The organism is Streptomyces sp. NPDC004126, assembly GCF_050275515.1.
Lineage (GTDB): Bacteria > Actinomycetota > Actinomycetes > Streptomycetales > Streptomycetaceae > Streptomyces.
In genome coordinates this window covers 55,295-156,937 of record NZ_JBNNPF010000018.1, presented here as the reverse complement: position 1 = coordinate 156,937, position 101,643 = coordinate 55,295, and the positions used below count along the sequence as shown (strand labels likewise).

Here is a 101,643-nt window from a genome sequence, read left to right as displayed (position 1 = left end):
GTCCCCTACCCGCCCTTCCACCGTTCCCAGGGGCTCCGCCCCTGACCCCGATACCGGACGCTCCGCGCCCGGTGCGCTCAAACGCCGCGCGGGCTATAGATAGCCCCGCCGGCGTTTGAGGCGCGGGGGTCCGGGGGCGGAGCCCCCGGGGAACGGTGGAAGGGCGGGTAGGGGACCAGCCCCGCGCAGCGGCCGTCCCGGGCCCCGGGCGGAACCGGGGGGACGTTGACCCCCGTCCCCCCGGGTGTTAGACCACAGGCACACCGCACAGCGCAACCGCACCACCCCCAGGAGGACCCCATGGCCAGCGACGCAGTCCGACGGCTCGCCGACGAACCGGTCGACCACCGGTTCAAGGGCCTGCCCCCGGACGCCCAGGCGGCCGGCCTCACCGTCGGGGAGCTCGCCGCGCAGGGGCGGGACCTGTACACCGGCGGGTTCACCACCCCCGTCCTCACCCTCGACGCCGACGCGCTGGAACACAACCTCGCGGCCCTCGGCGAGTACTCCGCCCGCCACGGCCTCGCCTTCGCCCCCCACGGCAAGACCTGCATGGCCCCCCAGCTGTTCGAGCGCCAGCTCGCGCACGGCGCCTGGGGCATCACCGCCGCCGTCCCCCACCAGGCCCGCGTCTACCGCGCCTTCGGGATCCCGCGGATCTTCCTCGCCAACGAGCTCGTCGACCCCGCCGCCCTGCGCTGGGTCGCCGCCGAACTCCTCGCCGACCCCGGCTTCCGGTTCGTCTGCTACGTCGACTCCGTGCGCGGCGCCGAGCTCATGGACCGGGCCCTCCAGGGCCAGGGCGCCCGCGTCGACGTCGTCGTCGAGCTCGGCGCCGGCGAGGGGGCCCGCACGGGGGCCCGTACCGACGAGGACTGCCGGGCCGTCGCCGACGCCGTCGCCGCCACCGAGACCCTCCGCCTCGTCGGCATCGCCGGCTACGAGGCCGAGGTGCCCGACGCCGACCCGGAGAAGGTGCACGCCTGGCTGCGCCGGCTCACCGGGCTCGCCGCCGAGTTCGACAAGGCCGGGCGGTTCGGCCCCGACGTCGAGGAGATCGTCCTCAGCGCCGGCGGCTCCGCCTGGTTCGACGCCGTCGCCGACGTGTTCGCGGAACTGCCCGAGCTGTCCCGGCCCGTGCTGAAGCTGCTGCGCTCCGGAGCGTACGTCTCCCACGACCACGGCTGGTACGGCCGCCTGACCCCCTTCAACCGGGTTCCCGAGGAGGGCGGACTGCGCCCCGCCTTCCGGCTCTGGACCCAGGTCGTCTCCCGCCCCTCCCCCACCCAGGCCTTCGTCAACGCCGGCAAGCGCGACATCGCCTACGACCTCGGCCTGCCCGAGGCCGAGCTGGTCCGCGACGCCCTCGACGGCACCGAACGCCCCGCCACCGGCATCCGCGTCGTCAAGCTCTCCGACCAGCACGCCTGGCTGGAGACCGGCTCCGCCGAGGACGTGCAGGTCGGCGACTGGGTGGCGCTCGGCATGTCGCACCCCTGCACCATCTTCGAGAAGTGGCCGCTGATCCCGGTCGTCGAGGCCGACGGCACGGTCGGCGACTACGTCCGGACCTTCTTCTAACCGTGGACCTCGTCATCCGGGGCGCCCGTGTCGTCGACGGCACGGGCGGGCCCCCGTACACCGCGGACGTCGCCGTGCACGAGGGCCGGATCGCCGCCGTCGGCCGGCTCCCGTCCGGCGGACGGCGGACCGTCGACGCCCACGGGCTGGCCCTGGCCCCCGGGTTCACGGACATGCACGCCCACAGCGACCTCGCGCTGCTCCGCGACCCGGACCACTCCGCCAAGGCCGCCCAGGGCGTCACCCTCGAAGTCCTCGGCCAGGACGGCCTGTCCTACGCGCCCGCCGACGAACGGACCCTGGCCGGCGTGCGGACCGCCATCGCCGGCTGGAACGGCCCCGGCGACGACGTCGACTTCGACTGGCGGACCGTCGGCGAGTACCTCGACCGGCTCGACCGCGCCCACGGCGGACACGGCACCGCCGTCAACGCCGCCTACCTCGTCCCCCAGGGCACCGTCCGCGCCCACGCCCTCGGCTGGGACGACCGCCCCGCCACCCCCGCCGAACTCGACCGGATGCGCGGGCTCGTCGCCGAGGGGCTGGAACAGGGCGCGGTCGGCCTGTCCTCCGGGCTCACCTACACCCCGGGCATGTACGCCGACGGCTCCGAACTCACCGAGCTGTGCAAGGTCGTGGCCCGGTACGGCGGCTACTACTGCCCGCACCACCGCTCGTACGGGCGCGGCGCGCTCGCCGCCTACGCCGAGATGCTGACCCTGACCCGCGAGGCCGGCTGCGCCCTGCACCTGGCCCACGCCACCATGAACTTCGGGGAGAACCGGGGCCGGGCCCCCGAACTGCTGGCCCTGCTCGACGCGGCCCTCGCCGACGGCGCCGACGTCACCCTCGACAGCTACCCGTACACCCCCGGCTGCACCACCCTCGCCGCGCTGCTCCCCGGCTGGGCCCACGCGGGCGGCCCGGAGGCCCTGCTGGCCCGGCTGCGCGACGAGGACACCGCCCGGCGGATCCGGTACGCGCTGGAGGTGGAGGGCTCCGACGGCTGCCACGGGGTACCGGTGGACTGGTCGACCGTGGAGGTCTCCGGGACGAACGACCCCGCGTACGGCGGCCACGTCGGCACCCGCCTCGACGGCTGGGACACCGCGCGGCGGCTGCTGCTCGGCGACCGGCTCGGCCCGACCGTCCTCCAGCACGTCGGCCACGAGGAGAACGTCCGGGCGATCATGCGCCACCCCGTCCACACCGGCGGCTCCGACGGCATCCTGCACGGCGCGAAGCCGCACCCCCGCGCCCACGGCACCTTCCCGCACTACCTCGGCCACTACGTGCGGGAGCTGGGCGTGCTGACCCTGGAGGAGTGCGTGGCCCACCTGTCGGGCCGCCCGGCGGCGCGGCTGCGGCTGCCCGACCGGGGACTCGTCCGCGAGGGCTTCCGCGCCGACCTGGTCCTCTTCGACCCGGACACGGTCGCGGCCGGGTCCACGTACGAGCGGCCGCGCGCGCTGCCGACGGGCATCCCGCACGTCCTGATCGACGGACGGTTCGTCATGCGGGACGGGAGGCGGACGGACGTCCTGGCCGGGCGGGCGGTGCGCAGAACCCCGTTCGCGGGCTAGGACTTCGGTCCCGGCGGGCGTTCACGGTCGGCACATACGATGAACGCCATGGCCGTCTTCATCCTCCCCGCCCTCCTCTTCCTCGCCTTCTGCGTGAGCGCCTTCAAGGACCGCCGCCGCTTCAGCAACGCGGTACTGCTCGGCCTGACCTGCATCACGCTGCTGGCGGCACTGCTGTTCAAGGTGGCGGCCCTGCCCGCGTGGGCGGCCCTGCCGATCTTCGCGCTGGCCTTCGCCGGACCCGTGCTCGGCACGCTGGCGATCGGCGGTTTCCTGATCGCCAACGGCGTCACGATGATCCGCAAGGAGGGCCGGCGCCCGGCCAACCTGCTGTCGATGCTCGCGGGGCTGGGCATCTTCGGGATGATCGCGCTGCTCGTCGCCGTCCCGATGTTCCACTCCACCGTGCTGACCGGCATGGCCACGACGCTGACCCTGGTCGTCGGCTACGTCGCCTTCATCTTCCTGTGCTTCCTCGGCTACGCGTTCCTCTACGGCCGGATCAAGGTGCGCGGGGACGTCGACCACGTGGTCATGCTGGGGTCCGGCCTGATCGGCGGGGACCGGGTGCCGCCGCTGCTGGCCTCCCGGCTGCGCAAGGGGCAGCAGATCTACGAGGCCCAGCTGGCCCGAGGCTCGCGCCCGCCGGTGCTGCTCACCTCGGGCGGCAAGGGGTCCGACGAGCGGGTCTCCGAGGCACGGGCGATGGCCGACTGGCTGATCGCGGAGGGCGTCCCGGCTGAGCACGTGAAGCTGGAGGAGAACTCCGCCACGACCGAGGAGAACATGCTCTTCTCGAAGGGGATCATGCTGGCGGAGAAGCCGGGCTACCGGTGCGTGGTCGTCACCAACAACTTCCACGCCTTCCGGGCCGCGATGCTGGCCCGCAAGACGGGGGTCAACGGGCAGGTCCTCGGCTCGCCGACGGCCCGCTACTTCCTGCCGAGCGCCCTGCTGCGCGAGTTCGTCGCGGTGTTCTGGGAGCACCGGGTGGTCAACCTGTGGATCTGCGGGGCGCTGGTCGCGATCGGCGCCCTGGCCACCCTGTCGGCCGTGGTGTAGGGACGGCGTGCGGGGGTGCCGCGACGCCCCCCTTGGTCGTCACGGCACCCCCTGCTCGCGGGTCCCCCGCGGTCAGGGCTGCGGTTACAGCTTCTGCCAGAGCGCCGGGACCACCGACGGCTCCCAGCCCGTCTGGGCCTGGTGGCCCTGGAGGCAGCGGTAGGTCGCGCCGCCGTAGGTGACGGTGTCCCCGGCCGCGTAGACGGTGCCGGCCTTCCAGGTGCCGCCGGGCTGCGGGTCCTCCGGGCCGGGGCCGGGGCCCGGGTCGGAGCCGGTGACCTTGAGGGTCAGGCCGTACGCGGACAGGATCGGGTTCAGCGGCTGGAAGAAGGTGGTGCCGCCGCTGGTGCAGTCGCCGGAGCCGCCCGAGGTCACGCCCTGGGCCTGGCTGCCGGAGATGTAGGAGCCGCCGGAGTCGCCGGGCTCGGCGCAGACCGTGGTGCGGGTGACGCCCGAGATGGTGCCCTCGGGGTAGGTGACGCTGGTGTTGTGCTGCTGGACGGTTCCGCAGTGCCAGCCGGTGGTCGATCCGGAGCGGCAGACGGAGGCGCCGACGGGCTGCAGGACGGAGCCGGTGACCTGCACGTTCGCACCGCCGCTGCCCTTGACGTACGGGGTGGCGGTCCAGTTGGCGTTGGCGGCGACCCAGGCCATGTCGTTGCCCGGGAACACCGACGCCTGGAACGAGCCCTGGGCGACCTGGTTGAAGCCGCTGGTGGTGGTCCCGGCGCGGCCGCAGTGGCCGGCGGTGGCGAAGCCCTGGGTGGTGCCCTTGGTGATCGGGAAGCCGACGGAGCAGCGGCCCTGGCCGTTCATGTAGTACGCGTCCCCGCCGCGCAGGTCGTACAGCGGGCGCGGGGCCTTCTCCGCGGCGGTGCGCACGACCGTGGCGAGGGCGGGGTCGGTGCCGGTGGCGGCCAGCAGGGCGGCGGCCGCGCCGGGCCGGGTCTCCTCGACGACGAGGGTGTTGGTGCGCGGGTCGACGTACCGGACGGGCGTCTCGGCGGTGGCGGCCCGGTCCAGGCCGGCCTTGGCGGCGTCCAGGCCGGCCAGGGAGCGGGCGACCAGCTTCGGCCGCGCCCCGGCCGCGCGTATCGCGGCGGCGTCGGCGGCGCGGGTGGTGGCCACCGTCAGGGTGGCGGAGTCGGCCCCGTCGACCCAGGCACCGGCGAAGGCGGCGCCGAGCCGGTCGCGGAGCCGGGCGGCGGTGGCGCCCGCCTCGGCCTCGTGGGCGAGCCGGTCCTTGGCCTGCGTGGGGGTCAGGCCGAGGTCGCGCTGGAGGGCGGTGAGCAGCTCGGCGGGTGCGTCGCCGGGGCGCAGGGCGGCCGTCGCGGACTTCTGCGGGGCGGCCGGGTCCGCGGTGGGGGTGGCGGCCCCCGCGGCGGCGGCGCCGGCCAGCAGCAGCCCGGCGGCGGCCAGGGCGGTACACGCCGCGCGGGCGTGTCGCTTGAGCATGGTGGATCTCCTCGGTTCAGTGGGGGTCACCGAAACCGTAGGAATCCGAACCGGTGTACGGGAGCTGCCGGTTGGCCCCTCCCCCGGTGTTATGGCCGGGCCCGGCCCGCCACCGGGCGACGCATAGCATGTACACGACGTACGTACGTTTCAAGCCACTTGGGAAGGCAGCGGCTCAATCCGTCTCCCTCCCCCGGCACTTCGGTCAGGGAAGAAGAACCACATGCACCGCCGCTCCACGGCTCTCCACGGGGTCTCGGCCGCCGTACTGGCACTCGCCCTCACCGCCTGCGGAGGTGACGGGGGCGGAGGGAAGAACACCACCGGGAACGCGGGCACGGTCCGGGCCGGGGGTGCGGGCGACGGCGCCGGCGCCCCGGCGAGCCCCAGCCCCAGCGCCAGCCCCAAGGCGCAGTGGGGACCCGCGCTGACGATCGGGCAGCCGGCCCCGCAGCTCTACGAACCCAACGTCACCGATGGCGGGAAGTTCGAGGTGACCGTCCAGAAGATCGTCAAGGGCACCCCGGCGATGCTCAAGAACCGGCACTTCGACGAGAAGCTGGGCGACACCCCGTACTTCGTGTACGTGACGTACACCCTCAAGGAGGGGAAGCCCTCCTACGTCAACTCCGACATGAACGCCCACGCGAGGATCACCGACGAGACCGGGGAACCGGTCATCAAGCGGCCGGACGTCCACTCGGGCTTCCTGGAGGGCGGCTGCCCCGTGCCGCCGGTCTACCTGGGCTGGGACGTCGGCGAATCGCACACGGTGTGCTCGATCTGGATCGGGCCGGCGGCGGTCCAGCCCACCCGGCTCGCCTGGAGCCCCCAGGGCGATTCCGCCGAGGACTTCAAGAAGGGCGCCTCCTGGAAGTGGGCCACCGTGCCCGCCACCCCCTGACCGGCACCCGGCCCCGGGCACCCGAGGTGCGTTCTTGGGGCCGGGGCCGGAGGATGGGGGCCTGGGCACCGTAGGAGGTATCCGATGGACAGTGAAACGAACGAGCAGCCCACCCGGTCGGACCGGCTCTTCACGGGTGGAGAGCGCGCGTACGACCCCGAGGACCTGGTGATGGCGACCGGCCACGACCCGACTCCGGAGCGGGTCGAAGCGGCGCGGAAGCTGATCGAGAAGGAGGGCCCGCAGGTCATCGAGCGCTACCTCCCGTAACGCCCGCCCGACCGAAGGCTGCTGAACCCACGACCCCGGGCCCACCCCCGGGGTCGCGGCCGTGTCCGGCCGGATCCGGCACCGCACGGCGCCCCGCCCCCGCCCCACCGGCGCCCCGCCCCCGCCCCGTGTCCCCTCCATCACCCTCTGCGAAGCTGAGACGCACGTTTCGCACCCGAAGGGACCGGACCCCCTCATGCCCCAGGTGAAGCTGACCACCAGCCTCGGCACCATCGTCATCGACCTCCACGAGGAGGCGGCACCGGCCACCGTCGCCAACTTCCTCGCCTACGTGGAGAGCGGCCACTACGACGGCACGGTCTTCCACCGCGTGATCCCCGGCTTCATGAACCAGGGCGGCGGCTTCACCGCCGACATGCGGCAGAAGCCCGTGCGCGAGCCGGTGCGCAACGAGGCGGACAACGGCCTGAAGAACACCCGGTACTCGGTGGCGATGGCCCGTACGAGCGTCCCGCACTCGGCTACCTCCCAGTTCTTCGTCAACACCGCCGACAACCCGGCGCTGGACCACACCGCCCCCACCCCGGCCGGGTGGGGCTACGCCGTCTTCGGCACGGTCAGCGCGGGTCAGGACGTGGTGGACTCCATCGCCGCCGTCCGCACCGGCCGCGCCGGCGGGCACGGGGACGTCCCGCTGGTCCCGGTGGTGATCGAGAAGGCGACGGCGGCCTGATCCGCGGGCGGCCGGGCGGCGGTGCGCCCGCCGGCCGCGGCGCCCGAGGAGCGGGCCAGCGCCTCCGCGTGCGCGGACCGGGCGTGCGCCAGTACGCCCGGCGCCCGGGCCGCGGCCGGCGCCGCCGGGTGCCAGCCCAGCAGGTGCCGCCAGACCAGCGGGCTCCCGGCGAGCGGCCGGGCCACCACCCCGGGGGTCGCGGGGAACGTGGCCCGGCACAGCCCGACGGCCCGGCCGACCTGGACCAGGTGCACGCAGGACGCGGTGTCGGTCTCGTAGACGCAGGCGGGCGTGAACCCGGCACGGACGCAGGCCGCGGCGAAGCAGTCCCCGAAGCAGCCGTCGCCGGGTACGTCCGTCCAGGCCTCGGCGGCCAGCTCGGCCAGCTCGATCTCCGCGCGGCGGGCCAGCGGGTGGTCGTCGGCCAGCATCACGTGGACCGGGTCCCGGGCCACCTCCAGCCAGGCGAGCCGGCCCGGCTCCGGCGGGGCGCTCTCGCCGCAGGCCCCGACCAGCGCGAAGTCCAGCCGCCCGGCGGCCACGCCCTGGGCGATCTCCCGTTCCGACCAGGACGTGTACGTGGTCACCGGCACCCCGGGTTCCTGGTGGGCGATCCGGTCGACGAGCCCGCCGAGCAGCGGCCCGTGGGTCCCGCCGAGCCGGTAGCCGGCGGCGCCGCCGCGGGCGAAGCGCACCGCCTCCTCCTGGAGCTCGGACAGCGCGGGCAGCAGGACCCGGGCGCGCTCCAGCACGAGTTCGCCGAGCGCGGTGGCGCGCACGCCGTCCCGCCCGCGCTCGAAGAGTTCGCCGCCCAGGGCCCGCTCGATGCGTTTGAGCTGGCCGCTCAGGGCGGGTTGCGCGAGCCCGAGGGCGGTGGCGGCGCGGGTCAGGCTGCCGGCGTCCGCGACGGCTCTGACGATCTTGAGGTGCCTCAGCTCCAGATCCATGGTCCGAGCTTGGTCCAGACCTGTGCACGTGCGCTACGGGTCCGGCGCATCCAGAATCGGTAAAGGCTCGTTAGCGCTCCGGGGGACGCCCTACGGAGGTCAGATGAACATTGTTGCCACCCCGCCCGCCCCGGCCTCCCCGGCCACGCCGGTCTCCCCGGCCACTCCGGCCACTCCGGTGTCGCCGGCCTCCCCGGTCGACTGGGACCGCCCGACGGACCCGCGCCCCGGGCCGCGCCTCGACCACGTGCGGACCTACGTGGCGAGCGGCGGCACCGACGGCCACCTGTGGCACGGGGTCCCGACCCTGCTCCTGACCACCCTCGACCGCGCCACGGGCCGGCCGGTGCGGACGCCGCTGGTGTACGCCGAGGACGAGGGCCGGTACCTGGTCGTCGCCGCCGACCCGGGCGGGCCCCGCCTCCCCGCCTGGTACGGGAACCTGACCGCGCACCCGGAGGTCCGCCTCCAGGTGGGCACCCGGACCTTCGCGGCCTGGGCGCGCACGGCGGACGCGGTCGAGCGGGAGACGTACTGGGAGGCCCTGACGGCGCTGTGGCCGCCCTACGAGGACCACCAGGCGCTCGCGCGGCCCCGGGAGCTGCCGCTGGTGATCGTGGAGGGCTGACGGGCGCGCCCCGGGTCCCCCGCCGGAGGCGAATCGATCCGCCTCCGGGGCGCCTGGGCTGCCGGACGGCTTCGAGCGGCTCCGCGAACGCGGCTGGACCTCGGCCCGGTGAGCCGCGGCTACGCGGCCGGCTGCTCGGCCGGGGTGGCGACGGCGGTGTACGTGTGGCCGGCGACCGCGTACTCGCCCAGCGGGGTCATGCCGAAGGCGTCGACGTGCACCCGCCAGGAGGGGGCGTTGCCCGCCTCGATGAAGGCGACCAGCACCTCGGCGCGCCCGGCCGAGGCCTCGACCGCCATCCCGAACAGGCCCCGGGCCACGCCGTGCCCGCGGAAGGCGGCGTCGACCACGACCGGCCCGTACAGCAGCCACGGCACCTCGCTCAGCGGGCGCCCCTGCCAGACGAGCTCCGGCTGGGCGCGCAGCAGCCCGAGGACCGCCGCCGGCGGATCGCCCAGGTCCGTGGCGACCGACAGCGCGAGCAGCCCGGCGATCCGCCCGTGCCCGGCGTCGGCCACGAGCAGCTCCCCGTCCCGGGCCATGGCGCACAGGGCGTCGATCCCGAAGGCCCCCTGCACGAAGCCCTGCGCGGCCCGCTGCTCTTCGGTGAGGGCGTCGTGGTGGTTGGCGGCGAACAGCCGGGCCATGGCGGGCGCGTCGGCCTCGGCGGCGTATCGGAAGCGCATGCGGCGATGCTGCCACGCGGCCCCCGCCCCAGCCTCCGCCGACAGGCCCTGCATGTCACCTCGCGATGTCGCGTCGCAACGTTGCCTCGGGACGTTGCCTCGGGACGTCGCTCGTGACCTCGTGATCTCGCCTCACGCCCGGTCGTACACCGTCACCGCCACATCCCGCGCGCAGAGCGCCTCGGTTATCAGCGGTTCGATACGGGACCACTTGCCGCCGGCCAGCCCGCACCCGATGCGGGGCATGTGGACGCTCGCCCCCAGCTCCAGGGCGTGGTCCGCCAGCTTGCCGAGGCAGCTCTCGACGGCGTCGTAGCGGATGGGCGGGCCGCCGCTGCCGGTGCGTATCCCCCGCTGGCCGACCATGTTGGCCACCCACACGTCGGGCTTCACCCGCACCACCTGCACTGCGCCGAGCCCGAAGTCGTTCCCGCTGCGCCCGCGGTGCCAGGCCCTGAACTCGGCTTCCGGTTCGGGCCAGCGCCGGGAGAGGGCGAGCACGAAGCCCTTTCCCCAGCCGCCTATGTCGTTGCAGACGTGCGCGATCAGCTTGGGGCCCTTGGCCTGCGGACTCGTCGCGTCCCCGGAAATGATCGTGAGCGGCTTCATGCACCCACGGTAGGCGGGGGCACTGACAACGGGCCGGGGCCCGGAAGGGCCGCCCGGGCCGGCCGGTCAGCGGTTGGTGTTGAGGAAGCCGATGACGACCGCGCCCCACCAGCAGGCCTGGGAGACCAGCGCGGTGGCGCCGCCCCAGAACAGGAGGCCGCGGCCGACCTCGCCGGTGGCGGCTTCGAGGCGGCGGCCCAGGAGGCCCGCCTGGAGGCCGTTGACGGTCAGCAGGGCGACCAGGCCGATCTTGGTGAGGGTCAGCGGGGAGGTCAGGTCGGGGTGGAGCATCAGGCCGCTCACCACGAGGCCCCCGAGGCCGGCCCAGATCGGGACGTGCAGCCGGGAGGTCGCGGCGACGACCTCCGCCAGTCCGCAGCGGCCGGTGGCCCACAGCAGTCCGTAGTAGTCGGCGGAGAGCACCGCGCCGAAGCCCAGCACCAGCGAGGCGAGGTGCGCGAACAGCGCGGCAGAGTGCATCGCCGCGTCGGCCTGCATGTGCAGCGAGCACCACAGGCCGGCCGCCAGGACGACCAGCGCACAGAGGGCCCCCGCCGCGACGGTCCACCACGAGTCGTAGAGGCGGACGGGGCGGGGGGCGAGTCTGGCTGCTGGGGAGGACATGCGGCGGGCTCCGGGATGAGGGGCGCGACTCCGTCAGCCGCGCCAAAGCAAGGTAAGGCTCACCTAAATGAATCTCTCCGTCAATCCAGGTCCACTGGCCGGAATCGTGAGCCCGGGCACAGGCCCGAGCGGGCCCCGGAACCTACTCGGGGGTAGGCCGGCGACCTGTCGATGCGTCACCGACGCGCCCCTCAGGGCCGGGCGCGGAGCCGGTCCGGAGAGTCGGCCCGGAGGGCCGGCCCCGAGCCTCCGCCGTCGCGGGGCGACGGGCACAACGGTCGCGGGGTGACGAGCGCAACACCGGCGCCCCGCCGCTTCCGCCCCCCTCACCCATTCCGCAGGCCGGACGGCGGCCGGGCCGCCGTTTCAAAGGGTGGACGGGGGCACCACCCCTACATCGCTCGAAATAGGGCATATCGCTCGGTGGAATTCCCCCGGAACAGCCGCGCGGGCGGGCGGCCGGGCCCGTAAGCTCCCGTCATGCAGGTGATCCAGTCAACGAAACTCGCCAATGTCTGCTACGAGATCCGCGGACCCGTCCTCGAAGAGGCGATGCGGCTCGAAGCGGCAGGTCATCGCATCCTCAAGCTGAACACCGGCAACCCCGCGGCCTTCGGCTTCGAGTGCCCGCCGGAGATCCTTGAGGACATGCTCCGCAACCTGGGCAACGCCCACGGCTACGGGGACGCGAAGGGCCTGCTGTCGGCGCGGCGCGCGGTCATGCAGCACTACCAGACCAAGGGCATCCACCTGGACGTCGAGGACATCTACCTCGGCAACGGCGTCTCCGAGCTGATCCAGATGTCGATGCAGGCGCTGCTGGACGACGGCGACGAGGTGCTGGTCCCCGCCCCGGACTACCCGCTGTGGACGGCGTCGGTCTCGCTGGCCGGCGGCACCGCCGTGCACTACCGCTGCGACGAGCAGTCCGACTGGATGCCCGACCTCGCGGACATCGAGCGCAAGGTCACCGACCGCACGCGCGCGATCGTGATCATCAACCCGAACAACCCGACCGGCGCCGTCTACGACGACGAGATGCTGCGCGGGCTGACGGACATCGCCCGCCGGCACAACCTGGTGGTCTGCTCCGACGAGATCTACGACCGGATCCTCTACGACGGCGCCACGCACACGAACACCGCGGCGATCGCTCCCGACCTGCTGACCCTGACCTTCAACGGCCTGTCCAAGAACTACCGGGTCGCCGGGTACCGGGCGGGCTGGATGGCGGTCTGCGGACCGAAGAAGCACGCCTCGTCGTACATCGAGGGCCTGACGATCCTGGCCAACATGCGCCTGTGCGCGAACATGCCCTCGCAGCACGCCGTGGCCACCGCGCTGGGCGGACGGCAGTCGATCGTCGACCTGGTGCTGCCGGGCGGGCGGCTGCTGGAGCAGCGCGACACGGCGTACGACCTGCTGACCCAGATCCCGGGCATCACGTGCGTGAAGCCGAAGGGCGCGCTGTACCTGTTCCCGAAGCTGGACCCGGCGGTCTACAAGGTCAAGGACGACCGGCAGATGGTCCTCGACCTGCTGCGGGCCGAGAAGATCATGGTCGTCCACGGCACCGGATTCAACTGGCCCGAGCCCGACCACTTCCGCATCGTGACCCTCCCCAACGCGAAGGACCTCGCGGACGCCGTCACCCGGATCGGACGCTTCCTGGACGGGTACGGGCAGCCGTAGGGACCGGTGGGGCGGGGCTGCCCGCTCCACTCCCGCTCAACCAAGATTCGACTCAACCTTAGACCGGTTCCAATGTAGGATGGCCTCCTGACCAAGCAGGAGGCCTCCTCATGTACGAACCGAGCCGTGCCAAGTCGGTCGTCCACCGAGTGGACGCCGGCCGCACCGAATCCGCCGGGTACCCGCAGAGCAGCCGGGGCGAAGCCCTCGACATCCAGCTCGCCGGGCACCTGGCCGCCCTGCTCGCCGTCACCGACGAGCTCGGCCTCGACGACGACGGCGCCGTACGCATCGCAGCCCAGGTGACCCGCCTGCGCGGGACGGACCCCGTCCGCGTCGCCCACCCCGCCCTGGCCGACGGCGCCGACAGCCGCACCCTCCACCGCCGCGCCCACGACCTCGCCGCCCGCGCCCTGCTCGTCGCCGCGTCCCGCGCCGACACCGCCGCGGCGATCCTCGCGGCCCAGCGCATGGACGCCCACACCGCCGCCCTCGAAGCCCCCGACCGGGCCGGCGCCCACTGACCGGCCCCGGTCCGGGACCGCGCAGGCTCCGGACCGGGTGCCATGGCTTTTTCCGGGGTTCCGCCTCGGGGCCGTTGTCTCCCCCGCGAGGGAGCGGGGCGGGTCGGTGTTTGCCCACCCGCCCCCTCGTCTGCGGGCCGGTGGGCTGGGGGCGGGATCTCCTTGGTCGGTAGTCGTGGAGGGTTTGGGGGTTTCCCGTCAGTCCAATCGTCCTTCCGGTCCGGGCCGCCCTGTCAAGGGCGCTCCTTCGTCGCGTCGCTTCGCGATCGCCTTCGGCGACCCTTGACAGACCGGCCCTCCCCGGAAAGCCGAAAGACTGCCGGGAAACCCCCAAAGGAACGGTCACAGGGGGAGACGAGCCAGGAGCGGCCCCGTCCAGGCCTGCCCCGGGGCCGGGGGCCGGCTGCCCGCACGAGAGGTTGATCAGAGCGGCCTGCGGAGCCTCCAGGCGCATCGGATCGCTACGCGCTTCTCTTTGCTCGGCGGCTGATGGCCGTCTGGGGCTGATACCCGCACCAGAGGACGAACAGGGCAGCCCAGGCAGCGGATGGGCGCGACAGATCGCTACGCGCTTCTCTGGTCTCGGCGGCCGGCGGCCGTCTGGGGCTGGTCGTAGGTGGGTTCGACGTTGGCGGCGGCCGTGGTGAACTCGCGGCCGGAGGCGCCTCGGATGTAGGCCAGTTCCATCCAGCGTTCGATGCCGGTGTCGGAGACGTTCTCGTTGATCACCGCCATCAGGACGCCTTCGACGCCCGATGCGATGTCGCGGACGCGTTGGCGGAGGAGACGGTGGGGGACGTACTCGTAGCACTCACTCATCGGACGCCGCCTGGAGTGTGACGAGGAAGCGCTCCCAGCCGACGAGTGCGCGGTCGAGGAGCTCGGCGCTCGGGCTGGTGGGGGATTGTGCCCGCGACCACGGGGTGTCGCGGTCGCGCGGACGGGTGTTCTGTTCGTGCGCGGCTGTGGTCATGTATCCCTCGCATCGTCTGCCGGACGGTTCGATGTTCTCGTCGGCCGACGAGGGACCACAGGGACGCAACATCCCACTTTCGCGCGCTTAATCGGGGATGCAGAGGAAGTCCTTCAGCTGCCGCAGGCCCGGCGGATGGTGCCGTCCTGCCCACAGGTCCGTGACGATCGCCACGGCCAGGGTGTGGTGCCGCATCCACCCCGGGGCGACCTTCCGCAGCCTTTCGAGGGCCTTCAGGGCCCCGGCGGCATCCCCCAAGTCCGCATGAGCGCGCGCCAGGTCCAGGAGCAGCCACGTCCGCCACGAAGGCGGCGTGTCCTTGCTGAGCCTTATCCCCTTGGCCAGCATCAGGGCCTCCTCCGGGCGCTCGTGCTGGACCGCGAGGCGGACCCGCTCGATGCGCACCGACGACCGGCTGAACACCGAGACGAGTTTGCCGTCAGCCGGCGGAGGCAGCGTGGCCAGTCGGCCCGCCGCCTTCTCGGCGGTCACCATCATCTCGTTGGCCGTCGCGTAGTCGTCGCTCCGTGCGTACGACGTGGCTGCGGACATCAGCAGTCCACCCCAGACGCGAACACCCTCTGAGGTACCGGTGTGTTCACGTTCCACGGCGTCCGCCGCGTGCACGGCCAGATTCCGCGCGTCGTCCAGCCGGGCCTGCCGCTGGTAGGCCCACGCCACGGAGTTCGACAGCATCGGAGCCAGCAGGGGGTCCGCCGAGTCTCCCGCTGCGGCGTAGGCCCGCTCCAGTGCCGAGAGGGCGAGGTCCGTCTTGCCCAGACGAATGGCCAGGTGTCCGCCGAGCTGCAGTGCCTTGCCGAGGGCCGCTTGGCCGGCCGCGCGCTGATCCGCGTTCCCCACGGCGGCGAGGAGTCTGGCATCGGCGATGACGCCCGGCAGCACTTCCATGAGGCGACCGAAGTCCGCTGCGTGGTACAGGGTCCATCCAGCCGCCAACTCGGCGCGCAGGAGCGGAAGCGACAACCGCTCCACACCGGCCGGTTCCACAGGTGGGGCGAACAACGGCGGCATTATCGCCCGCCGCACGGCCACCAGCGCCGGGGAATCAGCCTCACCGTTCGAGGGCACCCCGGGCGGATCGCCCAGCAGGCTCGTCAGCTCGACGCCCAGCCCCTTGGACAGTGCGTGCAGCGTGGGCAGTCTGGCGCTGTGCTTGCGCCTCTGCTCCAACTTGCGCACCACGTCGACGGATACACCGGACCGCTCCGCCAGTCCTTCCTGAGTCAGGTCGGCGAAGCGGCGAAGACGGCTCAGACGGTCACCCAAGTGCTCAGAAGCCATACGCCCAAAGTACGCCCGGCCTGTACGCTCTGGCGGGCCTATGAGAGGGATTCGCATGTCGCAGAGCGAAGGTGCACGACTGTTCCGCGAGGCGTGGATCGCGGGGGTGCGGCGGCACTTTCCGGGTGAGCCGAAGGCCGGTTACGTGACCCCCTGGGACGAGACGCCGCAGTGGGAGCGCGAGGCCGCCGGGGCCGTGTACGCGCAGGTGCGCCACTTCGTCGAGATCAGCGGCGCCACCACCTCGCGGCTCTCGCGGGAGCAGAAGGGCCGGTTCGTCGCCGTCTGTTGGACCGCGCAGATGTACCGGCATTTTGAGGACCCCAAGCCGGGTTACGTGGCCGACTCGGCGGACCTTCCGGTCTGGCAGCAGGGGACGGACGCGGACATCTTCGAGGGGATTGAGAAGGCACTCCTCCGGTGAAACGGTCTCCGGTGATCACGCGCGTCGCCTGGGGTGAGATGGAGGTCGAAGGGCTCGCGGCGGGCAAGGACTTCGTGCTGTATCCGGGTGGCGGGAACGTCTGGGACTGGAACGTGCACGGGACCCGGCACGAGCCCGGGATCCGGGCCGGGGAGGTGCGGGAGCTGCTCGGGCGGGGTTGTGCGGTCGTCGTGCTCAGCCAGGGGATGGAGCGGCGGCTGAAGACGACGCCGGAGGTGCTGCGGGTGCTGCGGGAGGCGGGGGTCGCCGTGCACTCCGACGAGACCAGGGCCGCCGTCGGCCTGTACAACCGGCTGGCCGGGGCCGGGGAGGCGGTCGGCGGGCTGTTCCACTCCACCTGCTGAGGGGATCAGGAGAAGCTCGCGGGAGGACCTCCGGGAGGAGGCTGGGCGAGGCCCGGGAAAGCCAGAGCGTTAGTGGACGGTAATGGAGCGTTAGCAGCTCGGTTTACGGTACGCCTCGGAGATCATCCGTTGCCTTGCGCAGCGTGATTCCTCCAGGAATTCCATTCCCCGCTGGTTGGTCAGCTCTGGGAGCCGTGAGCCGCAGAATCCGTACGACCGAATCGGCGGCCAGAGCGCGCCCTTCCCCACGTTTCGCACTGAATCGGAGAACAGGCATGAGCCCTACCCGTCGTGACGTCCTGAAGTGGGCGGCCGGAGCCGGCGGCATGGCCGGTGCCGGCGTGCTCGGCCTCCCGAGTGCGGCATCTGCCGCGAGCTGGTCCTCCCGGTCCTGGATGGGACAGCTCTCCAACAGCCTTCCCGTCACGAAGCTGACGATCCCCGGAACCCACAACACCTGCGCCAACAGTGGCATGACGGCCGCGAAGTGCCAGATCTGGGACCTGCCGACGCAGCTCGACAAGGGCATCCGTTTCCTCGACATCCGTTTGAACGGATTGCAGGGCTCCGCGAACGAGATGGGCCTCTACCACTCCGACATATACATGAACAAGCGGTACCAGGACGTCCTCAACGACTGCGACTTCTTCCTGCGGAACAATCCGAAGGAAGTGATCATCATGCGGCTCAAGAACGAGAGTGCGGGAGGCCAGGCGCTCGGCGCAGAGGAATTCAGGCGTCGCTTCAACTGGTACATGGACGATCCGTCGATGCATTTCCGTCCGCTCTTCTGGACCAACCCCTCGTGGCCCACCCTGGGTCAGGCTCGCGGCAAGGTCGTGCTCCTCACCGACTTCAGCCACGAATGGACCACCCTCAAGTGGGGCGACGACCACTGCAAGATCCAGGACAAGTACAACGTCCCGGACGATGCGAAGAAGCAGGCGATCGTCGACCAGTTCGACGCGGCGTGGTTCGACCAGAGCGCCGCCAAGATGTTCATCAACTTCACCAGCACCGCCAAGGGACCCATCCCCGATCCCTCCATGGGGGCCCGGAAGATCCTCCCGAGCGTCTACGACTACCTGGAGCCCAGGAAGGCCCAGCGAGCCCGCTTCGGCATCGTGCCCATGGACTTCCCCAACTTCCGCCAAGACGTCCTGAGCCTCTTGATCGACAAGAACTTCGTCTAAAGGGGTCCGAAGGCCCGGGCTACGGCCAGGCTGTCCTCGTAGACGTGGTGCCGGGTGACCAGGCCGTCCTCGACGGTGAGGTGCAGGGCGAACCGCGCACGGTACGGGCGTCCCGTGGGCCGGGCGGTCTGGCGGATCTCGCCGAGCACGACCGCCTCGTTCCCGTCGACGAGGATCCGCTCGACCTCGGTCGCCGCACACTCCGGCACGTGGTGCTCGGCGAGCTCGCGGTAGTGGGCGGCCGCGTCGCCCCGGGTGGACCGGTGGCGGATCCACGGCGTGGCGGGGCGGCCGTGCTCGGCCTCCGGCCAGTCGAGCTTCCAGTCGCCCCGCTCGGCGTACAGCTCGGCGATGCGCTCGGGATCGCCCTCGCCGATCCTGCGCAGCAACTCCTCGACCACCGTGCGCGTGTCCATGCCGGCCCTCCGTCCTGGTCCGCGTCGTCCGACGCGGGGAGATCACCGATGCTGCCTGCGCGGGCACACGAAGACGATTACCTCTGGAGTAAGGCGGCCGGTCCGCAGGGGTGCCGCTTGACGCGGCGCTAGCAGGCGGGCGCGGGCCGGCCGCGTCCGCCGGTGGGGTCCGCGACGGGCTCCTCGTCGCCCTCGTCCCCGTCGTCGTCGCAGTACGGGCACCAGGGCGCCAGGCGGTTGTGCGTCCGGGTCGTCCAGGTGGTGGCCACGGTGAGGGCGATCCCGGCGATCAGGAAGAGGTACGCCCTGCGCTGCGCCCCCTCCATTCCCAGCAGGTCGTAGAGCGGGGCACAGCCCAGGACCGCGAGGGAGACGGTCGCGAACAGGACCAGGCCGAAGCGCGGGAGGGTGCCGAAGAAGGCGTGGGACGCCCACAGTGCCCGGCGTGAGCTGCCGGGCTCCCGAGCGGACTCCGCCGGGTTGAGCGGCAACACCTTGACGCACTCCGTGCAGGGCGGCGCGAAGTGGTGCCGGATCTGCATCGCGCCGGGGATGAACATCAGGGGCTGGCCCACCACATAGACGAGCAGGCCCATCGGCCCCGTCCCACGGGTGGCCACGAGGGCGGCGATGACGACGACGGCCGCGACCGCCTCCAGTGCGTACCCGGAATGCCGGTGCGGCAGTCTCATCGGGTGACCACCTCCGCGGCCTTCGCGGCTTCGCGCGGCACGAGGCACACCGTGAGGTCGGTCCCCATCGCCTCGGCGACGCGGTGCAGGACGTCGAGGCTCGGCAGGCTCCTGGCCGCCTCCAGCCGCGAGACGTGCGGCTGCCGCATCCCGGCCGCCTCCGCCAACTGGCGCTGCGACCAGCCGAGTTCCGTCCGCCGGTCGTGCACGGCCTGGGCGATCCGGTAGGCGAGGTCCCGCTCTTCGAGCTCGTCGGACTCATTCTTCCTTGGCATACCCTCAATGGTATGTATACCTTGAGCGGGATGCCAGAGGGGATGCCGCACCAACCCTTCTCGCAAGCCGAGTTGGCGGGCATCCCGCCCGACGGAAGGAAGAAAGATGCTCGAATTCCTCGCCCGCAACACCTTCCTGCGCCCGCTGTGCACCGCCCTGGGCCTCGTATGCGCGCTCTCGATGGCGGCGTCGCAGTCCGACCACCGCACGCTGTGGACCGTGTCGGCGGTCCTCGCGAGCCTCGACCTGGCCCTCCAGGGCGTCACCGCCCTGATCGGACGACAGGAGGCCGCCGCGTGATCGGCCTGCTCGTCATCTACACGAACCGTCTCGAGGAGTGCCGCGAGTTCTACGCCGGCCTCGGTCTCGACCTCGTACCGGAGCGCCACGGCAACGGCCCGGACCACTACTCCGCGACACTGGCAGACGGCAGCGTCCTGGAGCTCTACCCCGTCGGCCGCCGCCCCGAGACGGGCTACCTCCGCCTCGGCCTGAACGGCGACTCCCCCCGCACCCTCACCGACCCCGACGGCCGCACGGTCGTCCTGACCACCCCGGACCGGACCGGACCGCCATGACCCGCCGTCAGCCCCCGCCCGGCCCCTCCCCCACCACCCCCGCCACCCCGCACCACACACCCGCCCCCAGCGCCCACACCGGGCCGACGGCCTCCGTGCGGGACGGGGGGTCGGTCGGGGTGAGCCCCGGGAGGCGGACCAGGGTGCGGGTTTCGCGGGCGTCCGGCTGCGCGGGCGGGCGGTCGCGGAACTCGACCGTGGCGACGTACGAGCCCTCGCCCCGGGCTTCCAGGACCGCCACGGCACGCCGGCTCGGCGGGTCGATCCGGCACCCGGTGACCCGTACCTCCGGGGGGACGGAGGCCTGGCGGGAAGGGTCCGCGGGGCCGCCGCTGGCCCAGACGTACAGCCCCAACGGGGCGAACACCAGCAGGCCGGACAGGCAGACCATGCCCACCGCCCAGCCCTGCCACCTCACACCAGACGTACTCACACCCATGCCCAGATCCTCCCGCCGCCCGCCCCCTCCCACCAGCACCCGCCCACCCACACAGCATTTCGAAGCGGGACCGTCTGGACACCCGGCGTTCACCCAACGCCCCGCGGAATGTGGGTTTCCGTGAGCAGGCTGCCCCCGTGAGACGCATCCTTGGAATCGCTCTGGCGGTCCTCCTTGTGGGCGGCGTTGTCGCCGTCATCTTCCTCGGAGGAACCGGAACATCAGAGGGCACGGCAACGAAGACCGTGCGTGGCGTCATCGGATCGGAGAAGTCCGAGTTCTTCCGCGATCCCGACGTCGTCAAGGCCCTTGCAGCCAAGGGCTACACCGTGAAGACCGAGACCTCGGGCTCCTGGGCCATGGACCAGCTGGCCCTCAAGGAGTACGACTTCGCCTTCCCCAGCAGCAGCGAGCCCGCCGACGAGATCGCCGCGAAGGCCGGGGTGAAGGGCGCGCAGAGCGCGAAGCCCTTCTTCTCCCCGCTCGTGGTCATCGCCCGCGCCAACGCGGCCCGCGTCCTCGCCGACAACGGCCTCGTCAGGATGACAGGCAAGAACACCGGCACCCTCCTGATGGAGCCCTTCCTCAAGGCGGCCGGCGAGGACCGCACCTGGCAGCAGCTCCCCGGTTCCACGGCCCACGCGGAACTGAGCGGAACGGTCTTCGTCAAGACCTCCGACCCCACCACCTCCAACTCCGGCGCCCTGTTCATCGGCGCCACCTCCAACGTGGCCAACAGCAAGACGGTCGTCTCCGACGACGCCGGCATCGAGCGCACCGCCCCCCTCCTGCGGAAGCTGATCTCCGTCCAGGGCTCCCTGGAGCCCAGCACCGACGGCCCCTTCCGGTCCTTCATCAGCGGCAGCGGAGAGCCGCTGGTCCTCGCCTACGAGGCCCAGGTCGCCGCGCTGCTGATGCAGAAGCAGGCCACCGGGGAGGCCGCGAGCATGGTCGTGCTGTACCCGGACACCACCGTGAACTCCCCGCACACCTTCGTACCGCTCGGCGACAAGGCCAAGGACCTCGGCACGCTCCTCGCCACCGACAAGAAGCTGCGCGAGCTGGCCGTGCGGCACGGCTTCCGCCCCCAGGAGGGCACCGCCGAGTTCACCGCCGCCACCACCCCGTACGCCGGGTACCTCAACCCGGAGCTGACCGGGATCCGCCAGGTCAGCGCTCCGACCGTGAAGGTCCTGACGGCGCTGGCAGCCCGCGCCAAGGGGCAGGGGGGCACGCCGTGACACTGACACCGCCGCCGCTGACACCGCCCGAGGACGGCCCGCTCGTGCTGACCGCGCCCGAGCCGGTGCCCGCCGTACGCCGCGAGCAGGCCTCCGGCCTCGTCCCGCTCCAGGACGGCGTCCGGGAGGAGATGGCCCGCCGGGCCGACGAGTACGTGGGCCGGCTCGCCGGTGTCGACGCCCGCTCGCCGGAGTTCGCGACCCGGATCGGCGACATCACCGCGCTCGGCTCCGCCGACATGCGGACCGCCGCCAACCAGTCCAACCGGATGCTGGAGCGGGCCGTACGGTCCCTCGGCGCGGACGGCGGCGGGGACGCGCAGGCCCGGGTGGCGGGGTCGCTGGTCGAGCTGCGCCGCACCGTCGAGGACCTCGACCCGCGGGACGCGCCCGCCAAGGGGGCCCGCAGGCTGCTGGCGAAGCTGCCGGGCGGCAACAGGTTCCGCGACCACGTGGCCAAGTACGCCTCCTCCCAGGCCACCCTGAACCGGATCGTCGGCGCGCTGCGCGGCGGCCAGGACGAGCTGCGCCGCGACAACGCCGCCCTGCACACGGAGCGGGCCCGGCTCTGGGAGACGATGGGCAAGCTCCAGGAGTACGCGGTGCTCACCGAGGCCCTGGACGCGGCCGTGGAGCAGCGGATCACGGAGGCCGAGCGCTCCGACCCCGCCCAGGCGGACGCGCTCCGCGCCGACGTCCTGTTCCCGGTGCGGCAGAAGCACCAGGACCTGCTGACGCAGCTGGCGGTGTGTGCGCAGGGCTACCTGGCGATGGACGTGGTCCGGCGCAACAACGAGGAGCTCGTCAAGGGCGTCGACCGGGCGGCGACGACGACCGTCTCGGCGCTGCGGATCGCGGTGATGCTGGCTTCGGCCCTGGACAACCAGCGCAGGGTGGCCGAGCAGGTCGACGCGCTGCGCGGCACCACCGAGGAGCTGATCCGGGGGAACGCGGAGATGCTGGCGACCCAGAGCGGCGAGATCCAGCGGATCGCCGCCGACCCGGCCGTGGGCGCGGAGACGCTGCGTACGGCCTTCGCGCAGATCTACAAGACCCTGGACGCGATCGACACGTTCAAGGTCCAGGCCACCGAGAGCATGGCGGCGACGGTGGAGTCCCTGACGGGCGAGCTGCAGGCGGCCTCGGCGCACCTGGCCCGCACCCGCACCGCGAACGCCCTGGAAGGCGGGGAGCGATGAACGCGCGCACCACGAGGACGAAGCTGCACACGGCACGCGTGCGCAGACGTCTCGCCGCGGCGGTGGTGCTGGCCGCGACCCTGCTGGGCGCGACGGCCTGCACCTCGGACGAACCGGCGGGGACCACCGCGTCCGGCGGCGCCAAGCCGCAGGAGTACAAGGAGGGCCGGCTCCGCGTGCTGGCCTCCAGCGAGCTGTCCGACATGGCGCAGATCCTGAAGGACGCCAAGACGGCCACCGGGGTCTCCGTCGACTTCACCTGGTCGGGGACGCTGGACGCGGCCGAACAGGTCGCCTCGGGGAAGGCGGACGGCCGGTACGACGCGATCTGGCTGTCCTCCAACGACTACCTGCGGCTGCGTCCCGAGGCGGCGGCGAAGCTCGCCAACGAGACGCCGGTGATGTCCTCCCCCGTCGCCGTCGGAGTCAAGCCGGAGGCGCTGGCCCGGCTGGGCTGGAAGCCGGAAGAGGTGACCTGGTCGGCGGTCGAGGAGGCCGTGGCGGCCGGGAAGCTGACGTACGGGATGACGGATCCGGTGCGTTCGAACTCCGGTTTCTCCACCCTCGTCTCGGTGGCCTCGGGGCTGTCGGGCGCGCAGTCGGCGCTGACGGACGCGGACGTGCAGAAGGCCCGGCCGCGGCTGAAGGAGTTCTTCAAGGGGCAGAAGCTGACCTCCGGTTCCTCGGGCTGGCTGGCGACGGCGTACGCGAAGCGGGACGACGTGGACGCGCTGGTCAACTACGAGTCGGTGCTGCTGTCGATGAACGACCGGGCGAAGTCCCCGCTGAAGGTGGTCCGCCCGAAGGACGGGGTGGTCACGGCGCACTACCCGCTGACGCTGCTGACGTCGGCCCCGGCGGGGGCGCGGGAGTCGGGCCGGCTGCTGACGGAGTACCTGCGGGGCGACGCGGCGCAGAAGGCGATCACGGAGAAGACGTTCCGGCGTCCGGTGGCGGCGGGGGTGGCGCCGGCGGCCGGGCTGGACCCGGCCGTGCGCCGCGAGCTGCCCTTCCCGGGGGCCCGGTCGGTGGCGGACGGGCTGCTGGCCTCGTACGAGAACGAGCTGCGGCGGCCCTCGCGGACGGTGTACGTGCTGGACACCTCGGGTTCGATGGAGGAGGCGGACCGGATCGGGCGGCTGCGTTCGGCGCTCACCGACCTTACGGGGACGGGGAGTTCGGGGACGGGACAGCGCTTCCGGGACCGCGAGGAGGTGACGCTGCTGCCGTTCGGCGACAAGGTGAAGAAGGTGCTGACGCACGTCGTCGAGCCGGGCAATCCGGGGCCCGCCCTGGACGCGATCCGGGGTGACGTCAAGTCGCTGCGCCCGGAGGGCGGTACGGCCGTCTACGCGAGCCTGAAGGCCGCGTACCAGCACCTGGGGCAGGGCGGCGCGGACGCGTTCACCTCGATCGTGCTGATGACGGACGGGCAGAGCGGGGACAAGGTGAAGGACTTCGACTCCTTCTACGCGGGACTGCCGGAGGCGCAGAAGCGCACGCCGGTGTTCGCGGTGCTGTTCGGGGACTCGGACCGCAAGGAGCTGACGCACATCACGGAGCTGACCGGTGGCCGCCTCTTCGACGCGACCGACGGGAACGGCTCCCTGGACGGGGCCTTCGAGGAGATACGTGGCTACCAGTAGGGCGCTGACGCTGAAGTACCTGGAGTCGGGGAAGAACCTGTGGGGCTGTGCCTGCGGGCTCCTCGGGCTGGGCCTGACGGTGGCCGGGGTGGCGGGCGCGTACTGGCCGGCGGTGGTCGCGGGGCTGTACGGGGCGGGTGCGCTCATCGCGCCGCCCGACCGGACCCCGCCGCCGCCGTTCCCCGGTCCCGCGGAGCAGCTGGACCTCGTACGGGAGGACCTGGGCCGGCTGCGCGGGTACGTGGCGGAGGTGGAGTTGCCGCCGGCCGCCGAGGGGAAGCTGAGCGAGCTGCTGGACCTGTACGCGGCCCTGCTGGCCCCGGGGTGGCCGGCGCAGGTCCTGGCGGCCGAACCGGAAGCGGTGCACTCGCTGGCGCGGGCGGTCCGGCTGGACGTGCCGGAGTGCGTGGACACGTACAACCGGACCCGCTGGTGGACCCGGCTGACGCCGGGCGGGGAGTCCCCCGAGCGGCACTTGGAGCGGCAGCTGTCGCTGCTGTCGGAGGAAGCGGAACGGCTGACGGCGGAGCTCCAGGACCGGGAGGCGCTCCGGCAGCAGACGCACACGGCCTATCTGGAAGGCCGCAGGGACTCCTAGGCCGGGTGGCGGCGGGGCGGTCACCGGGGGGTGGCCGCCGGCCTGCCCGCGCGCGGGAGGACGGACCACGGGGGCTCCGCGGCGGAGCCGTCGGGGTTCGGTTCGAGGACCAGGTCCATGAGCCGCCGGGTGCTGGGCAGCGGGCTCAGGCCGAGCTCTTCGCGCAGGATCCGTTCCAGTGCCCGGTAGGCCTGGAGCGCCTCGGTCCGGCGGCCGCACCGGTGGAGCGCGGCGATGAGGTGGCCGTGGAACCACTCGTGGAGCGGGTGGTCGTGGACGAGGAGGCGCAGTTCGGGGATCACCTCGCGGTAGCGGCCGAGCCGGACGGTGATCTCGATGTGCAGTTCCAGTGCCTGGACGTACAGCTCCTCCAGGCGTGCCCGGCGGCCGGCCAGGACGTGTCCGACCGGGATGTTGGAGACCAGGGGCCCGCGCCGGATGGCGAGGGCCCTCTTCATGTGGGCGGCGGCGGTCTCCGTGTCGCCCCGGCCCAGTTCGGCGTCCGCGAGCAGGACGAGGTCTTCGAGTTCCCGGACGTCGGTGGCCTGGTGGTCGTCGAGGTGCAGCATGTAGCCGGAGGGGCACGTGATCAGGACGGGCCGGGACGTCTCCCCGGCCGACAGTTCGTCGAGCCGCTTGCGGGCGTGGTGGATGTGGGTCTGGGCCGTCGCGAGGGCGGTGCGCGGGGGGCTTTCCCGCCAGAGCTCGCGGACCAGGGTGTCCGAGCTGACGACCAGGCCCGGCTGGGTGGCGAGCAGGGCCAGGGCCTGGGCGACCTTGGGCGGTCCCGGGGTGTGGGACGTGCCGTCGGCCGTGACGATGAGGAAGGGTCCGAGGAGTCTCAGACGCATCGTGCACTCTCCTTTCCGGGGGCCCGGACGCCCGCGTCATCGAGGACCGTCGGAGGTTTCCATTGGTTCTCGGCAGCATAGCTTTGGTCTTCTTCCGGCCAACGTCGGCGCGTTCCGTGCGATCGGATTGCCTCCAAGGAGGCATGGGGGGTGCACCATAGGACGTCTGTCTTGATCCCGGCGGTTCTCCTAGATTCGTTGCCATGCCGCTGTTGATGCCGCAACCGATCACCTCCGACAACGGGTCCCGGCCCGATCTCCTCGACGATTGGCTGGCCGCCCACTCCACCCGCTCTGAGCGAAATCCTGAATTCCGTATTCTGGGTCCGCTCGAAATGCGCCACGGCGCTTCCGTTTACCGCCCCCGCGGTCCCAAGGTGCGAAAGCTGCTGGCCCTCCTCATCGTCCGGGCCAACGAAACCGTGCCGGTGGACCACCTGATCGACGAGCTGTGGGAAGGCGACCCGCCGGCCACGGCGGTCAACACGGTCCGCACGCACGTCTACCACCTGCGCCAGGAGCTCGGTCAGTGGCTCGGGCACGACGCGGTGCAGGACCTGCTGACCACGGAGGCGACCGGTTACTCGCTCAACGTGGAAGAACGGCAGACCGATCTGGCCGCCTTCCGCCGGACCTGCGCCCTGGGGCGTCAGGAGCTGCGGGCCGGGCACCTGGAAGCGGCATACGAAAGCTTCGGCGACGCGCTCGGCATGTGGCGGGGGCCCGCCCTGGCCGACGTGCGCCAGGGACACGTCCTCGCGGCACACGCCCGGGAGATCGAGGAGCTCCAGCTCCACGCCCAGGAGAAATGGATCGAAGTGGCCATGCGGCTGGGCTACTACCGCGAGGTCCTGCCCCAGCTGCGGAACCTCGTGGCCAGCCACCCCTACAACGAATGGCTGCACGCACGGCTGATCGACGCCCTGCACCAGTCGGGCCGGCGGGGCGACGCCCTGCGCGCGTTCCAGGACGTACGCACCGTCCTGGCGCACGAGCTCGGCCTGGAGCCCTCGGAGGACCTGAGGCGGGTGCAGCGGTGCGTGCTGGTCGGCAGCCGGGCTTCCTGACCGGCCGCCGGCCCGCCCCCGGCACTCCTGCCCCCACCCCCACCCCCACTCCCCTTGCCCCGTACGTACGAGAGAAGGAAGAACAGTGTTTCGTTCACTGCCCTTAGCGGCAGCAGCAGCCGGCGTGGCCGTGCTCGCGTCCATCGCGCCGCTCGCGCTGCCGACGGTCGCCATGGCGGAGCCGGTCCCCGCGGCCGCCCAGTCCGTGAGCCTCCACCAGGGCGCCGAGGTCATCACCGGCCGGGCGACCGAGCTCTACCCGGAGGGCATCGCCTGGGACCCGACCCGCCGCGCCTTCCTGGTCGGCTCCGCCTCCCAGGGCAACCTCTCGGTGATCGGCCAGGACGGCAGCATCAAGCAGCTGGCGCCGAGCATCGGCATGGTGTCGACCCTCGGCATCCGCGTCGACGTCGCCCGCAACCGCATCCTGGTCGCCTACAGCGACTTCTGGGTCCGCCAGCGCCTGGACGTCGGCGATCAGCCGCCGACCTCGGGCGTGGCCATCTTCGCCCTGGACACCGGCAAGCTGCAGCGCAAGGTGGACGTGGCGGGCGGGCGCGGGCGCACCTTCGCCAACGACCTCACCTTCGACCGCCGCGGGAACATCTACGTCACGGACTCCGTGTCGGACACGATCCAGCGGATCGGCCTCGACGGCAAGGTCACCCCGCTGGTCACCGACCCCCGCTTCGCCGCCGACATCGTCGGCCTGAACGGGATCGTCTGGCACCCGGACGGCTACCTGCTCGCCGTGCGCTACGACACCGGCCTCATGTTCAAGATCAACCCGAACGCGCCGGCGCACCGCCGGGTGACCGAGGTCAAGCTCCCCCGGCCGCTGGTCGGCACGGACGGCCTCGGGCTGCGCCCCGACGGCTCCCTGGTCGTCGTCACCAACTCGATCGGCGCCGCCGTGGGCGTGCCCGGCGGGGTGGACGCGGTGACCGTCCTGGAGTCGAAGGACGGCTGGCGCACCGCCGGCTTCAGCCAGCGGGTGGACCCGTGGGCCACCCAGGGCCCCACGACCGTGGCCGTGACGCCGCACGGCGACTACGTCCTCAGCGGCGACGTCGGTGAGCTCATGGCCGGCCGGACCTCGGACCTGGTCACCCTCCGCCGCATTCCGGGCTCGGAGTCCGGGGGGTACGGCCGATGATGGCGACGAACAAGGGGCCGGCCGCCGTCTGGGCGCTGGTGGCCACTTCCCTGCCGATGTTCATGGTGTCGCTGGACAACCTGGTCGTCACCAACGCACTGCCCAAGATCGCCGAGCAGTTCAGCGTCAAGCAGTCCGAGCTGCAGTGGGTGATGAACGGCTACGTGCTGGCCTTCGCCGGTCTGCTGCTGGCGGGCGCGGCGCTGGGTGACCGCTTCGGCCGCCGCCGGGTCTTCCTGTGGGGCGTCGGGCTCTTCACGGCCTCGTCCATCGCCTGTGCGGTGGCCGACTCGGTCGTCACGCTGGTGGTCGCCCGCGTGCTCCAGGGCGCCGGTGCCGCGGCGATCCTGCCGGTCTCGCTCACCCTGGCCGTCGCCGCCGTCTCCCGGGAGAAGCGGAACATGGCCGTCGGTGTGTGGGGCGGCGTCAACGGCCTCGGCATCGCGGTCGGTCCGCTGGCCGGCGGCCTGGTGACCGAGCAGATCGACTGGAGCTGGATCTTCTGGATCAACGTGCCGGTCGGCGTCATCGCCCTGCCCCTCGCCTTCTGGGCGGTCAAGGAGAGCAGGGGTGAGGAACGGAACCTGAACGTCCCCAGCATGGTGCTGATCACCGGCTCGGTCGTGGCGGCGGTCTGGGGCATCGTCCAGGCGGCGGACCACGGCTGGACGCAGAGCACCACGCTGATCGGACTCGGTGTCGCGGTGGTACTCGCGGTCGCGTTCATCATGAACGAGCGCAGGAGCGCGAGCCCGCTGATCCCGCTGCACATGTACCGCGTCCCGGCCTTCGTGCTCAGCAACGTGGTGTCGATCACGATGTACTTCGGTGTCTTCGGGTCGATCTTCTTCCTGAGCCAGTTCCTGCAGGGCCCGATGGGCTTCTCGCCCTTCGAGGCGGGACTGCGCACCCTTCCGTGGACCGTCGCCCCGATGATCGTGGTGCCCGCCGCGATGGGCTTCGTGGACCGCATCGGCGGCGGTGTCCTGCAGGCGGTGGGCTGTGCCCTCCAGGGCCTCGGCCTCGGCTGGATCGCCCTGATCGTCACCCCCGACGTCGGCTACGGCGCCATGGTGCCCGCCCTCGCCCTCGCCGGCATCGGCATGGGCCTCGTCTTCGCCGGCAACCCCGCCACGGTCATCTCCGCGGTACGGGAGAGCGAACACAACAAGGCCTCCGGCGCGAACAACACCAGCCGCGAGTTCGGCGGTGCGCTGGGTGTCGCCGCCCTGACGGCGGTCTTCAGCCGGCAGTTCGCCGGTGCCGGCACGGGCGACGCGCAGGCGGCCTTCACGGACAGCCTCCAGTCGGCGCTGTGGATCGGTACGGCGGTGGTCCTGCTGGGCGCGGTGAGCGCCCTGTTCATCAGGCGCCGTGCGACGCAGGACGGCTCCGGGGCCGTCGAGCAGGAGCGGGTGTCGGTCCCGGTCGGCTGACCGGAGCCCTGCCCACCCGCAAGCCAACCGTTCACTTCGGAGAAGTGGTCTGGAGGGAAGACGTATGACCACGCAGGTGATTGAGGACGCCACCTCTTCTGTGATCCAGGACATCGACTACGGCCGCACCATCGAACGGGCACTCGTGCACCGTTCCGCGATTACCGAAGTCTTCGTCACGGATGTTCAAACGCTGCGGCCCATGGCGGTGACGGCTGGAATTCACCTTCCGCTGACCCATCTCTATTACAGTGACCACCGGTCGCGGCCCAAGCTGCACGATTCCCTGATTTTCCTGGAGGCGGGGCGACAGGTATCGATCGCGGGTTCCCACATTCACGTGGGAATTCCGATCGACACCATCGCCATCGTGAACACCTTCCAGTTTTCGATGAAGAACCTGTACGCTCTGGAAGTAGGCCGGGAAACCGGAACCCCGCGGATCGACACCGACTTCTTCGGTACTCCGGCCCGCAACGGCCGGTTCCGCAAGGGCCGGCTCGTCCAGCGGATCTACATGGGTGACGTGCACGTCGGCGACCACTCCATGGACGTGCTCTTCCTGAAGAAGCACGAGAACGAGATCCTCCGCCAGGCGCAGCGCGGCACGCCGGCACCGATGAGCTCGGAGTTCACCGAGGACGTCGTGTCCCGCACGACCAAGCGCGTCGCCCCGGAACTGGTGGGCCGCGACAACCCGATCAACGTCGTCCTCACCGAACCGGAGGTCATCGGCGACTCGGTCGTGGCCCAGGTCGTACCGCGCTTCGACAACCCGGCGCTGTTCGACCACGCCTACGACCACCTGCCGGCGATGACCCTGGTCGAGGCGGCCCGCCAGGTGGCGGTCTACTCGGCCGGCACCGCCGGCCGGGCCCCCGGGCAAGACCCCCTCCCGGTGTACGCCTCCGGCTTCGACGCGGAGTTCTACCGCTTCGCCGAGCTGGACGTACCCCTGACGGTGTCGGCGGACCGGGTGCCGGCCGGCCCCGAGCGCCACGTGATCCGCGTCCGGTTCCTCCAGGACTCGGAGGAGATCGCGGCCCTCACCGTCACCGTCGACGACGCATCCCGCATCCCGCAACTCCAGCCGAGGAACCCCCATGCCTGACAGCACCGCGCCCCGACTGGCGATCTGGTCGGACTTCGGAGGAGTCCTCACCCCTCCGCTCGGCCACACCATGGAGAAGTTCTGCGCCTCCATGGGCGTCGACCAGGCCGTCCTCGGACGGGCCCTGGCCACCGTCACCGCCCGGTACGGCACCAGCGACATCATGGAGCCGATCGACACGCCGCTGGTGACCGAGGAGCAGTGGCTCCGCGAGATCGGTGACGTGCTGGAGTCCGAGCACGGCGTCACCCTCCGCCTCACCACGATGGCGGACGCCTGGTTCGACGGTCGGGAGACCAACCACGACTGGGTGTCCCAGCTGCGCAAGGCGCGGGACCGGGGAGCGTTCGTCGGGATGCTCTCGAACATGGTGCCCGCCTGGGACCAGCACTGGCGGCGGATGATCGAGCCCTCCGAGCTCTTCGACGACGTCCTGCTCTCCTTCGAGACGGGTCACCGCAAGCCGTCCCCCGGCATGTTCGAACTCGCCGCGCAGCGGGCGGGAGTCGCCCCGGAGCGCTGCGTGCTCGTGGACGACCTGCCGCACAACTGCGCCGGCGCCGAGGCGGCCGGATGGCGGGCGGTGCTCTTCACCGACGCCGAGAGCGCCGCAGCCCAGCTCGAATCCCTGTGGGACGAAGTCGCATGAGCCGGCAGTCCCCGACCCCGCCACCACCACAAGGCCCGTGGCGACACGACAAGAGGAGGTGCACATGAGTCGCTCCGTACTCGTCACCGGCGGAAACCGGGGCATCGGACTCGCCACCGCAGAGGCCTTGGCGGCCGAGGGGAACAAGGTCGCGATCACCTACCGCAACGGGGAGCCGCCTCCCGGCTTCTACGCCGTGCGGTGCGACGTGACCAACCCCGACGACGTCAGGGCCGCGGTCGAGGACGTGACCATCCAGCAGGGCCCCGTCGAGGTACTGGTCTCCAACGCCGGCATCACCCGCGACCAGCTGCTGATCGGCATGCCGGACGAGGACTTCCGGGCCGTGATGGAGACCAACTTCCAGGCCGCCGTCACCGTCACCCGGGAGGTCATCCCCGCGATGATCAAGGCCCGCTGGGGCCGGCTGATCTACATGTCCTCGATGAGCGGCATGGCCGGCGCCCCCGGCCAGACCAACTACGCCTCCTCCAAGGCGGCGCTGATCGGCTTCGCCCGGTCGCTCGCCATCGAGGTGGGCCGCCGCAACATCACGGTCAACGTGGTGTCCCCCGGCCTGATCGAGACCGACATGGTCCAGGACATCACCGACACCCGCCGGGAGCAGGCCCTGGCCAGGACCGCCCTGGCCCGCCCCGGCACCGCCGCCGAGGTCGCCGCGGCCGTGCGCTTCCTCGCCGGCGACGACGCCTCCTACGTGACCGCGGGCGTCATCCCGGTCACCGGCGGCCTGGGCGCCGGCCACTGAGCCGGCCCCGCACCCACAGACCACCGACCCACCCGAAACATCCCCACCATTTCAGGAGCAATGCGATGAGCAACAACGAAGCACTCGAACTCGCCATGGAGATGGGCAAGGTCTTCAACGACCTCAACGAGGAGGCCGCCCACAAGTACATCGGCGCCGAGTTCGTCGACCACGAGGCCCCTCCCGGCACCCCGGGCGGCCCGCTCGGCTACCTCGGCACCGCCCGCTGGGTCCACAGCGCCTTCGCCGACGCCAAGTGGGAGCACCTGGACAGCTTCTCCGAGGGCGACCGCGCCATCCTGCGGCTGCGCTTCACCGGCAAGCACGTCGGCAACTTCCTCGGCTTCGAGGCCAGCCAGCGCGACGTCGACGTCGAGCAGACCCACATCTACCGGATCGAGAACGGCCTGGTCGTCGAGCACTGGGGCTACCGCCAGGACCTGCTGATGCTGGCGCAGATGGGCGCCATCACCCTCCAGCCGCCGACTGCCCCGGCCGCGTAGTTCCCGCCCCGCCCCGTCCCACCACCACACACCATCGCCATCCAGGAAGAGGAAACGTCATGAGCGCCCAGACTGTCGACCTGAGAACTGACCTCGAGGCCCAGGTCCGCGAGATCGTCAACGAGGAGCTGGAGCTGGAGGACGGTGAGCTGACCTACGACGGCCACTTCATCGACGACTACGAGAGCGACTCCCTCACCCTCATCACCGTCGTCTCCCGCATCGAGAAGGAGCTCGGCTACGTGATCCCGAAGGAGGAGCTGGAGTCCCTCGAGACGCTGCGCGCCCTCCTGGTGGCCGTCGAAGGATGCGCGGGCAACTGATGCCTGACACGCCCTTGCGACGAGTCGTCATCACGGGGCTCGGAGCGGTCAGCCCGGTCGGCATCGGTGCGGAAGTCTTCGCCGGTGCCGTCCGGGCGGGCCGGGTCGGCATCGAGCCGATCCGCAGCTTCGACGCCAGCCCGTTCCCCAGCCGGAACGCCGCCGAGGTCAACGACTTCGAGCCGACGGAGATCCTGCGCAACCTCGACCCCGACAGGTGGGGACGCAGCGGGCTCCTCGCGGCCGCGGCCGCCCGCCTGGCCGTGGAGGACTCCGGCATCGAGCCCGAGCTCCTCTCCCGGAGCCGCTCCGGCTCCATCATGGGCACCACCAGCGGCGAGTCCGCGGTCGGCCAGAGCCTGGGCGGCCAGTGGCTCACCCAGGGCCTCAAGGGCCTGGAGCCCCGCCTGGTCGGGCAGATGCCGGCCAGTCAGATCGCCAACGCGGTGAACGCCGAACTCAGCCTGTCCGGCGACGCCCAGACCATCCCGACCGCCTGCTCGGCCAGCAACTACGCGCTGGGCTACGCCTTCGACATGGTGCGCAGCGGCGAGGCCGACTTCATGCTCGCCGGCGGCGCGGACGTGGTGAACCGGCTGACCCACTCCGGGTTCTACGCCCTGGGCGCCATGGCCGCGGACCTGCCGCGGCCGTTCGACGCCAACCGGGCCGGCATCGTCACCGGCGAGGGCGGAGCGGCGCTGCTGCTCGAACCCCTCGACCACGCGCTGGCCCGCGGTGCCCGCATCTACGCGGAGGTGCTCGGCTACGCCGCGAACTGCGACGCCGAGCACATGGTGCACCCGGACGCGACGAGCATCGCCGCCTGCATCCGGGCCGCCCACCGCAACGCCGGGGTCACCCCGGAGCAGATCGACTACATCTGCGCGCACGGCACGGGCACGCCCACCAACGACTCGACCGAGGTGAACGCGGTCCGCCAGGTCTTCGGTGACCGACTGCCGCCCATCAGCTCGCTCAAGTCCATGCTCGGCCACACCATGGGCGCGGCCAGCGGCTTCGGTGCGATCGCCTCCTGCAAGGCCCTGGAGCAGGGGTTCCTGCCGCCCACGGCCAACCTGCTGGAGATCGACCCGGAGCTCGGTCCCGGCGTGGACGTCGTTCCCGACCGGGGACGCGACGCCCAGGTGGAGATCGTCCAGAACCACGGTTTCGCCTTCGGCGGCAACAACGTCATCACCATTCTCGGGAGGTACTCGTGACCACAGCGGCGCCCGTGCGGCCGTTGACCGTAGTCAGCGCCGGGGTGGTCTCCAGCGCCGGCTACGGCCTGGCCCCCCTGGCCGCCCTGCTGAGCGGGGAGGCCGAGCCGGGCGCCGGCGCCGGACCCGACGCGGAGGACTACCCGCCGCGTCCGGTCCGGCCGGTTCCCGACTTCAAGCTCGCCGACCACCTGGGGCGCAAGGGCATCAAGTACCTGGACCGCCTCACCGGCCTGAGCCTGGTCGCCTGCAAGCAGGCGCTGGAATCGGCCGGTCCGGACGGGGCCGGCGAGGAGCCGGCCCGGACCGGTGTGGTGCTGGCCACCAACACCGGCAGCATCGCCGGGTACACCGACCTGCTGTACGACACGCTGACGCTGGACAAGCCGCAGCTCATCAACCCCGGCAAGTTCTCCCACAGCGTGATGAACGTGAGTGCCGGCCAGATGGCCATCCGGCACGGGTTCAAGGGCCTGAACGCCACGGTGGCCGGCGGGCGCAGCGCCAGTCTCTACGCCTTCCGCCACGCCCGGATGGCGATGTCGGTCGGGCACGCCGACCGGCTGCTGGTGGGCGGTTCCGAGGAGCTCAGCGCTCCGACGGCCTGGGCGTGGCACCACGCCGGGACGCTGGACGAGCAGGCGTCGGTCGGCGAGGGCTCGGCCATCTTCGTCGTCACGTCCGATCCGACCGCCGAGGAGCAGGAGACCGCCCTCGCGGACCTCCTGGCCTGTGAGGTCGGCTACAACAGCTGGGCGGGCCTCAACCAGCGCCAGGAGGGGCAGCGCGGGCTGACGAACGGGCTGGCCGCGGCCATCACCCGGGTGCTGGAGCGCAGTGGGGTCCGGGCCGAGGACGTGGACGTGGTGTCCCTGGGCGCCACCCACCACGTGGGGCTGGAGCGGCTGGAGGAGCGCGCGGTCCGTCTCGCGCTCGGGCACCTGCCGCAGCAGGTGCGCATCGGCGAGGTGCTGGGCGAGACGTACAGCGCCAGCGGTGCCATGCAGCTCGCGGGCCTGCTGGCCCACTGGCGGAACGAGCCGTCCGAGCGGCCTCGTATCGGCCTGGTCACGTCGGTCGGCCATGACGGGAACGCCGGTGCGCTGATCGTGCGCAGCCGGGTCTGAGTGCACAGCGCGAGAAGGGGACGGTTACCCGTGGATCGGGATGAGTGGGACGCCATCGTCGTCGGCAGTGGCATCGGCGGTCTGGTGTGTGCGGCGTACCTCGCGGCCGACGGCCGGCGGGTGCTCGTGCTGGAGCAGCACGACGTGGCGGGCGGCAACAGCCACGTCTTCCGCCGCCGCCGGGCTTACGAGTTCGACGTGGGCGTCCACTATCTCGGCGACTGCGGTCCGGACGGGGTGCTGCCCGCGATCCTCTCCGGCCTCGGGCTGGGCGGGCGGGTCTCCTTCCGGGAGATGGACCAGGACGGCTTCGACCGGATCGCGCTGCCGGACCTGACCGTGGACGTCCCGACGGGCTGGGACAGGTACGCGAAGCGGCTGTCGGAGGCGCTTCCGGAGGACGCCGAGGGCATCCTGCTGTTCACCGACGTGTGCGCCGCCATCGCGGACGAGACCCGTTCGCTGATGCTGTCGGACGGTGACCTGTCCGTGGCCGACCTGATGGCCCGCACGCCGGTGACGGCCCGCTGGGGACGCCGTACGGTCTCCGAGCTGTTCGACCACTGCGGTCTGTCCCCGCGGGCGCGGACGGTCCTGGCCGCCCAGTCGCCCAACTACGGGATGGGTGCGCGGCAGGCCGTCGTGTCCATGCACGCGGCCGTCACCGACCACTACCTGCGGGGTGCCTACTATCCGGAGGGCGGTGGCCAGGTGCTGGCGGCCTCGCTGGTCGAGGCGCTGGAGGCGCACGGCGGCGAGCTCCGCACCCGGAGCCGGGTCGGCCGGATCCTCGTCGAGGACGGCAGGGCCGCCGGGGTGGAGATGAAGGACGGCGAGGTGCTCAGGGCACCCCTCGTGATCTCGAACGCGGACTACCGCAGGACCGTGCTGGACCTCGTGGGCGAGGAGCACTTCGGCCGCCGGCTGGTGTCCAAGACCCGGCAGGCGGAGATGGCGCTGCCCTTCGCGACGCTCTACATCGCGCTGGACCGGGAGCTGCCGGCCCGTCCGAACGCGAACCTGTGGTGGTACCGGAACGACGACATCGAGGCCGCCTTCCAGGATCTGGCCGACGAGCGCGTCGACGAGGTGCCGCTCCTGTTCTTCTCCTTCGCCTCGCTGAAGGATCCGGGCGCGCGCAACGTCTGCCCGCCCGGGCACAGCAACTTCCAGGTGATGACGCTCTGCCCGCCCGGGTACGAGTTCTGGGGCGTCAACGAGGGGCCCGCGGCAGGCGAGCGGTACCGGCGCAACGCGGGCTACCAGGACCGCAAGGCCCGGCTGACCGAGGCGATGCTGAGGGCGGCGGAGGAGGCGATCGGCCCCTTCCGGGAGCACATCGTGCACCTGGAGGCGGCGACGCCGATCTCGCACGAGCGGTACACGCTCGCGACCGGCGGGACGCCCTACGGCCTGGCCCACTGGGGCGGCGTCGGCGGCCGGCCCGACACGGCCACCACCGTCGAGGGGCTGTACGTGGTGGGTGCCAGCACCCGGTACGGCAGCGGGATCACCGGTGCCGCCGTCGGCGGGATGGCCTGCGCCGGCCAGATCACGGGGCGCCGGCTGCTCGCCCAGGTCCACGCGGGCGCGGTGCTGGGCGACCCGGCCCTGCTCCCGGTGCGCGGGGCGGACTGGGACCCGCTCGCGGTCTCCCGCGGGGCCGGCCGGCGCGGTGCGCGCGGCCTGGCCCGGATCGGCTGAGGCCGGCCGGGATCAGCCGACGTCGCCCAGGCTGGGTCTGCGGACGATCAGCTGGGCGTCGCTGGCCTTGTTGACCGCGTCCACCCTGGACACCGCTTCGAGCTTCTCGAAGATGTTGCGGAGGTGCCGTTTGACGGTGCCTTCCGCGACGCCGAGCTCACTGGCGATCTGCCGGTTGCTCATGGCGTGCGCCACCAGCGTCAGGACCTCGCGCTCCCTCGGCGAGAGGCCCGAGGGCGCGGGCGCGAAGGCACTGGGACGACCCTGCTGCGGCACCGCGATGATGGTGTGCGGATCCACGTTGCGGATGTTGCGGATGGCCGCGAGCAGGGTCTCGTGGTGCGTGCTCTTGTGCAGGTAGCTTCTGGCTCCCTGGCGCAGCAGCTCCTGGATGAGCTGCGGATCACCATGCATGCTGAGTATCAGGACCTGCAGATCGGGCAGGGACCGGCTCAGCTCCCCCACCACGGTGGGTGCATGGTGATTCGGCATTTCCACGTCCAGCAGCACGACTTCCGCCCGGTGCTCGACGGCCAGCTCGACGAGCGCGGCCGACGAGTCGGTCTGGGCGACGACGCGCAGGTCCCCCTGCAGGTCCAGCAGTTCGCACAGGGCGTTGCGCAGGAGGGAGTGGTCGTCGACGGCGATGATGCGGATGGGGTCGGCCTCAGACGCCGGGTTCGCCATGACTGCCTCCGATGAACGGAACGGTGATGGTGATCTGGGTGCCGCTGCCGGGGGAGCTGATGAGCCTCACGCTCCCGTCGAGCAGGCCGGCGCGCTCGTAGAGCGACCTCAGTCCGTTGCCGCTGCGCAGGTGGGGTTCGAACCCGACGCCGTTGTCCTGGACCCGCGCGACCACGTTGCGTCCCTCGATGCCCACGTCGACCGTGGCCACGGAGGCGTCGGCGTGGGCCAGGGTGTTGCGCAGGCATTCGCGCACCATGAGGAAGAGGGTGTCTCCCATGCCCATGGCCGCGATGACGCAGTCGACGTCGTCGTCGACGTGGACGTGCACGACCGGGTGGGAGACGTCCGCCGCGGCGAGGTAGCCGAGCAGGGCGGACTTGAGCTCGTGGGGGGCGTCGGAGTCGCTGCGCAGGCCGTCGACGAGGTCCCGGGTGCTGTTCATCGTCTCGATGAGGGTGCGCTTGAGGTGTCCGATGCGCTCCTCGTGTTCCAGTCCCTGTTCGCCGGCTCCGCGCCTCAGCATGACCTCCAGCAGTTCCAGCTGGCGCAGTGCGAGGCTGGTGTGGTTGCCGATGCGGTCGTGGACCTCCCGGGACAGTTCGCGCTGGTTGTGCAGGGTGCTCAGGAGTTCGATGGCCGGCTTTTCGAGGCTCCGGTGGAGGACGGTGTGCAGGTCGGTGAGGACCTGGGCCAGGCGCCGGCTGTCGCGGGGGGCGGGGAAGACCTCGCACAGGACTTCGGAGATGACGCCGAAGAGGGTGCGGGCCGCGTGGATGCAGTGGAGGGCGGCCTGGTCGCGCTCTCGTGGGGTGCTGTAGTTCCGCCGGAGGTCGAGTCCGGCGCCCCCGGTGGCCGGCAGCCGTCCGAGCTGCAGGGAGAACAGGCACTCCGCAAAGACTTCGAGTGCGTACCTGCTGGTGTGCCACCAGTGTTCGGGATCGGTGCCGAAGGGGCTGCGGTCCATGACGAGCCGCTGCCGGTATGTCTCGATCATGTCGGACTGTCGTGCGATGAAGTCGGGTGTCGGGTCGAATGCGATACCGACCCAGGCCGTCCTGTCTTTCTCGTTTGTCGAGGCCATTTTTTGCCATTCCCCCCGTTGCCGCATTCGCGATCTCAAACATAGTGCCCCCCTCCGGTTAGAAGATCCCTTGAATGCCGCATGAGGAGGGCCGCAAGGCCGCTCGGAGGTTCGTTCACACCGCTTTGGGTGGTTCGGCGGCTCCCTCGGGGGGCGTCGTCCCCCGGGCATGCCGAAAGGCCGCCGGCTTCCGGGAAGCGGCGGCCTTTGCTCTGCGGGGGGTCAGAGGCCCTTGGCGAGGTCGTCCAGCGGGTCGCGGTGCTGCGGAATCCAGCCCAGCTCGTCCTGGGCCCGCGTGGTGGCGAACTGCTGGTCCAGGAAGAGGGCGTCGGCCAGCAGGCCGAGCTTCTGGGCGAGCTCCTCGACCGACACCGAGCGGGTCTGGCCGGGAATGCCCGCCGCCCGGCTCAGCGCCTCGGCCACCTCGCGGGTCCGCACGTTCACACCGGTGACGCCCAGGTACTGGGTGCCGGCCGGGGCCTTCAGCGCGCGGGCGTAGAGCTCGGCTATGTCGTCGACGTGCACGAGCGACCAGGAGGAGTTGCCGTCGCCCAGGTAGCCGATGGCGCCGGCCTGCAGGCCCTCGCCGAGGAAGAAGCCGGGCAGGCCGCCGGAGCGCCCGTAGACGAGGCCGGGGCGCACGATGACCGGGTGCTTGCCCTGCGAGGTGGTGGCCAGCAGCTGCTGCTCCAGCGGCACGCGCCAGCCGACGACCATGGGCGGGGCGAACGGCGCGTCCTCGGCGACGGCGCCGTCGGTGTCGCCGTAGGCCCAGCTGCCGCCGGTGTGGACGTACGGGTTGCCGCCGACGCCCTCCAGCAGCGCGTTCGCCGCGATCCGGTCCACCTCGCCGGAACGCTCGTCCCCGGTCAGGGCCAGGTGCACCACGCCGTCCGCCGCGGCCGCCGCCTCGCGCAGCAGCGCCTCGTCGGTCAGCTCGCCGACCAGCGGGGTCGCACCGAGCTCGGCGACGACCTTCGCCGACTCCTGCGAACGCACGAGCGCGGTCACGGAGTCACCCTGGGCGGCCAGCACGCGCAGCAGGGCGCGGCCGATGTAACCCGACCCGCCGGTGACGAATACCTTCATGGGATTTCCTTTCGAATCAACAGGACGTGCGTGCCCCGGCCGTCGGCGGCCGGGGCGGCGCGGCCGCCGGCGGTCAGCCGAAGGCCACGCCCGTGAACAGCGCGGCGAGCGTGAGCCCCTGGAGGACGACGCGCACGTTGATCACGCTGTCCCAGGTCTTCTGCAGCTCCCGGGCGTCGGGGAGGGTGACGCCGGCGAGGGCCGCCGCGCCGAGCTTCTTGTTCACCGGGCCGCTGATGCGGTTGTAGATGACCAGCCAGACGACCAGCGAGGCGAGGGCGACCGCGCCGGACGCGATGGCGAGGGCGCCGCCCGCGAACACGGCCGCGACCAGGGTGAGGGCGGTGGCGATGACGCCGGCCACGCCCGGTACGGGCATCCGCTGGTCCCCGTAGTGGTGGGTGAGCCCCATGGCGCTGGTGAGCACCTCGTCGTTCGCGTGGGCCATGGCGGGCCGCTGGACCAGCGCGGAGAAGAAGTCCGTGCCGTACACCACCGCGTTGGCCAGCAGGGCGACGCCCGTCAGGACCGCGTGCAGGACCTCCATCAGGCCGCCACCTCGGGCGTGAGCTTCGGCGGGGCGTTCCACGTGTGACCGGCCGCCGCGGCCGCCGCGTCGTCCAGCAGCCACGGGTCGGTGCCGTGGATCTCGCGGACCTGCTCGCGCAGCCACAGGTCGAAGGGGTCCTCGGAGGCGTCCCAGAGCCGGGCGACCCGGGCGGGGTCCTTGGCCTCGAAGTAGACGGCGACCTGGTCGCCGTCCGGGGTGACGCGGAAGACCTCGTGGCTGATGCCCAGCCGGCGGCGGGAGGCCTCGTACTCGCGCAGGCGGGGGCCCGCCAGCTCCGTGTTGAGCCGGTGCCAGGCCTCGGACCTGTCCGCCGGGAGGGGGAGGACGCGGACCACGGGGAGGTCCGTCTTGCGGACCGTGCGCCGGCCCTTGCCCGGGGCGAACATCCGCATCCCGAGCTGCGCGAACATGTTGGAGGCCACGCCGATCGCCCAGCGCTCGGCGATCAGTCCGTCCTCGAAGCGCCAGACGACGATCCCGGTGGACTCGATGGTGCGGCCGGTCGGCTCCATGCCCAGCAGCTCGCCGAGGTGGGTGCCGTGCCAGGTGTTGTGGATGACCACGTGGTCGCCGTGGGCGCTCATGTCCTCGATGACGACCTTGAGGTCGGGGAACGCGGTGCGCAGGCCGGCGATGGTGTACTTGACGCCCTCGACGCCCTCGGGCGCGCCCGGCAGCCCTTCGTGGTCGATGATGTCCGGCCGGTAGATCTCGTCGACGATGGAGAAGTCGCCCTGGTTGACGAACTCGTCGAAGACGCGGCGGATGGTCGCCTTGTTGTGTTCGGTGGAGCCGGTCGCCATGACCGTCCCTTCCTCTCGTGCCCTCGCGGGCTGGGATCAGTGGTGGTTCTGCAGGGCGCGTTCGCGCCAGCGGGTTCCGTAGGCGACGTGCTCCTTCTCGGCGGCGGCGAAGGCGACGCGCGTCCAGGCGGCCCTCATGAGCTGGTCGCGGATCCAGACGGCCAGCGGGTTCTCCAGTGCGCCGGCCCAGCCGATGCGGGCCGCCAGCAGCTGCATGGGGGCGGTACGGGTGCGGCGCTCGGCCTCGTAGGCGCGCAGCGCGGAGGTGACGTCACCGGGGCGGGTCAGGTGCTCGGCGAGCACCAGCGCGTCCTCGATGGCCAGGCAGGCGCCCTGTCCGATGTTGAAGCTGACGGCGTGCGCGGCGTCGCCCAGCAGGGTCACCCGGCCGCTTCCCCAGACGGGGTCCGGCTTCCGCTCGGTGACGTCGTTGCGGATGATGCTGTCGGGGTCGGTCGCGGCCAGGATCCGGGCGACCGGGTCGATCCAGCCGCGGTGCCGGGCCTGGAGCATCCGCAGGGTGTCCTGGGGGGTGCCCTGGTCGCGGCCGCCGGCCGGGCCGTTCGCCACGCTCATCCAGTGCACGACACCGGGGGCGATGTCGTAGTACGTGAAGCGGGTGCCGCGGCCGAAGAGGCCGAGGAAGCTGCCCGGCGGGATCTCCTCGGGGCTCATCTTGGCGTGGCCGCGCCAGGCGATGTAGCCGGTGTAGTGCGGCGGCTGGGGGCCGAGGAGCTGGGCGCGGACCGCCGAGCGGACGCCGTCCGCTCCGATCAGGATGTCGCCGCGCTCCTCGGTGCCGTCGTCGAAGCGGACGGTCACGCCCTCGCGGTCCTGGGCGTAGCCGGTCACCCGGGCGCCGGTGCGCACGGGCACGGTCAGGGCGTCGCTCATGATGCCGTGGAGCGCCGACCGGCCGATGGCGACGGTCGGCTGCCCGTAGCGGGAGGTGAACTGGCCGACGGGCCAGTCACCGATGGAGTTGCCCCGCCAGTCGGCGAACGAGCAGACCTCCTGCGCCGGGGCGGTCTCGCGGACCGCGTCGGCGAGGCCCAGGTACTCCAGGGCCAGCATGCCGTTGGTCCAGATGTGCAGGCCTGCGCCTCCGTCGCGCAGCTGGGGCGCGCTCTCGAAGACGATCGAGTCGATTCCCTGCTGCTGGAGGGCCAGCGCGGTGGCGATGCCGCCGATGCCGCCGCCGGCGATCAGCACTCGGCGTATGCGCGGTGCGGACACGGTGTTCTCCTTGACTGGTGGGGGGCGGCTCAGCCGTTGAGCTGGGCCATGGCCTCGGCGGGGTAGCGGTCGCCCGCGGTGATGCCGTGGGGAGCGATGCGCTCGATCTCGGCGAGGGTCTCGGCGGAGAGGGAGACGGCGACGGCGCCGAGGTTCTCCTCCAGGTACTTGCGGCGCTTGGTGCCCGGGATGGCGACCACGTCGTCGCCGCGGGAGAGCACCCAGGCCAGTGCGAGCTGGGTGGCGGAGACCTCCAGGCGTGCCGCGAGCGCGACGAGCGCGTCCACGACCGGCAGGTTGCGCTGCAGGTTCTCCTCGGCGAAGCGCGGGGCGAAGCGGCGGAAGTCCAGGCCCTGCGGGATGTCCTGGGTGCTGCGGATGCCGCCGGTGAGGAAGCCGCGGCCCAGCGGGCTGTAGGCGACGAAGCCGATGCCCAGCTCGCGCACCGTGTCCAGGACGCCGTTGACCTCGACGTCGCGGGTGAAGAGGGAGTACTCGGTCTGGACGGCCGCGAGCGGGTGCACGGCGTGCGCCTGCCGGATCGTCTGCGCCGAGGCCTCCGACACCCCGAGGTGGCGGACCTTGCCGGCGGCGACGAGTTCGGCCATGGCGCCGATGCTCTCCTCGACCGGCACGTCGGGGTCGATGCGGTGCAGGTAGTACAGGTCGAGGTGGTCGGTGCCCAGCCGGCTCAGGCTGCCCTCGACGGCCTGCTTGATGTACTCGGGGCGGCCGTTGAGGGCGCCGGTCAGCTTGCCGTCGGCGCCGATCTCGTTGCCGACCTTCGACGCCAGGACCAGCTCGTCGCGGCGGCCGCGGATGGCCCGGCCGACGAGGGCCTCGTTGGTGTGCGGCCCGTACATGTCGGCGGTGTCGAGCAGGGTGACCCCGAGGTCCAGGGCCCGGTTGACCGTGGCGATGGCCTCGGTCTCGTCCGAGTCCCCGTATCCGAAGGTCATTCCCATGCAGCCGAGGCCCTCGACGGAGACGGTGACCCCGTCCCGGCCCAGCGTGCGGTGTTCCATGTGTTCCTCCATCGTGCGCGGTGGTCTTCCTCGTGCCCGGGCGTGTCCGCCCGTCAGGCGTGGGCGGCGGCCCGGAGCTCCTGGAGGACCTCGGTGAGGTTGGTCTGGTCCCAGTGCTCGGCGAACAGGCCGTCCTCCAGGCGCCAGATGTCGATGGAGCGGATCTGGACCTTGCGGTAGGTGGCCGGGATGCCGAGGAACTCGCCCTGGTGGGTGCCCTCGTACTCGAAGCGGCCGGCGACGCGGTCGCCGGAGACGAGCAGGTCCTTGACGGTGGCGGTGATGTCGGGGAAGGCGGCGAAGACGTTCTTCCAGAAGAGCCGGTTGGCCTCGCGGCCGTTGGGGACCACGGGGTTGTGGTCGATGTGCTCGAACGTGCAGTGGGTGTCGACGCGGTCCGCGTCACGCGTGTTGACCATGGCGAGGAAGTCCTCGACGGCGGGGTGGGTGGTGGTGATCACTGACATCTGTTTCGCATCCTCTTGTCGTGGGTGGGGGGCGCCGGGTGGGGATCAGGCGGCGGGGGCGGGCGCGGGGGCGGGGGCGTGCCAGGTGAGCGACAGGCCGGTGTAGACGTAGCGGCTGGCCTCGATGCCGAGCAGCACGACCTTGTGGCCGGGCTGGATCCGGCCGGACGTCCAGGCGGCGTCCAGGGCGAGCGGCACGGCGGCGGAGCCGGTGGCGCCCACTTCGGCGAGGTTCTCGACGATCTTTCCGGTCTTCAGGGCCTCGTCGTCGGCGGCGGACAGGCCGGCGTCCTCGTACTCGCGGGCGAAGTAGTCGGCGTTGCCCTCGGGCAGCACCAGCGCGTCGAGGTCGCTCAGCGACCAGCCGGAGCGCCGGGACATGTCCTTGATGGCCTCGACGAAGACCCGGGGGCCGAAGGTGGTGGTGCCGGGCACGTCCACCTTCATGTCGATCAGCCGCTTGCGGCGCAGCTGCTCCGCCTGGGACACGTCCGTGCCGCCGCCGATGATCTCCATGCCGGGCTTGCGGAGGCCGCCCATGCAGGCGTTGACGAAGGCGAAGTCGTCCTTGTGACCGGCCTCGGCGGGCTCGGCCCGCAGCAGGACCGCGCCGGCGCCGTCGCCGAAGGTGTACAGGGTCAGGCGCTCGCGCATCCGGACCTTGAAGGGGTCCTTGCCGATGAACATCGGGGCCATCAGCGGGGAGATGGCCTCGCTGCCGATCACGAGCGCGGTGCGCGCCGTGCCGTCGGCGAGCTGGCGGCGCGCGATGTCCAGGGCCTGCACCCAGCCGGCGCAGGCGCCGCGCACCTCGATGGCGGCGCACCGCTCCAGGCCGAGGTAGTGCTGCACGGTCGTGGCGACGTTCGGCAGCAGGTACTCGGGGCTCGCGGTGCACACGACCAGCAGGTCGATCTCGTCCGCGCCGACGCCCGCCCGCTCCAGGGCCTGGCGTCCCGCGGCCTCCGCCATGCGGCTGTTGGAGGTGAGGTGCTCACCGGTGACCGTGTCGATCATCCAGTGGCGGGTCTCGACCTGGATCCCGGCCAGGACGTCGTCCGGGAGGGGGCCGACGATCTTCTCGATCTCGGTGTTGTCGATCGGGTCTCCGGGGACGTACCCGCCGGTGGAGAGGATCTTCACGCTGAGGTTCTCGGTGGTGCCGGTCATCGGGCGGACTCCGTTCGGGAGGTCGGGGCGGGCGACAGCACGATCGACGTGTGCGTCCCGCCCAGCGAAGAGCTGTTGATCAGGGCGTCGCCCTGGGAGAGGCCGTGCTGCCAGGAGCCGATGGCGAGCACCGCCGCCAGCTGCGCGCCCGCGCCGACCGGCTCGCCCAGCGAGCGCTTGGGGGTGCGGACGGGCACCTCGGCGCCGTCCAGCAGCCGGTCGATGGCGGCGGCCTCGGGCTGGTCCACCGGGGTCAGTCCGGCGGCGTTGGCCCAGACCTCGGCCAGCTCGCCCGGTGCGACCCCGGCGTCGGCCAGGGCGGCGCGCATGGCCCGCTCCAGGCCGTCGCCCGTCGGGTCCCAGCGGCCCACGCCGGCCGCGTCGGAGGCCGTCGCGTGGGCGCGGACCACGGCGTGGACGGTCGCCCCGCGCTCGCGGGCCGCCCCGGCGCGTTCCAGGACGAGGGCGATGCCGCCCTCGGTCAGGGTGTAGTCGGCGGCGGACCGCGAGCCGAACAGCGGGATGGTGCGGTAGCCGTCGAGCGCGCCGGGCGAGAAGGCGTCGACCGCCGGGACCAGGATCCGGTCGGCCCGCCCGCTGCGCAGCAGGTCGTAGGCGACGCCGATGGCGGCGGCGCCCGCGGCGTGCCCCGAGGTGAGGGTGGAGGTCGGGCCCTTGACTCCGAGGGCCATCGCGACCTGCCCGGCCGCGGCGTTGTACACGGTGTTGGGGAAGACCCCCGGGTTGCCCGCGGCCGGCCCGTCGGTGAGCAGCGGGAGGAAGAACCGCTCGTTGCTCTCCACGGGGCCGATGCCGGTGCCGAGGACCACGCCGGTCGCCGCGCGTTCGACGTCGCCGGTCACCCCCGCGTGCTCCAGGGCCGCCCGGCAGGCGGCGATGGCGAGCTGCGAGATGCGGTCCATGCGGCGCCGGTCCTTGCGGGTGCCGGCCGCCTCCGGGTCGAACACGGCGCGGGCGACCCGCAGTCCGTCCTCGTCCTCGCCGGGGCGGGTGCCGGCCTCGAAGGCCTGCCACAGGGCTTCGGCCCCGTCGCCCGCCGCGGTCAGCGCGCTGAAGCCGGTGACGACCACCTCGTCGTGGTCCTCGTCCGCGGCCTCGAAGATGCCTCCGGGGCGGGCGTAGGCGACCGTGGCGTTGGCCCCGCCGAAGGCGAAGTTGTTGGAGAGTGCCACGTCCAGGTCCATCGGGCGGCCCGTGCCGGGGATCGGGTCGAGGCCGCACTGCGGGTCGGTCTCGGTGAAGCCGGCGGTGGGCGGGGCTATCTGGTCGCGCAGGGCGAGCACCGTCGCTATGCCCTCGACCGCTCCCGCCGCGCCCAGCAGGTGGCCCACCATGGACTTCGTGCTGCTCAGGGCGGTCTTCTCGGCCGCCTCGCCGAGGGCCAGGCGCACCGCGCCGCTCTCGGCGGAGTCGTTCTTGGGGGTGCCGGTGCCGTGTCCGTTGACGTAGCGCACGTCCTCGGGCGCCAGTCCGGCGGAGGCGAGCGCCGCGCGGATCGCACGGGCCGCGCCCTCGCCCTCGGGGTGGGGGGCGGTGGGGTGGTAGCCGTCGGCGGACAGGCCGTAGCCGAGCACCTCGGCGAGCACGGGGGCGCCGAGCCGGGCCGCGGCGTCCGCCGAGAGCAGGACGAACATGCCGCTGCCCTCGCCGAGCGACAGCCCGGAGCGGTCCCTGGAGTAGGGTGCCGCGGGCTTGCCGGACAGCGACTCCAGGCCGCTGAAGCCGGCGAACGCGGTCTCCGTGAAGGCGTCGGCGCCGCCGACGAGCATGGCGTCGGCGCGGCCCGCCCGGATGACCTCCAGGGCGTGGGCCATGGCGTGGGCTCCGGACGCGCAGGCGGTGTTCACCGAGAGCACCGGCCCCTTGATCCCGAAGGCGGCGCCGAGCGCCTCGGCCCCCGCCTGGGGCGGTACGAGGGCGTACCGCTGCCAGTCGGGCTCCTGATCGGCGGCGCGGGCGCGCAGTGCGTGTTCGGCACTGCGCCAGCCGCCGTTGCAGGTGCCGTAGGCGACGCCCCAGCGCTCGGCGGGGATCTCGACGCCCGGGGTGAGGCCCGAGGCGCCCAGCGCCTCCTCGGCCGCTACCAGCGCGAAGTCGACCGAGGGCTCGCGGACCTCGTCGTCCGAGGTGTACTCGTAGGCGGGTCGCCGGGTCTCGGTGACCTCGCCTCCGATGCCGGTCTGGTAGCCGTCCATCGGCAGGCCGCGTACCGGTCGGATCGCGACGCGTCCCGTGCGGACACCTTCCCAGAACTCTTCGGCGGTGCCCCCTTGGGAGGTGATCGCGCCCACGCCGGATACCACCACCCGCGCAACGCCGGAAGGCATGTTCTCCATGTGTCTGACTCCTCCTGACCTGGGTTTCCCGTCTCCTCGGACGGACTGGACGAACTGAACGAACTGGCTGGAACGACCCTCCGGTGTTCCGGAGGGGATGGGACCCGGCACGGGCTAGGCCGCCCGTCCCAGGGCCAGCGCGACGGCCTGGCCTTCGAGGCCGCGGGCCAGGGCGAGGGCCGTGTCGGGCCGGGTGTCGCGGGCCTCGCCGCGGACGAGGTCCATGTCGCAGGCCGCGTCCGGGGTTTCGAGGTTGGCGGTGGCCGGTACCGCGCCGTAGTGCAGGGCGAGGGCCGACACCGCGACGTTGAGCGCGCCGGCGCCGCCGACGAGGTGGCCGGTCTGCGGCTTGATGCTGCTGATCGGGACCGACCGGGAGGCCTCGCCGAGCGCGGTGCGCAGGGCGGCGGTCTCACTGCGGTCGCCGATCTTGGTCGCGGCTCCGTGGGAGGCGATGTAGCCGAGGTCGGCCGGGTTCAGCCGGGCGTCGTCCAGGGCCCGCCGCACGGCGCGGACGAGACCGCGGCCCTCGGGGTCGGTGGCGGGCGGCGTGCGCCCGTCGTGGCCGTTGCCCACGCCCCGCAGCTCGGCGTAGATCCGGGCGCCGCGGGCGAGCGCGGCCTCCTTCTCCTCCAGGACCAGCAGTGCGCCGCCCTCGCCGAGCACGGCTCCGCTGCGGGTCTGGTCGTACGGCCGGAAGGCGGTGTCGCCGAGGTCGTTGCGGGTGGTGAGGACGCCCATGCGGTCCATGTGCGTCATCGACCACCAGCTGGTGGCGTCCTCGTAGCCGCCGGCGATGATCCGGTCGGCGTCGCCGCGCTGGATGGCCCGCACGGCCCTCGCGATGGCGGTGGCGCCGGCGTCGGCGGTGCCCGCGAAGAAGGCGTTGGCGCCGCGGATGCCGAAGGTCTGCGAGATGTGGAAGACCGCGCCCGGCTGGAGCCCCTCGACGAAGAAGAGCGGCGGCATGATGGTGTCGGCCTTCTCGCCGAGCGCCTTCATGTCGGCCGTGCCGTCCGGGCGGCGGACCGTCCGCAGACCCTTGATCAGCTGGTCCATCCGGCCCATCGACTTGTTGCCGCCGAGGAACAGGCCGGTGCGCAGGCCCAGTTCGGTGCCGGTGTCGATGCCGGCGTCGGCCAGGGCCAGGGAGGCCGCCGCGAGACCGAGCTGGTCGCCCCGGTTCATGGTGTTCAGCTGGCGCCGGGTGGCGAAGCGGCTGGGGTCGAACCCGTCGATCTCCGCGCCCAGCGTGGTCTGGAGCCGGGAGGTGTCGTAGGCCTGGATCTGCCTGACGCCGCTCCGGCCGTCGACGATGGCCTTCCAGTTGGCCTCACCGCCTTCGCCGAGCGCGGTCACCAGGCCGATGCCGCTGATCACTACCTGGCGTCCGATGCCGCTCATCGCTGCTCCTTGGGGGATTCGCCGACTGTGGCCGGGGCGGGGAGCCGGCGTACGAGGGTCAACTGCCGGACGGTGGCCACGGGCTGGCCGTCCACCGTCGCGGCGATCTTGAAGTGGAGGGTGTCGTCGCCGTCGCGGCCGGTGAGCTCCGCGAGGATGGCCACCTGGTCGCCCGGCCGGACCGGCCGCCGCCAGCGCACCCGGGTGGCCTCCCCGAGGCGCCAGCCGTGGTCGGCCGCCGGCGCGGCCAGGGCGGCCACGTCGGCGGCGCTCGCGACGAGCAGCACGCCGGGCAGGATGGGGAAGCGCGGGAAGTGGGTGGCGAAGAGGTCGAGGGTGTTGGGGACGTTGCGCACGGCCCGGGCCTGGTCGCCCGGGAGGACCTCGGGGTCGAGCAGTGCGCCGTGCACGGGGTGCCCGGTGGCCCGGTGGCCCGCTGTCACGCTCATCGCTCGTAACCGCCGACGACGAGGCTGATGTTGGTGCCGCCGAACGCGAAGGCGTTGATCAGGGCGTGCGAGACGGACTGCTCGCGGGCCGTGTTCGGCACGTAGTCCAGGTCGAGCTTGCGGTCCGGCGAGGTGAGGTTGATGGTCGGCGGCACCAGCGAGTTGTTGATCGCCCCGATCGCGGCGAGCACGTTGAGCGCGGCGCCGGCCGAGGTCAGGTGCCCGGCCATCGACTTCGGCGAGCTGATGACGAGGCGGTGGGCGTCGTCGCCGAACACCTTCTTGATGGCGACGGTCTCGGACTGGTCGTTGCCGTGGGTGCTGGTGCCGTGGGCGACGACGTAGTCGATGCCCTCGGTGCCGACTCCGGAGTCGGCGATGGCACTGGCCATCGACTCGATCGCGCCGGACCCGTCCGGCGGCGAGTCGGTGATGCGCCAGGCGTTGAGGCTGGAGCCGTAGCCGAGGACCTCGGCGTGGATGCGGGCGCCGCGCGCCAGCGCGGACTCCAGCTCCTCCAGGACGAACAGGACCCCGCCCTCGCCGAGGACGAAGCCGGAGCGCTCGCCGTCGAAGGGGCGGCTGGCGGACTGCGGGTCGTCGTTGTACCGGTCGGTGAGCGCGCCGAGCAGGGTGAAGCCGAGCACGTCCATCCACGAGGTCAGCGAGTCGAAGCCGCCGGCCACCATCAGGGTGGCGTCGCCCTCCTGGATGGCCCGGAAGGCCTCGCCGATGGCGTGGCCGGAGCCGGAGCAGGCCGTGCTGACGCCCATGAGCGGGCCCGTCGCGTCGAACAGCCGCGCGATGGCCGCGGCGGGCACGTTCTGGCTGAACTCCAGGGACTCGGAGGGGGTGTACGGCAGGAACGCCGTCTCCTCGCCCGTGGTCTCCCGCAGCTCGCCGACGTCGAGCAGCCACTGCAGGCCGGGCCGGCCGACGCTGGCGCCGACGGAGACGCCCATCTCGCCGCTCTCGTAGGTGTCGCGGTCCACGCCCGCGTCGAGCAGCGCCTCCCGGGCGGCCGCGAGGCCGAACTGTCCGGGGCGGGACAGGTGGCGCAGGCCCACCTCGCGCGGTACCAGGTCCTTCAGGCGGAAGTCCTTGACCTGGCCGGCGATGCGTACGGGGAACCCGTCCGTCTCGATGGTGGTCAGTTCACCGACGCCACTGCGGCCGGTGGCCAGTCCTTCCCAGGTGGTCGGGGCGTCGTTCCCCAGTGGGGTCACCGCCCCGATCCCCGTGATCACTACACGCTTCATCGCAGCACCTCCGTGCGCAGCAGATGCCGGCCCATTCGCTCGGTGTCCTCCGGGTCTTCGAGCTGGTCGCTGCCGAGGGCGGCGCACATCAGGCCGCTGACCTCCAGCACCGTCCGGTCGCCGACGCGGACGGTGCCGTCCAGGGTCACGGCCGTCTCGTCGAACGAGACGAATCGGACATCAAGGTCGAGTACGTCGCCGGGGAGCACCTCGGCGTGCCAGCGCACGCCGGCGGCGCTCGCCAGAGCGGCACGCCTCTTGTAGCCGGTGCTCAGCAGCAGGAGCCAGGTGCCCGCCTGGGCCAGCGCCTCAAGGACCAGCGCGGCGGGCATCACGGCCCCGTTCGGCGTGGGGGTCCAGTAGGACTCGTCGGCGGAGGTGACCTTGCGCCCCCGCAGACGTACCCCGGACTCCCATTCGTCGATACGGTCGATCAGGTGGAATCGCACGTCCCGGCCCCTACTTGGAGCGGCCCAGGCCGAGCTGGCCCGCCCAGCCGCCGTCGACCCGCAGCAGCTCGCCGGTGACGTACGAGGAGTCCTCGCCGGCCAGGAAGGAGACGACGCCGGCCACCTGCTCGGGCGTGGCGAACTCGCGGAAGGGCAGCTGGCGCTTGATGTTCTTGCCGCCGTCCTTCTCCAGCAGTCCGCCGATCAGGTCGGTGGCCGTGTATCCCGCGAGGACCGCGTTGACGCGGATCTCGAAGCGCGCCAGCTCGATGGCGGCGGCGCGGGTGAAGGAGTTGACGGCGCCCTTGGAGGCGGAGTAGTTGGACTGCCCCACCCATCCGCCCTCCCCCATGACGGAGGAGATGTTGATGACGTTGCCCTCGCGCTGGGACATGAAGTGCCCGGCCACGGCGTGGGTGCAGTTGTAGACACCGCCGACGTTGACCTTGAGCACCTCCCACCAGTCCGCGGGAGCCTGGTCGTAGATGAGGCCGTCCTGCGCCACCCCGGCGTTGTTCACCAGGATGTGCAGGCCGCCCAGGCCGTCGATGGTCTCCCGGACCAGCCGCTGGGCGGCCTCGGGGTCCGACACGTCGGCCTGCAGGGGGATCGCCCGGCCTCCCGCCGAGGTGATCTCCTCGACGACGCGCTCCGCCTCGTCCTTGCGCGAGCGGTAGTTGACGGCGATGGCGGCACCGTCGGCGGCGAGGCGGAGCGCGATGGCCCGCCCGATGCCGCGTGAGCTGCCGGTGACCAGAGCGACGCGGCCTTCGAGCGTCATGAGTCTTTTCCTCCTTATTGGTTCCACACCAGGAGCGCCTGGGCTATCGCCAGCCCAGCGCTGTGAGTCATAGAAATGTCGAGCTGCTGCATCCCCAGCCGCTCGGCCTCTGCGGCCACCTCGCCGTACAACCTGACCGTCGGACGGCCGGCACGGTCGTTGACGACCTCGATGTCGGTCCACTCCATGCCCGCCGCCATACCGGTGCCCAGTGCTTTGAGCACGGCTTCCTTGGCGGCGAAACGGGCGGCCAGATGATCACCCGGTCGGCGTCTTCGGCGGCAGTAGGACCGTTCCCGAGCGGTGAAGACCTGCTCCTCGAAGCCGGTCTCCGAAGCGACGAGTTCGTCGATCCGCTCGATTGCGATCACGTCCGTGCCGATACGCATCCGAGGTGGGACGGGGCGGTCGGCCGACAACCCCTCCATCACGTCGTCAGGCCGCGGCCAGGGTGCTGCCGGCACGTTCCGAGACCATGTCCGTAAGGTTCTGGACGGTGAACAGGGTGAGCACCTCGTCCGCGACGAGCTTGCCGGCGAGGGCGTCCGTGTCGATCTGCGGGAGCACCTTCTTCAGCTGCGCGAGGCCGACCGCGGTGATGACGTCGTCCTCGTCGGCGAAGTCCTCGTCGGAGATGCCGCCCTGGATGACCTCGGTGAGGTCGGCCATCTTCACCTTCACACCGGAAGCGCGCTCGATGCGGAAGAGGATGTCCAGGAGGTCGATCGACTCGGCGTCCAGGTCGCCGAGGAGGGTCGCGTCGGGCACGACCTCCTCGGTGTCCAGACCGAGCGCTTCGGCGATGGAGTTCTGGACGATGGCGTCGAGGCTGGCGTTGTTCGTCATGCGTGAATCACCTGTTTCTGTTCGGATGTTGTGTGTGGGGCGTGGGTCAGACCGGGACCGGCGCGGCGGCCGAGAGCGTGCCGACGAGCGCGCCGAGGCGCCGCTCGTCGCCGGTGCTCGCCACCCGCGCGTCCGGGTCCGTACGGCGGACCAGCCCGTTGAGCACCCGGCCCGGACCCACTTCGATGTAGGTCTCGGTGGGGAGCCCGCCGGCCCGCCTGACCACGTCCACCCAGCGGACGGGTCCGCTGAGCTGGCGGCGGAGCAGCTCCCGCGCCTGCTCGCCGCTGCGTACGTGGTCACCCGTCACCGAGCTGATGACGGGCAGTACCGGGTCCGCGAAGGAGTGGCCGGCCAGTTCGCCGGCGAACTCCTCCTCGATGGCGCTCATCAAGGAGCAGTGGAAGGGCGCGCCGACCTTCAGCGCCACGACCTTCTCCGCCCCCTCCAGGAGCGCCGCGCGGCCCGCCGCCTCGACGGCGGCGGCCTCGCCGGACAGGACGGTCTGCGTCGGCTCGTTGAAGTTGGCCACCTCGACCAGCCCCGTCGCACGGGCCTGCTCGCAGATCCGGACGACCTGCTCGGCGGACAGTCCCAGAACCGCTGCCATCGCGCCCGGCTGCTTTCGGCCCACCTCCGCCATGAGCCGACCGCGTACCTGGACGAGACGGAGCGCCGACTCCGGCGACAGGACCTCGGCCGCGACCAGGGCCGCGTACTCGCCCAGGCTGTGGCCGGCCACGGCGCCGGGCCTGCAGCCCGCCTCGCGCAGGACCTGCCAGGTGGCCAGGCTCGTCGCGAGGATCGCGGGCTGTGTGATGTCGGTGGCGGCGAGTTCCTCCGCCGTTCCGGTGGTGCAGATGTCGGAGAGCGGCATGCCGAGCACGGCGTCCGCCTCGTCGAACACCCGTCGGGCGGCGGAATACCGCTCCAGCAGGTGAGTGGCCATGCCGGCCCGCTGAGACCCCTGTCCGGGGAACATCACCAGGTCGGCGGAGCTGTTCGAGTTCATCAGTGGAGTTCCTTCGGTACCTTGTGGCCCGGCCGGCGCGGCGCGGTCTCCATCGACCGTTCCGGGCTGCCGGGCCGGCGCCTCATGGCGCCGACGGACCACCCGCCCGATGCGGGCTTCGACGACAGGGATGCGATCGGGCGGGCTGGTCGTGATCGGCACTGCCCTTCGAACCTAAGGCAGGCACCCGGCCGCGCCCAGACTTCCAATGGTCAGTGGCCATGCCTCCTTAGAGGCATTACAGGCGCTCACCCGTGGTGACCTTGAGGTTCGCGGCGCGCAGGTCGACGCCCTGGCCCCAGACGCGGCTGCCGGTCTGGCTGGTCTCGTCGAGGAACGTCTGGCCGGTGGGCGCGCCCAGCCGGGTGTTGTAGTAGAAGCCGTTCGTCGAGTCCAGGCGCACCAGGCCGCGGCCGTCCGCGCCGGCGCCGTCGAGCATCGTGAACACGCCCAGCCCGCAGGTCGCCTGCTTCGGCGCGACGACCTCCTCGGTGCCGCCGTGGTCCGTCTGGAGGTACTTCCGGTCGAGTTCGAGGGTGCCCAGCTTGTTCACGGTGAGCACGGTGAAGCCGTTGAGCTTCCAGCGGGCCCGGGTGCCGCCGTTCTCCAGCACGACCTGGGTGTTGACCTGCTGCCCCGGGGCGACCTTGGCGACGGGCACCGCGTAGGTGAACGCCGCGTAGTTGGTGCCGGGGTAGCGCAGGCGCTCGTAGAAGGCGTAGACGGTGTTGTTGGTGACGTGGAAGTCCATGACCATGCCGGTCTGGAGGTCCGCCGTGACCAGGCCCGCCGAACCGAGCCGGACGTCGCCCTGCGGGTCGCTGACCGCGGTGCCGAACGGGTGCCGCTCCATGTTCCGCGTCTGGACGGACAGCGAGGACTCGCAGGTCAGCTGCCCGTTCGGCGGGACGTCGTAACCCGGGTAGCCCGTGGTGCCGTTGTGGCGGGGGTAGGCGAGCCACTTCATGTGGTCCTTGTCGCCGCCGCCGCCGGCCGCCTGCTGGCCCGTGGTCCAGGAGAACGCCGGCTGGCCCGTGACCGGGTCCTTGCCGGACGGCACCACCTTCAGACCGTTGTACGAGGTGGTCGCGATGCCGTCGTTGGCGGTGAGCCCGCCGTTCTCGAACAGCTGCCACTTGCCCGCCGTCGAGGTGTCGAAACCGTTCTGGAAGGCGTCACTGAAGACGGTCTTCTTGAGCATCGGGGCCTCTTCGACCTGCTCGGCCGCCACCGCTCCGGTCGCCGGCGTGACCGCGAAGGCCATCGCCACCGACACCGCGCCGAACATCAGCCGCTTCTTCCAACTCGTTCTCACTGTCGTCTCCTTGAGTGGTCTCGGATGTCTTCACATCGTCGGGACCGCCCGTAGAGATCGACTTAAAACTTCTTTGTCGAACGCATGAGGTCGCACTTCGACAGAGCTTTGATGCCGCCTTGAACGCCGCCGGGCAGCGTGGAACGCCCCTCTTGCCATCCGATCCGAGAAAGGGCACACCACGTGAGCATCACCGAGGACCGTCCGACGTGGACGCAGTCTCACCTGCGGTCTTACACCGCCGAACTCTCCGAGCTGCGTGACTCCGTGGTGCGGGGTCCCAGCGAGGCGGCCACCGAGGCACAGCACGCGAAGGGCAAGCTGACCGCCCGCGAGCGCATCGAGTACCTCTTCGACGAGGGAACCTTCACCGAACTGGAGGGCCTGCGCCGGCACCGGGCGACCGGTTTCGGCCTGGAGAACCGCAGACCGCACACGGACGGCGTGGTGATCGGCTGGGGCCTGGTCCACGGCCGCACGGTCTTCGCCTACGCCCACGACTTCCGCATCTTCGGCGGCGCGCTCGGCGAGGCGCACGCCGAGAAGATCCACAAGGTCATGGACCTGGCGGAAGCCGCCGGGGCCCCCGTGGTGGGCCTGTGCGACGGCGCGGGCGCCCGCATCCAGGAAGGCGTCACCGCGCTCGCCGGCTACGGCGGGATCTTCCAGCGCAACGTCCGCAACTCCGGCGTCATCCCCCAGATCAGCGTGATCCTGGGCCCCTGCGCGGGCGGCGCCGCCTACTCCCCCGCGCTGACCGACTTCGTGTTCATGGTCCGCGGCATCTCCCAGATGTTCATCACCGGCCCCGACGTCGTCCAGGCGGTCACCGGCGAGGTCATCACCCAGGACGCGCTCGGCGGCGCCGACGCGCACGCCGCGACCTCCGGCGTGGCCGCCTTCGCCTACGACGACGAGCAGAGCTGCCTGGACGACGTCCGCTTCCTGCTCTCCATGCTGCCCTCCAACAACCGCGAGCTGCCGCCCGCGGCCGAGACCGACGACCCCGCGGACCGCCGCACCGAAGCCCTGCTGGACCTGGTGCCGGGCGACGCCAACCGCTCCTACGACATGCGCAAGGTCATCGAGGAAGTCGTCGACAACGGCGAGTACTTCGAGGTCCACGAGCTGTGGGGCACCAACATCATCTGCGCCCTGGCCCGGCTGGACGGCCACGTCGTCGGCATCGTCGCCAACCAGCCGTCCGTCACCGCGGGCGTCCTGGACATCCACGCCTCCGAGAAGGCGGCCCGCTTCGTCCAGACCTGCGACGCCTTCAACATCCCGCTCGTGACCCTGGTCGACGTGCCCGGCTTCCTGCCCGGCGTGGACCAGGAGCACAACGGCATCATCCGGCACGGCGCGAAGCTGCTGTACGCGTACTGCAACGCCACCGTGCCCCGCATCCAGCTGATCCTGCGCAAGGCGTACGGAGGCGCCTACATCGTCATGGACTCGCGTTCCATCGGCACCGACGTGTCCCTGGCCTGGCCGAGCAACGAGATCGCCGTGATGGGCGCCGAGGGCGCGGCCAACGTGGTGTTCCGGCGCCAGATCGCCGAGGCCGACGACCCCGAGGAGGCCCGCGTCCGCCTGGTCAAGGAGTACAAGACCGAGCTGATGCACCCCTACTACGCCGCCGAACGCGGCCTGGTCGACGACGTCATCGACCCGGCGGAGACCCGGTCCCGGCTGATCGGCGCCCTCGCGATGCTCCGCGGCAAGCAGGTCACCCTGCCCAGCCGCAAGCACGGGAACCAGCCCCAGTGAGCGGGGCCGAACCGCAGATCCGGATCACGCGGGGGGCTCCGGATCCCGTCGAGGTCGCGGCGCTGACCGCGGTCCTGCTCGCCCTGGGCGCCGCCCGCGGCGACGCGGACACCGACGCCGGGACGGGCGCAGCACCCGCGCCCTGGTCCCGCGACGGGTCGGGGCCCGGCTCGGCCGGCTCCTGGTCGGGCCGCGGCCTGCCTGCCTGGCGCGCGAACCTGTGAGTACCCGCGTACGACATCAGAACAGGGAGATCCCGCGGCCGGTCACCGGGGACGGATCCCGACAGGGCACCCTGGTCGGCTCGTTACTGCCCCCGGAGGTCGCCACCTGCGAGGCGTTCAGCGACCCGGTCCTGCCCACACCGCTGTTCGCCTCCGAGGAGGAGCTGATAGCCGGCGCCTCGGCCGGCCGCCGCCGGGAGTTCAGCACCTCCCGGGCCTGTGCCCGGGAGGCCATGGCCGACCTCGGGGTGGCACCGGTACCGCTGCTGCGCGACGCCCACGGGGCACCGCTGTGGCCGGCCGGGGTCGTCGGGAGCATGGCGCACAGCAAGGGGTACCGTGCCGCGGCCGTGGCACGGTCGGCGGAGGTGGCCGGCATCGGCATCGACGTCGAACCCAACGAACCGCTGCGCCACACCATGGTGCGCGAGCGGGTGACGATCCCGGAGGAGCGCGGCCAGCTGGCCCGGCTGGGCACCTGCGAGTCGGGCATCCACTGGGACCGGCTGCTCTTCGCCGCCAAGGAGAGCGTGTACAAGGCCTGGTACCCGCTCACCGGGGTCATCCTGGACTTCGACGAGGCCGCGGTCGCCGTGAATCCGTGGTCGGGCACCTTCAAGGCCCGGGTGCTGGGCCGGGTGCCCCTGGTCGACGGGGTCCCCGTCACCGCCTTCCACGGGCGGTGGCTGGTCGAGGACGGGCTGGTGATGACCGCCGTGGCGCTGCGCGCCCCGGGCCGCGGCCGCGGCGGGCCGAACACATGACGGCGGGCCTCCACCTTGGGTGGAGGCCCGCCATCAGCAGACGCACGCGGCCTGTTCGGAAGGCCGCAAGGAACCCTTGGTCGGGGAATCCCGCGTCAGCCCTCGGCCGGGGGACAGCCGGCCTCGGTTCTCGGGGTGGTGCCGGGGACTAGCCCAGGCGCTCGACGAGCGCGTGGTACTGCTCCCACAGCTCCTTGGGGGTGTGGTCGCCGTAGGTGTTCAGGTGCTCGGGGACCAGGGCGGCCTCCTCGCGCCAGACCTCCTTGTCGACCGTGAGGAGGAAGTCGAGGTCCTCGTCGGCGATGTCGAGGCCGTCGAGGTCGAGCGAGGCCTTGGTCGGCAGGACGCCGATCGCGGTCTCGACGCCCTCGGCGGTGCCGTCGAGGCGGCCGACGATCCACTTCAGGACGCGGCTGTTCTCGCCGAAGCCCGGCCACACGAACTTGCCCGCGTCGTTCTTGCGGAACCAGTTCACGTAGTAGATCTTCGGGAGCTTGGTCTGGTCCTTGTCGGCGGCGACCTTGACCCAGTGGGCCATGTAGTCGCCCATGTTGTAGCCGCAGAACGGCAGCATCGCGAACGGGTCGCGGCGCAGCTCGCCGACCTTGCCCTCGGCGGCGGCGGTCTTCTCGGAGGCGATGTTCGAGCCGATGAAGACGCCGTGGTTCCAGTCGAAGGACTCGGTGACCAGCGGGACGGCGGAGGCGCGGCGGCCGCCGAAGAGGATCGCGGAGACCGGGACGCCCTTGGGGTCCTCCCACTCGGGGGCGATCGTCGGGCACTGGGCGGCCGGGACGGCGAAGCGGGCGTTGGGGTGGGCGGCAGGGGTCCCCGACTCCGGGGTCCAGGCGTTGCCCTTCCAGTCGACGAGGTGCGCGGGCGCCTCCTCGGTCATGCCCTCCCACCACACGTCGCCGCCGTCGGGGGTGAGCGCGACGTTGGTGAAGACGGTGTTGGCGTACATCGTCTTCATGGCGTTGGCGTTGGTGTGCGCGCCGGTGCCGGGGGCGACGCCGAAGAAGCCGGCCTCGGGGTTGATCGCGTAGAGGCGGCCGTCCTCGCCGAAGCGCATCCAGGCGATGTCGTCGCCGATGGTCTCCACCGTCCAGCCGGGGATGGTGGGCTCCAGCATGGCGAGGTTGGTCTTGCCGCAGGCGGACGGGAAGGCCGCGGCGACGTACTTGGCCTCGCCCTCGCCGGCCGGCGGGGTCAGCTTGAGGATGAGCATGTGCTCGGCGAGCCAGCCCTCGTCGCGGGCCATGACGGAGGCGATGCGCAGCGCGTAGCACTTCTTGCCGAGCAGGGCGTTGCCGCCGTAGCCGGAGCCGAAGGACCAGATCTCGCGGGTCTCGGGGAAGTGCGAGATGTACTTGGTGGTGTTGCAGGGCCACGGCACGTCGTCCTGGCCCTCGGCGAGCGGAGCGCCGAGGGTGTGGACGGCCTTGACGAAGAACCCGTCGGAGCCGAGCTCGTCGAGGACGGCCTTGCCCATGCGGGTCATGGTGCGCATGGCGACCGCGACGTAGGCGGAGTCGGTGATCTCGACGCCGATCGCGGAGAGGTCGGAGCCGAGGGGGCCCATGCAGAACGGGACGACGTACATCGTCCGGCCCTTCATGGAGCCGCGGAAGATGCCCTGCTCTCCCGCGAAGATCTCCTTCATCTCGGAAGGAGCCTTCCAGTGGTTGGTCGGGCCCGCGTCCTCCTCCTTCTCGGAGCAGATGAAGGTGCGGTCCTCGACGCGCGCGACGTCGGAGGGGTCGGAGGCTGCGTAGTACGAGTTCGGGCGCTTGGTCTCGTCGAGCTTCTTGAACGTGCCCTTGGCGACGAGCTCCTCGCACAGGCGCTCGTACTCGGCCTCGGAGCCGTCGCACCAGACGATGCGGTCCGGCTGGGTCAGGGCTGCGATCTCCTCCACCCAGGAGACGAGCTCCCGGTGGGTCGTCGGGACGGAAGTGGGAGCCGCGTTCTCGCGCGCCACGATTGCTCCTTGTTGAGGGGTTTGTTTGGTGTATGCCCCGTGGGGGCTGCGACCCGGACGCTTCGCGCTCCGCTCATCCGGTGCCGACCGCACTCATCTGATCATCCGGTGGATGTGCGCATATGTCCAGGGGGCCTCTCACGTGAGCATCGCCACGTCCGTCAATCTTCCGTAAAGAGGACTAACAGAAACCTACGGACCCGTAGGTAGCATGTGGACCATGACTTCAGACGCCGCCGCCGTGCCGAGCGCCGTACCGGGCGCACCGCCCGTCACGGCAGGTCCGGAGGCCAAGCCGCTGATGCGCGGCTGGCTGCACACCGGGATGTTCCCCGCCGTGGTGATCGCCGGCCTGGTGCTGATGGCCTTCACCGACTCGACGAGGGCGCGCGTCGCCTGCGGGGTGTACGTCCTCACCGCCTGCCTGCTCTTCGGCGTCAGCGCCGTCTACCACCGCGGTACGTGGGGGCCGCGCGGCGAGGCCGTCCTACGGCGGCTCGACCACGCGAACATCTTCCTGATCATCGCGGGCACCTACACCCCGCTCGCGGTCCTGCTGCTGCCCGACTCCACCGGCAGGCCCCTGCTGTGGGCGGTGTGGATCGCGGCCGCGGCCGGCATCGCCTTCCGCGTCTTCTGGGTCGGCGCCCCGCGCTGGCTGTACACCCCCTGCTACATCGCGATGGGGTGGGCGGCGGTGTTCTTCCTGCCCGACTTCATGCGGACCGGCGGTATCGCCGTCCTCGTCCTGGTGATCGTCGGCGGTCTGCTGTACAGCGTGGGCGGGGTCATCTACGGGATGAAGCGCCCCAACCCCTCCCCCCGCGTCTTCGGCTTCCACGAGGTCTTCCACTCCCTGACGCTGGCGGCCTTCGTGGCCCACTACGTCGGCATCTCGCTGGCCGCGTACCGGCACGCGTAGGCCTCACACGGCCGGGCCGCCCCTCAGCGGCGGCCGGCCACGTCGGTCCGGACGGCCGCCCTGTTGTTCGCGGTGACCGGGTCGAAGGTGGCCGAGGTCACCCGGACCGCGGCGTCGAACGTGCCCTTGCTCTTGTTCCCCGGCCGCACCGTGACGCGGAAGGTCCGCTGCTTCCCGGCCGCGAGCGTGCCCACGTCCCAGGTCAGCTCGTCGGCGGTGGGCCGCTTGGCCTGCGGGGCGGCCGACACCGTGTACGCGCCGCGCGGCTTGGCCAGCCGTACGACCGTGCGGGCCGCGGCGGAGCGGCCGTGGTTGGTCACCGTCACCGTGTAGGTGTACGCGTCGCCCGCGCGGGCCTTGCCCGGAGCCGCCAGCCGCACGGCCAGGTCGGCGGCCCGGCCCCCGAGCTCGACCCGCCCGATCCGGTTGCCGATCAGCTCCGTGAACCACATGTTCCCGTCGGGGCCGGCGGCGATGTGGAACGGAGTGTTGTCCACGTCGGGCGTCGGCACGGGGAATTCGGTGACCTTGCCGGACGGGGTGATCCGCCCGATCCGGTTGATGTTGGACTCGCCGAACCAGAGGTTCCCGTCCGGGCCCGCCGCGATGCCCACCGGTCCGCTGTTGACCGTGGGCAGCGGGAACATCCTCACCTTGCCGTGCGGGGTGATCCGCCCGACGGCGTTGGAGTTCGGGTCGGTGAACCAGAGGTTCCCGTCCGGCCCGGCGGAGATGTTGAAGGGGGCGCCCTCCGGGTTCGGCAGCGGGTACCCGGTGACCTTCCCGGACGGGGTGATCTTCCCGACCCGGTTGGTGGCGGGCTCGGTGAACCACAGGTTCCCGTCCGGTCCGTTGGTGATCCGGTACGGGGCGCTCTCCGTCGCGGGCAGCGGGAAGTCGGTGACCTTGCCGGACGGGGTGACCCGCCCGATGCGCGCGACCCCGGAGTCGGCGAACCACACGTTGCCGTCCGGCCCCCCGGTGATGCCCACCGGGTAGGTGCCGGCCCTCGACAGCGGGAACTCGGTGATCCTGCCGGAGGTCGTGATACGCCCGATCCGCTTGCCGGAGGGTGCCGTGAACCACAGGTTGCCGTCGGCCGCCGAGGTGATGTCGTCCGGCAGGCTGCCGGCGGTGGGCACGCGGAACTCCTTGATCTTCCCGTCCGGGGTGATCCGCCCGATCCGGTCGGTCGCGTTCTCGGTGAACCACACGTTGCCGTCGGGCCCGGAGGTGATCCCGACCGGCCCGCTGCCCGCCGTGGGGGGCGTGAACTCCTTGATGCTGCCGACGCCGTCCGCGGCCCGTGCCTGTCCCGCGAGCACCGGCGGACCGAGCAGGGCGCAGGCCAGCAGCAAGGCGGGCCAGGGACGGTGCGCTGCGGACGGGGCGGTCTCGGGCATGGGCGCGGAACCTTTCCACCAGAACGGGACGGACCGGAAGAGGCCAGCGCTCAGCGTAGGAGGACGGCCCGCCTCCCACGGGGGGCGACGGGCCGTCAAACGGGTGCACTTGGGGCGCGGGCCCCTCAGCAGGTGTAGCCGTCCCCGTCCTGGTCGAGCCGCAGGGGGTCGCTGCCGTTGACCTTCATCCGCTTCGGGAACTGGTGCGCGGCCAGCCACTCGCAGCGGGCCTTGGTCGTCTTCTTCACCTCCGCCGGGAAGGCGCCCGGTACGCAGACGCTCGCCGTCCCGTAGTGCCGGTCGCAGCCGGCCACGGTGGGCGCGACCGGGGCCGAGTCCCGCTGCCCGGGGTTGGCCTTGGGCGGGGCGAGCTTGTCGGCGAAGGAGTGCTCGTGCGGTGCGGGCAGCTGCTTGCCGTCGGCCTTGGCCGCCGCCGCCAGCGCGGGGGCCCCGCCCAGGTGGACCCAGGTCGCGACCGACGGGACGCCGTTCGCGTCGACCCCGAAGAGCATGTACCAGCCGGGCGGGGCCAGGTTGGGGTTGCTCGTCACGTTGAGGTCGATCGTCTTGTTGTCGATCACCGTCATCGGCAGGTCCACGAACCGCTGGTTGGGGTCCGAGGAGTGGGTGACCGCCGCCGGGCGGATCAGTTCGGCCTTGGCGATCGGCCGGTCGACCGTGATCCGCTGCGTGTCCCCGTACACCCACTCCGTGTCGATCACCGAGGTGAGCTTCGGGCGCGGCCCCTTGAACAGGTACGGCGGCGTGTAGATCGACACCGCGTGGTTGTACGTGCCGTTGCCCGGGTTGTCGCCGACGGACATGACGCGGCCGTCGGGCAGCAGGAACGACCCCGAGTGGTAGGTGCGCGGGATCGGGTCGGTGGCCAGGCCCGCCTGGTAGGTGTTGCTGGCCGGGTCGAAGAACGAGGCCTCGAAGACCGGGTCGGCCCGGTCGTGGAGGCCGCCGCCGGTCTCCAGCACCTTGCCGTCGGGCAGCAGCACCGCGGAGACGTACATCTTGCCCTCGGCGCCGGTCTGCGGACGCTTGCCCGTGCCCGTGTCGACGAGGCCCTGCGGGAGGTCGGGGCCCGCCGTGTAGGCGGGGCTCGGCTTCTTCAGGTCGATGATGTCGGTGAGCCGGTTGGCCGCCGGGTTGCTCTCGTTGTTGCCGCCGCCGACGGTCAGCACCCGCTGGTCCTGGGCCGGGGGCAGCAGGACGCTCGCCGACTCGTCCCGCTCGTCCTTCTTCCGCAGGCCGGGCACGTCGGTGATGGTGTTGGCGTCGTAGTCGTAGACCGAGGCGCCCGAACCGGGCGTGCCGTTGCCGAAGGTGTGGCTGCCGGAGTAGAAGAGCCGGCCGTCCTGCATGAGGATCATCGACGGGTACAGGCCCCAGTACGACCAGGTCTGGTTGACCTCGTTCATCGGCAGCCACTTGTTCTGCGCCGCCGAGAACTTCTCCGCCGTGACGTTGCCCGTGGAGTCCTCCTTCAGCCCGCCGAAGGAGATCACGTCACCGTTGCCGAGGATGGTGGCGGACGGGTACCAGTGCCCGCCGTTCATGTCGTTGGTCTTCGTGTACGTCTCCGTCGCCGGGTCGAAGACGTAGCTGTCCTTCAGCCCCTGGTAGCCGATCTTGCCGTCGGCGGACGGATAGCCCTTGTTGCCGCTCATCACCAGCACCCGGCCGTCGGCCAGCTGCACGTGCCCCGAGCAGAACATGTCCACCGGCGTCGGGATCGTCTTGGCGGTGCCCGCCACCGGGTCGTAGACGGCGGAGGTGAAGGTGCCCGCGTTGAACTGGGAGATGTCGTTGCCGGAGCCGGCGATCAGCAGCACCTTGCCGTTCTTGAGGACCACGGCGTGCATCGAGCGCACCGGGTTCTGGGTGCCCATCACCTCCCACTTGCCCTTGGCGCACTGCTCGGCCGTGCCCGTGCAGGCGGGCTGGGGCGGGACGGCGCCCACCTCTTCCAGCGCGTAGTCGTCGGTGGTGAGGGTGCCCACGCCGTAGACGGACAGACCCCACGCGATCTTGTCGGTGTTCGGCGGTACGGCGGGCGTACGGACCTCCGTACGCGCCCACGCGGCGCTGACCGGCGGGTTCTGCAGGTCGGTCCAGTACTGCCAGCCCGCGGTGGTGTCGTGGCGGAACACCGTCACCGACACGTCCGGGGTGTCCGACTTGTACCAGGCGGACAGGTCGTACTGCTTCCCCGGCACCACCGTCGGGGCGCAGGCGGCGTTCTCGGTGACCAGGGCCTTGCGGTCGCCGCTGACCCGGCGGGTCACCGTGACCTTCATGGCCTTGGTGCCGCTGTGGGCGTCGGCGACGGTGGCGAAGGTGAAGTCGTTGTCGCCCCAGCCCGATTTCGACCAGCAGGCGGGCATGTCGGAGCCGGCCGGGCCGGCGGTCTCGAAGCCGGGGTTGGTCAGCAGGTTCGGCGCTCCGGCCGTGGCCTGCTGGGGTGCGGTCAGGAGCAGGCTGGCGGTCATCGCGCCGACGGCGACCAGGACGGCCCGGCGCCCCGCCCCCCGTCGGATCTTCCTACGCATACGTGGTCCTTTCGGTACGGCTCAACTCCTGGTGGTGCGCGCCGCACGTGGCCCGCGCGGCAGGTAGACGAGTGCCTCGGTGGCGGCGAAACGCAGGACGAAGGTGATGACCAGCGCCAGCGCGGTCGCGGGCAGCACCTCCAGGCCGAAGCGGTCCACGAACAGCGCGATGAGCGGGACGCGCAGCAGCAGGTCGGCGTTGGCGATGACGGCGAAGCGGCCGAGGCGGTCCGCCCAGTGGCGGTGGCGGCGCCGGTCGCGGAAGACCAGCGTCTCGATGAAGAGGAAGTTCCACAGCACCCCGGCCTGGTTGGCGAGCACTCCGGCGACGAGGTACTGCATCCCGGCGTGGGTCAGCAGCCAGAGCGCCGCCAGGTTCGGCACGAAGCCGGAGGCCCCGACCAGCCCGAAGCCGATCATCCGCACGAGGGGGCTCGCGGAGAGCAGGGCCGCCGGCCGCGCCAGGAAGCGCGGCGCCTCCCGGCCGCGGCCGCCGGCGCTCGGCGGCGGAGCGTCGACTTCCGGATCATCCAGGGCGTGCGGGGGCCCCAGGTTCTCGCTCATCGTGGTTCAGCTCCCACTCTCGCGGTCGGTCCGGCGGATCTCGATACGGTCCTCGCCCGTACCGAAGACGGCGACCGCGGTCGAATGCTCCAGAGCAGCCTTCACGTTGGGCAGGTCCGCCGCGTCGCGACGCACGGTGGGCGAGGAGACCACGTAGTCGATGTCCCGCCACCCGCGCGGCAGGGTCTTGGTGACGGCCGGGTCGAGGTCCGCCTTGTAGAACCAGATCGCCCCGTCCCCGGGTGCGAAACCGTGGTGAACGGCGTCGAGCCAGAGCGCGTCGTCCACGAGGACGCGGGTGTTCGCCGGGTCGGCCACCTCACGGCCGAGCCAGGCCGCCGCCTGCCGGTAGGGGGCGTTGGCGTCGACGGTGAGGGCGGTCCGGTTCCCCTCGTACCAGCGCGGCAGCACGAACGCGGCCGCCGCCACGGCGAGCACGCCGACCAGCGCCCGCCGCGCGTACACCACGCCCCGGCGCTCCCCCGGCGCACGCCGGCGGCGCAGCACGGCGTGCGTGATGCTGGCCGCGCCCCCGGCGAGGACCAGCGCCAGGAACGGCAGCGCCTGGATCACGTACATCGCCGGCAGGTAGCCGGAGGGCCGCATCGCGACCACGGCCAGGATCACCACCGCCAGGGCGGGCCCGGCCAGCGCGCGGGCGGTCACCGACCAGCGGTGGGTGACCAGCAGCAGCACGGCACCGGCCAGCCCGCCGAGCGGCAGGACGGAGTCGTAGTAGAGCCAGGAGCGGAACACCCCGTTCGAACCGGTGCCGGGTTCGAGGATGAAGCCGGAGCCGGGACGGCTCATCTGGTAGGTGATGCCGTCGATCAGGGAGACGTGCCCGGCGCCGGGCAGGAGCTCGTTGTTGAGCAGGGCGAACAGCGGGTACGACAGCCCTATCAGCGCGCAGGCGGTTATCGCCCCGGTCACGGCGAACTTGCGGGTGTCGCGGTGGCTGTGGCGCCACATCGTCACCAGCAGCGCCGGGAGCACCACCAGCATCGTCTCCTTGGTCAGGACGGCGGTGGCGGCCGCCAGTCCCGAGCCGAAGTGGTGCCACAGGTGCCGGCTGGGGGACGCGGCGAGGCAGAACGCCAGCAGCATCCACATCACGGCGAGGTTGTCGAGGAAGATCTCCCGCTGGAGGACCACCGACAGCGGCGACAGCCCGAACAGCCCCATCGCCAGCCCCGCCGCCCAGCGCGGCAGCCACAGCCGGCGCGCCAGCACGTACATCAGCACCGAGCTCGCGGCGGAGACGGCCAGCATGGAGAAGCGCATCGGCGCGACCGTCATCCAGTCGGGCACGAAGAGGGCGGGCAGGTACGTCAGGCCCGCGATCTGTATCCAGCCCAGCGGCGGGTGGTCGTACCAGTACGTGTAGTGGGCCAGCCCGTCGCCCTGCTGGACGGCCCACGCCTGGGCGAGGTACGTGCCCTCGTCGTCGCTCAGGGTCGGGAAGTTGGTGATGTTCCAGCCCTGTACGAGGACGATCGCCAGCAGGATCACCCCGCACAGCAGCAGGTCCGGCCGGGAGGACCGGAACCGCACCATCGGGCGCGCGAACGCGGCCGGGCGCACCCCGAGGCCGCCGCCGCCCCGGCCCCCGGGGCCCGCGGCACCGGCGCCGCCGGACCCGCCGGAGCCGGGCGGACGGCGTACGGGCAGCAGCTGGGCGGTGTCGGCGGGATCAGCCGGCTGGGGATCAGTGGCCGTGGGCAGGGTGGCGGTCACCGGAGGCTGTCCTCTCGGATCGAAGTGGCGGAGACGGAGGCGGAGACGGAGGCGGAGGCACTCGACGTGGCGGAGGTCAGGTGCGCGCCGGTGTGGCTGGTCAGCTCCCACTCGTTGCGGCCGCGCTGCTCGCGCCAGACCGCGCGGATCGCGGCGCCCGCCAGCAGCACCTGGTAGAAGGGGCCGCCCACGATGAGCTTGAGGTAGTGCGTGAACCGCACGCGCAGGCCGTACTGGCGGCCGAAGTCGTGCAGGCCGACGATCTCGAAGACGAACGTCACCATCGCCGTGATCATGGGGAGGAAGGTGATGATCGCGATGCCCACGGGCACGTCGAGGAAGACGGCCACCGCGCAGTTGACCGGGATGATCACCCCGGTGGCCGCCTGCATGAACGGTGTCATCAGCGTGTAGCGGGCCAGCCAGCGCTGCCCCCGGCCGGGCAGCTGCTGCCAGTCCTTCTTCCGGTAGACCTGCAGGAAGCCCTGGTTCCAGCGGGTGCGCTGCTTGAGCAGGCTCATCAGCGAGCCCGGGGTCTCCTCGCGGGTGACCATGTCGGAGTCGTACGCGACGACCACCTTCTTGCCCACCGACGACAGCCGCACGCCCAGGTCGCAGTCCTCGGCGAGGCAGTTCTGGTCCCAGCCGCCCGCCTCGCGCAGCACCGCGGTGCGCACGAAGACGGTGTTGCCGCCCAGCGGGATGAAGCCCTTCTCGGCGTGCAGGTGGAGGCGGGAGCGGAACCAGAAGAAGTACTCCAGGCAGTTGCGCAGGCTGTACCAGCTGGAGTGGAAGTTGATCAGCTGCACCCCGCCCTGGACCACGTCCGCGCCGGTGGAGCGGAAGGCGTGGTCGACGTGGGTGAGCAGCTCGGGGTGGACCTGGTCCTCGGCGTCGAAGACCCCGACGATGTCGCCCCGGCAGTGCGGCAGGGCGGTGTTGAGGGCCTTCGGCTTGTTCTTGGTCTCGTTGTGGTCGACGACGACCCGTACGCGCTCGGGCGCGCGTACGGCGGCGCGCTCGGCGACGGCGGCCGTCTCGGGGTCGTCGTGGCCGACGATGACGATGATCTCGTAGTCGGTGTGGCTCGATTCGAGCAGCCGGTCGATGGTGTGCTCCAGCACGGCCTGCTCGTGGCGGGCCGGCAGCAGCAGCGAGAAGGCCAGCCGTCCCCCGCTGTCAGGGCTGTCGAAGCGGGTCGCCGCGAGCGTCTCGGGCGTCCGCCAGGCGTGCATCTGCCACCACAGCGTGAACGCGGCCATCCAGAAGAGCGCCAGAGAAATGGCGGCAATAAAGACAGAGGTGAGCAAACTGTCCCCCACAGCCGAGCCGCAACCCCAGGCGGCGATCGAAAACCCCCCGGAGGCGGCTCCCGGCCCCCCGGCCTGCCGCCCCCGTACCCCCATGCGCGCACCCCCCAGTGCGCGGTCTCGTCACTCCTGAAGACACGAGACTAGACAGCGAAAATGAAACTCAGGAGCCGCTCGAATAAAAACCACGTTTCCAAGTGGTCTCGCGGCAACCGGAATTGACGCTACTCTCCCACATTCAGTGATGAACCACACCCAACTGCTCAGCCAGTGAGACGAGTTCTGTCGTAGGCCGCGCGCAGACGAAGTGACGGCACACATACGCCGTCGGAAGGTCGCGGACGAGTGTGCGCTCGGCCAGAAGTGGGAACTCCCCTCCGCTGCCGTCGGACTTGCGCGGCAGACCGACCGCCACCACCGCCCCGGGAGCCGTCGCCAGCAACGCCGTCCGGTGCAGCGCGGCCGTCGCCGGATCCTCCGGATGACCCACCACGGCCACCTCCCGCGGCCCGTCGACCAGCGCCTCCGCGACCGCCAGCCCGTGCCCGATGAACCGCGGGGCGCGCGGCCCGAGCGCGTGCACCACCCCCAGCGCCCGCTCCGCCGCCTCCCGGTGCGGCGCCGAACCGGTGTGCGCGGCGTACGAGAGGAGCGCGCCGGCGGCCGCCGTCCAGCCCGAGGGGGCGGCGGTGTCGGTGGGGTCCTGCGGCCTGCGGATCAACTGCTCGGCGTCGTGCGCGGTGTCGTAGAGCGAGCCGTCCTCGGCGGTGAAGCGGGCCATGACCAGGTCCACGAGGAACCCGGCGAATTCCAGCCACACCCCCTCCCCGGTGACGGAGGCCAGCGTGAGGAACCCCTCGGCGACGTCCCCGTAGTCCTCCAGCACCCCGGCGTTGGCCCCGACCCGCCCGTCCTTGCTGGTCCGCGCCAGCCGGGCCATGCCGTCCATGTGCACCCGCACGAGCAGGTCCGCGGCCTCGATGGCCCGCTCGACCAGGTCGGGCCGCTCGAAGAAGGCCCCGCACTCGGCGAGCGCGGCGACGGCCAGCCCGTTCCACGCGGCGACGACCTTGTCGTCCCGCCCGGGCGCGGGCCGCCGGCCGCGCGCGGCGAGCAGCCGCTCCCTGATGGAGGCGACCTTCCCGGCCTCCACCACCGGCCCGTCCTGCGGCAGTTGCAGCACCGACTTGCCGTGCTCGAAGGTCCCCTCCTCGGTGACCCCGAAGTACGCGGCGGCGAGCGCCCCGTCCTCCTCCCCCAGCACCTCGGCCAGCTGCGCGGGCGTCCAGGCGTAGTACGCGCCCTCGACGTGCCTGCCGCTCAGCGGCTCCTCGCTGTCGGCGTCGAGCGCGGAGGCGAAGCCGCCCTGCTCCGTCCGCAGTTCCCGCACCATGAAGTCGGCGGTCTCCAGCGCCACGCGCCGCGCGAGGTCCGAACCGGTGGCCCGCCACAGGTGCGCGTACACCCGGCACAGCAGCGCGTTGTCGTACAGCATCTTCTCGAAGTGCGGCACGACCCACTCCCGGTCCACGGAGTACCGCGCGAACCCGCCGCCGAGCTGGTCGTAGATCCCGCCCCGGGCCATCGCCTCACAGGTGTCGGCGGCCATCTGCAGGGCCCCCTCGGACCCGGTCCGGGCGTGGTGGCGCAGCAGGAACTCCAGCGCCATGGACGGCGGGAACTTCGGCGCCCCGCCGAAACCGCCCCGCGCGGCGTCGTACTCCCGCGTCAGCCCGAGCAGCGCCTGCCCCAGCTCCTCGGGCCCCGGCATCCCGGCCTTCCCGTAGTCCAGCTGCCGCCCGGCGAGATCCCGCACGATCCGCTGCGCGACCTCGGCGACCTCCTCGCGGCGCCCGGTCCAGGCGGTCCGCACGCCTTCGAGCACCTGCGTGAAGGAGGGCATCCCGTGCCGGGGCTCGGGCGGGAAGTAGGTCCCGAAGTAGAAGGGCTCGGCGTCGGGCGTGAGGAACACGGTCATGGGCCACCCGCCCTGCCCGGTCGCCGCCTGCACGGCCTCCATGTAGACGGCGTCGATGTCGGGGCGCTCTTCGCGGTCGACCTTGATGTTGACGAAGTGCTCGTTCATGTAGGCGGCGGCCGGCTCGTCCTCGAACGATTCGTGGGCCATGACGTGGCACCAGTGGCAGCTGGAGTAGCCGACGCTGAGCAGCACCGGCACGTCACGCCGCCGCGCCTCCTCGAACGCCTCCGGCGACCAGGGCCACCACTCGACCGGGTTGTCGGCGTGCTGGAGCAGGTACGGCGAGGTCTCGTTCGCGAGGCGGTTCGGCATGGGGCCAATCTAGCCCTCGGGGCGGGCTCGTCGGGCATCGTCATGAGACAACGAAATCCGCAGCTGTCCAGGATGTGGGCGCCGTTTTCCGTGTTCAGATTGGCCGCCGACAAAAGAAACCGAAGAGTAGGGCTTGTGCGGCCACTTCGGCGTCGGCAAGATCGGCCCCCTGTGACACGGCCGGAAGGGGAAGCACGTTGGGCAGGAGGGCCGGGAACGGTGGCGGGGGCGAGCTGCGCGCCGGGGTGTTCGGGACGTTCGACGCCGTCGTCATGGCCGTCGGGGGGTGCGGGCCCGCGTACACCCTCGCGGCGACGATCCCCGTACTGGTCGCCACCGTCGGCCTCGCCGGCCCGGCCGTGCTGCTGTACTGCGCGCTGCCGACCATCGGGATCGCGCTGGCCTTCCGCCACCTCGGACGCCTCGACGTCAACGCCGGGGCCAGTTACGCGTGGGTGGCGCGGGCGCTGCACCCCTTCCTCGGGTTCCTGAGCGGCTGGGCCCTCGTCGTCTCCGCGACCGTGTTCCTCGTCGCCGCCACCCGGCCCGCCGGCAGTGCCGTGCTCGCCCTGGCCGGCGCCGGCAGCGCCGGCCGGGCCGGCCTGACGACGGCGGTGGGCGCGGGGCTGTTCGTCCTCATGGCGGGCGTGGTGGCACTCGGGGCGCGGATCGGCCCGTACGCACGGCGGATCATCACGGGCACCCAGCTCGCGCTGCTCCTGTCCTTCGCGGTCGCGGCCCTCGCCACGGACGGCCACAAGACGCAGTTCTCGCTCTCCTGGTTCGGCTTCGGGCACTTCGACGCCGCGCACGGATTCGTCGCCGGGGCGCTGGTCGCCGGGGTGATGTACGCGGGCTGGGACGTGGAGAGCAACCTCAACGAGGAGACGCGCGGCGGCCGTCGGGGCTTCGGGCTGGGCGGGCTGATCGGGGTGGTGGTGTCGTTCGTGGTGTTCACGCTGTTCACCGTCGCCACCGTCCGGCTGATCGGCGTGGACGCGGTGCGCAGGAACCCCGACGGGTTCCTGTCCGAGCTGGGCGAGGCCGTATGGCCCGGCTGGGGCGGGCGGCTGCTGGTGCTGGCGGTCGTGCTGTCGACCGTGGCCACGCTGGAGACGGCCCTGCTGCAGGCGACGCGGACGCTCTTCGCGATGGGCCGCGACGGCACCGTGCCGTCCGTGTTCGGACGGATCCACCGGGAGTGGGGCACGCCGGCCGTGGCCACCGGGTGGATGGCGGGCGTGGCGCTGCTGATGGTGGCGGTCGCCGCCACGGCCGGTTCGGGCGCGCAGTTCGTGCGCGACGCGGTGAGCGGGATCGGGCTGCACATCGCCTTCTACTACGCGCTGGCGGGCCTGTCGGCGGTGGTGGCGTACCGCAAGGTGCTGTTCCGGTCGGCCGGGAACCTGCTCTTCGTCGGGCTGTGGCCGCTGGCCGGGGCGCTGTTCATGGGCTGGGTCTTCGTGGTGTCGCTGCCCGAGCTGACGGGCAGCGCGCTGGCCGTCGGGCTGGGGGCGCTGGCGCTGGGGCTGGTGCCGATGTTCGCGGCGTGGCTGCGCGGCCTGCCGTACTTCAGCCCCCGGCCGCTGGACCCCGGGCAGCCCGCCGTCGGCGGCGAGCTGCACGCGGCCGCCCATGCGGGGCGCCGGCGGGACGGCGTCCTGAGCGACTTCTGACGCACGCACGCACCGGCCCGGCCCGGCCCCAGGCCCCTATCGAGGAGTACGCATGTCAGCGTGGCTGCGCCGTCGGCGGTCCGGTGCCCCGGACTACGATCCGGCGTTCGGTGACCGGGCCCTGGAAGAGGGCTGCCAGGACATGGCGATGGGCCGCTGGGAGGGCGCCCGGGACCTGCTCGCGGGGCATCCGCGCGACGACTGGGACCGGCGTGCGCACCGCATCCGGCTGCTGGCGGACGCGGCGGCGGACCGGCACACGGTGGACGTGTGGCACGCGTCGGACCCCTCGGACCCGGACGCGGCGGTGCTGCGCGCGGAGACCGAGGTGATGCGGATGTTCGCGGTGGCGCGCGGCGGGACGCTGCCGGCGCGCGGGGCGCTGGACCGGACCTCGGACCTGTGCCTGCGGGCGGCGGGGCTGGCTCCGCGGGACCCGCATCCGTACGTGTCGCTGGTGGCGCTGGCCCGGCTGTACGAGGGCGGCGACCCGAACCTGGGGCACTGGTGGAAGGAGCTGCGGGCCCGGGACCCGTTCCACCGCGAGGGCCACCACCAGGCGCTGCGGTACCTGTCGGCGCGGTGGCACGGCTCGCACGGGGAGGCGTACAACTTCGCGTGGGACACGGCCGTATACGCCCCGGTCGGCTCTCCGCTGGCGGTGCTTCCGCAGGTGGCGCGGGCGGAGCAGTTCCGGTACGCGCAGGCGGAGCAGGGGCGTTCGGCGATCGGACTGGCCACGCACTGGAGCGGCGGGCGGGCGCAGTGGGACCTGCGGGAGGCCCTGGAGAAGTGGATCGGCGGCCGGACTGCGGTGTACGCGCAGGACGTGGCGGACCTGAACCACCTGGCGCACGGTCTGGTGCAGGCGGGGATGGAAGGTGAGGCGGGGCCGGTGTTCGCGTTGCTGGAGAACCGGGCGACGCGGGTGCCGTGGTCGTACACGGGGGATGCGGAGGGGTCGTTCATCCGCTGGCGGGACCGGGTCCTGGGGTCCTGAGCAGGGGTTTGAGGTCGCGGGTCCAGGCGTCGCGGACGGTGGGCCAGTCGGGGGCGCAGCCACGGGTGCGGGCGGCGAGGCCGGGGTGGCGTTCGGGGGCGGCGCCGTACAGCAGGCAGAGGTGGGCGGCGGCGCGTTCGGCGGGCGGGGCGTGTTCGTCGGGTCCGGGGCCGGGCGGTGGTGCGAGGCCGTAGGCCTCGGCGGCGGCGAGCAGGGCACGTTCGCCCTGCGGGCCTTCGCGGATGAGCATGAACGCGGCGAAGGCGTCGGCGGTGTCCTCCTCGGCTCGGTCGGAGGCCACGGGCAGGCCGAGGGCCTCGACGAGGGCGTGGCCGGCTTCGTGGTAGACGGTTTCGGCGGCGACGTCGGCGGCGGCCGCGTCGTCGCCGAGGAGCTCCCGGTCCTCGGCGAGGTCGTCGTAGCAGAGCTCGATGCGGCGGGCGGCCGGGTCGTAGCCGGCGCCCTCGCCGGAGCAGGAGCGGGCGAGGACGGTGACGCGCTCCGGAAGGTCGATGTAGGCGTTGAGGGCTTCGACGGCGCGTTCGGCCGGTCCGCGGGCGTGGAGGAGGGCGGCGTGGTCCTCGTCGGCGGGGTCGGGGGTCTCGTAGCGGAGGGTGAATCCGCGCTGCGGCGGCGCCTTCGGGGGGGCGGACAGGGACACGGACACGGGCGTGACCGCAAACGCGACCACGACCGCGACCGCTAGCGCGAGGAGGGCGGCGCAGAGGGCCGGGACCTTCCACCGTGGGGTCATGGGTCCAGGGTAGGCACCGCCCGGGGCGCGCCGGGGCGTACATATATGCACGCGGATGTCCGCCGGACCCCCAACTCCCTCTGAAATAGCTCAGATTCCTCGCGCTCCGGACTGTCCCGCAGGACACTTGGCGCACGTTTCCGGAGCTCTCCGAGGAGGATGCCGATGCGGGACAGCCATCGTGTCGAGGCCGAACGGGTGCTGGCCCGGGCCGTCGAGGAGGAGGTCCGGCGGGCGGGCGCGGGGGATGCCGAGGCCTTGCTCGCGCGCGGGCGGGAGGCGCTGGACGGGATCGCGGCGGCCGCCGCCGAGGAGTACGCGGCGTACGTGGCGGCGCTGGACGAGGCGGCCGCCGGGGAGCAGTCCCTCGGGGAGGCCTTCCGGCGCGGCAACACCGGGGCCTCGCTGTTCGTGACGGGGGTCGCCGCGGCCGCGGCCGTCGGGGCGGACCTGGCGTTCGGGGTGGACGCGGGGACGGCGTTCAGCGCGGGCATCGTCGTGGGCGTCGCGGGGGCGGCGGCGACGGTGGCCAAGGTGACGGCCCTGCACGTGCCCGCGGCGAACCGGCGGGCCGGGGCGGCCGGCCGGCCGGGCGGCGCGGAGCAGCTGCGGCTGCAGTGGCTGACGGCGCTGGAGGTGCGCGGGATCCGCCCCTTCCTGGAGCAGGAGCGGGCGGTGGCGGCGGCGGGCTCCTCGCAGGGCCGGGGCCCGGTGCGCGGACGCGTCGCGAACGGGGTGGCGGTCGGCCCGGGCGGCGGCGGTGCGGCGCCGCTGCGCGGGGGCGACCGCAGCGCGGAGGCGCGCCGGCGCAGCATGCTGGAGCAGTCGTTCGGGCAGCTCCCGGACGCGGACGCGCTGTTCACGGGCCGGCGCGCGGAGCTGACCCGGATCGCGCAGTGGGTGTCGGCCGCGCGGGCCAGTACGGAGACCCGGCCGGTGGTGGTCGTGCTGCACGGCGAGCCGGGGGTGGGGCGTACGGCGCTGGCGCTGCGGGCGGCGCACGCGCTGCGGGACCAGTTCCGCGGGGCGTGCGTGGTGGACCTGCGGGGCGGGGCCACGGGTGCGGGCGAGGCCCCGCTGTCGACGCGGGAGGCGCTGCTGCACCTGCTGAACCGGCTGGGGGCGCCGCGCGAGCAGCTGCTGTTCCGCGAGGGGGCGTCGGCCCAGTCGCAGGTGCGCCGGCTGACCGAGCTGTACCACCAGCACCTGCAGGGCTTCCCGGTGACGGTGGTGCTGGACGACACGGTGGACGCGGGTCAGGTACGGGCGCTGGTGCCGGAGCGGACGGAGAGCCTGGTGCTGGTCACGGCCCGGGAGCCGCTGGAGCTGCCCGCGGACCTGGGGGCGTGGGTGCACCAGCTGCCGGTGGTCCGCCTCGCGCGGGAGGAGGCGGCGGAGGTGCTGCGCGCCGGGGCCCGGGCGGCGGGCGAGGCGGCACCGGAGGGTGCGGCGCTGGAGGGGCTGCTGGAGCTGGGGGCGGGACTGCCGCTGGCGCTGCGGGTGCTGGCCCCGCTGGGCTCGGCGCGGGCCTCGGACGGCGGCGGGGGCGGGGGGCTGGAGCACGCCCTGGAGCTGGCCTACGCACGGCTGCCGGAGGAGCGGCGGCAGCTGCTGCGGCGCCTGACGCTGGCGGGGCGGGCCTCGCTGGGGGCGGCCGCGGCGGCGGCGCTGGCGGGCGCGGACCGGGTGGAGGCCGGGCGGCTGCTGGGCGAGCTGGCGCGGGCGGGCCTGCTGGACCTCGTACGCGGGGAGCGGTACCGGATGCACGACGCGGTGCGCTCGTACGCGGCGGCGCGGCTGGCGGCGGACGAGGACCGGGCGCGGGCGGCGGCCGCGCAGGAGCGCCTGGTGCGGGACTACGCGCAGCTGGCCGACTCGGTGATCCGGATGGTCGACGGGAAGATGTCGACGCGGGCGAACCACTTCGGGGGGCACGGCTTCGCCTCGCTGGACGCGGCGCTGCGCTGGCTGGACGAGGAGTCGAGCTTCATCACGGCGGCGCTGCGGCATGCGGAGGGGGTGGACCAGCAGGCGGTGCTGGACCTGCTGGGGGCGCTGTGCGACTTCTGCCTGCTGCGCGGGGACCTGTACCGGCTGGGCGAGATCAACGAGCTGACGCGGGCGGTGGACCAGGGGCGGCTGAACCGTTCGGTGCAGTGGCGCACGGGCATCGCGGCCCGGCAGCTGGGCGAGCTGGACAAGTCGCGCACGACGCTGACGTCGCTGGTGGACCAGTACCGGGAGGCGCGGCAGGAGGCGGGCGCGGGGATGGCGCTGGTGTCGCTGGGGATCACGCTGCACCACCAGGGCAACCTGCCGGAGGCGGCGGCCCGGATCCGGGAGGCGCTGGTGCTGCAGGAGCCGGAGGAGCTGGCGGGCGACCGGGCGTGGGCGCTGCACGCGCTGGGTGCGGTGGAGCGGGACCGGGGGCGGCTCGGTGAGGCGGTGGCGCTGCTGGAGCGGTCGCTGGAGCTGCACCGGGAGAGCGAGAGCGTGCACGGTGAGGCGTGGGCGCACTTCCAGCTGGGGCAGGTGTACCTGCGGACGGGTCAGGTGGCGCGGGCGGAGGAGGAGCTGCGGCTGGCGCTGGGCCTGTACGGGCGGACGCGGGACGACCGGGGCGAGGCGTGGGCGCTGACGCAGCTGGGGCGGGCCCGGGTGGTGGACGGTGATCCGGAGGCGGCGCTGGAACGGCTGCGGGACGCGCTGGCGCGGCACCGGCTGGCGGAGGACGCGCGGGGCGAGGCCTGGACGCTGTACTACCTGGGGCAGGCGCTGGAGGAGGACGGCGAGCGGGACCGGGCGGTGCGGGAGCTGGAGCGGGCCCGGACGATGTTCTCGCGGATGCGGGACGTGTACGGGCTGGCGCACGCCCGCTACCACTCGGGGCGGGTGACGCGGGACCAGCGGGCGGCGCAGACGGGGAACCTGCGCAACTCCGGATTCGCGCGGCAGCTGCTGGTGGACGCGCGGGCGGACTTCCGGCGGATCGGGCTGGCGCACGGTGAGGGGTGGACCTGCGTGGAGCTGGCGGTGGTCGACGCGGGGAACGGGCGGGTGCCGCAGGCGGTCGGGCTGTGCGAGGACGCGGTGCGGCTGTTCGTGTCGTACGGGGACCGGCGCGGGGAGGACTGGGCGCGGTTCCTGCGCTGCACGATGCTGCCGTACGCGGGCGCGGGCGATTCGGCGCTGGAGGAGGCGCGGGCGGAGCTGGCCCGGCTGGCGGCGGCTCCGCATCCGCTGCGGGACGGCCGGCTGGAGGACTGCCTGGAGACGTACGGGGTGGTGCTGGCGCGCGGGGTGGACCCGGCGGAGGGCTGGCAGGCGTGGCGGCTGGGCCTGGTCCCGAACCTGCGGGCGCGGGAGGTGATGGGCGTACCGATGCGCGGCGCGGCGTAGCGGCGCGCGCGGGAGCGCCGTCCCGCCCGGGGGTCTGCCGGGCGGGGCGGCGCTCGGTGCGCCGTGTCGCGGGGTCCTACGCCTTGGGGGCGTCGGCCGCCGGGGTGGCGGCGGCCGGCGCGGGGGCTTCCTCGAAGTCGACGCGGCCCATGTGCTTGCTCATCGACTTCATCAGGCCCCACACGCCGATGGCGAGTGCCGCGAACACGACGAACCCGAGGAGGCCCGGGGTCACCTTGTTCTTGTCGAAGGTGTCGGCGGCCAGCGGAAGGAACTGGGTGATTGCTGCCTGCGTAGCGCTCATGGCTAAGCATTCTCCCGGATGCCCGCGAAGAGGTCGGACTCGGGGAGGGAGGTGTCGACGAACGACTTCGCGAGCTCGTACTCCTCGGTGGGCCAGACCTCCTTCTGGACCTCCATGGGGACGCGGAACCAGCCGCCGTCCGGGTCGATCTGCGTGGCGTGCGCGATGAGGGCCTTGTCGCGGATCTCGAAGAAGTCGGAGCAGGGCACGTGGGTGGTCAGGGTCCGCTCCTTGCGCTCGAACTCCTTCCAGCGCTCCAGCCACTCGCCGTAGGGGGATTCCAGGCCGCGGGAGAGGAGGGCCTCGTGGAGGGCGATGGTGCGCGGCTTGTTGAAGCCCTGGTTGTAGTAGAGCTTCTGCGGCTGGTACGGGGCGCCGTACTCGGCCTCGGGGAACTTGTCGGTGTCGGCCGCGCCGTCGAAGGCCACCATCGTGATCTTGTGGGTCATGATGTGGTCGGGGTGCGGGTAGCCGCCGTTCTCGTCGTAGGTGGTGATGACCTGCGGCTTGAAGGCGCGGATCTTCTTCACCAGCTCGCCGGCGGCCTCCTCCACGTCCGCCAGGGCGAAGCAGCCCTCGGGGAGCGGGGGCAGCGGGTCGCCCTCGGGCAGGCCCGAGTCGACGTAGCCGAGCCATTCCTGGTCGATGCCGAGGATCTCGCGGGCCTCGTCCATCTCCTTGGCGCGCACCTCGTGGATGTTCTCCTCGATGTACTTGTCGCCCTGGAGCTTGGGGTTCAGCACGGAGCCGCGCTCGCCGCCGGTGCAGGTGACCACGAGCACCGGCACCCCCTCGGACACGTACTTGGCCATCGTGGCCGCGCCCTTGCTCGACTCGTCGTCGGGGTGGGCGTGGACGGCCATCAGTCGAAGCTGCTCGGTCAAGACAGGATCCTCTGTGATTCGGCGCGACGGTCAACCTCTATATTGACCGAATCGGGGGTTGGAAAATTCCTGGGTGCCCCACCCCTCCCCGACGAGAGGAATCGATCATGAGCGCGGTGCGCGAAGGCCTCCCCGAGGGCCGGTACGGCCGGTCGGCGGACGAGCGCGCGGACCGGAAGCTGAAGATCGTCGGATCGGTCCTCGGGGTCGGGCTGCTGGCCGTGGTCGGCTGGATCGGCTGGGACTACGTCGGCGGGCAGAGCGTCAGCGCCGAGGTGATCAAGTTCCAGATCGTCTCCGACAGCGAGGTCAAGGTACACCTGGAGGTCCGCAAGGAGGCCTCGGTCACCGGCGTGTGCACCCTCAGCTCCCAGGACGAGCAGCACGGCGAGGTGGGCCGTGCGGACTTCACGTTCGGGCAGGACGCGAAGCGGGTGGACGAGATGGTCACCCTGAAGACCACGGGCCGCGCCACGATGGTGGAACTGATCGGCTGCCAGCCGACGAGCACCAAGGGCTGACACCCGCGAGCCCGGCCCGCGGAGGGCCCCGGCGGCGGAATCCGGCCCGCAGGGCCCGGCGCGCCGTCTTTGATCATGGCGGCAACCCCCGCCTAGCATGGACATGCCACTCCCCCGCGCCCTGTCCAGCCCGACGGAAGACATCCATGCGCCTCCAGCGGATATCCGCCGCGATCGCGGCCCTCGCCGCGCTCACCACCCTCGCCACCGCCTGCGAGGACCCCGCCAAGCCGGGCAGCCCGGCCGCGGCGAGCCCCGCCCCGAGCGCCCCGGCCACCGCCGCCGCCACGGCCTCCGCGTCCCCATCGGCCCCGGCCGCCGCCGGCGCCGCACCGGCCACGCTCGCCGAGGCGCAGGCGTACGTACAGAAGTACACCTCCTGCGAGGACCTGAGCAGCGACCCGAACGACAGCCGGGTGAACCTCAACGGGTTCACCCCCGCCGGTAGCTCGGGCATCACCGCCCGCGGCGTCTGCTCGGACGAGAAGGAGCGGGGCGAGATCGTCATCTCCATGGTCTCGGACATGAAGGCCCACCAGCAGGCCGAGAAGGACCACATCACGAAGCGGCTCGACGAGGGCTACTGGGACGCAGGCCTCTACGACCCGGTCTTCTACGGCAAGAACTTCATGGCCTTCCCGCGGAAGACCGGGACCGCCCTGGCCCTCGCCAAGTCGGACCTGCGCGTGCTGGTCTGCAACCCGGACTTCACCGTGCCGGAGGGCTACAAGAAGGAGAAGGCCCTGGTCGACGGCTGCGTCCTGACCGACTTCGTCAACACCCGGGACGGCAAGGGCAGCCCCGTCAAGGGCCCGGCCCTGCCGAGCGCGGGCAGCATCGAGGAGCTCCGCAGGCTCGTCAGCCCGAAGACGGTCGACTGCACGGAGATGCTGGTCACCAACGAGCACATCGCGTCCATCGACTACCAGCCGGTCGTCGGCCGCGACGTCCAGGGCGCGGGCGTCAAGCAGCGGGCGGTCTGCGGGAAGCTCGGCGGAACGACGCGCGCGCACAACCTGAACTGGCTGGACCTCGTCGCCGACATGAAGGCCCTCCAGACCCTGTCCAAGGAGTCGCAGCTCGCCGAGGTGGGGCAGCAGCGCAGCCTCACCAAGAGCAAGCTGCTGGTCGGCACGAACATCGCCGTGGAGAGCAACAACAAGACCATCCGCCAGGGGCTCTACAAGCTGGGCTTCCTGCGCCTGGACTGCGAGCCCGCCTTCAGCGCGCCGGCCGGGTCCCGGATCGAGAAGGCCCAGGTCGACGACTGCGTCCTGACCGACTTCGAGCGCCCGGGGAGCTGACAGCTGACAGACGGCCGCCCGGGGCGCGCACGGCGCGCCCGGGGCGGGGTATCGACTGGGGTGTCACGCCAACCGCGCACCAGCAGCCCCAGGAGCCGACATGTCACTGTTCATCCCGGATTTCGACGACTCCGTCGTCGTCCGCGCCGCCGACGCGGAGCAGATCGACTACGGGCCGGACTCCTCCCTGCGGCTGCTGGCCGACAGCTCCACGGGCGGCGGCTTCCTGTCCACCATGCGCGTGAGCCTCAAGGCGGGCTCCGACGGCGCCCGCCCGCACCACCACGGCCGGTCCGCCGAGATGTTCTACATGATCGACGGGACGGCCCAGCTGCTGGCCGGCGACAAGGTGGTCACCGCCGAGGCCGGCGACCTGGTCATCGTGCCGCCGGGCCAGCAGCACGCCTTCGCCGCCGCGCCCGGGGAGAGCGCCGAGATGCTGGTGGTCATCACCCCGGGGGTGGAGCGGTTCGAGTACTTCCGCCACCTGGAGCGCATCAGGTACGGGAAGGTGCCGCCGGAGAGCCTGCTGGAGGTCCAGGACCTGTACGACACGTACTTCGGGACCAGCACCGTCTGGGAGGGCGCCCGCACCCCCCGGAGCCAATGACACACTTCATACACATGGTGTCCTCCCCCTTTTCTTCCCGAATTGTTAGGCTCGTGGTTTCGCCCGCCGCTGGCGGCTTTGTAGTCCCCTGTACCGACGAGGAGCACCCGTGACCCAGACGAGCGAGAGCGTCACCTGGCTGACCCAGGCGGCGTACGACCAGCTGAAGGCCGAGCTGGACTACCTCTCTGGTCCCGCCCGCACGGAGATCGCCATGAAGATCGCGGCTGCCCGCGAGGAGGGCGACCTGCGCGAGAACGGCGGTTACCACGCGGCCAAGGAGGAGCAGGGCAAGCAGGAGCTGCGCGTGCGCCAGCTCACCCAGCTCCTGGAGAACGCCAAGGTCGGCACGGCCCCCGCCGCGAGCGGCGAGGTCGCGCCGGGCACCCTCGTCACGATCGCCTTCGACGGCGACGAGGACGACACGCTGGAGTTCCTGCTGGCCTCCCGCGAGTACGCGTCCGACGACTTCGAGACCTACTCGCCGCAGTCCCCGCTGGGCTCGGGCGTGAACGGCAAGAAGGTCGGCGAGGACGCCCAGTACGAGCTCCCGAACGGCAAGAAGGCCACGGTCAGGATCCTGGCCGTCAAGCCCTTCAACGGCTGATCACCCCCGTACGCACACGAACGCGCGAGCCCCGCCGGACCCGGTCCGGCGGGGCTCGCGCACGTTCCGGCGCCCCCGCCGGCTCAGGCGGTCGCCGAGCGGTACTTGCGGGCCTTCCGCCGCCCGCGTCAGTCCATGACCCGGTAGCCCGCCGCGTGCAGGGAGCGGGCGACCTCCGCGCAGTGCTCGGGCCCCTTCGTCTCCAACTGCAGCTCCACCTCGACCTCGGTCAGCCCGAGCCGCGGGTCCGTGCGCACGTGGCTGACGTCCAGCACGTTGGCGTCCACCGTCGACAGCACCGCCAGCAGCCCGGCGAGGGCCCCCGGCCGGTCCGCGACCCGCAGCCGCAGCGACAGGTAGCGGCCCGCCGCCGCCATGCCGTGCCGCAGGATCCGCTGGAGCAGCAGCGGGTCGACGTTGCCGCCCGACAGGACGGCCACCACCGGGCCGTTGCCGTACAGTTCCGGCTCGCTCAGCAGGGCGGCCACCGTGCTGCAGCCGGCCGGCTCCACGACCAGCTTGGCCCGCTCCAGGCAGAGCAGCAGGGCGCTGGACAGGGCGTCCTCGGACACGGTCCGCACGTCGTCCAGCAGCTCCCCGATGATCGCGAAGGGGACGTCGCCGGGACGGCCGACCTTGATGCCGTCCGCCATCGTGTTCGGGTTCTCGATCGACACCGGGTGCCCGACCCGCAGCGAGGGCGGGTACGCGGCGGCGCCCGCCGCCTGCACGCCGATCACCTTCACGTCCGGGCGCACCGCCTTGACCGCGACCGCGACGCCGGCGGCGAGCCCGCCGCCGCCGATCCCGACGAGGATGGTGCGCACCTCGGGGCACTGCTCCAGGACCTCCAGGCCGACCGTGCCCTGGCCGGCGATGATGTCGCGGTGGTCGAAGGGGTGGATGAACACCGCCCCGGTGCGGTCGGCGTACTCCTGGGCGGCGGCGAGGGTCTCGTCGACGACCTGGCCGTGCAGGCGCACCTCGGCGCCGTACTCCTGGGTGGCGGCCACCTTCGGCAGCGGGGCGCCGACCGGCATGAACACGGTGGAGCGGACGCCGAGCAGGGCGGAGGCCAGCGCCACGCCCTGGGCGTGGTTGCCGGCGCTGGCGGCCACGACCCCGGCGGCGCGCTGTTCGGGGCGCAGGCCCGCGATGCGCACGTACGCTCCGCGCAGCTTGAAGGAGCCGGTGCGCTGGAGGTTCTCGCACTTGAAGTGGACGGGGGAGCCCGTGAGGGCCGACAGGTGCCGGCTGCCCTCCATCGGCGTCACCCGGGACACGCCCGACAGCATCTTCTGGGCTCCCCGGACGTCGTCGAGGATGACCTGCGGAACGGGCACGGGCACGCGGTAGTTCATGCGGCCAGTCTCGCAGCCCGCGCGGGCCCCGGCGCAGGGACGGACGGGGCCCCGGCAGGGGCGGGGCGCGCGGGCCGGGTGGCGACGGCGCGCGGGCCGGGCGGCGACGGCGCGCGGGCCGGGTGGCGACGGCGTGCGTGTCTCCGGAGCCGCGAAGAGGGTCACAAGGGGCGTATTAGGGGCACACAGGCGGTGAAATCTCGCCATGCGGGACACTCCTCCGGCGCTCGCCGCGCCCGGCCGTATCAGTTGTCAAACGCGGCGTACGAGCCGCCGCACGGCCGCGTACTCTGTCCCCCATCCCTGTCGGCCCCATGCGAAGAGAGCCCACGGCCATGCCCTCGATCCCGGCCAGTTCCGACCTGCCCACGGCGGCCGAAGCGCCCGCCGGAGCCGGACTCCTCGACGCGCTCCAGCACCAGGTGGCCGTCTTCGCCCGCCGGGCCGAGCAGACCCGCCTGGGCGGTGTCGGCCAGGCCCGCAACTCGATGGACCGGGCCGCCTACCTGCTGCTGAACCGGCTGGATCTGGAAGGCCCGATGGGTGTGAAGGCCCTCGCGGGCGGGATGGGCATCGACTCGTCCACCGTGACCCGCCAGGTCGCCCCGCTCGTCGACAGCGGCCTGGTCAAGCGGACCTCGCACCCCGAGGACGGCCGGGCCGTGGTGCTCGCGCTGTCCCCGCGCGGGCTGGCCCGCCTGGAGGAGGTCCGCTCCTCGCGGCGGGAGCTGATGGCCCGGGTGACGGAGGGCTGGGCGGAGGACGAGCGCGAGGTGTTCACCGCGCTGCTGACCCGTTTCAACGGCTCCCTGTCGGAGCTGATGTCCGCCGTCTCCGAGGGCGGCCCGGCCTCCTGATCCGGCGGGCCCCGACGCAGCGGGTCGGCGGGCTCCGGCGCGCCTGAACCGGCTGGCCGCGACGCGTCTGAACCCGCTGGCCACGACCCGCAGGATCCGGCCGTGTCCGACCCCTTGACCGGGGTGGTGCCACCGGCCCCACCATGTGTGCTGTGGACCGGCGTTCGGGGCGGGATGCGGAGTTCGAGGCCTTCGTCGCGGGCGCGGCGGGGCGGCTGCTGCACGTCGCCGCGCTGCTGACGGCCGAGCCCCCGGACACGGCGCCCGCCGCCCGGCGGATCCTCGCCGGCGCGCTGGCCCGTACGTATGCCCACTGGGCGCGGCTGCGCGACGACGACCCGTACGACCACACCCGCGCCGAGCTGTGCGCCGCGTACGCCCGGACCGCCCGCCGGCTCCCCGCGGGGGTCGGGGTCCTGGCGCCGCTGGGCCCGCTGGAGCGGCTGGTGCTGGTGATGCGGATCTACGAGGGTGTCGCCGAGGAGGTCACGGCCGCTCAGCTGGGGCTGCCCCCGGAGCGGGTCGAGGCGGTCTGCAACCGGGCGGTGGCGATCCTGCGCGACGCGGCGGCGGAGGCGGCATGAGCCCCCTCGACCGCAAGGAGACGCAGGTCAGGCAGCTGTTGGACGGTCCGCACCCGGCGGTCCCGGCCGGTCTGGCGGCGGCGGCCCGGACGCGCGGCAGACGGCTGCTGCGCCGCCGGCGTGCCCTGCGCCGGTTCGGCTGGGCGGTGCTGTGGGCGGCGGCGGTGGCCTTCACGGTGTGGGCGGCGCTGACCCGGCCGTGGGTGGTGCCGCCGAGCGACGTGTCGCCGCCCCTGCAGGGCTGGTAGCCCTGCGGGGGCGGCGGTCGGGGTCTCAGCCGAGGGCCTGGACGAGGTCCGCGACGAGGTCGTCGGCGTTCTCGATGCCGACGGAGACGCGGATCAGGTCCGCGGGGACCTCCAGGGCCGAGCCGGCCACCGAGGCGTGGGTCATCCGGCCCGGGTGCTCGATGAGGGACTCGACGCCGCCGAGGGACTCGGCCAGCGTGAAGATCTTGGTGCGGCCGCAGACCGCGACGGCCTCTTCCTCGCCGCCGGCGACCTGGAAGGAGACCATGCCGCCGAAGTTGCGCATCTGCTTGGCGGCGATCTCGTGGCCCGGGTGCTCGGGCAGGCCCGGGTAGAGGACCTTGGTGACCTTCGGGTGGCGCTTGAGCGCGTCGACGACCTTCGCGGCGTTCTCGGCGTGCCGGTCCATGCGCACGGCCAGCGTCTTGATGCCGCGCAGGACGACCCAGGAGTCGAAGGGCCCGGCGACCGCGCCCATCGCGTTCTGGTGGTAGGCCAGCTCCTCGCCGAGGGCCTCGTCGGCCGTGACCAGGGCGCCACCGACGACGTCGGAGTGGCCGCCCATGTACTTGGTCAGCGAGTGCACGACCACGTCGGCGCCGAGCGCCAGCGGCTGCTGGAGGTAGGGGGAGGCGAAGGTGTTGTCGACGACCAGCTTGGCGCCGGCCTCGCGCGCGATCTGGGCGACCAGCGCGATGTCGGTGATGCCCAGCAGCGGGTTCGAGGGGGTCTCGACCCAGATGACCTTGGTCTTCGGGGTGAGGGCGGCGCGCACCGAGTCGGCGTCGGAGGTGTCGGCGACCGACCACTCCACGCCCCAGCGGGAGACGACCTTGGCGAAGAGGCGGAACGTGCCGCCGTACGCGTCGTTGGGGATGACCACGTGGTCGCCCGGGGAGAGCAGCGTGCGCAGCAGGCAGTCCTCGGCGGCGAGCCCGGACGCGAAGGCGAGGCCGCGGCGGCCGCCTTCCAGCGCCGCGAGGTTCTCCTCCAGCGCGGTACGGGTCGGGTTGGCGCTGCGGCTGTACTCGTAGCCGCCGCGCAGTCCGCCCACGCCGTCCTGCTTGTAGGTGGACACCTGGTAGATGGGCGGTACGACCGCGCCGGTCTGCGGGTCCGCGGTGTTGCCCGCGTGGATCGCGCGGGTCTCGAAGCTCTGGTGCTCGTGGCTGTCGTCGCTCATGAGGCAGATGCTATGCCCCGTCAGCCCTACGGTCCTCTCCTGGACTGGCAGGGCGCTGACCTGCACCCGCTCGCCATTCGGCCGCCGGGTCTGGTTCGCTTGGCGGTATGCAGATTTTCTGGGTCCTGATGGGGCTGGCCCTGGCCGCCGCCATGATCTTCTCGTTCAAGCGGGCCGGGCGGGGCGGTCTGACGCTGGTCGCGCCGGACAGCCCCGACGCCGCCGACCCCGCGGACTACGGGTTCGCCCGCGAGGAGGACCTGGACGTCCGGGTGCCCGGACCGGACCACGACCTGATGGAGGCCCTGGAGAACGTCCAGCGCACCGGCCACTGGCGGGCCGCGTCCGCGCTGCTCGCCGGCACCCCGAAGGAGGGCGAGCGGCGCTGGCAGCGCGTGCAGGCCTTCGGCGGCGCGGCGGCCCTGGAGCTGGCGCAGCGGCCCGGCGGGGGCGCGCAGTGGCTGAAGGCCTGGCGGCTGGAGGCGGAGAAGGACGCGGGCGGTGCGCAGGTCCACGCGGAGCTGCTGGTGCAGCAGGCGTGGCGGTCCTCGGGCGGGGTGGGTTCGCAGGACCACCGGATCATGCTGGAGGAGGCCCGGGACGCCTGCCGCAAGGCGTCGCTGCTGGCGCCCGGCGACCCGGTGCCCGTCGTCACGGAGCTGGCGGTCGCGCGGGGGCTGGGGTACTCGGAGGCGGAGTTCGACGCGCTGTGGGCCCGGGTGATCGACGTGGCGCCCGCCCACATGGGCGCGCACCTGGCGGCCCTGCACTACTGGTGCGAGAAGTGGCACGGCTCCCGGGAGAAGGCGGACGGGTTCGCGCAGGCGGCCGCGGCCCGCGCCCCGCAGGGTTCGCTGCTGGCGGCGCTGCCGCTGTTCTCGGTGTACGAGAACATGCCGGACACGGTGATGGTCAGCGACTTCGGGAAGACCGCGGTGGTCTCGCGGGCGCTGGAGGGCGCCCTGTACGCGGTGCACCAGGCGCGGGCGGACGATCCGATGCTGGCGCACGTACGGCACCTGCTGCTGTGGTTCCTGGTGGGCGCGGGCCGCTGGGCGGAGGCGATGGAGCAGGTCCGGCACGTCGACGGCTACGTGGGCGCCCTGCCCTGGTCGGCTTCGGAGGAGCCGGCGGCCGCGTACGCGGTGGCGCGGGCGATGGCGGTGGCCGGTTACGAGGCCAACGGCGGCTCCCCGGCGACGCTGCCGCACTGACCGCGGCGGGCGGGGCGGCGGGCGGGTGCGGCGGTGGTACGCGCCCGCCCGCCCCCGCCGTTCCGGATACCGGTACCCCCGCTCCCGGCATGTCGGCGCCGGGACGTAAGGTGCGCGTAAACATTGCACCATGTGCGCGTCAAAAGCCGCACCATCCCGTGGGGGGACCCCGAACCATATGGGCGCTTCGCTGCGCGCTCTGCGCGCCCTCGTCCTGCTCGCAGGCTTCTACCTGCTGAGCGTCGTCCTGCTCGCCCTCCTCGGGCTCGCCGACTGGGCCGCCGCCTCCTGGCTCCACGGCGCCCTGGCCGGCAAGATCGTCATCGGTACGGTGGTCCTCGCCATCCCGATCATCCGCGGCATGTTCATGCTCCGCACCCCCAGGCCCGACCCGATGGCCGGCGTCCGCGTCACCGAGGCGCAGGAGCCCGCCCTGTGGCAGGCCGTCCGCGAGATCGCCGCCGAGGTCGGCACCCGCGCCCCCGACGAGATCCTGCTGATCGACGAGGTCAACGCGGCCGTCTCCGAGGACTCCCGGCTGCTCGGCCTGGTCTCCGGCACCCGCCGCCTCTACCTGGGCCTGCCCCTGATGACGGGCCTGGACGAGATGCAGCTGCGCGCCGTCCTCGCCCACGAGATGGGCCACTACGCCAACTTCGACACCCGCCTCACCCCGCTCATCGCCCGCGGCCGCGCGCAGCTCGTGCGCACCATCCAGCACTTCCACGACCGCGCGGACAACACCGAGGCCAAGGAGCGCGCCAAGCAGGAGAAGCGCGCCGAGAAGCGGATCGCGAAGGGCAAGAAAGCCAAGAAGATCGACACGGACGGCGCGGGGTTCTCGTACCGCGCGATGGCGATGGTCTACCAGCTCTACGCCGCCTTCTACATGCGCGCCACCCTCTCCTCCTCGCGCCGCCAGGAGCTGGCCGCCGACCTCGCCTCCGTCCGCGTCGCGGGCCGCGACTCGGCCGCCTCCGCGCTGCGCGAGCTGAACGCCCTCGACTCGGCGCACGGCTTCTACATGAGCTCGTACGCCACCCTGGGCGTCGACGCCGGCCTGCTGCCGCGCCCCGGCCAGGTCTTCGGCGGACTCCGGCAGCTGCTCGACGCCCGCTCCGGCGAGCTGGAGAAGCTGCGCCACGACCTGTCCACCGAGCCCGCCTCCCCGTACGACTCCCACCCCGCGCTCGCCGAGCGCGTGGCCCGCATCGAGGCCCTGCCCGACGACGGCCGCTCCGGCCAGGCGGCCCGCCCGGCCCTGGAGCTGCTCGCCTCCCCGCAGGCGGCGCTGGCCGCGCTGGAGCAGGCCGTCCTCACCCCCGAGGCGCTGGCGCTGACCCGCGTGGACTGGGACGAGCTGGTCCACCGGTCGATGACCACCTACGTCGGCCGGGGCGCGGAGGACATCCGCGAGGCCCTCACCGCCGAGGGCGCCGGCCCGGGCCTGGGCGACGTGCTGGACGCGATCGACGCCGACCCGGCGGTGCGCTGGCGGATCGCCGACCGCTTCCCGAAGTCCGAGGAGGCGGCTGCCGCGACCGGCCGCACCGCGCGCGAGTTCGCCCGCCCGGTCGTCCGGCGGGCCCTCGGCCAGCTGGTCACCGTCGAGCTGCTGGCCCGCGGCGCCGCCCGCTGGGAGCTGTCCTGGTCGGACTCGGCCTCCCTGTCCTACCCCGTTCCCGGTTTCGAGGACGAGCTCGGCCCCGCGCTGGACGCGGCCGTCGCCGACCTGCCCGAGACCGAACTCCTGCGGAAGCTGGTGCTCGCGCCGTGACCGTCGTACTCGCCGTCATCGGCGTCCTGCTGCTGGCCGTCGCCTGCTGGGTGCTGCGCGGGATGTACCTCATCCGCAAGGCCAAGCGCCTGGAAGTCGAGATCGGCACCCTGAACGCGCACACGGAAGCCGTCGAGGCCGACGGGGAGGCCCGCAAGGCCGCCGCGGTCGTCGCGCTGGGCTTCGTCGCGGAGGCCGACCTCGACACCGAGAACCCGGCGCCGGTCCCGGCCGGGCGGACCGCCGTCCTGGAGGCCGTCCGCTCGGGCGACTGGGAGGCGGCCGCCGCGTACCTGGAGGCCGCCGGGCAGGACTGGCAGGAGCGGCTGGAGCGGGTGCGCCCGCTGGCCGAGGCGGCCGCCGAGGACGACGCGTGGCTGCTGGCCTGGCGGGCGGCCCGGCCCGGGGACGCCACGGCGGCCCTCGTCAACGCCGACACCAGCGTGATGGTCGCCTGGAACGTACGCGGCAGCCAGTCCGGCAGCCGCACCACCCAGGAGCAGTTCCGGATCTTCCGCCGGCTGCTGGAGAAGGCCCAGGCCGACGCGCACGAGGCGCAGAAGCTGGCCGACCCCGCCGACCCGTCCCCGTACGTGGTCGAGCAGGCCGTCGGGATGGGTCTGGGCTACTCGCACGAGCGGTACCGGGAGCTGTGGGCGCGGATCACCGAGCGCGCCCCGCGGCTGCTGTGGTCGCACGTCGCGGGCCTGCAGTACTGGTGCGCGAAGTGGCGCGGCTCGCACGAGCTGGCCATGGACTTCGCCCGCGAGTCGGCGGCCGCCGGGAAGCCGGGCGACCTGCTGACCCTGCTCCCGCTGATGGCGTACTTCGAGCAGGAGACGTACGAGGACGACCTGCTGCCGGAGACGTACTACAAGGAGCCGGAGATCGTCGCCGCGGTCGACGCGGCACTCGCGGACCTGGCCGCCGCCGGCGACGAGCACCCGGGGACCCCGCGGATCCGGCACATGCTGGCGTACCTGCTGTTCTGGCAGGACCGGGACGCGGAGGCGGTCGAGCAGTTCCGGCACGTGGACGGGCACATCGGTGCCGTGCCGTGGACGTACGCCGGGGAGCCGAAGCGGCGCTACCTGTACGCCCGCGACTGGGCGGTGAACGTGACCACGCCGGACGAGTAGTCCGGGGCGGGAGGCGGTCGGGAGCGATCGGGGGCGGGCGGGGAGGGAATCCCCGCCCGCCCCCATCCGTTGTGCCTCCCACAAGGAGGGAATCCATGTTCTCGTACCGCCGCACGCCCGAGCTCCCCACCCGCGAGGAGGCCCTGAAGGGCCGCGCCGAAGCGCCGTTCGCGCTGCCCGAGCGCCACACCGTCCTCGGCAACCCGCTGTCCGGCCCCTACCCGGAGGGTCTGGAGGTCGCCGACTTCGGCCTGGGCTGCTTCTGGGGCGCCGAGCGCAAGTTCTGGCAGACCCCCGGAGTGTGGACCACCCTGGCCGGCTACCAGGGCGGCTACACCGAGAACCCGCTGTACGAGGAGGTGTGCTCCGGCCAGACCGGGCACACCGAGGTCGTGCGCGTGGTCTTCGACCCGGCGCGGGTCTCCTACGAGACCCTCCTGAAGCTCTTCTGGGAGTCCCACGACCCCACCCAGGGCTTCCGCCAGGGCAACGACGTCGGCACCCAGTACCGCTCGGCCGTCTACACCCACTCCCCCGCCCACCAGGCGACCGCCGAAGCCTCCCGCGACGCCTACCAGCGCGTCCTGACGGCCTCGGGCCACGGCACCGTCACCACCGCCGTCCTCCCGGCGGCGGACCGCCCCTTCTGGCCGGCGGAGCCGTACCACCAGCAGTACCTCGACAAGAACCCCGGCGGCTACTGCGGCATCGGCGGCACGGGCGTCTCCTGCCCGATCGGCGTGGCGACGGCGGAGTAGCGCGGTGCCGGGCCGCCGACCGGGCGGCCCGGCACCGGCCGGGTCAGATCGTCGACGCGTCGATGACGAAGCGGTAGCGGACGTCGCTGGACAGGACGCGTTCGTAGGCCTCGTTGACGTCCTCGGCGCGGATCACCTCGATGTCCGCGCCCAGGCCGTGTTCCGCGCAGAAGTCCAGCATCTCCTGCGTCTCGGCGATGCCGCCGATCATCGACCCGGCGAGGGTCTTGTTGCCGCCGAGGACGGAGAACAGGTTCAGCTCCACCGGCTCCTCCGGGGCGCCCACGTTCACGAGCGCTCCGCCGACCCGCAGCAGGGACAGGTACCGGTCCAGGCCCAGCGGGGCGGAGACGGTGGAGACGATCAGGTCGAAGCGGCCCTTGAGCTCCTCGAAGGTGGCCGCGTCGCCCGTCGCGTAGTAGTGGGCGGCGCCCAGCCGCAGGCCGTCGTCCTTCTTGCGCAGCGACTGCGACAGGACGGTCACCTCGGCGCCGAGCGCGGCGGCGATCTTCACGCCGATGTGGCCGAGCCCGCCGAGGCCGACGATCGCGACCTTCCTGCCCGGGCCCGCCTGCCAGTGCCTCAGCGGCGAGTACAGGGTGATGCCGGCGCACAGCAGCGGCGCGGCGGCGTCGAGGGAGAGGCCCTCGGGGATGTGGACGGCGTAGTTCTCGTCCACGACGAGGTGCGTGGAGTAACCGCCGTACGTGGGCTCGCCGCCCCGGTCGAGGGCGTTGTACGTGCCCGTCGCCCCCCGGACGCAGTGCTGCTCCTGCCCGGCCAGGCAGTACTCGCACTCGCGGCAGGAGTCGACCAGGCAGCCCACGCCGATCCGGTCGCCGACCGCGAACCGGGTGACGCCCGAGCCGACTTCGGCGACGACACCGGCGATCTCGTGGCCGGGGACCATCGGGAAGATGCCCTCGCCCCAGCCGTCGCGGGCCTGGTGGATGTCGGAGTGGCAGATGCCGGCGAACTTGATCTCGATGAGTACGTCGTGTTCGCCGACCGGGCGGCGCGGGACCGTGGTGCGCTCCAGCGGGGCCTTGGGGGCGGGTGCGGCGTAGGCGGCTGCCTGGGTGACGGACATGGGGTGCTCTCTCCTCGGACGAGGACGCCTGGGGGGCCGTACCGCGGGGTGCTGCGGGCGGGCCGTGGCGTCCGTTCTTCGACGTCCCCCACCATGCCCCTCCCGCCGCGGCCCACCCAGCCCCCTGCGGAGCCTAGGACTGGCGGACCTACCCCTGACGGGGTCAGGCTGGGCCCCGCGCCGGGCGCGCCCGCCGGGGATACTTGCGCTATGGATCAGCTTGATCAGCGAGCCGAACTCGGGGACTTCCTGCGCAGCTGCCGCGCCCGGCTGCGGCCCGCCGACGTGGGCCTGCCCGACCACGGGCGGCGCCGCCGGGTGCCGGGCCTGCGCCGCGAGGAGCTGGCCCAGCTCGCCGGGGTCTCGGTCGCGTACTACACGCGCCTGGAGCAGGGCCACGGCCAGAACGTGTCGGCGGAGGTCCTGGACGCCATCGCACGGGCCCTGCGCCTGGGCGCCACCGAGTCGGCGCACCTGAACCACCTGGCGAGCCCCCGAACCCGCCGCTCCGGCGGCGGCCGCACGGCCCGCCCCCAGCAGGTCCGCCCGGCGCTGCGCACGCTGCTGGCGGCGATGGACGGCGTACCGGCCTACCTGGTGGGGCGGCGGCAGGACGTGATCGGCTGGAACCCGCTCGCCGCGGCCGTCTTCGGGGACTTCGGGGCGCTGCCGGCGGCGGAGCGGAACCTGGTGCGGCTGGTGTTCCTCGACCCGGCGACGGCCGAGCTGTACGCGGACTGGGAGTGCCGGGCCTGCGAGGTGGTCAGCAACCTGCGCCTGTACGCCGGCCAGCACCCCGACGACGAACGGCTGTCGGCGCTGGTCGGGGAGCTGTCCGTGAAGGACGAGGAGTTCCGGCGGCTGTGGGCGGCGCACACGGTGGCCGACAAGACGCACGGGGTGAAGCGGCTGCGGCACCCCGTCGTGGGGCAGCTGGACCTGGCCTTCGAGACGCTGACGCTGCCCGACGACCCGGCGCAGTGCCTGGTGACGTACCACGCCGAGCCCGGCTCGCCCTCGGCGGACGCCCTGCGGCTGCTGTCGTCCTGGACGGCGCCGCCGGTGGCGCCGCCGGCACCGCAGCGGCCCGCCGAGGAGCCCGCGTAGGGGCGGGGGTCAGAGCTTGAGCTGGAAGAGGCCCGCGCCGCGTTCGCGCCGGTAGCCGAGGGCCTCGTTCACCGCCAGCATCGGGGCGTTCTCGTCGGCCACCGTGGTGCCGATCCAGCGCAGCCCCGGGAGGTGCTCGGCGGCGTACGCCTCCATGTGCAGCTTGACCGCGCGGCCCAGGCCGTGGCCCCGGTGGGCGGGCACGACCACGGTGTCGTACTGGAGGGCGCGCGGGCCCGCCGGATCCGGCAGCACCAGCACCGTGTACGCGGCCACCTCCCCGGCCGGGGTGACCGCCGCGGCCAGCGCGATCTCGCCGCCACGGTCCAGGACCAGCTGCTGCGCGCGGTGCACCCGCTCGACGGTCCAGGGCAGGAAGGCCTCCTCGCTGTCGCCGCTCGGGGCGTCCTCCATCGCCCCGTGGGCGACGGCGGTGGCCGGGGCCCACTCGTCGGGCACCAGGCCGGGCCAGACGTGGAAGGCGTAGCCGGGGGTGGCGGGCACGGGCGGCGGGCCGTCGGCGCCGAGCTCCCGTACGTACCAGGCCATGGAGAGCACGTTCTCGAAGCCGAGGGACTCCGCGAAGGCCTGCCCGGGGCCGCCGAGGTCGGCGACGGTGGCGACCGAGGTGCGGCCCTGGTCGAGGAGCTCCCGGTGGACCCGCTGCCACAGGGCCGTGCCCACGCCGCGCCGGCGCGCGTCGGGCCGCACGGTCAGCTCGTCGAGGAACGCGGTGTGGGTGTTGCCCTGCTCGGTGAAGAGCAGCAGGGCGGCGTGTCCCGTGCCGTCCTCGGCCGTCCAGTGCGCCATCCGGCCGCGTCCCGGCGGAACGCGCAGCCGTCCGGCGGCCTCCGTCCGCGAGGGGGCGGGTACGGCCGGCAGGGCGGCCGCGTCGCCGGCGTGCGCGGCGACCTGGACGGCCCACCAGGCGTCGACCTCGGTGTCGGTCGGGGGTACGGACAGGGTGTTGATCTTCGTCATGGCTGGACTGTAGGTGCTGAGGCCCTGAACTGTGCTTTCTTTTGCGCCTGGTTCACGAAGGACCCCGCGAACGCCGGAAGGCGGGGCGCCCTTCCGGGCTCCCCGCCTTCCGTCCGTACCGCTGTGGTGCGCTGCCGTGGCGTCAGGCCGACGGAGCGGCCTTCCACTCGGCCCACGACATGTTCCAGCCGTTGAGGCCGTTGTCCGGCTTGATGATCTTGTCCGGGGAGTTCACCACGGTGACGACGTCGCCGATGAGCGAGTTGTCGAAGAACCAGGCGCCGGGCTGGTTCGGGTCGTTGGCGCCCTGGGCGTCGTTCAGACCGACACAGCCGTGGCTGGTGTTGACCTTGCCGAAGATCGAGTCGGCGCCCCAGTAGTTGCCGTGGATGAAGGTGCCGGACGTGGACAGCCGCATCGCGTGCGGGACGTCCTTGATGTCGTACTCGCCCTTGCCCTCCTTGTTCGTGAAGCCCACGGTCGAGCCGTCCATCCGGGTCTCCTTGAACTTCTCGGAGATCACCATCTGGCCGTTGTACGTGGGGTTCTCGGGAGAACCGGCGGAGATCGGGATGGTCTTGAGGACCTGTCCGTCACGGGTGACCGTCATCGTCTTGGCCTTCACGTCGACGGTGGAGACCTGGCTCCGGCCGATCTTGAAGGTGACGGTCTTGTTCTGCGCGCCGACGACGCCGGGCGCGCCCTGGACGCCCTGGAGGGCGAGCTTCAGGGTGACGGTGGAGTTCGCCTGCCAGTACTGCTCCGGGCGGAAGTCCAGGCGCTGGTTGCCGAACCAGTGGCCGACGACCTCCTGGCCGCTGCTGGAGGTGACGCTGATGGCCGCCTGGACGGCCTTCTGGTCCTTGATCGGCTTGTTGAAGGTGATCGAGACCGGCATGCCCACGCCGACCGTCTCGCCCTCCTCCGGCACGAAGGAGCCGACGAAGCTGTTCTCCGGGGAGAGGGTCGTGAAGGAGGCGTTCTCGTGCGCCTCCTTGCCGGCCTCGTCCTTCGCGGTCGCCGCGAGGGCGTACTTCGTGGAGCGCTTCAGCGCGGCGTCCGGCTTCCAGCTCTTGCCGTCGGCGGCGATCTTGCCCGCGACGGCCGTGCCGTCGGAGCTCTTCAGCTCGACCTTGGTGAGCGTGCCGTCGCTGACCGCGACGTTGGTGCCGTCGTTCAGCGGGACGTTGGTGGAGCCGTCCTTGGGCGTGATGGCTATTCGGGCCTTGGAGGCGTCCTTGGCCGCCGCCGCGTCGACCTCCGCCTGGGACTTGCCCGCGTCCGAGCTGCCCTGGGACTTGTCGCCGCCCCCGTCATTGCAGGCCGAGAGCATCAGTACCCCACCGAGCACGGCGGACACGGCCACCAGGGACCTTCTCCGCCGCATGCTGTACGTCCTCACACGTCACTCCATCGTTGCCGTGAAACCCCGGGCTGCGATCCCGGGATCGGGCCGGGCAGGGGGCGACGCCCCCCGCTCGTCCTGACAACGCGTTAACGACGCGGTTCGGTTCCACATTCCGTTCGAATGTGTGCAACCCCACGGTCAGGCGTTGTCGGCCCCTTCTTCGAAACCACCATCTTCCTCGTCGAGGTCCCACTCCAGGGACTCGGGGTCGTATTCGACGGGTTCACTGCTCCAGGAAGCCTGCGCCAGCTCGACTCCGGTCAGCTCCGCGACCAGGTCAGTGGGGTCGACGAGGTAGGCCAGGGCCTCCGATTCGTCCTCCATGACCGCCGATTCCGCGTGCGCGCGCTCCTCGTCCGGCATGAACTCGTCGGCCTTGATGTGCGCGAGCGCGGCGCCGATGAGGGCGTCGGAGTCCGACACCTCCAGCACCAAATCCACCCGAAGCCGTACGTATCGTGATGCATCAGAAGGGTTCATACGACGGAGAGTAAGCCCGCGACAGCCTCGACTTTCCCGCGACCCGCCCCTTTAACTAGCATCTGCGCACACGGCCAATTCGCTGCTTCCGCAAGGGGGATCGCACCGTGTCCGCACGTCGACCTCTGCTCACCGCCCTCGGGGCGACCACCCTCCTCGCCGCCCTCTGGTTCGTCCCGTCGGCGAACGCCACCGCCCCCGGCCCGTCCGCGGGCGGCCACGGCGCGCCCGCCGCCGCCAACGCCGGAACCGTCTCGGACACCACCGCGGACGCCGACGGCGACGACGGCGCCGACGACGCCGACGACGCCTCCGACACCGGTACGGGGACCATCGCCGGCGCCTCCGACGAGCGGCCGGCCGGCATCACCGTCCTCTCGCTCGCCGACACCGGCAGCATCGACACCACCCCCTACGTACTGGGCGGCACGCTCTGCCTCGGCCTCGGCGCGGGCTTCGTGGCCTTCTCCGTACGCCGCTCCCGCAGCCTCTAGGAACGGCGGAAGGGCCGCACCCCGTCGGGGGTGCGGCCCTTCCGCCGTTCGCTCTCCGGGTCAGGCGAGGGGACCCGTCACCGGCTCCACGGCCGCGACGAGCCCGCCCGCGCGCACGAAGGCGTCGGCGGCGGCCAGGTCCGGCGCGAGGAAGCGGTCCGGGCCGGGACCCTCCACGCCCGCCGCCCGCGTCGCGGCGATCGCGGCCTGGCTGGCCGGCGCCGGCGTGAGCCCGTGCCGCAGCTCGATGGCGCGGGTGGCCGCGTACAGCTCGATGGCGATGATCCGCGTCAGGTTGTCGACCGCGGTACGCAGCTTGCGCGCCGCCGACCAGCCCATCGAGACGTGGTCCTCCTGCATGGCGGAGGACGGGATCGAGTCGGCCGAAGCCGGCACGGCGAGCCGCTTCATCTCGCTGACCAGGGCGGCCTGCGTGTACTGGGCGATCATCAGACCGGAGTCGACACCGGCGTCGTCCGCGAGGAACGGCGGCAGGCCGTGGCTGCGGTTCTTGTCCAGCAGGCGGTCGGTCCGCCGCTCGGCGATGGAGCCGAGGTCCGCGGCGGCGATGGCCAGGAAGTCCAGCACGTACGCCACGGGCGCGCCGTGGAAGTTGCCGTTGGACTCCACACGGCCGTCGGGCAGCACGACCGGGTTGTCGACGGCCGCGGCCAGCTCGCGCGAGGCGACGAGCGAGGCGTGCGCCATGGTGTCGCGGCCCGCGCCGGCCACCTGCGGGGCGCAGCGCACCGAGTAGGCGTCCTGCACGCGCGGCGCGGACTCCTCCTGGAAGTGCCCGGTGAGCCCGGACCCCTTCAGCACGGCGGCCATGTTGGCGGCCGAGGCGCCCTGCCCGGGGTGCGGGCGGATGGCGTGCAGCTCGGGGGCGAGGACCTTCTCGGTGCCGAGCAGCGCCTCCAGCGTCAGCGCGGCCGTGATGTCGGCGGACTTGTACAGCGTGTCGAGGTCGGCGAGGGCCATCACCAGCATGCCGAGCATGCCGTCGGTGCCGTTGAGGAGGGCGAGGCCCTCCTTCTCCCGGAGCTCGACGGGCTCGATGCCGTGCTCGGCGAGCAGCTCGCCGGCGGGCCGGACGGTGCCGTCGGGGCCCTCGGCGTCGCCCTCGCCCATGAGCGCGAGCGCGCAGTGGGAGAGCGGTGCGAGGTCGCCGGAGCAGCCGAGCGAGCCGTACTCGTGCACGACGGGGGTGATCCCGGCGTTGAGCAGGTCGGCCATGGTCTGCGCGACCGAGGGCCGCACGCCGGTGTGCCCGGAGGCCACCGTCTTCAGACGCAGGAACATCAGGGCGCGGACGACCTCCCGCTCGACGCGCGGGCCCATTCCGGCGGCGTGCGAACGGACGATGTTGCGCTGGAGCTGCGCGCGCAGCTCGGGGCTGATGTGCCGGGAGGCGAGCGCCCCGAAGCCGGTGGAGACCCCGTAGACGGGCTCGGGCTTGGCGGCGAGCGCGTCGACGATCTCACGAGCACGGCCGAGCGCTTCCAGCGCCTCGGCGGACAGCTCGATCCGCGCGTTGCCGCGGGCGACGGCGATGACGTCCTCGGCGGTGGTCCCGGACGTCCCCACCACGACAGTGTGCATATCCATATTCAGCACCCTACGGACTGAATCCCTTCATGTCACCCCTCCATTTCCGACCACGGCGCGCACGGAGCGCGACGGGGTGATCCAGCAGGGGCCGGGGGCCGGGACCGGGCCGGCGGCCGTCCGCCCGCCCCGCGCCCGGCGGGCAACTCCCGCCCCTGCTCCCGCGCCCCGCTCCCGCCCCTACTGCCGCCCCCGGAACCGCCGCCGCTCCCCCCGGCCCTCGCGGGCCGCCGCGGCGTCGGCCAGGCGGACCACCGCGGTGTCGCGGCCCGCGACCACCGGTTCCGCCGATCGGGCCGCCTTCGCCTTGTACTGCGCCGCGTCCGCCAGGCGGAACAGCCGCCGGGAGGACTTCACCGGCCCGATCGGGTCGCCCGTGGAGGCGACCCCGCACGCCACGCCCTCGCCCAGCTCCAGCTCCGCGGCCCGCACGCAGACCTCCCCCGTCACCCGGACCACCTCGTCCGCCGACGGCCCCGCGCTGACCAGGCAGAACTCGTCCCCGCCCAGCCGGGCGACCAGCGCCCCCGGCAGCATCGCCCCGCACAGGCTCAGCACCGAGCCGAAGCGTTCCAGCAGCCGGTCGCCCGTCGCGTGCCCCAGGGTGTCGTTGACGCGCTTGAGGCCGTTCAGGTCGCACACCACCAGGCTCACCACCGTGCCGCTGCGCCGGTGCTCCTCCAGCGCCTCGTCGAGCCGCATGTCCACGGCCCGCCGGTTGGCCAGGCCGGTCAGCGGATCCGTGAAGGCGAGGCGCCGGGCCTCCTCCAGCCGCTCGTTCTGCGCGAGCCCCGCCGCCACCACCGCCGCCAGTACCGCCGCGAACTCGGCGTCGTCCTCGTCGAAGTCCGGCAGCCCCTCGTCCCGGGCCACGTACAGCTCGCCCCACGCCCGCCCGCTGAGCACGATCGGCGCCACCACGCACGTACCGCGCCCGCGCCGGCGCAGGGCGTCCCCGCGCCGCCCGGGGCGGTCGCCGACGGCGCTCTCGACCCAGGCGTGCGGGCCGCCGCCGCCCGCCCAGCGCTCGTGCAGGAACTCGGTGATCTCGGGGAAGTCGTGCACGGGGTAGGACTCGTCCTCGGGGAACTCCTCCTCCCCGGCCCGCCGCTCACCCTCGTTCACCAGGACCCGCAGCCGCCCCCGCTCGCGCTCCCAGGCCGAGATCGCGGCGAACGAGCCGTCCATCGCCAGGCGGGCACCCCGCGCGGCCGCCCGAACGCTGTCCCGTGGTGCGCAGGCCGCCGCCATGGCCTGCGCGAGTGCCACGACGGCCCGCAGCCGCCCGTCAACTCCCATCACCCCAGACTAGGGAGTTTTATCCGATTTAGTGACAGTTAGCCCTTCTTGGGGTGACCGAAGGTCACCCCAAGAGGCCGCGCCGCCCTACTCCCCCGGCCAGTTCGGCTTGCGCTTCTCGTTGAAGGCCGCCACACCCTCGGCCCGGTCCCCGGAGAAGGCCACCGTCCGCCAGGCCGCGTCCTCGATCTCCAGTCCCGCCGCCAGGTCCATCCCGTGCCCCAGCCGCAGCGCCCGCTTGGCGGCGCGCAGGCCGACCGGGGAGTTCGCCGCCATCGTCAGGGCCAGCTCCAGGGCGCGGGCACGGTCGCCGCCCGCCGGGGCGACCTCGTCGACCAGGCCCAGGGACAGGGCCTCGGCCGCCTCCACGCGGCGGGCCGTGAAGATGAGCTCCGCCGCCCGGGCCGCGCCGACGCGGCGCGGCAGGAGCTGCGTGCCGCCGCCGCCCGGGATCACGCCCACCGACACCTCGGGCAGCCCGACCACGGCCGTCTCGTCGGCCACGATCACGTCGCAGGCCAGCGCCAGCTCGAAGCCGCCGCCCAGCGCGAAGCCGTGCACCGCCGCGACCGTCGGCATCGGCAGCTCCAGCACGCCCCCGTACGCACCGCGGGTGGTGGGCCGCTGGCGCACCAGCTCGGCGTCCGTGAAGGAGTTGCGCTCCTTGAGGTCCGCGCCGACGCAGAAGGCGCGCTCGTGGGTGGAGGTGAGTACGACGACCCGTACGCCGGGGTCCGCGGCGAGCGCGTCGCACGCGGCGGAGACCGAGCGCGCCATCTCCGTGGAGACGGCGTTCATCGCCTTCGGCCGGTCCAGCACGAGCTCGGCGACCACGTCGCCGTCGCCGTGCCGCCGCACCGCCACGAACTCTCCGAAGCGCTGCTCAGACATGCTGCCACCCTCCCGGTTAACGATCGTTACCCGGGGATCTTAGGTGTCCTCCGCGTCAGCGACCAGGGCTCGACGACTCCCAGGCCGCGGACCGGCCGCTGCCACATCGGCTGGAGCGCGAAGCGGTAGCTGCCGCCGCCCTCCTCGTTCTCGGCGTCCTTCTCGGACTTGGGCGCGGCGCCGGTCCGGCTCAGCTCCTCGGCCATCGCCCCGTCGACCAGCACCGCGTCCTTCGGGGCTATGGAGGTCAGCCGGCTGGCCAGGTTCACCGTCGTCCCGAAGACGTCGCCCATCCGGGTCGTCACCGTCCCGAAGGCGATCCCGACGCGCAGCTCCGGCATCTGCGGGTCCGCCTCCATGGTCTCGATCAGCCGCAGCGCGATCTCGGCGGCCGTAGCCGCGTCGTCGGCGCAGTACAGCACCTCGTCGCCCAGCGTCTTGATCAGCCGGCCGCCGTGCGCGGCCACCAGGTCCGCCGCCGTCGTCTCGAAGGCCTCGACCAGCTCGCCGAGCTCCTCCTCCTCCAGCCGCCGCGTCAGCCGGGTGAAGCCCACCAGGTCCGCGAAGCCCACCGCGAGGCGCCGGTCGACCATCTCCTCGTCGTCCGCGACCTGTACGACACGGCCGGTCGCGGCCGCCAGCTGGCGCCGCCACACGTAGACGAGGAACTCCTCCAGCTCCGGCAGCAGCAGCTCGACCAGCGGGTACGTGACCTCCGTGCGGGTCATGCCCGGCTCGGGGGGCTCCGTCAGCCCCTCCAGGAAGGAATCGATCTGCCATTCGGCCAGCCGGGCGGTGGTCTGCCCGGTGGACCGGGCCACCTGCACCGCCATGGGCTCGCTCAGCAGCCCCGCCTCCACCAGGCCGGCCAGGCGCCGCAGCGCCAGCACGTCGGCCTCCGTCAGGGCCTTGGCCTGCCCGATGTCGGCGAAGCCCATGGCCCGCCAGAACCGCGAGGCCAGCTCCATCGACACACCCGCGCTCCGGGCCGCCTGGAACGGCGTGTACCGCCGCTCCGCGCCCAGGATCAGCTGCTCCAGCCGGATGGCGAGCGGGTCGGCCGTCGGCTGGGCCGCGTGGTCGACCTCGTGGAAGGGCGTGTGCTGGTCCCGCCCGATCGGGGTGCCCGGATTCCCGCCGGAACCGGACGCGCTGGACTTAGAGTCGTCGACGGTCAAGGGCCGCCTCCTGTCCATTCCGTGCGCGCTGCCGAACCGGGTGATCACCGGGAGGACCGGGATCGCCTAAACCATACGGCAGGTGTGCCGTAGCTCACTCCCCCAGTTCCGCCCCCGGCCCCGATCGAGCCAACCGGACGGCCGGCGGCCCCGCCGCCCGTGGGGTGCGGGGATCCGTCCCGGACCCCCGCACCCCGAGCGGCAGCGCTAGCGGACCGACCTCAGGTGCACCACGTCCCCCGCCCCCACGGCCTCGCGGGCGTCGTCGGCGGTGCGGATCACCAGCCGGCCGTCCGCGTCCACCGCTTCGGCCGTTCCGGTGAGCTCGCGCCCGCCCGGCAGGTCCGCGCGGACGTGGCGGCCCAGCGTCGCGCAGCCGGCGGCGTACGCCTCCTGCAGGCCGCTGTCGGCCGGGTCGCCGGCGGCGTCGCGCCAGCGCCCGTACCACTCCTCCAGCGACCGCAGCACGGCCTTCAGCAGCGGCTCCCGGTCGGTGACCGACGCCTTGGCCAGCGCCAGCGACCCGGCCGCCGGCACGGGGAGCTCGTCCTCCGTGAGGGTGACGTTGAGGCCGATGCCGAGGACCACCCCGTCCGCGACCCGCTCCGCGAGGATGCCGCCGGTCTTGCGCTCCTCCCCCTCCACGTTCACCAGGAGGTCGTTCGGCCACTTGAGCGCGGCGTCCACGCCCGCGCCCCGCGAGAGCCCGGCCGCGGCGGCCACCCCGGCCAGCAGCGGCAGCCACCCCCACCGCTCCTGCGGTACGCCCGGGCCCGGCTTGAACAGCACGGAGAAGAACAGCCCCGACCGGGCCGGCGCGACCCAGCTGCGGTCCAGCCGCCCGCGCCCGGCCGTCTGCTCCTCGGCGACCAGCACG

Annotated in this window: 101 protein-coding genes and 1 pseudogene (1 of these 102 running past the window's edge); 49 read left to right on the top strand and 53 right to left on the bottom strand. The window is 72.4% G+C overall.

Annotation, left to right across the window (positions count from 1 at the left end; genetic code table 11):
- The first annotated feature begins 300 nt into the window (after nucleotides 1-300).
- Genes ACQKM2_RS19330 through ACQKM2_RS19320 form a run of 3 tightly spaced genes read left to right on the top strand, consistent with a single transcriptional unit; the run spans nucleotide 301 to nucleotide 4,226 of the window.
- Nucleotides 301-1,581 (top strand): amino acid deaminase, encoded by a 1,281-nt coding sequence (locus ACQKM2_RS19330; RefSeq protein ID WP_427711178.1) that lies wholly within the window; start codon nucleotides 301-303, stop codon nucleotides 1,579-1,581.
- A 2-nt stretch (nucleotides 1,582-1,583) separates the two neighbouring features.
- Nucleotides 1,584-3,164 carry an N-acyl-D-amino-acid deacylase family protein gene (locus tag ACQKM2_RS19325; RefSeq protein WP_427711176.1) on the top strand — a complete coding sequence of 527 codons (1,581 nt, stop codon included), beginning with the start codon at nucleotides 1,584-1,586 and terminating at the stop codon, nucleotides 3,162-3,164.
- 48 nt (nucleotides 3,165-3,212) lie between these two features.
- Nucleotides 3,213-4,226 carry a YdcF family protein gene (locus tag ACQKM2_RS19320; protein WP_427711174.1) on the top strand — a complete coding sequence of 338 codons (1,014 nt, stop codon included), beginning with the start codon at nucleotides 3,213-3,215 and terminating at the stop codon, nucleotides 4,224-4,226.
- Between the two features lie 84 nt (nucleotides 4,227-4,310).
- Here ACQKM2_RS19320 and ACQKM2_RS19315 read toward each other — a convergent pair whose 3' ends face one another.
- Complete coding sequence (locus ACQKM2_RS19315) at nucleotides 4,311-5,681, bottom strand: carbohydrate-binding protein (protein ID WP_427711173.1); 1,371 nt, start codon at nucleotides 5,679-5,681, stop codon at nucleotides 4,311-4,313.
- 223 nt (nucleotides 5,682-5,904) lie between these two features.
- Between ACQKM2_RS19315 and ACQKM2_RS19310 the strand changes: the two genes are divergently transcribed.
- The 3 genes from ACQKM2_RS19310 (at nucleotide 5,905) to ACQKM2_RS19300 (ending at nucleotide 7,549) form a co-directional block, all read left to right on the top strand.
- Complete coding sequence (locus tag ACQKM2_RS19310) at nucleotides 5,905-6,585, top strand: hypothetical protein (RefSeq protein ID WP_427711172.1); 681 nt, start codon at nucleotides 5,905-5,907, stop codon at nucleotides 6,583-6,585.
- Between the two features lie 84 nt (nucleotides 6,586-6,669).
- Nucleotides 6,670-6,855, top strand: a complete 186-nt coding sequence (locus ACQKM2_RS19305; protein ID WP_362472075.1) for a hypothetical protein — start codon at nucleotides 6,670-6,672, stop codon at nucleotides 6,853-6,855.
- 196 nt (nucleotides 6,856-7,051) lie between these two features.
- The gene (locus ACQKM2_RS19300) at nucleotides 7,052-7,549 is read left to right on the top strand and encodes a peptidylprolyl isomerase (RefSeq protein ID WP_427711170.1); all 498 of its coding nucleotides are present in this window, start codon (nucleotides 7,052-7,054) and stop codon (nucleotides 7,547-7,549) included.
- On the opposite strand, the gene ACQKM2_RS19295 is transcribed toward ACQKM2_RS19300, so the two are convergent.
- Nucleotides 7,444-8,496, bottom strand: coding sequence for a LysR family transcriptional regulator (locus ACQKM2_RS19295; RefSeq protein WP_427711169.1), 1,053 nt, complete (start codon nucleotides 8,494-8,496; stop codon nucleotides 7,444-7,446). The two genes, ACQKM2_RS19300 and ACQKM2_RS19295, sit on opposite strands and share 106 nt — an antisense overlap.
- Nucleotides 8,497-8,599: 103 nt before the next feature.
- Between ACQKM2_RS19295 and ACQKM2_RS19290 the strand changes: the two genes are divergently transcribed.
- The gene (locus ACQKM2_RS19290; RefSeq protein ID WP_427711167.1) at nucleotides 8,600-9,124 is read left to right on the top strand and encodes a nitroreductase/quinone reductase family protein; all 525 of its coding nucleotides are present in this window, start codon (nucleotides 8,600-8,602) and stop codon (nucleotides 9,122-9,124) included.
- A gap of 119 nt (nucleotides 9,125-9,243) precedes the next feature.
- On the opposite strand, the gene ACQKM2_RS19285 is transcribed toward ACQKM2_RS19290, so the two are convergent.
- The 3 genes from ACQKM2_RS19285 to ACQKM2_RS19275 form a co-directional block, all read right to left on the bottom strand.
- Entirely contained in the window at nucleotides 9,244-9,810 is a 567-nt protein-coding gene (locus ACQKM2_RS19285; RefSeq protein ID WP_427711165.1) for a GNAT family N-acetyltransferase, read from the bottom strand.
- A 132-nt stretch (nucleotides 9,811-9,942) separates the two neighbouring features.
- Entirely contained in the window at nucleotides 9,943-10,419 is a 477-nt protein-coding gene (locus ACQKM2_RS19280) for a macro domain-containing protein (RefSeq protein WP_427711163.1), read from the bottom strand.
- Between the two features lie 66 nt (nucleotides 10,420-10,485).
- Nucleotides 10,486-11,043, bottom strand: coding sequence for a hypothetical protein (locus ACQKM2_RS19275; RefSeq protein WP_427711161.1), 558 nt, complete (start codon nucleotides 11,041-11,043; stop codon nucleotides 10,486-10,488).
- A 480-nt stretch (nucleotides 11,044-11,523) separates the two neighbouring features.
- On the opposite strand from ACQKM2_RS19275, the gene ACQKM2_RS19270 reads away from it, so the two are divergent.
- Nucleotides 11,524-12,735 (top strand): pyridoxal phosphate-dependent aminotransferase, encoded by a 1,212-nt coding sequence (locus tag ACQKM2_RS19270; protein ID WP_401244419.1) that lies wholly within the window; start codon nucleotides 11,524-11,526, stop codon nucleotides 12,733-12,735.
- Nucleotides 12,736-12,845: 110 nt separating this feature from the next.
- Nucleotides 12,846-13,259 carry a hypothetical protein gene (locus tag ACQKM2_RS19265; protein ID WP_427711159.1) on the top strand — a complete coding sequence of 138 codons (414 nt, stop codon included), beginning with the start codon at nucleotides 12,846-12,848 and terminating at the stop codon, nucleotides 13,257-13,259.
- Nucleotides 13,260-13,823: 564 nt separating this feature from the next.
- Here the strand turns inward: ACQKM2_RS19265 and ACQKM2_RS19260 are convergent.
- The 3 genes from ACQKM2_RS19260 to ACQKM2_RS19250 form a co-directional block, all read right to left on the bottom strand.
- Nucleotides 13,824-14,078: a hypothetical protein gene (locus tag ACQKM2_RS19260; RefSeq protein ID WP_427711157.1), complete on the bottom strand. Its 255-nt coding sequence runs from the start codon at nucleotides 14,076-14,078 to the stop codon at nucleotides 13,824-13,826.
- Nucleotides 14,071-14,232: a hypothetical protein gene (locus ACQKM2_RS19255; RefSeq protein ID WP_427711155.1), complete on the bottom strand. Its 162-nt coding sequence runs from the start codon at nucleotides 14,230-14,232 to the stop codon at nucleotides 14,071-14,073. Before ACQKM2_RS19255 ends, ACQKM2_RS19260 begins: the two co-directional genes overlap by 8 nt.
- An 87-nt stretch (nucleotides 14,233-14,319) precedes the next feature.
- A complete protein-coding gene (locus ACQKM2_RS19250) occupies nucleotides 14,320-15,534 on the bottom strand; it encodes a helix-turn-helix domain-containing protein (protein WP_427711153.1) in 1,215 nt (404 codons plus the stop codon).
- 55 nt (nucleotides 15,535-15,589) lie between these two features.
- Here ACQKM2_RS19250 and ACQKM2_RS19245 point away from each other — a divergent pair, with 55 nt between their 5' ends.
- The 3 genes from ACQKM2_RS19245 to ACQKM2_RS19235 all read left to right on the top strand — a co-directional run bounded on the left by ACQKM2_RS19245 (nucleotide 15,590) and on the right by ACQKM2_RS19235 (nucleotide 17,516).
- Nucleotides 15,590-15,958: a hypothetical protein gene (locus tag ACQKM2_RS19245; protein WP_427711152.1), complete on the top strand. Its 369-nt coding sequence runs from the start codon at nucleotides 15,590-15,592 to the stop codon at nucleotides 15,956-15,958.
- Between the two features lie 11 nt (nucleotides 15,959-15,969).
- Entirely contained in the window at nucleotides 15,970-16,323 is a 354-nt protein-coding gene (locus ACQKM2_RS19240; protein WP_427711150.1) for an MTH938/NDUFAF3 family protein, read from the top strand.
- 275 nt (nucleotides 16,324-16,598) lie between these two features.
- Nucleotides 16,599-17,516, top strand: coding sequence for a phosphatidylinositol-specific phospholipase C (locus ACQKM2_RS19235; RefSeq protein ID WP_427711148.1), 918 nt, complete (start codon nucleotides 16,599-16,601; stop codon nucleotides 17,514-17,516).
- Here ACQKM2_RS19235 and ACQKM2_RS19230 read toward each other — a convergent pair.
- The 3 genes from ACQKM2_RS19230 to ACQKM2_RS19220 form a co-directional block, all read right to left on the bottom strand.
- A complete protein-coding gene (locus ACQKM2_RS19230) occupies nucleotides 17,513-17,932 on the bottom strand; it encodes a nuclear transport factor 2 family protein (protein ID WP_427711146.1) in 420 nt (139 codons plus the stop codon). The genes ACQKM2_RS19235 and ACQKM2_RS19230 overlap by 4 nt on opposite strands.
- Before the next feature lie 128 nt (nucleotides 17,933-18,060).
- Complete coding sequence (locus ACQKM2_RS19225) at nucleotides 18,061-18,624, bottom strand: hypothetical protein (RefSeq protein WP_427711144.1); 564 nt, start codon at nucleotides 18,622-18,624, stop codon at nucleotides 18,061-18,063.
- The gene (locus tag ACQKM2_RS19220; RefSeq protein WP_427711142.1) at nucleotides 18,621-18,899 is read right to left on the bottom strand and encodes a helix-turn-helix domain-containing protein; all 279 of its coding nucleotides are present in this window, start codon (nucleotides 18,897-18,899) and stop codon (nucleotides 18,621-18,623) included. Before ACQKM2_RS19220 ends, ACQKM2_RS19225 begins: the two co-directional genes overlap by 4 nt.
- 106 nt (nucleotides 18,900-19,005) lie before the next feature.
- Here ACQKM2_RS19220 and ACQKM2_RS19215 point away from each other — a divergent pair, with 106 nt between their 5' ends.
- A complete protein-coding gene (locus ACQKM2_RS19215; protein WP_427711141.1) occupies nucleotides 19,006-19,200 on the top strand; it encodes a hypothetical protein in 195 nt (64 codons plus the stop codon).
- Nucleotides 19,197-19,478, top strand: a complete 282-nt coding sequence (locus tag ACQKM2_RS19210; protein WP_427711139.1) for a VOC family protein — start codon at nucleotides 19,197-19,199, stop codon at nucleotides 19,476-19,478. The genes ACQKM2_RS19215 and ACQKM2_RS19210 overlap by 4 nt, the downstream gene beginning before the upstream one ends.
- Before the next feature lie 7 nt (nucleotides 19,479-19,485).
- Here ACQKM2_RS19210 and ACQKM2_RS19205 read toward each other — a convergent pair whose 3' ends face one another.
- Nucleotides 19,486-19,917, bottom strand: a complete 432-nt coding sequence (locus ACQKM2_RS19205) for a hypothetical protein (protein WP_427711137.1) — start codon at nucleotides 19,915-19,917, stop codon at nucleotides 19,486-19,488.
- 110 nt (nucleotides 19,918-20,027) lie between these two features.
- On the opposite strand from ACQKM2_RS19205, the gene ACQKM2_RS19200 reads away from it, so the two are divergent.
- Genes ACQKM2_RS19200 through ACQKM2_RS19185 form a run of 4 tightly spaced genes read left to right on the top strand, consistent with a single transcriptional unit; the run spans nucleotide 20,028 to nucleotide 24,601 of the window.
- On the top strand, nucleotides 20,028-21,158 hold the full coding sequence (locus ACQKM2_RS19200) for a hypothetical protein (RefSeq protein ID WP_427711135.1): 1,131 nt from the start codon (nucleotides 20,028-20,030) through the stop codon (nucleotides 21,156-21,158).
- Entirely contained in the window at nucleotides 21,155-22,357 is a 1,203-nt protein-coding gene (locus ACQKM2_RS19195; RefSeq protein WP_427711133.1) for a toxic anion resistance protein, read from the top strand. Before ACQKM2_RS19200 ends, ACQKM2_RS19195 begins: the two co-directional genes overlap by 4 nt.
- Nucleotides 22,354-24,003: a substrate-binding and vWA domain-containing protein gene (locus ACQKM2_RS19190; protein ID WP_427711131.1), complete on the top strand. Its 1,650-nt coding sequence runs from the start codon at nucleotides 22,354-22,356 to the stop codon at nucleotides 24,001-24,003. Before ACQKM2_RS19195 ends, ACQKM2_RS19190 begins: the two co-directional genes overlap by 4 nt.
- Nucleotides 23,990-24,601: a hypothetical protein gene (locus ACQKM2_RS19185; protein WP_427711130.1), complete on the top strand. Its 612-nt coding sequence runs from the start codon at nucleotides 23,990-23,992 to the stop codon at nucleotides 24,599-24,601. The genes ACQKM2_RS19190 and ACQKM2_RS19185 overlap by 14 nt, the downstream gene beginning before the upstream one ends.
- 20 nt (nucleotides 24,602-24,621) lie before the next feature.
- Here ACQKM2_RS19185 and ACQKM2_RS19180 read toward each other — a convergent pair whose 3' ends face one another.
- Complete coding sequence (locus tag ACQKM2_RS19180) at nucleotides 24,622-25,452, bottom strand: AfsR/SARP family transcriptional regulator (RefSeq protein WP_427711128.1); 831 nt, start codon at nucleotides 25,450-25,452, stop codon at nucleotides 24,622-24,624.
- Nucleotides 25,453-25,829: 377 nt separating this feature from the next.
- Here ACQKM2_RS19180 and ACQKM2_RS19175 point away from each other — a divergent pair, with 377 nt between their 5' ends.
- From ACQKM2_RS19175 to ACQKM2_RS19125, 11 genes are all read left to right on the top strand, one after another.
- Nucleotides 25,830-26,519, top strand: a complete 690-nt coding sequence (locus ACQKM2_RS19175; RefSeq protein WP_427711126.1) for an AfsR/SARP family transcriptional regulator — start codon at nucleotides 25,830-25,832, stop codon at nucleotides 26,517-26,519.
- A gap of 85 nt (nucleotides 26,520-26,604) precedes the next feature.
- The gene (locus ACQKM2_RS19170) at nucleotides 26,605-27,675 is read left to right on the top strand and encodes an SMP-30/gluconolactonase/LRE family protein (protein WP_427711124.1); all 1,071 of its coding nucleotides are present in this window, start codon (nucleotides 26,605-26,607) and stop codon (nucleotides 27,673-27,675) included.
- The gene (locus ACQKM2_RS19165) at nucleotides 27,672-29,111 is read left to right on the top strand and encodes an MFS transporter (RefSeq protein WP_427711122.1); all 1,440 of its coding nucleotides are present in this window, start codon (nucleotides 27,672-27,674) and stop codon (nucleotides 29,109-29,111) included. Before ACQKM2_RS19170 ends, ACQKM2_RS19165 begins: the two co-directional genes overlap by 4 nt.
- Before the next feature lie 64 nt (nucleotides 29,112-29,175).
- Nucleotides 29,176-30,222, top strand: a complete 1,047-nt coding sequence (locus ACQKM2_RS19160) for an AfsA-related hotdog domain-containing protein (protein WP_427711120.1) — start codon at nucleotides 29,176-29,178, stop codon at nucleotides 30,220-30,222.
- Nucleotides 30,215-30,871 carry an HAD family hydrolase gene (locus ACQKM2_RS19155; RefSeq protein ID WP_427711119.1) on the top strand — a complete coding sequence of 219 codons (657 nt, stop codon included), beginning with the start codon at nucleotides 30,215-30,217 and terminating at the stop codon, nucleotides 30,869-30,871. Before ACQKM2_RS19160 ends, ACQKM2_RS19155 begins: the two co-directional genes overlap by 8 nt.
- Before the next feature lie 64 nt (nucleotides 30,872-30,935).
- Nucleotides 30,936-31,640: an SDR family oxidoreductase gene (locus tag ACQKM2_RS19150; protein ID WP_042801660.1), complete on the top strand. Its 705-nt coding sequence runs from the start codon at nucleotides 30,936-30,938 to the stop codon at nucleotides 31,638-31,640.
- A 65-nt stretch (nucleotides 31,641-31,705) separates the two neighbouring features.
- On the top strand, nucleotides 31,706-32,143 hold the full coding sequence (locus ACQKM2_RS19145) for an ester cyclase (protein ID WP_427711117.1): 438 nt from the start codon (nucleotides 31,706-31,708) through the stop codon (nucleotides 32,141-32,143).
- 59 nt (nucleotides 32,144-32,202) lie between these two features.
- Nucleotides 32,203-32,466, top strand: coding sequence for an acyl carrier protein (locus tag ACQKM2_RS19140; protein ID WP_007266164.1), 264 nt, complete (start codon nucleotides 32,203-32,205; stop codon nucleotides 32,464-32,466).
- The gene (locus tag ACQKM2_RS19135) at nucleotides 32,466-33,689 is read left to right on the top strand and encodes a beta-ketoacyl-[acyl-carrier-protein] synthase family protein (RefSeq protein ID WP_427711114.1); all 1,224 of its coding nucleotides are present in this window, start codon (nucleotides 32,466-32,468) and stop codon (nucleotides 33,687-33,689) included. Before ACQKM2_RS19140 ends, ACQKM2_RS19135 begins: the two co-directional genes overlap by 1 nt.
- Nucleotides 33,690-33,712: 23 nt before the next feature.
- Nucleotides 33,713-34,816 carry a beta-ketoacyl synthase N-terminal-like domain-containing protein gene (locus tag ACQKM2_RS19130; protein WP_427711113.1) on the top strand — a complete coding sequence of 368 codons (1,104 nt, stop codon included), beginning with the start codon at nucleotides 33,713-33,715 and terminating at the stop codon, nucleotides 34,814-34,816.
- A gap of 30 nt (nucleotides 34,817-34,846) precedes the next feature.
- Entirely contained in the window at nucleotides 34,847-36,520 is a 1,674-nt protein-coding gene (locus tag ACQKM2_RS19125; RefSeq protein ID WP_427711111.1) for a phytoene desaturase family protein, read from the top strand.
- A gap of 12 nt (nucleotides 36,521-36,532) precedes the next feature.
- Here ACQKM2_RS19125 and ACQKM2_RS19120 read toward each other — a convergent pair whose 3' ends face one another.
- The 19 genes from ACQKM2_RS19120 to ACQKM2_RS19030 all read right to left on the bottom strand — a co-directional run bounded on the left by ACQKM2_RS19120 (nucleotide 36,533) and on the right by ACQKM2_RS19030 (nucleotide 54,524).
- Complete coding sequence (locus tag ACQKM2_RS19120) at nucleotides 36,533-37,207, bottom strand: response regulator (protein ID WP_427711110.1); 675 nt, start codon at nucleotides 37,205-37,207, stop codon at nucleotides 36,533-36,535.
- Nucleotides 37,188-38,204 (bottom strand): sensor histidine kinase, encoded by a 1,017-nt coding sequence (locus tag ACQKM2_RS19115; protein ID WP_427711108.1) that lies wholly within the window; start codon nucleotides 38,202-38,204, stop codon nucleotides 37,188-37,190. Before ACQKM2_RS19115 ends, ACQKM2_RS19120 begins: the two co-directional genes overlap by 20 nt.
- Nucleotides 38,205-38,513: 309 nt before the next feature.
- Nucleotides 38,514-39,380, bottom strand: a complete 867-nt coding sequence (locus tag ACQKM2_RS19110) for an NAD-dependent epimerase/dehydratase family protein (RefSeq protein ID WP_427711106.1) — start codon at nucleotides 39,378-39,380, stop codon at nucleotides 38,514-38,516.
- Between the two features lie 73 nt (nucleotides 39,381-39,453).
- Nucleotides 39,454-39,927: a DUF1772 domain-containing protein gene (locus tag ACQKM2_RS19105; RefSeq protein WP_427711105.1), complete on the bottom strand. Its 474-nt coding sequence runs from the start codon at nucleotides 39,925-39,927 to the stop codon at nucleotides 39,454-39,456.
- A complete protein-coding gene (locus ACQKM2_RS19100; protein WP_427711104.1) occupies nucleotides 39,927-40,754 on the bottom strand; it encodes an ester cyclase in 828 nt (275 codons plus the stop codon). Before ACQKM2_RS19100 ends, ACQKM2_RS19105 begins: the two co-directional genes overlap by 1 nt.
- A gap of 36 nt (nucleotides 40,755-40,790) precedes the next feature.
- Complete coding sequence (locus ACQKM2_RS19095) at nucleotides 40,791-41,990, bottom strand: FAD-dependent oxidoreductase (protein WP_427711102.1); 1,200 nt, start codon at nucleotides 41,988-41,990, stop codon at nucleotides 40,791-40,793.
- A gap of 29 nt (nucleotides 41,991-42,019) precedes the next feature.
- On the bottom strand, nucleotides 42,020-43,015 hold the full coding sequence (locus tag ACQKM2_RS19090) for an aldo/keto reductase (RefSeq protein ID WP_427711100.1): 996 nt from the start codon (nucleotides 43,013-43,015) through the stop codon (nucleotides 42,020-42,022).
- Between the two features lie 53 nt (nucleotides 43,016-43,068).
- Nucleotides 43,069-43,482, bottom strand: coding sequence for an ester cyclase (locus ACQKM2_RS19085; protein ID WP_427711099.1), 414 nt, complete (start codon nucleotides 43,480-43,482; stop codon nucleotides 43,069-43,071).
- Between the two features lie 45 nt (nucleotides 43,483-43,527).
- Entirely contained in the window at nucleotides 43,528-44,652 is a 1,125-nt protein-coding gene (locus ACQKM2_RS19080) for a 3-oxoacyl-ACP synthase III family protein (RefSeq protein WP_427711097.1), read from the bottom strand.
- Nucleotides 44,649-47,009, bottom strand: a complete 2,361-nt coding sequence (locus ACQKM2_RS19075) for a beta-ketoacyl synthase N-terminal-like domain-containing protein (protein ID WP_427711096.1) — start codon at nucleotides 47,007-47,009, stop codon at nucleotides 44,649-44,651. The genes ACQKM2_RS19080 and ACQKM2_RS19075 overlap by 4 nt, the downstream gene beginning before the upstream one ends.
- 114 nt (nucleotides 47,010-47,123) lie before the next feature.
- Complete coding sequence (locus ACQKM2_RS19070) at nucleotides 47,124-48,413, bottom strand: beta-ketoacyl-[acyl-carrier-protein] synthase family protein (protein ID WP_427711094.1); 1,290 nt, start codon at nucleotides 48,411-48,413, stop codon at nucleotides 47,124-47,126.
- Nucleotides 48,410-48,862, bottom strand: coding sequence for a 3-hydroxyacyl-ACP dehydratase FabZ family protein (locus ACQKM2_RS19065; RefSeq protein WP_427711092.1), 453 nt, complete (start codon nucleotides 48,860-48,862; stop codon nucleotides 48,410-48,412). Before ACQKM2_RS19065 ends, ACQKM2_RS19070 begins: the two co-directional genes overlap by 4 nt.
- On the bottom strand, nucleotides 48,859-50,121 hold the full coding sequence (locus ACQKM2_RS19060; protein WP_427711090.1) for a beta-ketoacyl-[acyl-carrier-protein] synthase family protein: 1,263 nt from the start codon (nucleotides 50,119-50,121) through the stop codon (nucleotides 48,859-48,861). Before ACQKM2_RS19060 ends, ACQKM2_RS19065 begins: the two co-directional genes overlap by 4 nt.
- Complete coding sequence (locus tag ACQKM2_RS19055) at nucleotides 50,118-50,570, bottom strand: 3-hydroxylacyl-ACP dehydratase (RefSeq protein WP_427711089.1); 453 nt, start codon at nucleotides 50,568-50,570, stop codon at nucleotides 50,118-50,120. The genes ACQKM2_RS19060 and ACQKM2_RS19055 overlap by 4 nt, the downstream gene beginning before the upstream one ends.
- 10 nt (nucleotides 50,571-50,580) lie before the next feature.
- Nucleotides 50,581-51,351 carry an SDR family NAD(P)-dependent oxidoreductase gene (locus tag ACQKM2_RS19050; protein ID WP_427711087.1) on the bottom strand — a complete coding sequence of 257 codons (771 nt, stop codon included), beginning with the start codon at nucleotides 51,349-51,351 and terminating at the stop codon, nucleotides 50,581-50,583.
- Nucleotides 51,352-51,365: 14 nt separating this feature from the next.
- Nucleotides 51,366-51,740 (bottom strand): holo-ACP synthase, encoded by a 375-nt coding sequence (gene acpS, locus ACQKM2_RS19045; RefSeq protein WP_427711086.1) that lies wholly within the window; start codon nucleotides 51,738-51,740, stop codon nucleotides 51,366-51,368.
- 46 nt (nucleotides 51,741-51,786) lie between these two features.
- Nucleotides 51,787-52,197 carry an acyl carrier protein gene (locus ACQKM2_RS19040; protein ID WP_427711084.1) on the bottom strand — a complete coding sequence of 137 codons (411 nt, stop codon included), beginning with the start codon at nucleotides 52,195-52,197 and terminating at the stop codon, nucleotides 51,787-51,789.
- 46 nt (nucleotides 52,198-52,243) lie between these two features.
- Nucleotides 52,244-53,209: an ACP S-malonyltransferase gene (gene fabD, locus ACQKM2_RS19035; RefSeq protein WP_427711082.1), complete on the bottom strand. Its 966-nt coding sequence runs from the start codon at nucleotides 53,207-53,209 to the stop codon at nucleotides 52,244-52,246.
- A gap of 238 nt (nucleotides 53,210-53,447) precedes the next feature.
- Nucleotides 53,448-54,524: a DUF6081 family protein gene (locus ACQKM2_RS19030; protein ID WP_427711081.1), complete on the bottom strand. Its 1,077-nt coding sequence runs from the start codon at nucleotides 54,522-54,524 to the stop codon at nucleotides 53,448-53,450.
- 183 nt (nucleotides 54,525-54,707) lie between these two features.
- Between ACQKM2_RS19030 and ACQKM2_RS19025 the strand changes: the two genes are divergently transcribed.
- From ACQKM2_RS19025 to ACQKM2_RS19015, 3 genes are read left to right on the top strand one after another with little or no spacing between them, the layout of a single operon-like run.
- The gene (locus tag ACQKM2_RS19025; protein WP_427711080.1) at nucleotides 54,708-56,294 is read left to right on the top strand and encodes an acyl-CoA carboxylase subunit beta; all 1,587 of its coding nucleotides are present in this window, start codon (nucleotides 54,708-54,710) and stop codon (nucleotides 56,292-56,294) included.
- Nucleotides 56,291-56,518: an acyl-CoA carboxylase epsilon subunit gene (locus tag ACQKM2_RS19020; protein WP_427711078.1), complete on the top strand. Its 228-nt coding sequence runs from the start codon at nucleotides 56,291-56,293 to the stop codon at nucleotides 56,516-56,518. The genes ACQKM2_RS19025 and ACQKM2_RS19020 overlap by 4 nt, the downstream gene beginning before the upstream one ends.
- Nucleotides 56,515-57,282, top strand: a complete 768-nt coding sequence (locus ACQKM2_RS19015; protein ID WP_427711076.1) for a 4'-phosphopantetheinyl transferase family protein — start codon at nucleotides 56,515-56,517, stop codon at nucleotides 57,280-57,282. The genes ACQKM2_RS19020 and ACQKM2_RS19015 overlap by 4 nt, the downstream gene beginning before the upstream one ends.
- A gap of 148 nt (nucleotides 57,283-57,430) precedes the next feature.
- On the opposite strand, the gene ACQKM2_RS19010 is transcribed toward ACQKM2_RS19015, so the two are convergent.
- Nucleotides 57,431-59,263 carry a phosphoenolpyruvate carboxykinase (GTP) gene (locus ACQKM2_RS19010; RefSeq protein WP_427711075.1) on the bottom strand — a complete coding sequence of 611 codons (1,833 nt, stop codon included), beginning with the start codon at nucleotides 59,261-59,263 and terminating at the stop codon, nucleotides 57,431-57,433.
- Between the two features lie 220 nt (nucleotides 59,264-59,483).
- On the opposite strand from ACQKM2_RS19010, the gene trhA reads away from it, so the two are divergent.
- On the top strand, nucleotides 59,484-60,185 hold the full coding sequence (gene trhA / locus ACQKM2_RS19005; RefSeq protein ID WP_427711073.1) for a PAQR family membrane homeostasis protein TrhA: 702 nt from the start codon (nucleotides 59,484-59,486) through the stop codon (nucleotides 60,183-60,185).
- Between the two features lie 23 nt (nucleotides 60,186-60,208).
- On the opposite strand, the gene ACQKM2_RS19000 is transcribed toward trhA, so the two are convergent.
- From ACQKM2_RS19000 to ACQKM2_RS18975, 6 genes and pseudogenes are all read right to left on the bottom strand, one after another.
- Nucleotides 60,209-61,588 carry a virginiamycin B lyase family protein gene (locus tag ACQKM2_RS19000; protein ID WP_427711071.1) on the bottom strand — a complete coding sequence of 460 codons (1,380 nt, stop codon included), beginning with the start codon at nucleotides 61,586-61,588 and terminating at the stop codon, nucleotides 60,209-60,211.
- Nucleotides 61,589-61,713: 125 nt separating this feature from the next.
- Nucleotides 61,714-64,146 carry a galactose oxidase-like domain-containing protein gene (locus tag ACQKM2_RS18995; RefSeq protein ID WP_427711070.1) on the bottom strand — a complete coding sequence of 811 codons (2,433 nt, stop codon included), beginning with the start codon at nucleotides 64,144-64,146 and terminating at the stop codon, nucleotides 61,714-61,716.
- Nucleotides 64,147-64,167: 21 nt separating this feature from the next.
- Nucleotides 64,168-64,629: pseudogene (locus ACQKM2_RS18990) on the bottom strand (GtrA family protein); the annotation flags it as partial.
- Between the two features lie 87 nt (nucleotides 64,630-64,716).
- Nucleotides 64,717-66,447, bottom strand: a complete 1,731-nt coding sequence (locus ACQKM2_RS18985; protein WP_427711068.1) for an ArnT family glycosyltransferase — start codon at nucleotides 66,445-66,447, stop codon at nucleotides 64,717-64,719.
- Nucleotides 66,444-67,757, bottom strand: coding sequence for a glycosyltransferase (locus tag ACQKM2_RS18980; RefSeq protein ID WP_427711067.1), 1,314 nt, complete (start codon nucleotides 67,755-67,757; stop codon nucleotides 66,444-66,446). The genes ACQKM2_RS18985 and ACQKM2_RS18980 overlap by 4 nt, the downstream gene beginning before the upstream one ends.
- A 238-nt stretch (nucleotides 67,758-67,995) precedes the next feature.
- Nucleotides 67,996-70,050 (bottom strand): thioredoxin domain-containing protein, encoded by a 2,055-nt coding sequence (locus ACQKM2_RS18975; protein ID WP_427711065.1) that lies wholly within the window; start codon nucleotides 70,048-70,050, stop codon nucleotides 67,996-67,998.
- 197 nt (nucleotides 70,051-70,247) lie between these two features.
- On the opposite strand from ACQKM2_RS18975, the gene ACQKM2_RS18970 reads away from it, so the two are divergent.
- Both ACQKM2_RS18970 and ACQKM2_RS18965 read left to right on the top strand, forming a co-directional pair.
- Nucleotides 70,248-71,726, top strand: coding sequence for an APC family permease (locus tag ACQKM2_RS18970; protein WP_427711063.1), 1,479 nt, complete (start codon nucleotides 70,248-70,250; stop codon nucleotides 71,724-71,726).
- A gap of 52 nt (nucleotides 71,727-71,778) precedes the next feature.
- On the top strand, nucleotides 71,779-72,726 hold the full coding sequence (locus ACQKM2_RS18965) for a hypothetical protein (protein ID WP_427711061.1): 948 nt from the start codon (nucleotides 71,779-71,781) through the stop codon (nucleotides 72,724-72,726).
- On the opposite strand, the gene ACQKM2_RS18960 is transcribed toward ACQKM2_RS18965, so the two are convergent.
- Entirely contained in the window at nucleotides 72,692-73,480 is a 789-nt protein-coding gene (locus ACQKM2_RS18960) for a DUF4344 domain-containing metallopeptidase (RefSeq protein ID WP_427711059.1), read from the bottom strand. The two genes, ACQKM2_RS18965 and ACQKM2_RS18960, sit on opposite strands and share 35 nt — an antisense overlap.
- A gap of 165 nt (nucleotides 73,481-73,645) precedes the next feature.
- Here ACQKM2_RS18960 and ACQKM2_RS18955 point away from each other — a divergent pair, with 165 nt between their 5' ends.
- Nucleotides 73,646-76,879 carry a tetratricopeptide repeat protein gene (locus ACQKM2_RS18955; RefSeq protein WP_427711057.1) on the top strand — a complete coding sequence of 1,078 codons (3,234 nt, stop codon included), beginning with the start codon at nucleotides 73,646-73,648 and terminating at the stop codon, nucleotides 76,877-76,879.
- Nucleotides 76,880-76,955: 76 nt separating this feature from the next.
- Here ACQKM2_RS18955 and ACQKM2_RS18950 read toward each other — a convergent pair whose 3' ends face one another.
- Nucleotides 76,956-77,183, bottom strand: a complete 228-nt coding sequence (locus ACQKM2_RS18950) for a hypothetical protein (protein ID WP_427711056.1) — start codon at nucleotides 77,181-77,183, stop codon at nucleotides 76,956-76,958.
- A gap of 2 nt (nucleotides 77,184-77,185) precedes the next feature.
- Nucleotides 77,186-78,067, bottom strand: coding sequence for a mycothiol conjugate amidase Mca (gene mca, locus ACQKM2_RS18945; RefSeq protein WP_427711054.1), 882 nt, complete (start codon nucleotides 78,065-78,067; stop codon nucleotides 77,186-77,188).
- A gap of 107 nt (nucleotides 78,068-78,174) precedes the next feature.
- On the opposite strand from mca, the gene ACQKM2_RS18940 reads away from it, so the two are divergent.
- From ACQKM2_RS18940 to greA, 4 genes are all read left to right on the top strand, one after another.
- Complete coding sequence (locus ACQKM2_RS18940; RefSeq protein WP_427711053.1) at nucleotides 78,175-78,588, top strand: DUF4307 domain-containing protein; 414 nt, start codon at nucleotides 78,175-78,177, stop codon at nucleotides 78,586-78,588.
- A 146-nt stretch (nucleotides 78,589-78,734) separates the two neighbouring features.
- Nucleotides 78,735-79,892, top strand: a complete 1,158-nt coding sequence (locus ACQKM2_RS18935; protein WP_427711051.1) for a hypothetical protein — start codon at nucleotides 78,735-78,737, stop codon at nucleotides 79,890-79,892.
- A 100-nt stretch (nucleotides 79,893-79,992) separates the two neighbouring features.
- Nucleotides 79,993-80,502 carry a cupin domain-containing protein gene (locus ACQKM2_RS18930; RefSeq protein ID WP_427711049.1) on the top strand — a complete coding sequence of 170 codons (510 nt, stop codon included), beginning with the start codon at nucleotides 79,993-79,995 and terminating at the stop codon, nucleotides 80,500-80,502.
- Between the two features lie 109 nt (nucleotides 80,503-80,611).
- Nucleotides 80,612-81,109, top strand: a complete 498-nt coding sequence (gene greA / locus ACQKM2_RS18925; protein ID WP_427711048.1) for a transcription elongation factor GreA — start codon at nucleotides 80,612-80,614, stop codon at nucleotides 81,107-81,109.
- Nucleotides 81,110-81,237: 128 nt separating this feature from the next.
- Here the strand turns inward: greA and ilvA are convergent, their stop codons facing one another.
- Nucleotides 81,238-82,470, bottom strand: coding sequence for a threonine ammonia-lyase (gene ilvA / locus ACQKM2_RS18920; protein ID WP_427711046.1), 1,233 nt, complete (start codon nucleotides 82,468-82,470; stop codon nucleotides 81,238-81,240).
- Nucleotides 82,471-82,805: 335 nt separating this feature from the next.
- Here ilvA and ACQKM2_RS18915 point away from each other — a divergent pair, with 335 nt between their 5' ends.
- The 3 genes from ACQKM2_RS18915 to ACQKM2_RS18905 all read left to right on the top strand — a co-directional run bounded on the left by ACQKM2_RS18915 (nucleotide 82,806) and on the right by ACQKM2_RS18905 (nucleotide 84,159).
- Entirely contained in the window at nucleotides 82,806-83,327 is a 522-nt protein-coding gene (locus ACQKM2_RS18915; RefSeq protein ID WP_427711044.1) for a MarR family winged helix-turn-helix transcriptional regulator, read from the top strand.
- Nucleotides 83,328-83,470: 143 nt separating this feature from the next.
- Entirely contained in the window at nucleotides 83,471-83,911 is a 441-nt protein-coding gene (locus tag ACQKM2_RS18910) for an RNA polymerase (RefSeq protein WP_427711043.1), read from the top strand.
- Nucleotides 83,908-84,159: a hypothetical protein gene (locus ACQKM2_RS18905; protein WP_427711042.1), complete on the top strand. Its 252-nt coding sequence runs from the start codon at nucleotides 83,908-83,910 to the stop codon at nucleotides 84,157-84,159. The genes ACQKM2_RS18910 and ACQKM2_RS18905 overlap by 4 nt, the downstream gene beginning before the upstream one ends.
- Before the next feature lie 25 nt (nucleotides 84,160-84,184).
- On the opposite strand, the gene ACQKM2_RS18900 is transcribed toward ACQKM2_RS18905, so the two are convergent.
- Nucleotides 84,185-85,342 carry a cystathionine gamma-synthase gene (locus tag ACQKM2_RS18900; RefSeq protein WP_427711040.1) on the bottom strand — a complete coding sequence of 386 codons (1,158 nt, stop codon included), beginning with the start codon at nucleotides 85,340-85,342 and terminating at the stop codon, nucleotides 84,185-84,187.
- Nucleotides 85,343-85,449: 107 nt separating this feature from the next.
- Here ACQKM2_RS18900 and ACQKM2_RS18895 point away from each other — a divergent pair, with 107 nt between their 5' ends.
- The 4 genes from ACQKM2_RS18895 (at nucleotide 85,450) to msrA (ending at nucleotide 90,230) form a co-directional block, all read left to right on the top strand.
- Nucleotides 85,450-86,556 (top strand): hypothetical protein, encoded by a 1,107-nt coding sequence (locus tag ACQKM2_RS18895; RefSeq protein WP_427711039.1) that lies wholly within the window; start codon nucleotides 85,450-85,452, stop codon nucleotides 86,554-86,556.
- A 178-nt stretch (nucleotides 86,557-86,734) separates the two neighbouring features.
- Nucleotides 86,735-88,333: a M48 family metalloprotease gene (locus ACQKM2_RS18890; protein WP_427711038.1), complete on the top strand. Its 1,599-nt coding sequence runs from the start codon at nucleotides 86,735-86,737 to the stop codon at nucleotides 88,331-88,333.
- Nucleotides 88,330-89,472, top strand: a complete 1,143-nt coding sequence (locus tag ACQKM2_RS18885; protein ID WP_427711036.1) for a hypothetical protein — start codon at nucleotides 88,330-88,332, stop codon at nucleotides 89,470-89,472. Before ACQKM2_RS18890 ends, ACQKM2_RS18885 begins: the two co-directional genes overlap by 4 nt.
- 95 nt (nucleotides 89,473-89,567) lie before the next feature.
- Complete coding sequence (gene msrA / locus ACQKM2_RS18880; RefSeq protein WP_427711034.1) at nucleotides 89,568-90,230, top strand: peptide-methionine (S)-S-oxide reductase MsrA; 663 nt, start codon at nucleotides 89,568-89,570, stop codon at nucleotides 90,228-90,230.
- 43 nt (nucleotides 90,231-90,273) lie between these two features.
- Here the strand turns inward: msrA and ACQKM2_RS18875 are convergent, their stop codons facing one another.
- On the bottom strand, nucleotides 90,274-91,320 hold the full coding sequence (locus tag ACQKM2_RS18875; protein ID WP_427711032.1) for an NAD(P)-dependent alcohol dehydrogenase: 1,047 nt from the start codon (nucleotides 91,318-91,320) through the stop codon (nucleotides 90,274-90,276).
- Between the two features lie 210 nt (nucleotides 91,321-91,530).
- On the opposite strand from ACQKM2_RS18875, the gene ACQKM2_RS18870 reads away from it, so the two are divergent.
- Complete coding sequence (locus ACQKM2_RS18870; RefSeq protein ID WP_427711030.1) at nucleotides 91,531-92,427, top strand: helix-turn-helix domain-containing protein; 897 nt, start codon at nucleotides 91,531-91,533, stop codon at nucleotides 92,425-92,427.
- A 9-nt stretch (nucleotides 92,428-92,436) separates the two neighbouring features.
- Here ACQKM2_RS18870 and ACQKM2_RS18865 read toward each other — a convergent pair whose 3' ends face one another.
- From ACQKM2_RS18865 to ACQKM2_RS18855, 3 genes are all read right to left on the bottom strand, one after another.
- Nucleotides 92,437-93,408 carry a GNAT family N-acetyltransferase gene (locus tag ACQKM2_RS18865; protein WP_427711029.1) on the bottom strand — a complete coding sequence of 324 codons (972 nt, stop codon included), beginning with the start codon at nucleotides 93,406-93,408 and terminating at the stop codon, nucleotides 92,437-92,439.
- A 142-nt stretch (nucleotides 93,409-93,550) separates the two neighbouring features.
- Nucleotides 93,551-94,795, bottom strand: coding sequence for a L,D-transpeptidase (locus tag ACQKM2_RS18860; RefSeq protein WP_427711027.1), 1,245 nt, complete (start codon nucleotides 94,793-94,795; stop codon nucleotides 93,551-93,553).
- 159 nt (nucleotides 94,796-94,954) lie between these two features.
- A complete protein-coding gene (locus ACQKM2_RS18855; protein WP_285545531.1) occupies nucleotides 94,955-95,239 on the bottom strand; it encodes a hypothetical protein in 285 nt (94 codons plus the stop codon).
- A 164-nt stretch (nucleotides 95,240-95,403) separates the two neighbouring features.
- On the opposite strand from ACQKM2_RS18855, the gene ACQKM2_RS18850 reads away from it, so the two are divergent.
- A complete protein-coding gene (locus ACQKM2_RS18850) occupies nucleotides 95,404-95,790 on the top strand; it encodes an LPXTG cell wall anchor domain-containing protein (protein WP_427711026.1) in 387 nt (128 codons plus the stop codon).
- Nucleotides 95,791-95,850: 60 nt separating this feature from the next.
- Here ACQKM2_RS18850 and hutH read toward each other — a convergent pair whose 3' ends face one another.
- From hutH to ACQKM2_RS18825, 5 genes are all read right to left on the bottom strand, one after another.
- Entirely contained in the window at nucleotides 95,851-97,392 is a 1,542-nt protein-coding gene (hutH, locus tag ACQKM2_RS18845; protein WP_125599248.1) for a histidine ammonia-lyase, read from the bottom strand.
- 186 nt (nucleotides 97,393-97,578) lie between these two features.
- Nucleotides 97,579-98,697, bottom strand: a complete 1,119-nt coding sequence (locus tag ACQKM2_RS18840; protein ID WP_427711024.1) for a GGDEF domain-containing protein — start codon at nucleotides 98,695-98,697, stop codon at nucleotides 97,579-97,581.
- An 87-nt stretch (nucleotides 98,698-98,784) separates the two neighbouring features.
- Nucleotides 98,785-99,588 carry an enoyl-CoA hydratase/isomerase family protein gene (locus ACQKM2_RS18835; RefSeq protein WP_427711022.1) on the bottom strand — a complete coding sequence of 268 codons (804 nt, stop codon included), beginning with the start codon at nucleotides 99,586-99,588 and terminating at the stop codon, nucleotides 98,785-98,787.
- Between the two features lie 26 nt (nucleotides 99,589-99,614).
- The gene (locus ACQKM2_RS18830) at nucleotides 99,615-100,766 is read right to left on the bottom strand and encodes an adenylate/guanylate cyclase domain-containing protein (RefSeq protein WP_427711020.1); all 1,152 of its coding nucleotides are present in this window, start codon (nucleotides 100,764-100,766) and stop codon (nucleotides 99,615-99,617) included.
- Between the two features lie 207 nt (nucleotides 100,767-100,973).
- A protein-coding gene (locus ACQKM2_RS18825) for a biotin--[acetyl-CoA-carboxylase] ligase (protein ID WP_427711018.1) crosses the window boundary here: on the bottom strand, nucleotides 100,974-101,643 show its 3' portion. Its footprint extends 197 nt past the window's final position; the window shows 670 of its 867 coding nt (coding positions 198-867); its start codon lies beyond the right edge, outside the window — the gene reads right to left on this strand; its stop codon occupies nucleotides 100,974-100,976.

Bases quoted from the DNA above. Each gene is read 5' to 3' on its own strand.
- ACQKM2_RS18895 (WP_427711039.1), top strand. From the start codon at position 85,450: ATGCAGATTTTCTGGGTCCTGATGGGGCTGGCCCTGGCCGCCGCCATG.
- ACQKM2_RS19320 (WP_427711174.1), top strand. From the start codon at position 3,213: ATGGCCGTCTTCATCCTCCCCGCCCTCCTCTTCCTCGCCTTCTGCGTG.
- ACQKM2_RS19150 (WP_042801660.1), top strand. From the start codon at position 30,936: ATGAGTCGCTCCGTACTCGTCACCGGCGGAAACCGGGGCATCGGACTC.
- ACQKM2_RS19230 (WP_427711146.1), bottom strand. From the start codon at position 17,932: ATGGACACGCGCACGGTGGTCGAGGAGTTGCTGCGCAGGATCGGCGAG.
- ACQKM2_RS19135 (WP_427711114.1), top strand. From the start codon at position 32,466: ATGCCTGACACGCCCTTGCGACGAGTCGTCATCACGGGGCTCGGAGCG.
- ACQKM2_RS19075 (WP_427711096.1), bottom strand. From the start codon at position 47,009: ATGGAGAACATGCCTTCCGGCGTTGCGCGGGTGGTGGTATCCGGCGTG.
- ACQKM2_RS19190 (WP_427711131.1), top strand. From the start codon at position 22,354: ATGAACGCGCGCACCACGAGGACGAAGCTGCACACGGCACGCGTGCGC.
- ilvA (WP_427711046.1), bottom strand. From the start codon at position 82,470: ATGAACTACCGCGTGCCCGTGCCCGTTCCGCAGGTCATCCTCGACGAC.
- ACQKM2_RS18915 (WP_427711044.1), top strand. From the start codon at position 82,806: ATGCCCTCGATCCCGGCCAGTTCCGACCTGCCCACGGCGGCCGAAGCG.
- ACQKM2_RS19310 (WP_427711172.1), top strand. From the start codon at position 5,905: ATGCACCGCCGCTCCACGGCTCTCCACGGGGTCTCGGCCGCCGTACTG.
- ACQKM2_RS18975 (WP_427711065.1), bottom strand. From the start codon at position 70,050: ATGCCGAACCGCCTCGCGAACGAGACCTCGCCGTACCTGCTCCAGCAC.
- ACQKM2_RS19300 (WP_427711170.1), top strand. From the start codon at position 7,052: ATGCCCCAGGTGAAGCTGACCACCAGCCTCGGCACCATCGTCATCGAC.
- fabD (WP_427711082.1), bottom strand. From the start codon at position 53,209: ATGAACTCGAACAGCTCCGCCGACCTGGTGATGTTCCCCGGACAGGGG.
- ACQKM2_RS19265 (WP_427711159.1), top strand. From the start codon at position 12,846: ATGTACGAACCGAGCCGTGCCAAGTCGGTCGTCCACCGAGTGGACGCC.
- hutH (WP_125599248.1), bottom strand. From the start codon at position 97,392: ATGCACACTGTCGTGGTGGGGACGTCCGGGACCACCGCCGAGGACGTC.
- ACQKM2_RS18910 (WP_427711043.1), top strand. From the start codon at position 83,471: ATGTGTGCTGTGGACCGGCGTTCGGGGCGGGATGCGGAGTTCGAGGCC.
- ACQKM2_RS19235 (WP_427711148.1), top strand. From the start codon at position 16,599: ATGAGCCCTACCCGTCGTGACGTCCTGAAGTGGGCGGCCGGAGCCGGC.
- ACQKM2_RS19085 (WP_427711099.1), bottom strand. From the start codon at position 43,482: ATGTCAGTGATCACCACCACCCACCCCGCCGTCGAGGACTTCCTCGCC.
- ACQKM2_RS19295 (WP_427711169.1), bottom strand. From the start codon at position 8,496: ATGGATCTGGAGCTGAGGCACCTCAAGATCGTCAGAGCCGTCGCGGAC.
- ACQKM2_RS18935 (WP_427711051.1), top strand. From the start codon at position 78,735: ATGCGCCTCCAGCGGATATCCGCCGCGATCGCGGCCCTCGCCGCGCTC.
- ACQKM2_RS18840 (WP_427711024.1), bottom strand. From the start codon at position 98,697: ATGGGAGTTGACGGGCGGCTGCGGGCCGTCGTGGCACTCGCGCAGGCC.
- ACQKM2_RS18995 (WP_427711070.1), bottom strand. From the start codon at position 64,146: ATGCGTAGGAAGATCCGACGGGGGGCGGGGCGCCGGGCCGTCCTGGTC.
- ACQKM2_RS18955 (WP_427711057.1), top strand. From the start codon at position 73,646: ATGCGGGACAGCCATCGTGTCGAGGCCGAACGGGTGCTGGCCCGGGCC.
- acpS (WP_427711086.1), bottom strand. From the start codon at position 51,740: ATGCGTATCGGCACGGACGTGATCGCAATCGAGCGGATCGACGAACTC.
- ACQKM2_RS19070 (WP_427711094.1), bottom strand. From the start codon at position 48,413: ATGAGCGGCATCGGACGCCAGGTAGTGATCAGCGGCATCGGCCTGGTG.
- ACQKM2_RS19080 (WP_427711097.1), bottom strand. From the start codon at position 44,652: ATGACCGGCACCACCGAGAACCTCAGCGTGAAGATCCTCTCCACCGGC.
- ACQKM2_RS19305 (WP_362472075.1), top strand. From the start codon at position 6,670: ATGGACAGTGAAACGAACGAGCAGCCCACCCGGTCGGACCGGCTCTTC.
- ACQKM2_RS19315 (WP_427711173.1), bottom strand. From the start codon at position 5,681: ATGCTCAAGCGACACGCCCGCGCGGCGTGTACCGCCCTGGCCGCCGCC.
- ACQKM2_RS19160 (WP_427711120.1), top strand. From the start codon at position 29,176: ATGACCACGCAGGTGATTGAGGACGCCACCTCTTCTGTGATCCAGGAC.
- ACQKM2_RS19215 (WP_427711141.1), top strand. From the start codon at position 19,006: ATGCTCGAATTCCTCGCCCGCAACACCTTCCTGCGCCCGCTGTGCACC.
- ACQKM2_RS18865 (WP_427711029.1), bottom strand. From the start codon at position 93,408: ATGACGAAGATCAACACCCTGTCCGTACCCCCGACCGACACCGAGGTC.
- trhA (WP_427711073.1), top strand. From the start codon at position 59,484: ATGACTTCAGACGCCGCCGCCGTGCCGAGCGCCGTACCGGGCGCACCG.
- ACQKM2_RS18860 (WP_427711027.1), bottom strand. From the start codon at position 94,795: ATGCGGCGGAGAAGGTCCCTGGTGGCCGTGTCCGCCGTGCTCGGTGGG.
- ACQKM2_RS19285 (WP_427711165.1), bottom strand. From the start codon at position 9,810: ATGCGCTTCCGATACGCCGCCGAGGCCGACGCGCCCGCCATGGCCCGG.
- ACQKM2_RS19155 (WP_427711119.1), top strand. From the start codon at position 30,215: ATGCCTGACAGCACCGCGCCCCGACTGGCGATCTGGTCGGACTTCGGA.
- ACQKM2_RS19270 (WP_401244419.1), top strand. From the start codon at position 11,524: ATGCAGGTGATCCAGTCAACGAAACTCGCCAATGTCTGCTACGAGATC.
- ACQKM2_RS19090 (WP_427711100.1), bottom strand. From the start codon at position 43,015: ATGGAACACCGCACGCTGGGCCGGGACGGGGTCACCGTCTCCGTCGAG.
- ACQKM2_RS19275 (WP_427711161.1), bottom strand. From the start codon at position 11,043: ATGTCCTCCCCAGCAGCCAGACTCGCCCCCCGCCCCGTCCGCCTCTAC.
- ACQKM2_RS19115 (WP_427711108.1), bottom strand. From the start codon at position 38,204: ATGATCGAGACATACCGGCAGCGGCTCGTCATGGACCGCAGCCCCTTC.
- ACQKM2_RS18870 (WP_427711030.1), top strand. From the start codon at position 91,531: ATGGATCAGCTTGATCAGCGAGCCGAACTCGGGGACTTCCTGCGCAGC.
- ACQKM2_RS19250 (WP_427711153.1), bottom strand. From the start codon at position 15,534: ATGGCTTCTGAGCACTTGGGTGACCGTCTGAGCCGTCTTCGCCGCTTC.
- ACQKM2_RS19330 (WP_427711178.1), top strand. From the start codon at position 301: ATGGCCAGCGACGCAGTCCGACGGCTCGCCGACGAACCGGTCGACCAC.
- ACQKM2_RS19205 (WP_427711137.1), bottom strand. From the start codon at position 19,917: ATGGGTGTGAGTACGTCTGGTGTGAGGTGGCAGGGCTGGGCGGTGGGC.
- ACQKM2_RS19220 (WP_427711142.1), bottom strand. From the start codon at position 18,899: ATGCCAAGGAAGAATGAGTCCGACGAGCTCGAAGAGCGGGACCTCGCC.
- ACQKM2_RS19100 (WP_427711104.1), bottom strand. From the start codon at position 40,754: ATGGCGACCGGCTCCACCGAACACAACAAGGCGACCATCCGCCGCGTC.
- ACQKM2_RS18900 (WP_427711040.1), bottom strand. From the start codon at position 85,342: ATGAGCGACGACAGCCACGAGCACCAGAGCTTCGAGACCCGCGCGATC.
- ACQKM2_RS19165 (WP_427711122.1), top strand. From the start codon at position 27,672: ATGATGGCGACGAACAAGGGGCCGGCCGCCGTCTGGGCGCTGGTGGCC.
- ACQKM2_RS18940 (WP_427711053.1), top strand. From the start codon at position 78,175: ATGAGCGCGGTGCGCGAAGGCCTCCCCGAGGGCCGGTACGGCCGGTCG.
- ACQKM2_RS18965 (WP_427711061.1), top strand. From the start codon at position 71,779: ATGTCAGCGTGGCTGCGCCGTCGGCGGTCCGGTGCCCCGGACTACGAT.
- ACQKM2_RS19120 (WP_427711110.1), bottom strand. From the start codon at position 37,207: ATGGCGAACCCGGCGTCTGAGGCCGACCCCATCCGCATCATCGCCGTC.
- ACQKM2_RS19260 (WP_427711157.1), bottom strand. From the start codon at position 14,078: ATGAGTGAGTGCTACGAGTACGTCCCCCACCGTCTCCTCCGCCAACGC.
- ACQKM2_RS18960 (WP_427711059.1), bottom strand. From the start codon at position 73,480: ATGACCCCACGGTGGAAGGTCCCGGCCCTCTGCGCCGCCCTCCTCGCG.
- ACQKM2_RS19060 (WP_427711090.1), bottom strand. From the start codon at position 50,121: ATGAAGCGTGTAGTGATCACGGGGATCGGGGCGGTGACCCCACTGGGG.
- ACQKM2_RS19280 (WP_427711163.1), bottom strand. From the start codon at position 10,419: ATGAAGCCGCTCACGATCATTTCCGGGGACGCGACGAGTCCGCAGGCC.
- ACQKM2_RS18930 (WP_427711049.1), top strand. From the start codon at position 79,993: ATGTCACTGTTCATCCCGGATTTCGACGACTCCGTCGTCGTCCGCGCC.
- ACQKM2_RS18875 (WP_427711032.1), bottom strand. From the start codon at position 91,320: ATGTCCGTCACCCAGGCAGCCGCCTACGCCGCACCCGCCCCCAAGGCC.
- ACQKM2_RS19000 (WP_427711071.1), bottom strand. From the start codon at position 61,588: ATGCCCGAGACCGCCCCGTCCGCAGCGCACCGTCCCTGGCCCGCCTTG.
- ACQKM2_RS19255 (WP_427711155.1), bottom strand. From the start codon at position 14,232: ATGACCACAGCCGCGCACGAACAGAACACCCGTCCGCGCGACCGCGAC.
- ACQKM2_RS19290 (WP_427711167.1), top strand. From the start codon at position 8,600: ATGAACATTGTTGCCACCCCGCCCGCCCCGGCCTCCCCGGCCACGCCG.
- ACQKM2_RS18950 (WP_427711056.1), bottom strand. From the start codon at position 77,183: ATGAGCGCTACGCAGGCAGCAATCACCCAGTTCCTTCCGCTGGCCGCC.
- ACQKM2_RS19110 (WP_427711106.1), bottom strand. From the start codon at position 39,380: ATGAAGGTATTCGTCACCGGCGGGTCGGGTTACATCGGCCGCGCCCTG.
- ACQKM2_RS18890 (WP_427711038.1), top strand. From the start codon at position 86,735: ATGGGCGCTTCGCTGCGCGCTCTGCGCGCCCTCGTCCTGCTCGCAGGC.
- ACQKM2_RS19065 (WP_427711092.1), bottom strand. From the start codon at position 48,862: ATGAGCGTGACAGCGGGCCACCGGGCCACCGGGCACCCCGTGCACGGC.
- msrA (WP_427711034.1), top strand. From the start codon at position 89,568: ATGTTCTCGTACCGCCGCACGCCCGAGCTCCCCACCCGCGAGGAGGCC.
- ACQKM2_RS19050 (WP_427711087.1), bottom strand. From the start codon at position 51,351: ATGACGCTCGAAGGCCGCGTCGCTCTGGTCACCGGCAGCTCACGCGGC.
- ACQKM2_RS19105 (WP_427711105.1), bottom strand. From the start codon at position 39,927: ATGGAGGTCCTGCACGCGGTCCTGACGGGCGTCGCCCTGCTGGCCAAC.
- ACQKM2_RS19180 (WP_427711128.1), bottom strand. From the start codon at position 25,452: ATGCGTCTGAGACTCCTCGGACCCTTCCTCATCGTCACGGCCGACGGC.
- ACQKM2_RS19245 (WP_427711152.1), top strand. From the start codon at position 15,590: ATGTCGCAGAGCGAAGGTGCACGACTGTTCCGCGAGGCGTGGATCGCG.
- ACQKM2_RS18905 (WP_427711042.1), top strand. From the start codon at position 83,908: ATGAGCCCCCTCGACCGCAAGGAGACGCAGGTCAGGCAGCTGTTGGAC.
- ACQKM2_RS19225 (WP_427711144.1), bottom strand. From the start codon at position 18,624: ATGAGACTGCCGCACCGGCATTCCGGGTACGCACTGGAGGCGGTCGCG.
- ACQKM2_RS19040 (WP_427711084.1), bottom strand. From the start codon at position 52,197: ATGACGAACAACGCCAGCCTCGACGCCATCGTCCAGAACTCCATCGCC.
- ACQKM2_RS18835 (WP_427711022.1), bottom strand. From the start codon at position 99,588: ATGTCTGAGCAGCGCTTCGGAGAGTTCGTGGCGGTGCGGCGGCACGGC.
- ACQKM2_RS19140 (WP_007266164.1), top strand. From the start codon at position 32,203: ATGAGCGCCCAGACTGTCGACCTGAGAACTGACCTCGAGGCCCAGGTC.
- ACQKM2_RS19145 (WP_427711117.1), top strand. From the start codon at position 31,706: ATGAGCAACAACGAAGCACTCGAACTCGCCATGGAGATGGGCAAGGTC.